The sequence below is a fragment of the Neorhizobium sp. P1_A6 genome, from assembly GCF_056406795.1.
Genome location: NZ_JBFTZM010000011.1, coordinates 107,654 through 206,576 on the forward strand (window position 1 = coordinate 107,654; position 98,923 = coordinate 206,576).

Genomic DNA, 98,923 nt, shown 5'->3' on the forward strand with positions numbered 1-98,923 from the left:
CGGCGATGGCGAAGTCGAGCTGATCCTGCAAGAAGAGGCTGCGAGCAAACGCCCGCGGCCTTTCTTCACGCAGCCATATCGAAGACCAGAAGCCCGGAGAGACCGCCGTCCGCAGAACCGATGATCCGATCGCCGACAGCTATGTGGTCCGGATGGACGAGATAGGCGTCGCGGGCCTCCGGGTTCTCGAAAGTCACGATGAAACCGTCGAGAAAGCCGCCGTTCAGGCCTTCCGGGGAGACGTTCTGGCCGAATTTGACATCGACGATGCCGGGCGTGACGTTCCTGAGCGCTGCAACAGCATCATAGACCGACTGTTTTTCGGCCTGCTGGATGGCCGCCTTGAAGCGGATGAATACGCAATGCAGGATCATGAACCGGCCTCCCCGAGTTGTCTGCGGCAGAATAGTGGCTGATGCTTCGAGCGCAACAGCGGCTCAGACGATTTCCAGAAGAAGGGCACGATGGTCGGAAACTTCCGGCTCGGCGACCACATCAAAACTCTCGACCTTCACATCCGGGGTCACCAGCAGATAGTCCGCATATCGCCCATCCTTCGGATACCAGGATGTGCGGGTGTCGGTGAAGCCGCGGGTGGTGACGAGATCGGTGAGGCCGAGTTTTCCGAGAATGGCGAAGGTCTCGCTGCCGGGCAGCAGATTGAAATCACCGCACACGACAAGCGGTTCACCCGGCTGCCGGACCTTTTCGATCAGCGCGGCGAGAGCATGCGCCTGGGCCAATCGTGCCGGCGTATCGTCCTTGCCGGAAAGATCCCGCAGCCCGTGCATCTGCACGATGGTCACCGCCGAGCCTATCTCGTAGCGGTGGATGCGGACGGCATGGGCGTTGCGGGGACGCGGATGTTCGCCGAAGCCGGAAAGCGGAAAGTCGCCGTGGATGAAACCCTGCACCTGGCCGATCACCGACAGGTCCTGTCTGACAAAGGTGGCCAGCCCCCATTCGGACATCACCTGGCGATCGCCATCGTAGAGCGGGCCACGCGCGGCAGGGGCAAAAAACGCGCGGTGCCCGGGCAGGATCTCCGTCACGTCCTCCAGCAGGCTGGCACGCTGGGGCAGCTCGAAATCGCCTTCGCGAAAGGTCAGCCAACCGCCGTCATATGACGCGACATGGGTGACTTCCTGGAGGCAGAGCACGTCCGGAGCCGCATCTCTCAGATACTGCATCAGCGGCGCATGGACTCGGCCGCCCCAGGCGTTGAGGGAGATCAGGCGCAGGGTCATCGCTCAGCGCTCCGCGGAAACCATGAAGATCATCGGACGATCCATCTCCTCTGCAAGTGCGGGATTGGCGGCAATCTGATCCGGCGAGGGATGCCATTCGACGACGCGGCCGATGGCAAAACCGCCGTCGATCAGCGCATTCAGCGTCGTGCCGATGGTGCGGTGATACTTGACGACGCCCTTGGCGAGCCAGTCGGTCACCCGCCGCCCTTCGACCGAATAACCATCCACCGGCCAGAACTTTTTGCCCGCCTCATCCGTCCGCCAGCCGGGATTTTGGGAAGCCATATAGATCGGGTGTTCGATGGTGAAAACAAATTTTCCGCCCGGCACGAGGGCGGAATGAACCTCGGCCACCAGCCGACCGAAATCCTCCAGGTAATGGAAGGCGAGCGAGCTGTAGGCGAGATCGAAGGCTGCCGTGGGCAGTTCGACCCGCTCCAGATCGGCGATTTCATAAGTGATGGCAGAGTGGGCGTTTTCCGTCTGAGCCTTGGCGATCATGTTTTCCGAGAGGTCGAGGCCGAGCACGGAGGCAGCGCCCTCCTCCGCCGCAAATCGCGAGAACCAGCCGAAACCGCAGCCGAGATCGACGACGCGCAGGCCGGTCATCTCAGGCAGCAGCGTCCTGATCACCGGCCATTCAGCGGCGCCAGCAAGACCGTGCACGGAACGCCCGAGCTGGCTGTAGCCTTCGAAGAATTCCGGCGTGTCATAGACGTTCTGAGCCATCGATCCCCTCCCCGGCTTGGGCGACTACTTCTTCTTGAACGGTGCCATGCCGAGGCGGGCAAGTTCGTCGGCGCGCTCGTTTTCCGGGTGGCCGGCATGGCCCTTCACCCAGTGCAGCGTCACCTTGTGCTTGTTGCGCGCTTCCTCCAGCTGCTGCCAGAGTTCGGCATTCTTCACCGGTTTCTTGTCGGCGGTCTTCCAGCCGTTCTTCTTCCAGCCGAAGATCCATTTGGAAATGCCGTCCATCACATATTTGCTGTCGGTGTGAAGGTTGACCTCGCACGGGGTTTTCAGCGCGTTGAGGGCGGTGATCGCCGCCATCAGCTCCATGCGGTTATTGGTCGTCTCGGCCTCGCCGCCGAACATTTCCTTTTCCGTGTCGCCATAACGCAGGATGGCGCCCCAACCGCCCGGGCCGGGATTGCCGGAGCAGGCGCCGTCGGTGAAAATCTCTACCTGCTTCATGATGCGGACAGTCTTTCCTCGGTCAGCCCGTATTCGCTGGCCGATGTGATTTGGCGATGGAAGCGCAGCTTGCGCAGATATTCGAGCGGATCCTTCTTGACGACCAGCGCGCCGGCCGGCGTCATCAGCCAGTCGTAGAGCCTCGTCAGGAAGAAGCGCAGCGCCGAACCGCGGGCGAGGATCGGCAGGGCCTCGATCTCGGCTTTATCGAGCGGCCGGACGCTCTGGTAACCTTCGAGCAGCGCCTGGCCTTTGGTGAGGTTGTAGGCGCCGTCCTTTTCGAAACACCAGGCATTCAGGCAGATCGAGACGTCATAGGCGAGCAGGTCGTTGCAGGCGAAATAGAAGTCGATCAGGCCGGACAGTTCGTCGCCGAGGAAGAAGACGTTGTCCTGGAAGAGATCCGCATGGATGACCCCGGCGGCCAAATTCTTCGGCCAGTTCCGGTCCAGGTGATTAAGTTCCGAGGAGATTTCATCCTGCAGGCCGGTTTCGACCTCGTCGGCGCGCGCTGCGGACTTTTCCCAAAGCGTCTTCCAGCCCTCGACGGAAAGCGAGTTCGGGCGTATCAGCTCGAAATCCTGGCCGGAGAGGTGCATCCGGGCAAGCGCCTTTCCGACCTCGCGGCAATGTTTCGCCTCCGGCTTCCTCAGCCACATGCCTTCGAGGAAGGAGATCAGCGCCGCCGGCCGGCCGGACAGGGTGCCGTAGAGATTTCCGTCGTTGCGCGGCAAAGGCAGCGGACAGGACAGGCCGCCGGCCGCCAGATGCTGCATCAGGCCGAGGAAAAACGGCAGATCACGCTCGTCCGTCCGCTTTTCGTAAAGCGTCAGGATCAGCGGATCGCGGGTGGTGTGCAGCAGGAAATTCGAATTCTCGACGCCCTCCGCAATCCCCTTGTAGGAGGTCAGTTCGCCGACATCGTATTCAGTCAGGAACTGCTTCAGGTCGTCTTCGGTGATATCGGTATAAACGGCCAAGGTGGTCTCACGGTGCGTGGGAAAACAGAGTATTCAGTTCAAGGGCACACCCCCCTCTGTCACTTCGTGACATCTCCCCCTCAAGGGGGGAGATCATTGGGAGGATGCCGCCCCGGCTCCTTGCCGATCTCCCCCCTTGAGGGGGAGATGCCCGGCAGGGCAGAGGGGGGTGCTCCAGGCCACACTCGCTCACGCTCGCGCTCCATTCACCCAGGCCATATCGTCGACCGTCAAAGGCACGTTGCGCAGCTCGCGGTTGACGAGGAAGTTTTCGGTTTCCTCCGCGGTGATCGCCAGTTCGATCTCGGCGTCGAAACGGTCCTTGAAGGCGGCAATGATCTCGTCGACGATGACTTCGGGGGCCGATGCGCCGGCGGAGAGGCCGAGCGTGCCGATGCGGCCGATCTCGTCCCAGTTCAGTTCCGAGGCGCGCTGCACCAGGAGGGAGCGCTTAGCCCCGGCCCGGAGCGCCACTTCGACAAGCCGTTTGGAATTCGACGAGTTCGGAGCGCCGACGACGATGAAGAGGTCGCAGCCGGGAGCTGCTTCCTTCACCGCTTCCTGGCGGTTGGTGGTGGCGTAGCAGATGCTGTCGGCGGCAGGTGCGGTGAGGTTCGGGAAACGCTCCTGCAGCTTGGCAATCACGCCTGCGGTGTCGTCCACCGAGAGCGTCGTCTGGGTAACATAGCCAAGATTGTCGGGATCCTCGGGAATGTAGGCTTCCGCATCGGCGATCGTATCAATCAGCGACACCGTGCCCGGCGGCAGCTGGCCCATCGTGCCGATCACTTCCGGATGACCGGCATGGCCGATCAGCACTACGTGGCGACCGAGGCGCTGGTGGCGCATCGCCTGCTTGTGAACTTTCGAAACCAATGGGCAGGTGGCATCGAGATAAAAGAGATTGCGGGCCTCAGCATCTTCCGGCACCGACTTGGGCACGCCGTGGGCTGAGAAGACGACCGGCTGCTTGCGGTGTTCGGCCGGGATCTCGTCCAGTTCCTCGACGAAGATGGCGCCCTTGGCTTCCAACCCCTCGACCACATAACGGTTGTGGACGATCTCGTGGCGGACATAGACCGGGGCGCCATACTCCTTCAGCGCCAGCACGACGATCTGGATCGCCCGGTCGACGCCGGCGCAGAAACCGCGCGGGCCGCAGAGGCGAATCTTGAGCGGGCTTTTTTCTAGAATGGATGATGCCATCAAATCAGGACGCCAGGACTATCAACACGAGAGCGAGAATGGCCGGGCCGCCCTGGATGAGCAGGATGCGCGGCTTGACCGACCACGCGCCATATATAGCGGCAATGATGACGCACACAAGAAAGAAGAGCTTCAGTTGGAAGGCGAAGACGGGATCGGCCTGCAGCAGCGACCAGAAAAGGCCGGCCCCCAGGAAGCCGTTGTAGAGCCCCTGATTGGCGGCGAGAACCTTCGTTGTCGCGGCCTGTTCCGGCGACATGCGAAACACTTTCCGGCCGGTCGGGCCGGTCCAGAGGAACATTTCGAGGACCAGAAACCCGACATGCAGAAGCGCGGTCAGCGCTACAAAAATATTCGCCAGAAGTGTCATGACGTCGCCCCCGATTCCCTTGACCCTTCGACAAGGCTATCGCAATTGCGGATCTCAGGCCATGCGGGCTCAGACGCGCTTGCGGCGAAAAACCATGCCGATAACGACCGCGACCAGGGCCGCCGCCAGACCGTACCAGGTGACGGCATATTGCAGGTGGCTGTTCGGCAAGTTGAACTGGGTGACGCCGCCCTTCGGCCAGCCGCCCGGATTGGCGACCGACGCATCGGCATCCACGAAGAACTGCACCACCTTCGACACGTCGATGCCGGTGGTCGAGACCATCGCATCGAGATCCTTCCAGTAGAAGATGTTCTTGGTGAGATCGTTGTCCGGCACGATCGAGGACGGCTTTTCGCCGAGCCGCACGCGGGCGTAACCGGTAACGGTCTGCTGGCCGGCAACCTCTCCGGCGGCGCGGGTCTTCGGGTCCTTCATCTCGTAAGGCACGAAACCGCGGTTGACGAACAGGACGCGGCCATCGGCAAGCGTCATCGGCGTATAGACGTAGAACCCGGTCTGGCCGTTGAAGGTCGCGAAGAAATGCCGTTCCTTCGGGTGGTCGAACGTGCCGGTGACCGAGACGCGGCGATATTCGATATCGCCGCCGGATTTCCGGATTGCTTCGATGTCGGAAAGCTGGACGGGGTTGGCGGCCCGCCGCTCGGCGATATCGGCGAGCAGCCCTTCCTTCCAATGCAGCCGCTCCACCTGCCAGGTGCCGAGCGACAAGAGGATAACCAGCGCCACCAGCACCGCGACCACAGTCGCAATCATCCGGCCGCGGCCGCGGGCCGGCGTTTCAGGCCTAGTCTTCGTCTGAATGTTCATGGATCAAACCAGTTCGATGCGAAGCGTTCTTCCGACAGCCGCGGCGGCGCGGCGGAGCGTGAGCAACGTGACGGACGGATAATGCGGATCGAGCAGCCGATCGAGTTGCTGGCGGCTGGAATGCATACGTTCCGCCATGGCCTTCTTCGTCAGCCCCTTCTCAGCCATCGCCGTCCGAACCTGATCGGCGATCACCTGTTTCAGGGCAACCGCCTCGGTTTCCTCCAAGAGACCGTCGGCGTCGAGGAAGTCATCGAAGCTTTCGGTTCTGTCGACATAGCCTTTCGCGTCGTTCATGCGTCTATCTCTCTTTTTCGTTTCAAGGCCAGATCGATGTCCTGCGCCGGCGTCTTTTGCGTTTTCTTTTCGAACCCGTGCAGCAGGATCATTTCTTCCTCATGAATGAAGAAGATCACTCTTACGATGCGGCCCGAAGACAGGTTGCTTCGAACTTCCCACAGACCATGACCGAGCGACCGGCAATAGGGCATTCCGAGCGGCCATCCGAATTCGACGCGCTGGATATCGATGCCGATCTGCCGTCGGTCTTCGCGGGAAAGCTCCATCAGCCAATCGCGGACGGGCTTACGGCCGCTTCCGGTCGCATAAAACCGCCCGACAATCTTCTTCAGCACCCCAACCATCCAACATCAATGTAACAAATTTGGGACATTCCGCAAAAGAAAAAGGGCGGCTTGTCGCCGCCCTCCCCGAAATTCATATCGACCCGATCAATGGGCCAGCGGGGCGCCCCAGCCACCCCAGACGTAGATGGCGAAGAACAGGAAGAGCCAGACCACGTCGACGAAGTGCCAGTACCAGGCGGCGGCTTCGAAGCCGAAATGCTTGGTGGGCGTAAAGCCTCCGGCAACCGCGCGCAGCAGGCAGACCAGCAGGAAGATCGTGCCGATCAGCACGTGGAACCCGTGGAAGCCGGTCGCCATGAAGAAAGTTGCGCCGTAGATCGAGTTCGAGAACGCGAACGGAGCGTGCATGTACTCGTAAGCCTGGACGCTGGAGAACAGGATGCCGAGCGCAACAGTGAGCGCCAGGCCGGTGACCAGGCCCTTGCGGTCGCCGTGCAGCAGCGCATGGTGAGCCCAGGTGACGCAGGTGCCCGACAAAAGCAGGATGACGGTATTGTAGATCGGCAGGTGCCAGGGATCGAGGACCTCGACGCCCTTTGGCGGCCACTGACCGCCGAGGAACTCGACACGGGTCGCCTGGATCGCCTCGTTGGCATAGAGGCTGGCATCGAAGAAGGCCCAGAACCAGGCGACGAAGAACATCACTTCGGAAGCGATGAACATGATCATGCCGTAGCGCAGGTGCAGCGAAACGACGCGGGTATGGGCGCCTGCGTCGCCTTCCTTGATCGTGTCCGACCACCAGCCGATCATCGTGTAGAGGATGATCGCAAGACCGATGAAGAAGAGCCACGGCGTGGCAAGATTCAGGCCGAAGATATGGAACTGGCCGCCATGCAGATAACGCATGTAACCGACGCCACCAAAGGTGATGATGAAGGCGCCGATCGAAGCCAGGATCGGCCACGGGCTCGGATCGATGATGTGGTAGTCGTGATTTTTCTGATGCGCGTCGGCCATGTCAGAATCCCCGGATGAATGCCTGCTTCGCCGGAAAACCGGCAAACCCTCTTAAAGTTTCCCCACGCCTGTGTTCTGGGTGCCCGTCTTCTGGGCGCCCGCCTTCTGGCCTTCCGGCAGAGCGGCGACCGGTTTGCTCGGCTCGCTCGGATAGAAGGTGTAGGACAGAGTGATCGTCTTGATGTTCTTGGTCTCTTGGGCCGTGGCGAACTCCGGGTCTACGAAGAACACCACAGGCATCTGGACCGACTGGCCGGGCTGCAGCGTCTGCTCCGTGAAGCAGAAACACTCGACCTTATTGAAATAGGCGCCCGCTTCCATCGGCGTGACGTTGAAGACGGCGCTGCCCGTCGTCGGCTTCGACGATCGGTTGGTCGCGCTATATTCGATCTGCACGGTCTCGCCGATCTTCGGGCTGACTGCCTTGGCGGGCTTGAACTCCCAGTTCAGGCCCGGCGAAATGTTGGCGTCGAACGTCACCTGGATCGACTTGTTCAAGATCTTGTCGGAATACTGCTCGACGCGCTGGGTGGTGCCGTTATAGCCGGTGACCTGGCAGAACAGCCGGTAGAGCGGCACGGACGCATAGGCGGCGCCGACCATGCCTGCCACGAAAACAGCGCAGCCGGCGAAGATCGCGGCGTTGCTCACCCGTTTTGCCTGACCGTTCTGAATTCCGTCCGCCATCGGTTCCACCCTAGTTCCCGACCCCGCCGATTTTCACCAGCGTCATGATGTAGAAGAGGACCACAAGCCCGGCCAAAACCAGGCCGAGCGCGATATTGCGGTTGCGGCGCGACTTCTTCTGGACTTCGCTGAGCTTGACTGTCTCGATCACAGCAAACCTCCCAGGAGGTGCGGCACCCCCGCCAGCAGCCGGTCGGCCAGCAGGCCCGAGAAAATCGCAAAGAGATAGATGATCGAATAGGCGAACATCTTCTTCGCCGGCATCATCTTCTCGTCGCCGTCTGGCATGCGCCGGACGGCGATGGAACAGATGACGAAGATCGCGCCGAGCACGGCGGCGAAGATGCCGTAACCGAGGCCGGCAAGACCGGTGAAGGTGGGAGCGACCGCAATGACAGCGGTCAGCACAGCATAGACGATCATCTGGTTCTTGGTGGAGGCTTCGCCTGCAACATTCGGCATCATCGGCACGCCGACCGAGCCGTAGTCGCGCATCTTGAAGAGCGCGAGCGCCCAGAAATGCGCTGGCGTCCACAGGAAGATGATCAGGAACAGAAGAATGCTGTCGAGCGATACGCCGCCCGTCACGCAGGCCCAGCCGATCATCGGCGGGAAAGCGCCGGAAGCGCCGCCGATGACGATGTTTTGCGGCGTCGAACGTTTCAGCCACATCGTGTAGACGACGGCGTAAAAGAAGATCGTGAAGGCGAGCAGGCCGGCTGAAAACCAGTTGACCGCGAGGCCAAGGATGACCACCGAAAAGACCGAAAGCGTCAGGCCGAAGGCGAGCGCTTCCTCGGGCAGGATGCGCCCGGCCGGGATCGGGCGCTTGGCAGTGCGGCTCATAATGGCGTCGATATCGGCGTCATACCACATGTTGAGCGCACCGGAGGCGCCGGCGCCGACCGCGATGCAGAGAATGGAAATCACGCCGAGGAACGGATTGATCTGACCTGGCGCCAGAATGAGGCCGGCGAATGCGGTGAAGACCACGAGCGACATCACCCGGGGCTTCAGGAGCTCAAAGAAATCGCGCGCGCTCGCTTCCGAAAGGCGCGAGCCTCCATCGGTGCCGAGAGCGTCGTGATTGTCCATAACCGTCATTGAACCGTCCTGTTTGGTATTTCAGGGCATCGCGCTGCCACGATGCCCTTCTTCAAAGATGAACCGCTTACTTGACGCGCGGCAGCTGTTCCCACTGGTGGTACGGCGGCGGCGAAGAAAGCTGCCATTCCAGCGTCGTCGCACCTTCGCCCCACGGATTGTCGCCGGCAACGCGCTTCTTTGCGAAGGCTTCCCAGACGCCGAAGAGGAAGATCAGCACGCCGACGAAGGAGATGTAGGAGCCGACGGAGGAAACGTAGTTCCAACCGGCAAATGCATCCGGATAGTCGATGTAGCGGCGCGGCATGCCGGCGAGGCCGAGGAAATGCTGCGGGAAGAACACCAGGTTCACACCGATGAACATGACCCAGAAGTGCAGCTTGCCGATGAACTCGTTGTACATGTAGCCGAACATCTTCGGGAACCAATAATACCAGGCCGCGAAGATGGCGAAGACCGCGCCGAGCGACAGAACGTAGTGGAAGTGGGCCACGACGTAATAGGTATCATGCAGCGACCGGTCGAGGCCGGCATTGGCGAGCTGAACGCCCGTGACGCCGYCGACGGTGAACAGGAAGATGAAGCCGATTGCCCAGATCATCGGGGTGGAGAAGGTCAAGGAGCCGCCCCACATCGTCGCGATCCAGGAGAAAATCTTGATGCCGGTCGGAACCGCGATGACCATCGTCGCGAAGACGAAGTAACGCTGCGTGTCGAGCGACATGCCGACCGTGTACATGTGGTGGGCCCAGACGATGAAGCCGACGGCGCCGATCGCGACCATGGCATAGGCCATGCCGAGATAACCGAAGACGGGCTTCTTCGAGAAGGTCGAAACGATATGGCTGATGATGCCGAAGCCGGGCAGGATCAGGATGTAGACTTCCGGGTGACCGAAGAACCAGAACAGGTGCTGGAACAGGATCGGGTCGCCGCCGCCTTCCGGAGAGAAGAAGGTGGTGCCGAAGTTGCGGTCGGTCAGAAGCATGGTGATGGCGCCCGCCAGGACCGGCAGCGAAAGCAGCAGCAGGAAGGCGGTAACCAGAACCGACCAGGCGAAGAGCGGCATCTTATGCAGCGTCATGCCCGGAGCGCGCATGTTGAGGATCGTGGTGATGAAGTTGATCGCACCGAGGATCGAGGACGCGCCGGCGACATGCAGCGCGAAGATCGCCAGGTCGACTGCCGGTCCCGGATTGCCCGCGGTCGAGAGCGGCGGATACATGGTCCAGCCGCCACCGACGCCATAGGCGCCTGCCGGGCCCTCGACGAACATCGACAGCAGCAGCAGCAGGAAGGCCGGAACGATCAGCCAGAAGGAGATGTTGTTCAGGCGCGGGAAAGCCATGTCCGGCGCGCCGATCATGATCGGCACCATCCAGTTGGCGAAACCGCCGATCATCGCCGGCATGACCATGAAGAAGATCATGATCAGTGCGTGAGCGGTGGTGAACATGTTGAACATCTGCTTGCCGCCATCGATCGCGGCGTCGCCTTCGTAGCCGTAGACTATCGCGGCCAGGCCGTGGAAGATCTGGATGCCAGGCTCCTGCAGCTCCATGCGCATGGCAACAGAAAGAAGGCCGCCAATGATGCCCGCGATGATCGCGAAGATCAGGTAGAGCGTGCCGATGTCCTTGTGGTTGGTCGAAAACAGCCAGCGGGCAGCAAAGCCCGGCTTATGCGAATGATCATGATGATCGTCGTGAGCATGCGCATCGTGAGAGGTGCGAGCCTGAGCGTGATCGTCGTGAGCGGAATGTCCAGCCATTGTCCTCACTCCTCTTGATTACTTGGATTCGTTTGCGGCGACGGCGAAGTTGCCGGCCGGCTTGTCGACGGCTGCCATCAGGCCCTTGTAGGCGCCCGGCAGGTCGGTCGCAGCAGCAGCGAGCCAAGCCTTGTACTTGTCTTCAGACACGACGCGGATGGCGATCGGCATGAAGGCATGGTCCTTGCCGCAAAGCTCGGAGCACTGACCATAATAGAGGCCTTCGTTCTCGGCCTTGAACCAGGTTTCGTTGAGGCGACCCGGAACGGCGTCGATCTTGATCCCGAAAGCCGGCATTGCGAAGGCATGGATAACGTCGGACGGAGCGGCCGTCACCAGCATGCGCACGGTCTTGTTGACCGGGATGATCAGTTCGTTATCGACGGCCAGCAGCTTCGGATAGACGGCGAGATCGGTCTTGCCGGCGCTCGCGCGATCGGGATCCTTCAGCAGGTACGAATCGAAGGCGACCGGGGTCTGCATGCCTTCATATTCATAGTTCCACTGCCACTGGGTGGCAGTGGCCTTGACGGTCATGTCCGAGTCCGGAATTTCGAGCTGGGCATTCAACAGGTTGAAGGAGGGGATGGCGAGGAAGAAGAGAATGAGAACCGGGCCAAGCGTCCAGATGATCTCGATCGCCGTATTGTGGCTGACGCGCGACGGCACCGGATTGGCGCTCGCACGGAACTTCACCGCGACGACGACCAGCAGCGCCAGGACCAGCAGCGTCACCGGCACGATGAACCACAGAGTATAATGGTTGAACCAGCGGATCTGGTGCATGATCGGCGTTGCAGCCGCCTGGAAATCAATCTGCCACGGATGCGGCTGGTCCGCAAAACCTGCGGAAGCAAAGAGCAGACAGATGAGCGCCGTCATCACTGCAAAAGCCCTGTTCATCACTACATATCTCCCCATGCGTCTGATCTCGATCAAACCGAACGCAGAATCCAAGCTATATGGTCTGCTTCAATCACAGTTTGCCTGCCGCCGCAATATCTGGCGGGAAAAGCCCGTGCGGCATTTTTGCGCCTCCCGGAGAAGCCCGAAATCGTGCCATAATGATAGGCTATAGAGTTCCTTTTTGGGGGCGTTCGGCCCGTATTCCATAGGCCTTCCACACTTTCGGCGGCCTTACTATAGCCCCTGCGCCGACCAAAATCCGGCGATTTCTTTATAATAATGTCGGTGGCGCCACTGGCCCGGGCCGAGTCCCATTTTCGCCGTACTCCACTGGAAAGAGGTCAGGGCTTTTCATTTCGCCCGGCGAACGCCAAGAATAGCCGCACTGATTCGTCTTCCAGAGGTTTCCATGGGTCGTCCCTCCCTGATCTGCGCCGGTCTAGCCGTGATGCTTGCAGCCGCCGTTTCGCTTCCCGCGTTCGCGCAGCAGCCGCAGCCCGCCCCGCGCCCCGCCGCGCCCCAGCCGGCCCCCCTGCCGGCTCAGGGCACCAAACCGGGGCCGCAGCCGCCCCGGCAGGCGCCGAACGGTGGGCAGGCCCAGCAGCCCCCGGGGCAGCAGGCGCAACCGCCCGGCAATGTGCGTGAAAACCACGGCGCATGGTCGATCATCTGCGACCGCCCGGCCGGCGCTTCCGCCGACCAATGCGCGCTGATGCAGAACGTCATTGCCGAGGACCGGCCGGAAGTCGGCCTGTCGGTGGTGGTACTGAAGACCGCCGACCGCAAGGCACGCATCCTGCGCATCCTCGCGCCGCTCGGCGTGCTCCTGAAGGACGGCATGGAACTCTATGTCGACAACAACAATATCGGCCGCGCCTATTTCACCCGCTGCTTCTCCGAGGGCTGCTATGTGGAAGTGGAGATCGACGAGGAACTGATGCGCATCCTCCGGGCCGGCAAGGCCGCCGTCTTCGCCCTCCGCGAATCCGCCGATCAGGACCGGGTCGGTATTCCGATCGAGCTGACCGGCTTCGGCGAAGGTTACGACGCGCTTCCGTGATCACGTTATTATAAAGAAACGATCGTTCATGGAGCTTCGCGGCAGCCATACCTTTCCCGTCCATTTCGACGACGAGGTCGTGCGCGATGCGGTGCGCGTGTTTGTCATAGAGCGCACGATGCGCGAGCAGAAGGGGAAGTGGGCGGCAGCGGGGCTGGTGGTCGTCGCCGGCGTCGTCCTCCTGTTCCAGGGCAACTTCACCCTCGCGCTGCTCGCGTTCCTCGTCGCCTGTTTCCCGGCGATTTTCAGCGCCGTGGTCTGGCGCGCGCATTCCGCCAGCGCCTTTGGCCGCTACAGGCGCATGACCGATCGCAGCGCCGAAGTCACCATCGATCCGGATGGGTTCGGCATCGCCTCCAATCTCGGCGACGGGCGGCTCAACTGGCCCAATGTCACCGAGATTTGGGAACGGCCGCTTTCGTTCATGCTGTTCAGCGGCACATCGGCCTTCAATATCCTGCCGCGAAAGGCCATGCCGCAGGAGGTGCAGGCCTTCCTCAGCTCAAAAGCCATCTGAAGACAGGCTTGCTTCGGTCCCTCTCCGGACCTACATCGGTTGGAACAGAGCGCGTCTTCCAGTGGCAGCGCAGAAGGAGCATCCCATGAATACCGACCTTCTCAACCTTTTCGACTGCGACGAGACCAAGCTGCGCTCGATCCTCTCCGAGGCGTTTACCGGCGCCGATGACGGCGAGCTTTTCGTGGAACATGCCCAGGCGGAATCGCTGACCTTCGACAATGGTCGTCTGAAGGGCGGTTCGTTCAACACAGACCAGGGTTTTGGCCTGCGCTCGGTCGCCGGCGAAGCGGTCGGTTACGCGCATGCGGGCGAGCTTTCCGCCGCAGCGCTGTCCCGTGCCTCGGATGCGGTGCGGGCAGTGACCTCCGGTTATTCCGGCTCCTACGCGGCCGCCCCACAGCGCACCAACAAGAAATATTACGGCGACGAGAACCCGATCGGCAGCCCCAGTTTCGAAGAGAAGGTCAAGCTGCTCACCGAGATCGACGCGTACCTACGCTCCAAGGACGACAAGGTGCGGCAGGTGACGGCGACCGTTTCGGCAAGCTGGCAGGTGGTCGACATCCTGCGCGCCGATGGCCACCGGGTGCACGACATCCGCCCGATGACCCGCATCAACATTTCCGTCGTCGTCGGTGACGGCGACCGGCAGGAGAGCGGTTCGTTCGGCACCGGCGGCCGCATCGGCTTCGGCGATTTCGTCACGGAAGGCAATTGGCAGACCGGCGCCGACGAGGCGCTGCGCCAGGCGCTCGTCAACCTCACCGCCATCGACGCGCCGGCCGGCACCATGGATGTCGTGCTCGGCTCCGGCTGGCCGGGCGTGATGCTGCACGAGGCGGTCGGCCACGGGCTGGAAGGCGATTTCAACCGCAAGAAGACCTCGGCCTTTGCCGGTCTTTTGGGGGAAATGGTCGCGGCGCCAGGCGTCACCGTCGTCGACGACGGCACGATCGACAACCGCCGCGGCTCGATCACCATAGACGACGAAGGCACGCCATCGGCCTACAACGTGCTGATCGAAAACGGCAAGCTGGTCGGCTACATGCAGGACCGCCAGAACGCCCGGCTGATGGGCGTCAGCCCGACCGGCAACGGCCGCCGGCAGGGTTATGCCTATACGCCGATGCCGCGGATGACCAATACCTACATGCTCGGCGGCGACAAATCGCCCGAAGAGATCATCGCCTCGGTAAAGAAGGGCATCTATGCCGTCTCCTTCGGCGGCGGCCAGGTGGACATCACCTCCGGCAAGTTCGTGTTCGGCTGCACCGAGGCCTACATGATCGAGGACGGTAAAATCGGCCCGGCCATCAAGGGAGCCATGCTGATCGGCAACGGCCCGGATGCGATGCGCCGCGTCTCGATGGTCGGCAACGACATGAAACTCGACACCGGCATCGGCAATTGCGGCAAGGGCGGCCAATGGGTCCCCGTCGGCGTCGGCCAGCCACATCTGCGGATGGACCAGGTAACGGTGGGTGGGACCAAGGCGTAAGGCGGAGCAATTTGCCTGGCGATAGAAACGCTGAGGTTTCTATCGCCAAATCCCAATGCCGGCGTATGAGCCTCAAACTCACCCCTCGTCCGGCCTGAACAGCCATTTCCGCTCGATCGCCGATACAAGATCGATCCGGTTGTTGCGGGCAAACAGCAGGATATGGCCGAGAAGATCGGCCGTCTCGTCGGCGAGGTCGCGGGCGAGAGCCTCGTCGCTCCTGCCCTTTTTCCGTCCGCGGCCGGTGGCGCGATTCCAGGCCTGGGTCAGTTCGCCCATCTCCTCCTGCAGCTTCAGGAGAAACCAGTCGGGATCGCGGATCATTCCGTGGGTTTCGGCATAAGTTGCGGATGCGGCCTCGAATTGTTCGGTAAGTTTGCCCAGCATAACGTTCTCCTTTTGTATCCACAGGAGAATGCCGATTCCAGCGCCGTGTCCAGAGGGTTTGCTTGACACCCTCACCCAAATCCCGGCAGGTGCGGGCCATCCGATCTCATCCGCATCACGGCATTCCATGGACTCCGCCAATCCGATTTCTGCCTTGCTGGACGCATGGGTTCCGGGCCACGGGGCGGCGCAGCTCGTCTTTCTTTTCCTCTCGGCGCTGATCGCCGGGCTGGCGCGCGGGTTTTCCGGGTTCGGGGGAGCGCTGATCTTCGTTCCGCTTGCAGGTGCTGCCGTCGGCCCGAAGAGCGCCCCGGCCCTGCTGCTCGTCATCGACGGGGTGACGACGCTCGGCATGCTGCCGGATGGCTGGAGGCGGGCGAACCGGCGAGAAGTGGGCACGATGCTGATCGGTACGCTGGTCGGCGTGCCGGCGGGTACGACGCTGCTGGCCCTGATCGATCCAACGGCGTTGCGCTGGCTGATTTCGGTCGTCGTGCTCTGCCTGCTGATCTTCCTGATTTCCGGCTGGCGTTACCACGGCAAGCCGAAGACGCCGCTGACCATCGGCGTCGGGGCGCTTGCCGGCCTGTTCGGCGGCGCCGCGCAACTCTCCGGTCCGCCGGTCGTCGCCTACTGGCTCGGCGGCGCCATTCCGCCGCTTACCGTGCGCGCCAATCTCATCCTTTATTTCGCGCTTTCAACGGTGATCTCGGCCACCGCCTATGTCATCGGGCACCTTTTGACGCTCGACGTCCTTGCCCTCGCACTGATCGCCGGCCCGGGTTACGGCCTCGGGGTGACCGCCGGTTCGAAACTGTTCGGATTTGCCTCCGAAGGCACCTTTCGGCGCATCTGCTTTCTGCTGATCGCCATGGCGGCGATCGTCAGCCTGCCGCTTTTCGACGCGCTACGGCCATGAGCAGGATTCAGCACGGATTATTCAGCAAGACTTAACCCGTCCAAGAGTAGGGTCGGCCTCACCGAAGTAACGTGGGCGTGATCGCGGTGGGGAACACGAAGGAGAGGTTTCAGGCGCTTTGGCGCCGGGATGTCAAACGCCGGCTTGTCGCCGGTGGCCTCGACATGGCCGCAGCGCTTGCACGTGCCGGAATGATGCCCAATGCCCGCGGCCACGGCGCCATCTTCACGCTCCATCACGTGCGGCCGAAACAGAGCCGTCCGCTGAAACCGAGCGGCCATCTCGAAGTGACGCCGGATTTCCTCGGCGAAGCGATCGAACGGCTTTCGGCGGAGGGTTACGAATTCATCCCCTTGAGCGACGTGCCGGCACGGCTTGCCGCGCCGACCAAACAGCCGTTCGCCGCCTTCACGCTCGATGACGGCTACCGAAACAATGCCGAATACGCCTTGCCGGTGTTTGCCCACTACGGCGTGCCTTTCACCATTTTCGTCACCCGCGGATTTGCCGAGCGGACCCATTCGCTGTGGTGGGAAACGGTTGCCGAGCTGCTCGGACGCGAACGCGAGGTGGCGTTCGACTTCGGCGGCGGGTCCGAGGTCCTCGACCTCACCTCCGAGGCGCGAAAATTCGATGCCTTCGACCGGTTCTCCAGCTATGTCCTCGAAGTCGAGGAATCCACCGCCGTCTCGCGGGTCGATGCGCTGGCGAGAAAACACGGCGTCGACCCGCTGAAAATCACTGCCGACCTGACCATGAATGCCGAGGAACTCCGCTCGGTCGCCGTCCATCCGCTGGCCTCGCTCGGGGCCCATACAATAAGCCACCGGGCCGTCGCCCGGCTTTCGGCGGAAGACGCCCGTGCGGAGATGAAACAGTCGGCCGACTGGATCGAGGCTTTGACCGGCGAACGGCCACAAACGATCGCCTATCCCTATGGCAGCCGCGCCGCGGTTTCAGAGCGCGACTATGCAATTGCCAAGGAACTCGGCTTTTCGGTCGCGGTCACGACCCAGCCGGGCACGATCTGCGCCAAGTACATGAACCGGCTCACCGGCCTGCCGCGCATCTCGCTCAATGGCTACTACCAGCAGCCGCGCTACGTCTCGGCCCTCGCCTCGGGCATCCCGTTCGCGATCGGGCGGTAAAGCATGGCGAAGTCCTTTGAATTCGTGAATTCTTCCGCGAAAAAGGCCTTCCTGGAACTTCCAAAGGATATCCAGATCCAATTCGCCAACGACCTTCAGCGCGTCCAGGAAGGACTACAGCCTCTCGGACTTCAAGCATCTGAAGGGCATCGGTAACGGCGTCATCGAGCTCATAGAGAACGGCAGCCCGGCCTATCGCACCGTCTATTGTGCCAAATACCTCGACACCGTTTTCATCCTGCATGCCTTCACCAAGACGACCAACGGCGTCGACCGCAAGGCAATGGACACTGTCCAGGATCGTCACAAGACGATGCTGCAAATCGTCAAGAGCCGCAAATAAGTCAGGCCGCCTCGACCACTTCACAGATTACCTTATGCTCGGCGCTGAACGATGGCTTCAGGCGCACACCGAGCTTTGCGAGATAACCAATCAGCTTGTCCGCCGAGAAAAGCTGAATCTTGCCGCGCATCAATTCGCTGACGCGGGGTTGGGAAACATCGAGAGCCTCGGCGATATCCGCCTGCTTCCATTTCCTGTCTTCGAAGATGGCAACCAGGGTGGTGAGTAGATCCGAGCGAAACCGCAGATCGGCAGCCTCGATCGGATCCTCCGTGACGACGTCAAAGATATTCTCAAAGACCAGGCGTTCCATCTTCGTCCTCGATATACGGATTTCCGTATAATCCAGATGGAAACGCATGCCTGGTCAATGATAGCTCACGGATACATCCGCACCTTTTCCCACGGGCCGTCGGCGACGGGGCGGCGGAATTCGATGCGGTCGTGCAGGCGGAACTGGCGGTCGTGCCAGAACTCGATCGATAAGGGCTTGATGCGGAAACCGGACCAGTAGGGCGGGCGCGGAATGTCGCCGATCGCGTAACGGGCGGTGTATTCGGCAACCGATTTTTCGAGCGCGAAACGGGTTTCGAGCGGGCGGGACTGTTTCGACGCCCAGGCGCCGATGCGGCTGCCGCGAGCGCGAGTGGCGTAATAGGCATCCGCCTCCGCATCGCTCACCACTTCCACCTCGCCCCGCAGGCGTACCTGTCGGCGCAGCGATTTCCAGTGGAAACACATGGCCGCCTTCTTCTGGCCGAGAATCTCGCGGCCCTTCTGGCTTTCGAAATTTGTGTAGAAGACGAAACCGTTCTCGTCATACCCCTTCAACAGGACCATGCGAACGTTCGGCATGCCGTTTTCGTCGACGGTCGCAACCGCAACGGCATTCGGATCGTTGGGTTCGGAGGCCTCGGCATCCTTCAGCCAGGCACCGAAAAGCGCGAAAGGCTCGTTCTCGGCGGTGAAGTCACCAGTTGTTAACCCGCTCTCAGACATATTGACTAAAATACTCCCAATCTCATGAAAAATGCCCGAGTTTTTCAGTCGGACAGGACGCACGGTGGTAGTGATAGCAAAGTCGAAGAGCCGCACAAAGAGGTCGTTTCTCCTCGGCAGACGGGCAGCCGCCCTCTGCCTTGCCGGGTTTTCGCTTGCCGGTTGTACCAGCAGCCTCGATCTCTTCGGAAGTTCCCCGAAAGTCGACCGCTCGATCGCGACCGGCACCGTGCCGGGCACACAGCCGCACACCGGCGCTACGCTTTCCGACGAGGCGACGGTGCGCAATGCGGTCTCCTCGGCCGATCTTGCAAAGGTCGGCGCAGCCTCGGTTCCGTGGGCGAATACCGCCACCGGCAGCGCCGGCGTCGTCTCACAGATCCGCGAGGCCCGCAACGGCGAGCAGATCTGCCGCGCCTTCACCACCACGCGTCATTCCTACGAGGGTATTGCGATGTTTTCCGGCCAGACCTGCCTCACCGGCAGCGGCGATTGGATGCTGACGGCCTTCGACCGCCAGTAGTCGCCGTCATCCCTGCCCCACACCCGATGCGGCTGCAAGGAAACGGTTTTCGCGCGTTTGCGTAATTCGTGCTGGAAACGATTCGTTTACCTTAACGAGTGCTGCCGGCGGCGGTGTAACCACTGATTCACAAGTCCTAACATAGGCTCTCCGGACGTAAGCAGTAATCTGTCCGGGACATGAGGAACCGGCGGACGACTGTCGGAGTTGTGACGAATAATGGAGGGGTCCAAGGATCAAGCGGGGACCCGCCGTTTCAGGTAACCGGTGGTCCCACGATGCGTGATCCCTATTCTCTTCTCGGCGTGAAGCGCAATGCCGAGCCCGACGAAATCAAGGCAGCCTGGCGCGCCAAGGCCAAGACCGTTCATCCCGACCAGAATCAGGACGATCCGTCTGCGACGAGCCGTTTCGCAGAGATCGGCCAGGCCTACGAGGTCCTGAAGGATCCCGAGCGCCGCAAGCGATACGACAGGGCCGCCGAGATGCACCAGACCATCATGCAGCAGCGCAATGCCGCCCGCGAAGCCGCCGAACGCGCCAAGGTCGCAAAGGCCAACGCCGAAAAGGTCATGGAAGAGCTCGCCAAGACCAATGCGCAAAACGCCAAGTCCCAGGCGCAACCGCAGGCACAGGCTCGCGGCCAATCGCAAACCCAATCACATTCCCAATCTCAGGCCCAATCTCAGGCCCAATCTCAGGCCCATCCCCAGAATCAGTCCGGCCCTGCAGGCGAAACGCCGGAGGACATGATCGAGCGTATCTTCGGCGCCGCGGCGGCCGAGCAGGCAAAAGCTCAGGCGGGCGGCACGGCGCAGGGGGGCGGCTCAGCGCAGGCGAGCGGCGATTCGGTCGAAACGGCCAAGGCAGATCCATCGGGAAGCGAGAGACCGCCGCTTCCAGCCCTTGCCATCGACCTGATCGCCTCCATCGTGCGCCGTTTCCGCGGCACGACGCCGGCTCCGGAAAAGGCACCGGATATCTCCGTCGAAGCCACGGTGACCGTCGAGGATCTCCTGAAGCTCAACACGATCACGTTGAAAATGGCCGACGACCGCGAAGTGCGCATTGCCCTGGAAAAGGGCATGACCGAAGGCCATGTGGCGCGCCTCAAGGGCCAGGGCCTCAAGCTCACCGGCATGAAATCCGGCGACCTGCTCGCCTCGATCAAGATTGCCCGCGACAGCCGTTTCCGGGTCGAGGGTTTCGATCTCCACACGACCTTGTCGATCTCGCTCGAGGATGCGGTGCTCGGCGGCGACGCATCGGTCGAGACACCGGACGGCAATCGCAGCATCAGCATTCCGGCCTGGTCCGGTTCCGACCAGACGATCCGGCTGGAGGGCCTCGGCCTCCATGATGATGCGGGCGGCCGCGGCGATCTCGTCGTCGAGCTGCGCGTCGTCCTGTGGGAAAAGCCGAACGAAAAGGTCACCGACCTGATGCGGCACATGCGCCACGGACTGTATGTCTGACGGGCCTTGCCCAGTATGACAGTTTTGCGTCGGTATTCACCGCTGCGCACCCTTTGTTACGGCTACTAACACGAGATGATCCAACTCAGCTTGAACCCTTGAGCCGCCTATGTCATAGGCAGCGTTCATCTAAGGTATCAGGGGACTATGAATGGTTCAGGCTTCCGGCCTCATGGCAGGCAAACGCGGTCTCATCATGGGCGTTGCCAATAATCGTTCGATCGCGTGGGGCATTGCCAAGGCCATCCACAGCCAAGGCGGGGAAGTTGCATTCACCTACCAGGGCGATGCACTCAAGAAGCGGGTTGAGCCGCTGGCTGGAGAACTGGGCGCCTACATGGCCGGCCATTGCGACGTCGGCGACGAATCGACCATCGACGAGGTCTTCGCAAATCTCGAAAAGCACTGGGGCAAGATCGACTTCCTCGTGCATGCAATCGGCTTTTCCGACAAGGACGAGCTGACCGGCCGTTACGTCGACACCTCGGCTGACAACTTCGCCAAGACGATGCAGATCTCGGTCTATTCCTTCACGTCGGTCGCAAGGCGGGCGGAAAAGCTGATGACCGACGGCGGCTCGATGCTGACCCTCACCTATTATGGTGCCGAAAAGGTCATGCCGAACTATAACGTCATGGGTGTCGCCAAGGCCGCGCTCGAAGCCAGCGTCAAATATCTCGCCGTCGATCTCGGTCCGAAGAACATCCGCGTCAACGCGATCTCGGCCGGGCCGATCAAGACGCTTGCCGCTTCCGGCATCGGCGACTTCCGCTACATCCTCAAGTGGAACGAGTACAATGCGCCGCTGCGCCGTACCGTTACCATCGAGGAAGTGGGCGATGTCGGCCTCTACATGCTGTCCGACCTATCGCGGTCCGTCACCGGCGAAACCCATCACGCAGACAGCGGCTACCATGTCGTCGGCATGAAGGCCGTCGATGCGCCGGACATTTCGGTCATCAAGGACTGATGCTCTTCCAGGGACGTCTGCCGTGCTCATCTACATGATCCGCCACGGGCAGACGGACTGGAATGCCGAAGGCCGGCTGCAGGGCCAGCAGGACATTCCGCTCAATACTCTCGGCCGTTCTCAGGCAACGCGGAACGGCGAGCGGCTGCGCGAGATGATCGGCGCGGCCGAAGGTTTCTCCTTCGTTGCCAGCCCGCTGTCGCGGACCCGCGAAACAATGGAACGGCTGCGCACCGCCATGGGGCTGGATCCCCTCGCCTACCGGATCGACGAGCGGCTGGTCGAAGTCTCCTTCGGCGACTGGGAAGGCCATACGCTCGAGGAGATCAGCCGGATTTCTCCGGACCGACTCGCCACCCGGGCCGAGCAGAAGTGGAGCTTCATTCCGCCGGGCATCTCTGCCGAAAGCTATGAGATTCTCTGCTGGCGGATCGGCGCCTGGCTGCAGTCCATTGACGGTCCGACCGTGTGCATCAGCCACGGCGGGGTGATCCGCTCGCTCTTCCGGCTGATCGGCAATCTCGACGAAGACGAGGCGGCCACCGTTCCGACCCCACAGGACCGCATCCTGATGATCGATACCGACCTCAGCCGGATGGCATGGCTCTGATCGGAATATCCGCAGCGCAGCGGATATTCTAAATTATACTTCGCTAATTCTGCGGTATTACTGAACGATCTGGAGATCGTCGACGACACGGTTGCCATCGACGACCGTGTAGAAGACCAGCACTTTCACGCCGGCCTTCAAGCCCTCGAAATTGAATTCCTCGGGCACTTTATAGGTCTTTCCGTCGTCGAGCGTTAAGTTGAGCGCCTTCGCATCCACGGCCTTGATCGTGGCTTCGACGTCGGCACTTTGAGCCCAGCTGTTGAGGGGCGAAAAGATGCTGGCAGTGGCAAGCAGAGCAGCAATCAGGATGCGCATGGTCGGAAGCCTTGATGAGGTCGATGATGTCTTGTTCCGACGCACAGATAGCCTCCCGATTGTGGCAAAAATCGCCCGTTACCGTGACATTTTGCGTATAAGTAATGACCTGATTGTTAACGCTTTTCAAGGGTGGGATACCGCCCTGCGGGGGGACCCGGCGGCATTTGCGAAACCAATCCCAAGTATTCCCTTACAATAAATCGGACCAAAGTTTGTAGGGTGCCGTGAAAGCGTAAATTAACCCCCGCCCCATAGGCTCGACCGTCTGCCACAGGGGTTAATGAGAAGGTTCGCGCACGTGAAATTCTGGCCGTCGTCCGGTTCCAAATCACTGCGCTTCGCACGCAGCACCAAGACCCCGACGACAATCGCGTTCGTTATCACCCTTGCTGTCATCTCGATCGGCGTCATCATCGACCAACGTTACACCGAAGGCTTTCGCAGCGACCTGCGGGCAACGACGGAAAAAGTCGGCGGCCTGTTGGCGCGGCGCCTCATCGTACGCGTAGAGACCGACATCGCCGCCACCGATCATCTGGTTCACGTGCTGAGGGACGATTTCAGCGGATCGACAGATACATTCAAGCGCCATGTCGAAAAGCAACTTGGCGAAGTCACGCATTTTTCGGGCGTCGCGGTCGCACCCAATTTCGAGCTTGCCCAGGTCATCACGCGCGACGGCATTGTCGGCGGCGGGGCGGGCAAGATCGGCAAAATCGATCTGCTGCGCCTTGCAAACGACCTGAAATCCGTGAGCGGCCGCAACCGCGTATCTCTGCTGAGCGGCACCCAGGAAGGAGATTTGACGCTCGTCGTACCGGTGTCGAAGGAAGAGGACGGTGGGGACCTTTGGGGCGCGATCGCCGTGCTGATCGATAAGCAGGGCCTGATGGAGGCATCCGGCGTCACCTTCTCCCCTGCCGCGGCAAGGAAACCGAACCTGATCAATCTCGACTGGCTGAACGTCGTTCTGCGGGACGACGACAGGCCGCAATATTTCGCCTTCTTCGGCAATGATTCCATCGAAAACCAGTCTCCGATGAAATGGACGGTGCCCATCAACGGCGCCAACTGGACGCTGCTTGCCGCTCCCCGTTCCGGTTGGGACATCGTGCCGCCCAACCAGCTCGGGTTCCGCCTCGCCATCATGCTTGCCGCACTCGGGGTGATCGTGCCGATCTTCATCGCCACCTCGCTGATTTCCGAACGCAACCGCAATATCGAGGCACTGAAGGCCCGTGAGCTTAATCTCATCGAGCTGTCGCAGCGCTTCAACCTTGCCATGGAAGCCTCCAATATCGGCATCTGGGAGGTGACGGGCAACGGCAACAGTCTGTTCTGGGACAAGCGGGCCGCGGGGCTGCACGACAAGCCGGCAGCCAGCGAGGGCAACCGTCTCTACGACTGGCTCGGATCGATCTATCCGCCGGATCGGACGGCAGCGGAGACACATTTCGCCGACTGCGCCTCCTGCAACACGCCCTGTAGCGAAACCTACCGGGTGCAGTTGCCGGACGGCACGCTGCGATACCTGAAATCGGCAGGCGCGAACTATCGCAATGCCGACGGCACCCTGCGCACCACCGGCATTGTCTGGGACGTCACCGGCGACGTGGTGATGACGCAGACGCTGCGCAACGCCAAGGAAAATACCGACATCAAGAATGCCGAACTGGAACTGGCGCTCGATGAACTGTCGAACCGCGAGCAGGACCTGGAAGAGCTGTCGAGCCGCCTCGATCTGGCGCTTGATTCCTACAATTGCGGCATATGGGAATCCAATCCGGTCACGCATATCGAAACCTGGGACGCCCGGATGTGCCAGTTGCACGGCATCCCCTTTACCGACGGCTTCATCCGGGTCGACACCTGGATCGAGCTCATCCATCCCGACGATCGGGAGCACGCCAAGCGCAGCTCCTACAATTTCACCGAGAACTTCCTGGCGGGTCCACTGGTCGTGCGCGTGCCCCAACCGGATGGTTCGATCCGCTATATCCGCTCCATCGGCAAGGTGCATACGATGCGCGACGGATCCCAGAAGGTGGTGGGCATTGCCTTCGACGTTACCCAGGACGCGATCCTGACCCGGGAACTGAAAGCCGCCAAGGACGAGGCCGACGCCAAGAACGCCGAACTCGAACTCGCCAAGAGCCGCATCGAGCACAATTCGCTGCATGACCCGCTGACCCTGCTCGCCAACCGCCGCAAGCTCGACATGGAGCTCGACCGGCTCTCGCGCTCCAGCCACAACGAGCGCCAGAAATTCTCGATCCTGCATCTCGATCTCGACCGCTTCAAGCAGATCAACGACACGCTCGGCCACGCGGCGGGCGACGCGATGCTCGTACACGCCTCACGCATCCTGTCGCGCAACGTCCGCGGCAGCGATATCGTCGCGCGTATCGGCGGCGACGAATTCGTCATCCTCGCCACCGACAATTCGAGCACCGAGGAGGTAAGTCAGCTCGCTCAGCGCATCATCGCCGAATTCCACCAGCCGATCGACTTTGAAGGTTTCGCCTGCCGCTGCGGCGTATCCATCGGCATCGCCCAGGCAAGCGGCATGAATGTCGATGCACGCCGCACGCTCGTCAATGCCGATATCGCGCTCTACCGGGCGAAGGGCATGGGCCGCAACCGCTATGAATTCTTCACGCAGAACCTGCAGGCCGAGATCGTCAGCCACAAGCGCACCGCCGACGAGGTCCTTACCGGTATCGACAATGACGAATTCATCACCTTCTACCAGCCGCAGTTCGATGCCCGCACCAACCAACTGACCGGCGTCGAGGCGCTGATCCGCTGGAACCATCCGCATCACGGAATTCTTGCGCCCGACCGGTTCCTCAAGATTGCAGAGGATTTGAACGTCTCGGCAGCACTCGACCATATCGTGCTCCAGACGGTGCTGAAGGACAAGATGCGCTGGGCTGCACTCGGCGTCCGGGTGCCGAAGGTTTCCGTCAACGTCTCCTCAAAACGCCTCAATGACGAAGCGCTGATCGACACGCTGCAGACGCTGGCGATCGTGCCCGGCGAGATTTCCTTCGAACTGGTGGAATCGATCTTCCTCGACGAGAGCGAAGCGGCCGCGACCAGCAATCTCGAACGCATCAAGGAACTCGGCATCGACATCGAGATCGACGATTTCGGCACCGGCCATACCTCGATCGTCAGCCTTTTGAAACTGAAGCCGAAACGGCTGAAGATCGACCGGCAGCTCGTCATGCCGATCCTGACCTCGCCGCAGGAACGCGCGCTGGTGCGCTCGATCATCGACATTGCCCGTTCGCTCGGCGTCGAAACGGTGGCGGAAGGCGTCGAGACCATGCAGCATGCGAGCCTTCTGCGCGAACTCGGCTGCGACCTGCTGCAGGGTTATGCCTTCGCCCGGCCGCTTTCCTTCGACGATTTCACCGCAGCCGCGCATGCGGGCTGGCGCAGGGCCGCCGCCTAGAACCATCATTGTTCACCATTTCCGGCGCGACAGTTCTGCCAAGAAAGACTTGTCGCCCGGCAACCTTTTCCATATGACAACCGCGTCAGAAGTTGGCGAAAGGCCAGCTCCGCCACAGCTGGTCCTGTAACGCCATGTCGCACAACACTTTCGGTCACCTTTTCCGTGTCACCACCTGGGGCGAAAGCCATGGCCCGGCGCTCGGCTGCGTGGTCGACGGCTGCCCGCCCGGCATCCGCTTCACGCTGGCTGAAATCCAGGCCTGGATGGACAAGCGCAAGCCCGGACAGTCGCGCTTCGTGACGCAGCGCCGCGAGGACGACATCGTCAAGGTACTCTCCGGCGTGATGATGGATGCCGACGGCGAGACGATGATCTCGACCGGTACGCCAATCTCCATGCTGATCGAGAATACCGACCAGCGCTCCAAGGACTACGGCGAGATCGCCCGCCGCTACCGTCCCGGCCATGCGGACTATACCTATGACGTCAAATACGGCATCCGCGACTATCGCGGCGGCGGCCGTTCTTCGGCCCGCGAGACGGCAGCCCGCGTTGCCGCCGGCGCGCTCGCCCGCAGGATCGTACCGGGCGTCCAAATCCGCGCCGCGCTGATCCAGATCGGCAAGCACAGAATAGATCGTGCCAACTGGGATTGGGATCAGGTCGGCCAGAACCCGTTCTTCTGCCCGGACGCGGCGATGGTGCCCGTCTGGGAAGACTATCTCGACGGCATCCGCAAAGCCGGATCCTCGATCGGCGCCGTGGTGGAAGTGATCGCCGAAGGCGTGCCCGCCGGCCTCGGTGCACCGGTCTATGGCAAGCTCGATCAGGATATCGCCAGCCTTCTGATGTCGATCAACGCCGTCAAGGGCGTCGAGATCGGCGACGGTTTCGGTGTCGCCGAACTTTCCGGCGAGGAAGACGCCGACGAGATGCGCATGGGCAATGACGGCAAGCGCATTTTCCTCTCCAACCATGCAGGCGGCATTCTCGGCGGCATCTCGACCGGCGAGGCGGTTGTCGCCCGCTTCGCGATCAAGCCCACTTCCTCCATTCTCACCGAGCAGCGCTCGATCGACGTCGACGGCAACAATGTCGAAGTCCGCACCAAGGGCCGCCACGACCCTTGCGTCGGCATCCGCGCCGTACCGATCGGCGAGGCGATGGTTGCATGCGCGATTGCCGATCACTATCTCCGCGACCGGGCCCAGATTGGCTCCAGTATTACCGGGCGAAATCTCTAGGAAACAACATCCATGGCCTATGATCAGAAGCGCGTCGTCGACGCCCTCCGCGCCTTCGAAGCCGGCGAAATCGTCGTCGTCACCGATGACGACGACCGCGAAAACGAAGGCGACCTTATCGTCGCCGCAGTCCATTGCACGCCGGACAAGATGGCCTTCATCGTGCGCCACACGTCGGGCATCGTCTGCGCGCCGATGCCGCGCGAGGAGGCCAAACGGCTCAACCTCAATGCCATGGTGGCGGAAAACGACAGCGCACATACGACCGCCTTCACCGTCACCGTCGATTTCAAGCACGGCACGACGACCGGCATTTCGGCCGAGGACCGGACGCTGACCGTTCGCAATCTCGCCAATCCGAATGTCGGCGCGAGCGATTTCGTGCGGCCCGGTCATATCTTCCCGCTGATCGCCCGCGAAGGCGGCGTGCTGATGCGCTCCGGTCATACGGAGGCGGCCGTCGACCTCTGCAGGCTCGCCGGCCTTCCGCCGATCGGCGTCATCTGCGAACTCGTCAACGATGACGGCACCGTGACGCGCGGCCAGCAGGTTACCGACTTTGCCGCGAAACATGGCTTGAAGCAGGTTTCCGTCGCCGACCTGATCGCCTACCGCCAGCGCAAGGAAACGCTGATCGAGCTGCAGACGTCGTTCGACGTCGAGACACCGCATGGCAAGGCGAAGGCACATGCCTATTCGCTGCCCTGGGACCCGATGCAGCATGTAGCGGTGATTTTCGGCGACATCCGCGACGGCGTCGATATCCCCGTCCGCCTGCATCTCGAAAACGTCACCCGTGACGTGTTCGGCACGCAGCGCTCGGTCGATCGTTACATGGCGAAAATCGAGGAAGAGGGTCGCGGCGTGATCATCTACCTGCGCGAAGGCTCGGTCGGGGTCGGCCAGAAGGATCATGGTCGCAAGCTGCGTCAGGACCAGGAGGGCCATGCCGAAGCTCAGGCCCGCGAGAGCGAATGGCTGGAAATCGGCCTCGGCGCGCAGATCCTCAAGGATCTCGGCGTCACCTCGATCAAGCTGCTGACCCGCAGCGAGCGCCACTATGTCGGCCTCGAAGGTTTCGGCATCAAGATCGCCGAAACGGTGATCTGCTGATCGCCCTCAATCCTTAGGGTTGCAAAAGGTTTCGGACCGTTCCATCGTCGCTCGTTGTCGGGCGGCGATTTTTCGTGTACGGATAATAGTTGAAGATCATTTGGGACGAGACGAAGCGGCTGGCGAATATCGAGAAGCACAATCTCGATTTCGCGGATCTTTATTTCGATTTTTTTCTAACCTCGGCCATCGTGCCTGCAAGAAATGGCCGGATGAAAGCCATTGGTCGCCTGAAAGACGGCGTAGTCGCAGCGATCTTCGTGAAACTCGGTTCGGAAGCGCTGTCGGTCATTTCGATGCGTCCCGCCCGAAAGGATGAAAGGAGCCTGATCGAATGAACATCAAGGCCCAGAAACAGAAAGAATTCCAACCCGGCCGTGGTTACACCAAGGAAGACTGGGATGAAGTCTCCGACAATCCTCCCTGGACGGAGGAGGAGTTGAAGAGCGCCCGGCCGTTCCGAGAAGTGTTTCCCGAGATCGCCGCAAAAATGGAACAGGCGATCGCCGCTCGTGGCCGGCCGAAGCTTGAGGCGCCGAAGGTGGCCGTGACGCTCAGGCTCGATCCGGACGTGCTCGAAAAATTCAAGGCGTCCGGCAAGGACTGGCGGGCCAAAATGACCGAGGAGCTGCGCAAGGCAGCCGGCCTCTGAGACGGTCTACCGGCCGGCAGCCAGGATTTCCGCGATGAAGCGGTGAGCCTTGAGCGCATCTTCGCCGGTGACGCGCAGCGGTGCACCGGTTCGAACCGCATCGATGAAATTCCCGATCAGGGCGCGGTGCATTTCATGGCCGAAGGCCATCGGGTTGGCCCCTGCTCCGCTGCCGGTTTTCTCGCCGCCTTCCGTGATGCTGGTGCCGTCCATGAAGGCGGCTTTCAGCATATCGCCGGTCAAGACTGCCGTACCGTGGGTGCCGAGCAGCTCGATGCGCTCCGGCAGGCCGGGATAGGCGCAGGTGGTGGCGTTGAGCGTCCCTATCGCCCCGTTTTCGAACGCGAAGGTCGCCGTCACCAGATCCTCGGTTTCCATCGCATGGATAGGGCTGGTGCGGACGAAGGAGCAGACGTCTTTCGGGGTACCGGCATAACTCAGCAGCAAGTCGATCGTGTGGATGCCCTGGGTCAGCAGCACGCCGCCGCCGTCGCGTGCCATCGTGCCGCGGCCCTCGACGTCGTAATAGCTCTGGGGTCGCCAATTGCGGATCGCAACGGAGGCCTCGATCAGTTGCCCCAACCGCTCGGATTTGACGATCTCGTCGAGTTTCAGCGCCGCCGCGCGAAAACGGTTCTGCAGCACCATGGCCAGCAGCACACCCGCTTGCCTCGCAGCACGGACGATCGCTTCCGAGCGCTCGAACGAGATATCAAGCGGCTTTTCCAGCAGGATATGCTTTTTCGCCGCCGCGCAGCGCTCTACGAGTTCCAGATGGCTGCTCGGCGGGGTGAGGATCAGCACCGCCTCGATCGATGTGTCAGCGAAGATGGCGTCGAGATCGCCGGTCGTAGGGATCGTGGGGTATTGGGCGGCGAAGGTTTCCCGACGGGCTGCGGTCTGGCTGTAGGCGGCGACGCATTCGATGCGGTCCGACAGGTCGAGCAAGGAGCGAGCATGGTGCCCTGCTGCCATGCCGAGCCCGATGATTGCTACTTTCAATTTCGTCATATTATCCTCCCCCTCAAGATCTGCTGTCAGCCGAGAACTTCGAGCGTGCGCATGATGCCGCGCAGCTCCGCCAGTCCTTTCAGTCGCCCGATGCAGGAATAACCGGGATTGACGCGTCTGCCTATGTCGTCGACGATCGCGTGTCCGTGGTCCGGTCGCATCGGGATCTGCCAGTCCACCCTGCCCTCGGCCTCGCGGCGCTTCTCTTCAGCCATCAGCGCCATGGTGACCCGCACCATGTCCGTATCCCCGTCCAGATGCTCGGCCTCATGGAAGGAGCCGTCGCCTTCCTTGGTGACGTTGCGCAGGTGGGCGAAATGGATGTCGTTTGCGAACTCCTTCGCCATCGCGACCAGATCGTTCTCCGGATTGGCGCCATAGGAGCCGGTACAGAGCGTAATGCCGTTCGAGGGCGACTTGACGGCCGCTAGCAGTGCGCGTGCGTCGGAAGCCTTGCAGACGACGCGCGGCAGGCCGAACAGCGGGAACGGCGGATCGTCCGGATGGATCGCCATCCTGACGCCAGCCTCTTCGGCGACGGGGATGATCTCATCTAAGAACATGAAGAGGTTTTCGCGGAATCCGCCTTCCTGCAGTTCCTTGTAGATATCCAGCATGCGGTTGAGGCTCTGCCGGTCATAGACGAATTCGCGGGCCGGCACCCATTCGATCAGGTTGCGTTCCAGTCGGGCGAGATCGCCCTCGCTCGCCGTCTTCAGCCAGGCTTGAGCCTTGGCGACGCGGTCGGCCGGATGATCGGCTTCGGCGCCGGGACGCTTCAGCATGAAGACATCATAGGCGCAGAACTCGACGACATCGAAGCGCAGCGCCGTGCCGCCATGCGGCATCTCGTATTCGAGATCTGTGCGCGTCCAGTCGGTGATCGCCATGAAATTGTAGCAGACCGTCTTGATGCCGGCCTTGGCGACGGCGCGGATCGAGGCCTTGTAGTTGTCGATCAGCTCGCGGTACCGGCCGGTGCGGGTCTTGATGTCTTCGTGGACGATGATGCTTTCCACCACCGACCATGTGAGCCCCGCCGCCTCGATGATCGCCTTGCGCTTGGCGATCTCGTCGTCGGGCCAGACCCGGCCATCGTTGAGGTGATGCAGCGCACTGACGATGCCCGTCGCGCCGGCCTGTTTCACATGCGAAAGCGTGACCGTATCGTCCGGCCCGAACCAGCGCCAAGTCTGTTCCATCCTATTGCTACCTTATGCTTGTCAGCCGAGCCGCATGCCGGTGGTGGCATCGAAGATGTGGCTGTTGGTGGGCGCGAGCGCCAGATTGAGCACTTCGCCGGTCTTGATGAAAAGCCGCTCGCGCAGCTGCGCCGAGAATTTCTGGCCGTCGACGGTGCCCTGAACGAAGGTTTCCGAGCCGGTCGGCTCGATATTGGCGACCGTCATCGGAATGCCCTCGTTTCCGGAGGCGATGGCGAGATGTTCCGGCCGGATACCGTAGCTGACAGCGGTGCCGGGGGGAGCGGAAGCCTCCGGGCCGAGCGGCAGGCGGACGCAGTTTTCGGTCAGCACGGACTTACGATCCTCAGCCACCGTGCCGGAGAGGAAATTCATCGAGGGCGAGCCGATGAAGCTGGCGACGAAGGTGTTAACCGGCTTGTCGTAGAGCTCCAGCGGCGCGCCGACCTGCTCGACAATGCCATCCCGCATCACCACGATCCGGTCCGCCATGGTCATCGCCTCGATCTGGTCGTGGGTGACGTAGACGGTGGTGGTCTTGATGCGGGCGTGGATGTCCTTGAGTTCCGCGCGCATCTGGACGCGCAGTTTGGCGTCGAGGTTGGAAAGCGGCTCGTCGAACAGGAAAACCTTGGGGTTGCGGACGATGGCGCGGCCCATGGCGACGCGCTGGCGCTGGCCGCCGGAGAGCTGTTTCGGGTAACGCTTGAGGTAATCGGTGAGCCCCAGGATACGCGCTGCGTCGGTGACCCGCTCGGCGATCTCCTCCTTGGATTTCTTGGCCAATCGCAGCGAAAAACCCATGTTCTCGGCGATCGTCATATGCGGATAAAGCGCATAATTCTGGAAAACCATGGCGATGTCGCGGTTTTTCGGCTCGACCTCGTTGATGACGCGCCCGTCGATGCGGATCGTGCCGCCGGAGATGTCTTCGAGGCCGGCGATCATCCGCAACAGCGTGGACTTGCCGCAGCCGGAGGGGCCGACAAGGACGACAAACGCGCCATCCGGCACGTCGACCGACACGCCCTTGATGGTCTCGACGTCGCCATAGGCCTTGCGGACGTTCTGGATTTCAACGGAAGCCATGTACTTATCCTGAAACTGTTCGGGTTTGGGGCTTCAGCCGATCTGCGGCGTGAATGGCTGCGAGCAGGCTAAGGCCGGTGTGGTAGCCGGGATCGAGATCCGGCGTGGCGGGCACGAAATCGACGGGGCCGTCCTTCGTTTTGGTCTGGTAGGCGATCGGCGGGGTGCCGCGCCAGTAGCGCTCGAAGAACGTGGCGTGGGCGGCTTTCCAGACATCGAGGCTTTCGGCACTGCCGGTGCGCTCATGAACAAGGGCGGCGGAACGGATCGTTTCCGGCAGCGACCACCAGGGGCAATAGGGGCTCTGCGCGTCGCCGGTCTTGATGGACACCGTAAGCGTGATACCGGGGCTGACGAAGCCTTTCTTGAAGGATGAAACGAGGATGCGCTCCAGTTTGTCGATCAGGGCCGGGTCGGCGGTGTCGTCGAGGTAGTCGAGCGCAAAGCCGACGAACTCGATTCCGTGGCCGACATTGCAGTTATCCTCGCCTGGTACGTTGCGCAGCAGACCGGTTGCGGCGTCATAGTGCCTGTCGATGACATGGGCGATGAAACGGTCGGCAAAGGCAAGATGCGCCGTGTGGCCGGCGCGTTTCAGCATGCCGGCTGCACCGAGCAGGATCATCCGCGGGCCGAAATCGTCGGATTGCGCGGCGAGGCTGTCGAGCGACAGCGGCCGGCGTTCGTCCATCTGGAAACGGCCGGTTTCGATGGCAGTGATCACCCTGTCGAAATAAACGAGGTGGTCGGCGATTTCCGGCAGACCGTAACGGCTGGCGGCGGCGACCAGCCCCTTGGCCACGAAGGCGTCGGAATAGGTGTAGATCAGCGCCGGTTTTTCCTGAACATGGAGAACGTTGGACTGATCCGTATAAACGGCCTGCATGTCGCGGTCGTAGCAGAAATAGGCGTGGCCATCCGGCTTCTGCAAGGCGGCCAGTAGTTCGTAGAGACGGCGGCCGGCGGCATCGAGCTTTTTGGCGAGCGGCGGCAGCTCGTCTTCAAAGAACTCCGCATGTCCGACCAAGGCCTCCAGCCCGCGGCCCTGGATCCAGCCATAGGTGTAGTCAGGCCCACGGACGCCGTCCTCCGCGCCATAATCCTTCAGCGTCAGGCTGTTCTGCTTGGTGTTCAGAAACCCGCCGCCGAGCATCGGCCGCTGCAGCATCCAGTAGAGCGTGCCAGCGTTGGCTGCGGCATAGGTGGTGCGGGCTTCCGCGAAAAAATCCAGCGCCATGGTCACTCCTTGAGGCCGGTGCTGGCGACACCCTGCACGAAGTTGCGGCGCAGGACGACGAAGAGCAGGATGGATGGAATGAGGACCGTGGCGGAGGCGGCGCTGAGGCGGCCGAGATCGACCGTGAAGCCGGTCTGGAACAGCGCCAGCCCGACCTCGATCGTATAGCTGGTGCGGGTCGTGGTAACGATCATCGGCCAGGCGAAGGCGGTCCAGGCCTGGAAGAAGGCGAGCACGGCGAGTGCGCCGAGTGCGCCGCGCAAGAGCGGCAGGACGATGTGCAGGAAAATCCAGAACTCGCCGGCGCCGTCGATGCGGGCGGCTTCCAGCAGTTCGTCGGGGATCGAGTGGATGACGTTCTGGCGGATCAAAAAGATGCCGAAACTCATCACCAGATAACCGAGCAGCAGGCCCCAGACGGAATTGAGGATGCCGAGGCTTTTTGCCTGGAAATAGAGCGGGATCATGTAGACCTCGAACGGCACGATGGCAGTTGCGAGGAACAGCGCGAAGAGGATGTTCAGCGTCCGAAAGCGGAATTTTCCGAAGACATAACCGGCGATCGCGGACGTCGCGACGATGGCGATCGTCGACATCACCGCAAAGGCGATGCTGTTGCCGATCCAGCGCAGGAGCGGCGTTTCACCAAGCACGGCCGAGAAATTGGCGATGGTCGGGTCGCGCGGGATGATGGTCGGCGGCCAGCTGAGCATTTCGGCCGGCGTCTTGAAGGCGTTGGCGACCAGGAAGACCAGCGGCAGCAGCATCAGGATCGAGACGATGATCAGGAACACGTCGATTGCGAAGTTCATCACCCGCTTCTTGCGGCGCAGGCGCAGGCCTTCGGCAAGCTCTTCGGTGGTCGGCTCGACATAGTTCACGGTGTTGGTGGTCATGCCTTGCCCCTTTCCCGCAGCATCGAGAACTGGATGAGCGTCAGCCCCAGCACGATGACCAGAAGCACGACGGCTTCGGAGGCTGCGTAGCCGACGCGGTAATTGCGAAAACTGTTTTCCAGCATGTCGAGAACCAGCACCCGCACCTGCCGTCCGGGCGCCCCTTGCGCATCGGACGCCAGTACGAAGGCCTGGGCATAGACGTTGAAACCGGAGACCAGCGTCACGACCGAGACGTAGAGGGTGATGGGTTTCAGCATCGGGATCGACAGGTACCAGAAGCTCTGCGGCCCGGAGGCACCATCGAGCTTGGCGGCTTCATAAAGCGAGACCGGCAGGTTCTTGAAACCGACGATATAGATCAGCACCGCATATCCCAGCGCCTGCCAGGAGCAGAGCACGATGATGCAGATGACCGACAGGACCGGATCGAACAGCCAGGATTGTGCCGGGATGCCGAAGAAGGTCAAAAGCGCGTTGAGCGGCCCGAGGCGGGCATCAAAGATCCATTTCCACGCCATGGCGGCGGGAACCAGAGACACGACATGCGGAATGAAGACCGCGGTCTCGTAAAAACCGGCCATCCGAGAGCGGGTGCGGTGGAAGATCAGCGCGGCGATGACCAGCGCCATCGGGATGGTCAGGATCAAGACGCCGAAGGCGATGATCGTGGTGTTGACCAGCGCATCGATGAACAGGTGGTCGCCTGTCAGCTCGCGGAAATTCGCGAGGCCGACGAAGGGCTTGTTCTTCGACAGGATGTCCCACTTGAAAAGGCTGAGCCTCAGCGTGTCGGCGATCGGATAAAGCCGGACATAGGCAAAGAGTGCCAGGGTCGGCAAAATCGCAAGGATCGCAAAAATCCATCTTTTGCGCTTCAGCATAAATTTGGCCTGTAGACAGCAGGGTTCGGCCGCGGCGCGGGTCGGACCCTGGACCCCCGTTAAAGTGCCCGGAGCAATGATGCTCCGGGCCCATGCGATTGGCGAGTGGTGCCGGCGATTATTTCGCAGCCAGGCCTTCGCGGGCGAGGATGGTGTTCACTTCGTCGCTGGTCTTCTTGAGGAAGGCGTCGATCTTTGCATCGTCGCCGGCCATGGACGCGTCGCCGAAGGCAACGACGAGCTGGGCAGCAACGCGGGTCAGGATCTCTTCGATCGGGCCGATCGACGGCAGCGTGAAGAACTCGTAGCCTTTCGGATAATCGACGAAGGCGGCAAAGGCTGGCTGCTTGGACGTGACGGCCGAATAATCGACACCCGAACGGTTCGGCAGCCAGCCGACGTTCTGGAGCAGCCAGACGAGGTTGTCCGGCGAATTGGCCGCCTTGGCGAATTCCCAGCCGACCTTGGCATCGGCGCCCTTGCCGGCAACATAGAGGTTGGTCGGCAGCGCGATCGAACCCTTCGGCAGCGGCGCGGTGGCGTATTTCAGATCGGGCGCCTTCTTGGCAATGTCGCCGATCACCCAGGATTCGCGGATGAACATGGCGGTCTGGCCGCGCTCGAAGGCGTCAGCATCGGCCGGCATTTCCGGCGTGACCGTCTTGGTGGTGAAGATGTTGGTGAGATACTGTTTCAGCGCCTTGCGGCCCGCTTCATTGGCGAAATTAGGCTTCCACTTGCCTTCGCCTGCGGGAACCAGGATGGCACCGCCATATTGATGCATGTTGATCCAGAATTTCTCGGCAATGCCCTGGCCACCGCCCGAGAGACGCATGCTCCAGCCCGACACCGTCGCCTTGCCGGAGGCATCGCGCTTGGTCAGCTTCTCGGCATAGGCCGAATATTCCTCCATGGTCTTCGGCGCGGCAGTCAGCCCCGCAGCCTTGAACATGTCGGTGTTATAATAAAGCGCGCCCTGGCCGCGAAAGAGTGGCACGCCGTAGATCTTGCCGCCCTGGCCTGCGGTATCGCTGAAGAACTTGTCGAAGTTCTTCGGGTCCTTCACGAAGGTCGAGATATCGGCCGGCGCTTCCGGCAGAAGATCGTTTTCGAGGTAACGGGTGGCGGTGGAGCCGGAGAGCTCGATGACCGTCGTGCCGTCCTGGCCGCCGGTGAGGCCGAGCGCGACGCGCTTTTCATGTTCGCGAAGGGCGATCGCCTCGACCTTTACCTCGAGTTTCGGATAGGCGGCCTTCATGCCCTGCGCGACATGTTCGTAGAAAGGCGCCATTTCCGGATAACCGCTCCAGACCGTCAGCGTTTCGGCCGAAACGGTGGACGCGCCCGAGAGAAGGGCTGCGCCGAATGCCGCGCTCACAAGCAGCGCGCGGGTCGAAATCCTGGTCTTTGCTGATCTGTTTTTCATGTCCCTGTTCCCTTTGTTGTTGTTGATAAAAAGCTCTCATGCAACCGGTTGCGTGTCAAGCATCGGATCGTTTCTCGCAGCCCATCGGCTCATGCTGCCCCGCTTCCACTGGAGGTGGCTTTTGCGAGTTCGATGGCGCGGGCCGCCAGCGCTTCCGCCGAGCCCGGCGCGAAGGTCGCGGCGAGGCCGTAATAGCGATGCGCCTCGTCGACTTCGTAGCCGCCGAACTGGAATTCGCTGGCCGGCGGGATGTAGCCTGGATTGTCGTCAGCAAAGCCGATGACGAAGGCTGGCTTGCCCAGGCCAAGTGCGGCTCGGATCGTCAGCGCCGTCTCCGCAAAGATCTCGCCCGGCAGCGCGACGATCGGCACGCCGCCCCAATCGAGCACGGTCACGCGGGCTGCAAGCGGCTCGGGCTTTCGAGGCGCAATGTCGCGCGCCCAATCGGCCCAATAGCCAAGCAAGCTTTTGCGGGCGGGTTCGGCGCTCAGAGCCTCTTCCCGCCAGCGGTTTTCGAGAAAGTCGGGGGCTTCGGCCTCGCGGCGCGCGAAGACGAGACTGACGGTGCCGTTGCGGGCGCTTAATGTCTCCGAGACCGGCTGTTCCTCAGCGCCAAACGCCGCCTCGGCGATCTTGCGGCCGATCCGTTCGGCAGAAGCAAAGCTGCGATCCGGGTTTGCGGCAAGCGAGATCGAGGCATGCGCCGAATGGCCGGTATTGGCGTCCCCGACGCAGCCGGTCATGAACAGGGCAACCGCGTCCGGATAGGCTTCTTCCAGCGCCTGCCGCACGAAATGCGGATAATCGGCCGTCCAGAGGAGATTGTCGGCCGCCAGCACCACCGGGTGGCAAGCATATGCGGTGACGACGGCGATCATGCTGCCATCCGCAGCGCGGATGCGAAGGAGTGGCAGGGAAGTATCCACGGGTCCGCCGGGATGGCGCCGATTGCGCGCAATCCCCGGATCACTTCCCTGCCCCACAGTGATTGTTGCCGGCCGACGCGCGGCGGCGGCCTTGTCGATGGCGGCGATGCAGGCGTCTTCCAGCCGCTCCAGATAGGCGGGATCGGCGGCGATGCTGAGCCGGCCGGCCATGGAAACCGGACCGCCGTGATTGTGGAGTGCTGCGACCACCACGTTATCCGCCGGAAGGACGCAGCGCTTGCGGATCCGGTCGCTCGTCGCGGCGTCGAGACCGATGACATCGGCGATAACGACTGCCGTATCGCCAACCACCACGGCGCGCGCCGTCAGGGCATCATGAGCGCCCCTGGCCGGCAGGGTGCGGGCCGCAAAGCCGGACATCGCAAGACCGGGCGGCGGGGTGATATCGACGATAGCGGCTCCGGCCTGGATCATGCGCAATAAGCCTTCTCGCCGCCGACCCAGGTTTCGCGGATATACAATTCCCGCTCGCCTACTGACCATTCGAAACGGACGAGATCGGCCCGCGCGCCGACTTCCAGCCGTCCTCGCCCCCCAACGAAACGGCCCGGATTTGCCGTTGCGAGCAGAAGCGTATCGGCGAGCGGAAGACCGGCCATCTCGGATGCGATCGCGACATTGGCCGAAAGCGGCAGGCTGGCGCCGGCGAGATAGGGCGTGCCGGCAACGCTGATCCGGCCTTCGGCAGACACCTCGACGCGGCCGCCGACCGGCTGGTCGTAAATGCCGGCGGGCATGCCGGCGAGCGCGACCATATCAGAGACGAGGATCGCCCGCTCCAAACCCTTGGCGCGCAGCATGGCCTTGAACGTATCGGCCGGCAGGTGCCAGCCATCGGCGATGAAGCTTGCCGTCAGCCGGTCGTCGGCAAGCTGCGCCCAGATGAAATTCGGATGGCGCGGCAGCATGGCGGCGGCGCCGTTGCCAAGATGGGTGGAGAGAGTGGCGCCCGCCTCTATTGCCGCATGGATCTGCTCCGAGGTCGCGGCGGTGTGGCCGAGCGCCACGTGAACGCCGCGGGCCGTGAGAGCGCGGACGTAATCGACGCTGCCCTCATGTTCCGGCGCAAGCGTCACCATCGAGACCAGATTGCCGGATGCGCGCTGCCAACGGTCGAACTCTTCGATCGACGGCGGACGGACATGCGCCAGCGGATGGGCGCCGCGCGGGCCATCCTTGTCGGAGATCGATGGGCCTTCGACATGTATGCCCGGCACCATTTCGGCGATCAGCCGGTGGCCGGCGCGAATCCGGGCGATTTCGGAAAGGGCCTGAAGAATGGAGGCCTCGGAGGCGGTAATGATGGTCGGCAAAAAGGTGGTGACGCCGACGCTCAGCAGTTCCTCGCAGAGCGAGAGGAGGATGTTGGGAGTGATTTCGCCATTGTTCAGGTCGAAGCCGCAATAACCGTTGACCTGCAGGTCGATCAACCCGGCGGAGAGATAAAATGGACTGGTATTTTCCGCCGGGCGGATGGCGGCAATCCTGCCGTCGGCGAGTTCGATCGCAAAACCTTTGCCGGTGCGGGGATCGATACCGTCGACGACCATGGTCAGAGCGCCCTCACCCGGCCTTGGAAATTGGCGATAAAACGGCCGTTCGCCTCGTCGCCGCCCGGCGCATTGCCGCTGCGCCAGACCGGCGGCTCGATGCCGCGTTCGACGAGTTTCGCCACCGTGCGGATCACCAGGCAGTTCAGCGTAAAGGCATTGGCGAAGGTCGAGATCGCCGCAATGTTTTCGCCCATGCCGGGGACGGTCACGACCGCGTCGCCGATCGGCACCTTGCAGTCGATGGCGATGTCGACAATGTCGTGAAGGTTCTGTCTGGTCGGATGGCGAGCCGGATGATCCGGCGAGGTTTTCGAGGCATGTTCGCGGGAGCTGACGCCGATCAGGAAAGCGCCGCGGCGTTTGGCTTCCAGCGCCGCATCGATCAGCGCGGCATTGATGCCATAGGCGTTGACGAGGATCAGCAGGTCGGTGTCGCCGAGCCGCTGGTTTGCGATCACCACCTTGCCGTAACCCGGCGTGCGCTCGATCGCCATGGAGCGGAGCGCGCCGTTCGACAGCAGCGTGCCCTCGTCGAGGATGGCGCTGATATGCATCAGCCCGCCGGCACGGAAGAAGACCTCCTGCGAGGCGAGGTTGGAATGGCCGCCGGGACCATAGATATGCACCAACCGGTCGGCGGCGATCTGGTCGGCGAGTTTTGCCGCGGCCTGGTCGAGCGAGGTCTTTTCCTCCTCCAGAACCCGCCGCATCAGGGCTTGGGTCGAGGCAAGATAACCTTCGCAGAGCGCGTCCGCATCGATGACGGGGTGATCAGGCATCGGGGTCGGAATCCTTGTCGATATAAAGGGTGCAGGCGGCGTGGAAGCGCAGGACGCTTGCCGGGCATTCGGTGGTCAGCGGGCCGTAAAGCGTCTTCGAAACGGCGTCGCGCTTGACGGCGCCCGGCACGACACAGAACATCCGGTCGGCTCTGAGCAGGCGCGGCACCGTCAGCGTGATCGCCTCGTTGGGGACGGACGCGAGATCGGCGAAACAGTCGTCATCGACCTGCTGCTGGCGGCAGATGTCGTCCAGTTCGACGATCTTGACGTCCAGCGGGTCGTTGAAATCGGCAACTGGCGGGTCGTTGAAGGCGATATGGCCGTTGACGCCGATGCCGAGGCAGACGAAATCGATTGGTGCCTCGTTCAGCAAGTCGGAATAACGGAGCACTTCGGCGCCGGCATCCGGCTCGGGCGTGATGCGGTGCACGGCGGCGAACGGCAGCTTGCCGAACACATGCTCGTTCAGCCAGTTGGCAAAACGCGCCGGCGAAGACGGCAACAGGCCGATATATTCGTCCATGTGGAAGGCGGCGACACGACCCCAGTCGATGCCCGGCACGGCGCAGAGCGCCTTCAGCATGTCGGCCTGGCTGGGGGCAGCGGCAAAGATCATTCTGACATCGGCCTGGCTGGCGAGGCGCTCGGTCAAGGCGGCGGCAATGTCGGCGGCCGCAGCGGCGCCCATCTCGGCCCGTGTTGCAAAGCTTTCGACCGAGAGGCGGTCGAAAGTCCGCCGCGTATGCGGCGAAGGACGATGGGCGGTGGCGATGGTCAACGCGGTCTCCATGTCTGCAGGGTCGCACCAGCAGGCGGGCTTCGCTCGCCGCATCCGTTGCAGATCCCTTCTCTGTGGTGAAAGACTTCCATGCAACCGGTTGCATGTCAAGTGGAGGAATATCAGTCTGCAAGTCGAATTGCGGGCAGAATTGATAGCGCCGCGGACTTCATGCTAAGTGCCAGGCCAAACGGGCGAGTTCTCAACTTTCATGATCAAGCGGACTAAGGGCGTCACCATCAGCCAGGTCGCGGATGCGGCAGGCGTCGCGCGTTCGAGCGTCTCGCGCGCCTTCACGCGGCCGGACATGCTCTCCCCGGAAACCGTGACCCGCATCATGAAGGCGGCAGAAGCGCTCGGTTATGTGCCGAACCACACGGCGCGGGCACTCAGCACCGGGCGGCACGGCAATGTCGGGCTGATCGTACCCGATATCGCCAACCCGTTCTTTCCGCCGCTGATCCAGGCGGCCCAACTGGAGGCGGATCGTTCCGATTTCTGCATCTTCCTCGGCAATACCGAGGAGAACCCGACGCAGGAGGACAAGCTGGTCGGCCGGTTCGCCGGCCAGGTGGAAGGCTTGGTGCTCGCCTCCTCCCGCCTTTCGGACGAGCGCATCCGCGCCCACGCAAACCTGCTGCCGCTGGTGCTGATCAACCGCGATGTCGACGGCATTCCGCGGGTGCTGATCGACAGCGGATCGGGCGTCCGCGAGGCGGTGGAGCATCTCGCCAGGCTCGGTCATCGCCGGATCGTCTATGTCAGTGGCCCGTCGAATTCCTGGTCGAACAAGCAGCGCCGCACCGCCATCAAGGCCGCCGCATCAAAGCTGGATATCGTGGTCGAAACCGTCCCGGCGGTGCTGGCGAGCTACAATTCCGGCCGCAATGCGGTGAGCGCCATCCTTGCCACCGGCGCCACGGCGGCCGTCGCCTTCGACGACCTGACGGCGCAGGGCGTGCTGGCCGGCCTTTCCGAAAAGCGGGTCTCGGTGCCCGGCGATTTCAGCCTGATCGGCTGCGACGACGTGCTTGGCGCCGTCACCTACCCGGCGCTGACATCGGTCTCCAATCGGTCCACGGAAGCCGGCCGGGTGGCCGTCTCGCTGCTCCTCGACATGCTGCAGTCGCGTGCCATCCGTGACGTGCGCTACGTGCTGGAAACCCATCTCGTGGTGCGCAATACGACGGCCGCGGCACGATAAGCGGGAACCTTGCCGGCAGCGGCAGGTTCGGGAGGATATCCAATCTTCCACGGGAGATTTCCATGCCCAAGAAGAAATGGTCCCAGGACGTGACCGAACACAGCGATGCGATGGACCTGAAGGACGGCGTGTTCAAATCGCGCAGCCCGAAAAAGATCGCCGACTCCCTTCAGCACTCAGCCGAGGAGAGTCATCGCCGCAAGTCGAGCCCGTTGCAATCGGCGATGTCGATGCTGAATTTCTACATCAACCGCGCCGGCGGCCAGCTTTCGAAATCGCGACGCGCGACGCTGGATAAGGCCAAGGATGAGCTTCGCAAGGATTTCGGCCGTGAACCGAAGCATTAAGATCACCCCGCCGAGCCTCGATGCCATGAGCCCAACTGCCGATACCACCCTCGAAACTGTTCTCTTCGAGCCCAGCGAATGGGTGCCGAACAATCCCGAACTGCCGGTGCTGGTCTATCGTAACGTCATTCCGGCGGAAGGCGAGATGGCGCCGAAGTTCGAAAGCCGGTTCCGAGAGAATGGCTGGGAGGGGATCTGGCGCAATGGCGTCTTCGACTATCAGCATTATCACACCGGCGCCCACGAAGTGCTGGGCATCGCCGGCGGCCGGGCACGGCTGCTGATCGGCGGGCCGGACGGCACGGAACTCAGCGTCCATACCGGCGACTGCCTGATCCTGCCCGCCGGCACCGGCCATATGCGGATCGACGCCAGCCGGGACTTCCTGGTCGTCGGCGCCTACCCGTCCGGGCAGAAGGCGGATATCCAGACGGGGCCGGCGAGCGAGGCGCAGCTCGCCAGGATCGCCAACCTGCCGCTTCCAAAGACCGATCCTGTCGGAGGCGCCGCCGGCGCCCTTCTCCGCGCCTGGCCGCCACGCCGATCCTAAAGCCTCCTCACACTCCAGGTGCCGGGCGGAATGACGGTCTTCATCTCGGCTTTTCGGAGTGGCGAGATCTCGTGTTTTGGGCCTCGAAATCGCCCGAAAATCGGGTCTCGTGCGGCCGCGGCATAAGCGCGGCCATCGCGCCCATTAGATTTTAGCCGGAAGCCACTTTCACACCGGCAGGGCATTTGACGGTCCCCAAAATGTATGGCTACCTTATATTTTAGCGCGAGCGGGAGGAGACTGTTCGCGTCATCACATTCCGGCCTCGCCTACGATGTTCCGGACTGACTCTAGGAGGAGAGTGCAGTGAAGAAATTTTTAGCAGGCGCCCTGGCGCTGGTGTTTTCCGCATACATTCCGGGAGGTACAGCCACCGCCGGCGACGACAACTACCCAAGCCGGCAGATCACGCTGATCGCGGGCTTCCCGGCCGGCAGCGGCGCAGACGTCTATGCCCGCTTCTTTGCCAAGAAGCTCGAAGAACAGCTGAAGCAGACGGTCATCGTCGACAACAAGCCGGGCGGCCTCGGAAGCCTTTCGGTGGTGGCACTCAAGAACGCCAAGCCGGACGGTTACACGATGCTGATCGGCTCGGCCGACCAGTTTACCGCGGCGCCTTACGTCTTCAACGCGCCGCCTTATGACCCGCTCAAGGATTTCGACTATGTCGCGCCGGTGTTCAGCCAGGCATTCATGATGCTGGTCAACGCCAAGTCGCCCTACCAGAAGATTTCCGACCTGACCAAGGCGATGAAGGAAAAGGCCGCCAAGGGCTCCTACGCCACGTCGAACTTCCCGTCGGTGATCCTGGCCGAAATGTACAAGGCTAATACCGGCGTGCCGGACACGCTTCAGGTGCGTTACAAGACCAGCGCCGACTCGCTCAACGACTTTGCAAGCGGCGCCATCGACTACATGGTCGGCGACCCGGTCTTCGGCCTTGCCCGCTCGCGTGATGGAACACTGCGGGTGCTGGCCGTCAGCACGGCGAAGCGCATTTCCTCAGTCCCGGATATCCCGACCTTCGCCGAAGAAGGCGTGCCGAATGTCGATGTGCGCATCTGGTGGGTTCTCGCTGCGCCCAAGGGCACGCCGAAGGATATTGTCGACAAGATGCACAAGGTGATGACGCAGGTCACCACCAGCGAGGAAGCCCGCAAGTTCGTCGGCATCAATGGCGGCGAGCCGATGACGCTCGACAGCCCGAAGGCGACCCTCGACTATGCGACGATGGACACCAAGCGCTGGGAAGAGTGGGCCAAGATCGGCAAGATCGAAAAGCAGTAAGGCTTCCGGAAACCTGACCACACCAGCAAGGCCGGAGCGATCTCCGGCCTTTTCCGATTAAGCTTGTCGGGAAATAAGGCTTGCGAAGCGCCCTCGGGGACAACTGCGGATTGATCATCCGCTTCAATGACTTCCGTCAAGATGCATGTCCGGAGAGCTTGAAAACCGGCTGGCCTCAGGACTTTTATCGGAACAACCGCCGCCGCCCGACAGTTAGACCGCAAATTCGACGGCTCTAATCTGCGGCGAGGAAAATCCGATGAACACGCGCCCCCAATTCATCGCCGGGACATCCCTCGCACAACTCCCCCCACAGATTTATTACGTTCATCCCCTGATGCTGAGGGGGCTGGACGCCTGGCGCGAGGTTTTCGCGCATGCCAGGGATCTCGGTTTCGATACGGTGCTGACGGCGCCGCTTTTCGAACGGGGCCACAATGCCAGCGTCTTCGTCACGAAGAATTTCGATCGCCTCGACCCGGAGCTTCAGCTCGGTTCCTCCGTCGAGGACGGGATCAAGGCGCTGATCCAGGCGGCGGGCGAAAACAAGATCAAGCTGATGCTCGACCTCGTGGTCGACCGTGTCGCGATGGACGCGGAACATGCCGGGCCGATCCTCGCCGATCCGCGTGTCGCGCCGCGCGATAGCTGCAGCCGCAGCATCGATTTCATGAACGAAGCCCGTCATGTCGAGGACTGGCGCAACCGCATGGCGCGGCTTGCCGGCCTTGGGGTTGCCGGTTTCCGCTGCCTCGGCATCGGCCGCCTTGCGCCGGAAGCCTGGTACGACCTGATCGTCTCGACCCGCAAGACGACGCCGGAAACCACCTTTCTGGCATGGACGCCCGGCACTTCCTTCGAGGACCGGCGGGCGCTCGAGGGCGCCGGTTTCGATGGTAGCTTTTCGTCGCTTGCCTGGTGGAACCTGGAGGAGCGCTGGATCCTCGACGAATACCAGATCCAGCGCCATCTCGGATATCAGGTCACCTTTCCGGAAGCGCCTTTCGGCAAACGTATCGCCCATGGCACCGACAGTTGCGAAGTGCTGCAAAGGAAGGCGGTCCGGTCGCTGAAACTCGCATCGACCTTCGCAAGCGGGCTGATGATCCCGATGGGTTTCGAATTCGGCGCTTCCACGCCGCTCGATCCGCTGCACGGCGACGGGATGGGGCTCAGGGGCCTGCGCGAGCAGGGATCGTTCGATCTCTCGGCCGATATCCGCAGCGTGAACGCCGGTACCAACAAGACCGCTGCCGGCTTCGCCCGCCAGCCGCTCCGCCTCATCTCCACCAGCCAGACGCCCGCCGTGGCGCTGATGCAGAGCGACCGGGAAGACGTACGTTCGGCGCAGAAGGTGCGGGTCGTGGTTTTGAACCGCGATCTGCGGCGTGCCGTGGCTGCGCCCTTCAACGCGCTTCGCGAGGCTGCCTCACCGTTCCTGCCGCTCGAAGCGCCGGAGGCAGATGGCGAAGCCTTTGCCGCACAGCTCAAGCTGAAACCCGGCGAGATCAGGATATTCGAAGGCCGGTCGTCGGTCCCGGTCGTCGATGCCGTGCCTGTGCCGGCCGTGGACAAGGCGACCGCTTCACCCCGGCTGGCAATCGAGAAGATCACGCCTTCCGTCGACGACGGCCGTTTCGTGGTCAAACGCGTCGTCGGCGAAACCGTGACGGTCGAGGCTGACATTTTCGGCGACGGCCATGATCCGTTGGCGGCCGCGCTGCTGTGGCGCGCGGCCGACGAGACGGAATGGACCGAGGAGCGCATGCAGCTCGTGCTGAACGATCGCTGGAACGCGGAATTCACGCTGAAGCGGATGGGCCGCCACGAGTTCCTGATCGAAGCCTGGCGCAATCCCTTTGCAATCTTCCGCTATGAATTCGTGAAGAAGCACGAGGCCCGGCTCGATCTGCGGCTCGAAATCCAGGAAGGCATCAACCTCGTTCTCGATGCGCTGGACAATTCATCCGGCAGGATCAAGACACGGCTCAAAACCCTGTTCGACAAGCTGACCGAGGTGCAGGACCCGCAGCGCACCGAAATCCTGCTGGCGCCCGAAACCGCCGAACTGATGGCGGAGGCCGACCGCCGGCCGTTCAAGGCCCGCTCGCAGGCAATCCCGGTCGACGCGGAACGTATCGCTGCCGGTTTCGCCAGTTGGTACCAGATCTTTCCCCGCTCGCAGAGCGGCGATCCGAACCGGCACGGCACCTTCGACGACGTCATCAAGCGGCTGCCCGCCATCCGCGACATGGGTTTCGACGTCCTCTATTTTCCGCCGATCCACCCGATCGGCAAGACCAACCGCAAGGGCAAGAACAATACCCTGAACCCCGGGCCGGAGGATCCGGGCAGCCCCTATGCGATCGGTTCGGAGGAAGGCGGTCATGACGCGATTCATCCCGAACTCGGCACGTTCGAGGACTTCCGCCGGCTGGTGGATGCCGCCAAGGACGAGGGCCTTGAAATCGCGCTCGACCTGGCGATCCAGGCTTCGCCCGACCATCCGTGGCTGAAATCACATCCAGGCTGGTTCGACTGGCGGCCGGACGGGACGATCCGTTATGCGGAAAACCCGCCGAAGAAATACGAGGACATCGTCAACGTCGATTTCTACGCCCATGACGCGATCCCCTCGCTTTGGGTCGAGCTCCGCGATGTCGTGCAGAAATGGGTCGACAACGGCGTAAAGCTGTTCCGCGTCGACAATCCGCACACCAAACCCTTCCCGTTCTGGGAGTGGCTGATAGCAGACATCCGCGCGCGGCATCCGGACGTCGTCTTCCTGTCGGAGGCCTTCACCAAGCCGAAAGTCATGTACCGGCTCGCTAAGGTCGGTTTCTCGCAGTCCTATACCTATTTCACCTGGCGCAATGCCAAGTGGGAGCTCGAGCAGTATATGCGCGAGATCACCACCGAAGAGCCGAAGGAGTTCTTCCGGCCGCATTTCTTCGTCAACACCCATGACATTAATCCGGACTTCCTGCAGAACGCGCCGCGTCCCGCCTATCTGATCCGTGCCGCACTTGCCGCAACGCTGTCCGGCCTCTGGGGCGTCTATAACGGCTTCGAACTCTGCGAAGGACGGCCGGACGCCAAGCGCAAGGAATATGCGGATTCGGAGAAATACGAGATCCGCGCCTGGGACTACGACCGCCCGGGCAATATCARGGGCGAGATCACGCTTCTCAACCGGCTCCGCCGGGAGAACCCCGCACTGCATTCGCATCTCGGCCTGCAGCTTCTCACCGCCTGGAACGACAATATCATGTTCTTCGAGAAGGCGAGCGCCGGTCGCGAGAACGTGCTGCTGATCGCGATCAACCTCGATCCCCACAATGTCCACGAGGCGGATGTCGAAATTCCGCTCTGGTCATGGAACCTCCCGGACCATGGCGCACTTGACGTCGAAGACCTGATCACCGGCCACAAATTCACCTGGGCCGGCAAGCTGCAGAGGCTGCGTCTCGATCCCCATTGGGGCCTGCCTTTCGCGATCTGGCGCGTGCGATAGGGAGGAAAGCAAAATGGACATGACGAGCGCGAACCGGAGCCAGGGGCAGAACCACGCTCAGATGAATGAGGACGATCCGCTATGGTATAAGGACGCGATCATCTATCAGCTCCACATCAAGTCGTTCTTCGACGCGAATGGCGACGGTATCGGCGACTTTCAGGGCCTGCACGAAAAGCTCGATCATATCGCCTCGCTCGGCGCCAATGCGATCTGGCTGCTGCCCTTCTTCCCCTCGCCGCGCCGGGACGACGGCTACGACATTGCCGATTACGGCAGCGTCAGCCCCGACTACGGCACGGTCGACGAGTTCAAGGCTTTTGTCGAAGCGGCGCACCAGCGCGGCATCCGGGTCATCATCGAGCTCGTCATCAACCACACGTCCGACCAGCATCCCTGGTTCCAGCGGGCGCGCCATGCGCCGGCCGGCTCTCCCGAACGGGACTTCTACGTCTGGTCGGATACGGACCAGAAATTCCCGGAAACCCGGATCATCTTCCTCGACACGGAAAAATCGAACTGGACCTGGGACCCCGGCGCCGGCGCCTATTACTGGCATCGTTTCTATTCCCATCAGCCGGACCTCAACTTCGATAATCCGCAGGTGTTGGAAGAACTGCTCGGCGTGATGCGCTTCTGGGCCGATACCGGCATCGACGGGTTCCGGCTGGACGCAATCCCTTATCTCGTCGAGCGCGAGGGCACGAACAACGAGAACCTGCCCGAGACGCACGAGGTCCTGAAGAAGATCCGCGCTTCGCTCGACAGCACCCATCCCGGCAAGATGCTGCTCGCCGAGGCCAATCAATGGCCGGAGGACACGAGTGAATATTTCGGCAATGGCGACGAATGCAACATGGCATTCCATTTCCCGCTGATGCCGCGCATGTACATGGCGATCGCCAAGGAAGACCGTTTCCCGATCACCGACATCATGCGGCAGACGCCGGAAATCCCGGAAAACTGTCAATGGGCGATCTTCCTTCGCAATCATGACGAGCTGACGCTCGAAATGGTGACCGACGAGGAACGCGATTACCTCTGGAACATCTATGCCGCCGACCGCCGCGCCCGCATCAACCTCGGCATTCGCCGCCGCCTCGCACCCCTGATGGAGCGCGACCGCCGCCGCATCGAGCTGATGAACGCACTGCTTCTCTCCATGCCCGGAACGCCGGTTCTCTATTACGGCGACGAGATCGGCATGGGCGACAACATCTATCTCGGCGACCGCGACGGGGTGCGCACGCCGATGCAATGGTCGCCGGACCGAAACGGCGGGTTCTCCAAGGCCGACCCGGCGCGGCTGGTGCTGCCGCCGATAATGGATCCGCTCTATGGATATGAAGCGCTCAATGTGGAGGCGCAGGGGGCCGACGCCCATTCGTTGCTCAACTGGACGCGGCGGATGCTGGCATTGCGCAACAAACATTTCGCCTTCGGCCGTGGTTCGCTGAAGTTTCTGTCGCCGGGCAACCGCAAGATCCTTGCCTATCTACGTGAATACAATGGCGACACGATTCTCTGCGTCGCCAATCTCTCACGCCTGCCGCAGGCGGTAGAGCTCGACCTGGCCCAGTTCTCCGGCCGTGTGCCGATCGAACTTTCCGGCATGTCGCCCTTTCCGCCGATCGGGCAGCTGACCTATCTGCTCACCCTGCAGCCCTACGGTTTCTTCTGGTTCAATCTAGTAGCGGAAGCGGACGGTCCGGTCTGGCGCAAGGAGCCGCCGGAGCAGATGCAGGACATGGTGACCATGGTCACTCGCCGCGACCTGCAGGAACTGGTCGATCAGCCGAGGCTTGCGACTACGCTGTCGAACGAGGTCCTGCCCGCCTACCTCGGCAAACGCCGCTGGTTCGGTTTGAAGGGAGAAATCCTGACCGGTGCTTCGCTGGTTGCCGCCACGCCGATCGCGTTTGCCAACAACATCCTGCTTGGCGAACTCGAAGCCGAGGTGGACGGCCGCAAAGATACATACCTGCTGCCGCTCGCCGTCTCCTGGGACGACGCCCAGCCAACGGCGCTCGCCCAGCAACTGGCCCTCGCCCGCATCCGCCAGGGCCGCCGCGTCGGCTTCCTGACCGACGGGTTCGCGATGGAAGGACTGGCGCGCGGGGTGATCCGCGGCCTCTGCGAGCGGTCGGTGATATCAGGCCGCGCCGGTACGCTGGAATTTATCGGCACCGACAAGCTCGACTGCCTGACCATCAACGACGACATGGCCGTCCGCTGGCTGTCGGCCGAACAATCCAACAGTTCGCTTATTCTGGGCGACATGGCGATGGTGAAGCTCATCCGCCACGTCTTCCCCGGCATGCATCCCGAGGTCGAGATGACCCGGTACCTGACCAATGTCGGCTATCAGAACACCGCGCAATTGCTCGGCGAGGTCGCCCGTACGGCGCCGGATGGTAGTCGCTACACGCTGATCATCGTGCAGAGCGCGATCCGCAACCAGGGCGATGCCTGGAATTGGATGCTCAGCAACCTGCGCCGCGCCATCGACGAAATCGTGGTGACCGGCCTTGAGGGCGAGGTGGTGGACGAGCATTTCAAGCCGCTCGTCAATTTTGTCGCGACAATCGGCAAGCGGCTCGGCGAACTGCATCTGGCCCTCGCCCAGCCGACCGACGATCCGGACTTCCAGCCGGTCCGGGCAAAGGCGGCCGATGCAGAAAAATGGCGCGAGGCTGTCACGGGCCAAATCTCCCGCAGCCTCTCGATCCTCGAAAAGACCGTCGAGGACCTGGATTCGGATATTGCCCGCGAGGCAAAAATACTACTAGGCCGCCGTGACGATCTTCTCGGCCTCGCCGCGCATCTTGCGAGCGCGGTGGAAGGCACGCTGATGACCCGCAACCACGGCGATTTCCATCTCGGCCAGATCCTGGTCTCGGAGGGCGACGCCTATATCATCGATTTCGAAGGCGAACCGACCCGCGACCTTTCCGAACGCCGCGCCAAGACCAATCCCTTGCGCGACGCCGCCGGGCTGCTGCGGTCGCTCAGCTATCTCGCAGCCTCGGCCGACCTCGACCGGGAAATCGTCAGCGAGGTTGAAGACACCCGCCATAAAGAGCTGGTCACACGTTTCATGGAGATGGCGGAGCCAGCCTTCCTCGATACCTATTTCGAAGTGACCGGGAATTCCGAGGAATTGCGCATCTCGCCGGAGGCCCGTGGCCGCATTCTCGATCTCTTCCTGCTCGAAAAGGCTGCCTACGAGATCGCATACGAAGTGCGCAGCCGTCCCCACTGGCTTCCCCTCCCGCTTGCCGGCTTCTCGGCGATCGCATCCCGACTTCTGGAGAACGTCTCATGAGATACGAGCGCACCGATTTGATGATCGGCACCGTCCAGGAGGGTCTGCAGGCCTTGGTCGAAGGGCGGCACGGAGACCCGTTCTCGATCCTCGGACGCCATCAATACGGCAATCTCACCGTGGTCCGGGCGCTGCTGCCGGGTGCGCTATCGGTCGAGGTGGTGGAGACCGATACCGGCAAGGTGCTGGCCGAACTCGAAACGATTCATGAGGGTGGGCTGTTTGCCGGGGTGACCGGCAGCACCGCGCCATATTTCTTCCGGATCCATTGGCCGGACGCCATCCAGGAGATGGAGGACCCCTACTCCTTCCCGCTGCTGCTCGGCGATCTCGATCTGCACCTGATCGGTCAAGGGACACACTACGATCTCGGTCGGACGCTCGGCGCCATCCCGATGGAGGTCGAAGGGGTCGAGGGCGTGCGCTTTTCCGTCTGGGCGCCGAATGCCCGGCGCGTCTCGGTCGTCGGCGATTTCAATTCCTGGGATGGACGACGTTATCCGATGCGGCTGCGTCCGCAGGCGGGCATCTGGGAACTGTTCATCCCGCGCCTGACACATGGCGAACGCTACAAATTCGAGATCCTCGACGGCAACGGCAACCTGCTCCCGCAAAAGGCAGATCCGGTTGCCCGCGCCAGCGAGGCGGCTCCGTCGACGGCCTCGATCGTCGCCTCCTCCAAACCGTTCCGCTGGAACGACGAGGACTGGATGCGCAGGCAGCGCACTGATCGGAATCGCGAAGGTGCGATGTCGATCTACGAGGTGCATCTGGGCTCGTGGCTGCGGATCGCCGAAGAAGGCAACCGCCATCTCGACTGGGTCGAGCTCAGCCAGCGGCTGATCCCCTATGTCCAAAATCTCGGCTTCACCCATATCGAGATGCTGCCGATCATGGAGCATCCTTTCGGCGGCTCCTGGGGTTACCAGCCGCTCGGGCTGTTCGCCCCGACCGGCCGTCACGGCACGCCGGAAGATTTCGCCTATTTCATCGATCGCTGCCATCAGGCGGGTATCGGCGTCATCCTCGACTGGGTGCCGGCGCATTTCCCGACCGACGTATGGGGGCTCGCCAAATTCGACGGGACGCCGCTCTACGAGCATGCCGATCCGCGCGAAGGTTTCCACGGGGACTGGAACACGCTGATCTACAATCTCGGCCGCAACGAGGTGAAAGGGTTCCTGATCGCCTCGGCACTCGAATGGCTGGAGCATTACCATGTCGATGCTTTGCGCGTCGATGCTGTCGCCTCGATGCTCTACCGGGACTACAGCCGCAACGAAGGCGAATGGATTCCGAACCAGTATGGCGGGCGCGAGAACCTTGAGGCGGTCGAGTTCTTCAAGCACCTGAACAGCATCGTCCACAACCGCTGCCCGCATGCCTTTACCGCGGCGGAGGAATCGACCGCCTGGCCGGGCGTCACCAGGAAGATCGAAGAAGGCGGCCTCGGCTTCGATTTCAAATGGAACATGGGCTGGATGCACGACACGCTGCATTACATGCAGGACGACCCGGTCTACCGGAAATACCACCATGGCGCCATGAGCTTCGGGATGATCTATGCTTATTCCGAGCGCTTCATCCTGCCGCTCTCCCATGACGAAGTGGTGCACGGCAAAGGCTCGCTGATGGCCAAGATGCCGGGCGATCGCTGGCAGAAACTTGCGAACCTTCGCGCCTATTACGGCTTCATGTGGGGCCATCCCGGCAAGAAGCTCCTGTTCATGGGCGGCGAACTGGCGCAGCAGAGCGAATGGAACCATGACGGCTCGGTGGTCTGGGACCTGCTCGACAGCCCCGACCATGCGGGCGTCCAGCGGCTCGTCCGCGACCTGAACACGCTTTACGCCCGGGAACCGGCGCTGCAGTTCGGCGACCTGCATCACGAGGGGTTCGAGTGGGCGGTGACGGATGATGCGGAAAATTCCGTCTACGGCATGCTGCGCTCGTCGCCGGATCGCTCGTCGCATATCCTGGTCGCCTCGAATCTGACCCCGATGCCGCGGCACGGGTATCGGATCGGAGTTCCGGCAGAGGGACGCTGGGAGGTGGTGCTGAACACCGATGCGGCGCTTTACGGCGGGTCCAATCTGGGACAGACGGAGGCGTGGACGGAGCGCCAGGCGGCGCACGGGAAGGAATTTTCCATCTCCGCGGTGCTGCCGCCGCTGGCAACGGTGTTTCTGCGGTGGCGGGGGTAGGTTTCATCGGCGCAAGTTGCCGCGAATAATCATTCTGAAGCGTTCCGTGGGATACCCCCCTCTGCCCTGCCGGGCATCTCCCCCACAAGGGGGGAGATTGGATGGAGTTAATGCCCTGCCCAAATGACAGCAGGAGATCGAGCCAAGAGCCTAGTGTCTCGCTCAGGAGTGAGCTGGGAGTCAGCCTCTGGCCGATCCCCCCCCTTGTGGGGGAGATGCCCGGCAGGGCAGAGGGGGGTGCCGCGGCAAACGGCGCGGCCGCGCTTATTCGCCCCGCCAACCATTCTGATAAACCACCTTATCCACCCCCGCGAACCGCCCGACCCGAAGCAGTTCCGCGTCCAGCTTCTCCAGCCGCCCCGCCGAAGCCCGCACGCCCTTTTCCAGCCATAACCGCTTCACATCCAGCGTGCCGGATTTGCGGTCGGCTTTCATGTCGATGCGGCCGATCATGCGGTCGCCTTCCAAGAGCGGGAAGACGTAATAGCCGTATTGGCGCTTCGGCTCCGGCACGAAAACCTCGATGCGGTAGAAGAAGTTGAACAGCCGCTCGGCCCGGTCGCGGTTGCGCAGGAGCGGATCGAAGGGGCTGAGGACACGCACCCGCGCCGGCGGTTCGAGGATATCCCCGAGATTTTCGGGAAAACCGAGGAAGGCGAAGGAGGGGCGCGGCTTGCTGCCGTCGGCGGTCTCGATCAGCACTTCCACAAGTTCGTCGCGATGGGTCTTCACCCACTCCTTTGCCTCGTCCGGCGTGACCAGATCGAAGAAGGCGGCAAGCTCTCCGGAGGTCGCGAAACCGAGGCGGGTCATGGCCCCGCGGCAGGCCCAGTCGATGAACTCCTCGTGGCTCACTTCCGGCTCGTGATGCTGCCGCGGGATGACCCGTTCCATCAGGTCGTAGATCTTCTGGAAGTTGACGCGGCCGGCGATCGCCAGCTTGCCGGTGTGCCAGTAATATTCGAGCGCCGTCTTGTTCGGATGCCAGTTCCACCAGCCGCCGGACTTGTGATCCTCCTGCTTCATGTCGCGGGACATGATCGCGCCGCTCTCGGCGATGTGCTGGAAGGTCTCCTCGAAGGCGGCGTCGAACCCCTCGCCGTGCCATTTCCGCCAGCGTTCGGCAAGGATCGGCTCGCGGCGGCGAAAACGGTGTTTCCAGTAGCGGAAGAAGGCGGTCGGGATGATCGAGGCGTCATGCGTCCAGTGCTCGAACAGCTCGCCGTCCTTTTCCAAAAGTGCTGTCAGGTGCTCGCGGCGGTAGGTCTGGTTGCGCGAGAACAGGATCATGTGATGGGCGCGCTCGACGGTGGCGATACTGTCCACCTGGACGAAACCGAGATCGTCGATGAGCTGCAGCAGACCGGCTTTGGTCAACGCCCGGCCGGGCGGTTCGCAGAGCCGCTGCCGTTCGAGGAAGATCCTGCGGGCCTGATCGTTTGGAATGAGAATCGCCATGGCATCTAGACTAGGATACCGTCGCGCCGGATTCAATGTTCACGTTCGGTTCCGCATTCCCCTTCCCCGTCTTCCGGTCTATAGACCGCTGAACACCGAGGGACTGGCTTGGATATCCGTTTCGAACAGGCAGAAGCGCGTTTCGAGGGACGCACCGTCGTTTATCCGCTGACGCTTCGCTTGAGCGAACGGCGGATCGGCGTGATCGGCCTCAACGGCTCGGGCAAGACGACGTTTGCGCGGATGATCAACGGGCTGGTGCTGCCTGCCGCAGGCCAGGTGACCGTCAACGGCTTCGATACGGTGAAAGACGGCGACAAGGTTCGTGGCCAGGCCGGTTTCATCTTCCAGAACCCGCAGAACCAGATCATCCTGCCGATCCTGAAAGAAGATATCGCGCTCGGGCTGAAAAGCCAAAAACTCTCGAAGGCCGACACGGAGGCGGCGGTCGAGGCGGTACTTGCCCGTTTCGGCATCGCCCATCTGGCCGACCGGCGTGTGCATGAACTTTCCGGTGGAGAACTGCAACTGGCAGCACTCGCCTCGGTTCTGGTGACCCGGCCGGGCATCCTGATCATGGACGAACCGACCAACCAGCTCGATCTCCGGAACCGCGGCCTGGTTGAGCGGACGATCCACGGGCTCGATGAAAACGTCATCGTCATCAGCCATGACCTTGGCCTGATCGCCGATTTCGACCGGGTTCTGCTCTTCCATGAAGGCCGCCTCACCGATGATGGCGCGCCTGCGGAAGTCATCGCCCGCTACCGCGAGCTTGCGGCATGAAGACGCTCTACGTGGAAGGCGACACGTTTCTGCACCGGCTTTCGCCGCGGACGAAACTTCTCGGCCTTGCCGCGCTCAGCCTTGTCCTTTTCCTTGTCCGTTCGCCGGCCGTTCTGTCGGTCGCGGCCTTGCTCGGCGGCATCGTCTATTCGTCGCTCCGGCTCGGGTGGCGCCAATCCTGGCTGCGGCTGCGGCCGGTCCTGCTGACCATTGCGGTCGTGGCGCTCTTCACACTTGTCTTCAACGGCCGACATGACGCGCTGGTCGTCGTCACGCGGCTGACGGCGCTTGCACTCTTCGCCGCGGCGGTGACGGCGACCACCAGCACCGGCGATTTCATCGACGAGATCACCGGCCTTGCCATGCCGCTTGAACGGCTGGGGCTCGTCAGGGCCGCGGATATCGGGCTTTCGATCGGTCTCGTCATCCGTTTCGTGCCGGAGATCCTCAGCCGTTACCAGGCTATCCGCGACGCGCACCGCGCCCGCGGGCTGAAGGTCCGGCCGCTGACGCTGGCGGTGCCACTGATCATCCTGACGCTCAAAAATGCCGACGAGATTGCCGCCGCCATTGACGCACGTGGCATCCGGGCGCAGAAATAACCTCATATAAAACTGGGGATTCGCATAGCATGACCACCCGTGATCTCGTTCTGGCCGCCCTTTTCGCCGCCATTATCGTGGCGCTCGGTCTCGTGCCGCCGATCATGCTCGGCTTCATTCCGGTACCCATAACCGCCCAGTCGCTCGGCGTCATGCTTGCGGGCGTCATCCTCGGCGCCAGGCGCGGCGGTTTTGCGGTGTTTCTTGTCCTGCTGCTGGTCGCGATCGGCCTGCCGGTTCTGTCGGGCGGACGCGGCGGCCTTGCCACCTTTGTATCGCCGACCGCCGGTTATCTCGTCGGCTGGTTCTTCGCAGCCGTCATCACCGGTTATTGTTCCGAGCGGTTCGTTGAGCGTTCGCAGAGCGGCATCGTACAGATCACCGGCTTTTTCCTCGCGGCCCTGCTCGGCGGCGTGGTGGTCGACCACGCGCTCGGGGTCATCTACCTCGCCTATGTCACGGGCACCGGGTTTTCGACCGCCTTCATCGGCGACCTTTCCTTCGTTCCAGGCGACGTACTGAAGGCGATGATCGCCGCACTCGCCGGCCGCGCCGTGATGGTCGGTTATCCGCTGCTGCCGCAACGGGCCTGATTGGTCGCGCCCCGTCAGTCCAGGAACTGATAAAGCCAGTCGCGCAAGTCTTCGGGGAGCGGCACCGGTTCCCTGCTTTCGGGGTCACAAGTCATCCAGACGATTTCGGCTTCCGCGACCGCCTCGTTGCCGCGCAGCATATGCACCAGGAACCCCGCCGATTTTCCGCCGATCTTGCTGACGCCGATATGCGTGTGGACGACGTCACCCAGCTTCAAGGCTGAGTGAAACGTGCAGGTGATCTTGCCGATCCTGAAGAACGGATCGCCCTTTTGCGACCTGCGGCGACGCCAGAATTCCGTGACGGCCTCTTCCGCCCGCACGACATAGGCCGAGCGGAACATCTCGCCATGCATATCGACATCGCGGAAAGGAACGCGGAATTCCTGAGACTTGACTGGCTCTTTGACCACATTACCCTCTGGGTTGCACCCCTCTATGTAAGACCATTCTTTCAAGCTAAACAAGCGCAAGAGCAAGGGGTTGCGGCTTGAAAAAGTCAGCTTTCTGCGCCATGTCGGAAAGGTCCAGACCGGACTGACCCCTGACGAGGCCGCCGCATGACCACGCGCCTTTACGAACACAAGATCTTCCTCGAACACAGCACGCCGGAAGGACATCCCGAACGGGCGGACCGGCTGCGTTCGCTGGCGATCGCGCTGGAGCATCCGAATTTCGCCAGGCTCGACCGCAAGGACGCTCCGCAGGCCAACGAGGACGCGGTTCTGCTCGCCCATCCGGAAGAGCACCTACGCGCCGTCATGCGCGAAATCCCCGAGGAGGACACGATCCGCCAGATCGAGGCCGACACCTATGTGGGGCCGAAAAGCTTTCAGGCCGCGCTGACCGGCATCGGCGGCGCGATGGCCGCCGTCGACGACGTGGCAAACGGCAAGGTCGACAACGCCTTCGTGGCGGCAAGGCCCCCCGGCCACCACGCCGAAAAAGACAAGGCGATGGGTTTTTGCCTGTTCAACAACGCCGCGATCGCCGCGCGCCACGCGCAGCGGAAATACGGCATGGAGCGCGTCGCGATCGTCGATTGGGACGTGCATCACGGCAACGGCACGCAGGACATCTTCTGGGACGATCCGTCGGTGCTGTTCTGCTCGACGCACCAGATGCCGCTTTATCCCGGCACCGGCGCCAAGGACGAGACCGGCACCAGGAACAACGTGGTCAACGCGCCGCTTTCGCCCGACACCGGCAGCGAATATTTCCGCGAGGCCTTCAAGAGCCGCGTGCTTCCGGCGCTCGACAATTTTCGGCCGGATTTCATCATCATCTCGGCGGGCTTCGACGCGCATCACCGCGATCCGCTGGCGCAGATCAATCTCGTCGGCGACGATTTCGACTGGGCCACCGGACGGCTGATGGAGATCGCCGGCAAATATGCCGGCAACCGTATCGTCAGCCTGCTCGAGGGCGGATATGATCTGGAAGGGCTCGCCGAATCGGCGGGCATGCACATCTGCAGACTGATGAAGGGATAGACGATGACCGAAAACACCGAGAGCCTCGATGTGAGCGGCTATTCCTTCGAGAAGGCCGTCGCCGAACTCGAAAGCATCGTGGCGCGGCTGGAACGGGGCGACGTGGCGCTCGACGAGTCCATCGCCATCTACGAGCGCGGCGAAGCGCTGAAGAAACATTGCGAAAAACTGCTGACGGCCGCCGAAAACCGCATCGAGAAGATCCGCCTCGACCGTGCCGGGAAGCCACAGGGCGTCGAGCCGCTCGACGGCGAATAAGCCGGACGGCTAAACCAAAGTCTTACAACCTTCGCATGGAATGCGTCATAAACCGATTGACGCACCGGAAACGCCTCCCCATGATGGCCCCATCTGCGTGGTTGCTTTGGGAGGAGGCCATTATGAACTTCGGCGTGAAGTCCAGTAAAATCAATCTCATGTTCGTGGCGACACTTGCTGTTTCGACGGCATTTTCGGCCGCCGGCGCGAAGGCTGCGGAATTCATCAACGTACTGACCGGTGGCACGTCCGGCGTGTATTATCCGCTCGGCGTGGCGCTTGCCGAAATCTACGGACAGGGCATCAAGGACGCGCGCACCCAGGTGCAGGCCACCAAGGCATCCGTCGAAAACCTCAACCTGCTGCAGGCAGGACGCGGCGAAATTGCCTTCTCGCTCGGCGATTCCGTCCAGGAAGCCTGGAAGGGCAACAAGGAAGCGGGCTTTCCCGCCAAGCTCGACAAGCTGCGCGGCATCGCCGCCATCTATCCGAACTATATCCAGGTGGTCGCCAGCGCCGAATCCGGCGTGAAGACGCTTGCCGATCTTAAGGGCAAGAGCCTGTCGGTCGGCGCACCTGCCTCCGGCACGGAACTCAATGCCCGCGCAATATTTACGGCGGCCGGCATGTCCTACAAGGACCTCGGCAAGACCGAATACCTGCCGTTCGCGGAATCCGTCGAGCTGATCAAGAACCGCCAACTCGATGCAACGCTGCAGTCGGCAGGTCTTGGCGTCGCCTCGATCCGCGACCTTGCGACCTCGCTGAAGATCAACGTCGTGGCGATCCCGGCCGCCGAGGTCGCCAAGATCGGCGCACCTTATGTCTCGGTGAAAATCCCGGCCGGCACCTATGAGGGGCAGACCGCCGATGTCGAGACCGCCGCCGTCGGCAACYTCCTGATCACCCATTCGGGCGTTTCCGACGAAACCGTCTACCAGATGACCAAGCTCTTGTTCTCCAACCTGCCGAAGCTTTCCGCAGCCCACGCCGCCGCCAAGGCGATCGACGTGAAGAAGGCACTGGAAGGCATGCCCGTACCGCTGCATCCGGGCGCCGAACGGTATTACAAGGAAGTTGGATTGATGAAGTAAAGCGATAGGCAGACTGTGCCTATTGCAAGTCCCCTCCCCAACCCCTCCCCACAAGGGGGAGGGACTCAACCTGCCGCACTGCCGATGCCCACTTGGTCGGGAGAGAGCCGCGGGTCTTCTCCCCCCTTGTGGGGGAGATGGCCGGCAGGCCAGAGGGGGTTTCCCGACAGACCAGAGAGCTTGCCGAGAGAACCAATGTCCGAAATCCCAACGCAAAACTCGATCACCTCGCATTCTGCCGAAGAGCCTATCGAGGGCCTGCCGGCCGGGTTCGGCGAGGGTTTGACCGGGCGGATTGCCTTCTGGATCGCCTTTGCCTTTACCCTTTTCCAGCTCTGGACAGCCGCCTACGGGACGCTTGCGAGCCAGATCGTCCGCGCCATGCATGTTGGCTTCCTGCTGCTGCTCGGTTTCGTGCTGATCGGCAATCTCGTCGCCAAGACGAAAGCCGGCAAGATCTGGTTCTGGGCGCTCGGCATCGTCGGCTTCCTGACCGGCATCTACAATTGGGTCTTCTACCACGACCTGATCGTCAGGAGCGGGTTCCTGACGACGCCGGACCTTATCGTCGGAACCGTGCTGATCGTGCTCGTCTTCGAAGCGGCACGACGGCTGATGGGCCTGCCGTTGACGATCATCGCCGCCATATTCCTCGCGTACTGCTTTTTCGGCCAATACGCCCCCGGGCCGTTCATCCATCGCGGCTATGATTTCGAACAGATCATCGAGAATTTCGCCTATGGGACCGAGGGCATTTACGGAACGCCGATCTACGTTTCGGCGGCGTATATCTTCATCTTCGTGGTCTTTGCCGCGTTTCTGGAACGCGCCGGCATGCTGGCGCTGTTCAACGATTTCGCACTCGGCCTCGTCGGCACCTGGCGCGGCGGACCGGCGCAGGTCTGCGTGATGTCCTCGGCACTGATGGGCACGATTTCCGGCTCGGGTGTCGCCAATGTCGTCGCCTCCGGACAGTTCACCATTCCGCTTATGAAGCGCTTCGGTTTCCGCTCGGCCTTTGCTGGCGGCGTCGAGGCGACCTCGTCGATGGGCGGGCAGATCATGCCGCCGGTCATGGGTGCCGTCGCCTTCATCATGGCGGAAACGCTCAACGTCTCCTATGCCGAGATCGTCAAGGCCGCGATCATCCCGGCCGTGCTTTATTTCGGCGTCTGCTTCTGGATGGTGTTCCTGGAAGCCGGCAAAGCGGGCCTCAAGGGCATGAGCAAGGCCGACCTGCCGAACCCCTGGGCCGCCGTCCGGGAACACTGGCCGCTGATCCTGCCGCTCGCCGCCCTCGTCTACCTGCTGTTTGCCGGTTATACCCCGATCTTCGCCGGGACGATGGGGCTGGCGCTGGTCATCGTGCTGATCCTCGGCATGCCGCTTGCCGCAAGCATCGGCCCGCTTGCCTTCCGCCTCGTCTTCTGGCTCGTGCTCGGCATCGCCGCCGCCTCCTTCCTGCGTTACGGGGTCAACTTCCTGGCGATCGTCATCCTCGCCCTGATCGTCGGCTGCATCTTCGTCAAGGGCGGGCGCGAGACGCTGGCGATCTGCCGCGACGCCATGGCGGAGGGCGCCAAGAACGCGCTGCCGGTCGGCATCGCCTGCGCCATCGTCGGCATCGTCATCGGCACGCTGACCCTGACCGGCATTGCCTCGACCTTTGTCGGCGCGATCATCCGGGTCGGCGAGCACAACCTGTTCCTGTCGCTGGTCCTGACGATGATCACCTGCCTGATCCTCGGGATGGGCATTCCGACAATCCCGAACTACATCATCACCTCGTCGCTTGCCGGACCTGCGCTGCTCGAACTCGGCGTGCCGCTGATCGTCAGCCACATGTTCGTCTTCTATTTCGGCATCATGGCGGACCTGACGCCGCCGGTGGCGCTCGCCGCCTTCGCGGCCGCGCCGATGGCGAAGACCTCCGGGCTGAAGATCGGCGTGGAGGCGACCAAGCTCGCGACCGCCGGTTTCGTGGTGCCGTTCATGGCCGTCTACACGCCGGCCCTGATGCTGCAGGATCCGGGTGCGATTGCAGCGGCTTGGAGTTATCCGGTCGAGGTCGCCTATGTCTTCCTGAAGGCGTGCTTCGGCATCGCGCTCTGGGGCACGGCGGTGGTCGGCTTCCTCTTTGCCCGCATGGCAGCTTGGGAGCGCCTGCTCGCCTTCATCGCCGGTGCAAGTCTGGTGGTGGCATTTCCCTGGACCGACGAACTCGGCTGGGTACTCGGCGTCATCATCGTCGCGCAACACTGGTGGCGGAACCGCAGCGCGCCGGCCGCACCGGCGCTGACATGAGCAAGGGGCGATGAGCCTCTGCATCCTGGCCGGCGGCAAACTGACGGTGCTTGCCATCTCGATGTTCACGCTCTCCTGGACCCATTCGGTGCAGAAGACCGAATGGCGCGAAACCTGGGCCGTGACACCGGCCGGGCTGGAGCTTCGTCAGGCGGAGGTCAAAGGGTCCGGCGCCGGCATGGAGCCCGGGGCGGACGCGGTGCTAAAGGACGGCTGGTGGGTTTGGCACCCGACGCTGCCGCCGCAGGAACGCATTTCGCTAGCGGCGTCCGGCATGACGCCGGGTGGGTGGAGGCTGTGTCATGCGGGTGGATGTATGGAGCTTGGGGCGACGGCCGGGGATGAGGTGAGCTTGAGCGGGTGTCGCTAACGCTCTCGACCAAATCCGAGGGCTCCACTATATTGTCTGCATGGACAAAGATCTGGTCATCGCCAAACTGAGGGCGCACGAGGACGAGTTGCGCGCCGCGGGCGTGCAGACCCTGTCGCTGTTCGGTTCGGTCGCGCGTGGCGAGGCGACTGAGGGATCCGACGTGGACGTGGTTGTGCAGCTGGATCTCGACGTGACGGGCCGCGGATTCAGCTATTTCAGCTCGCTCTCAGACTTGAAGGAGAAGCTGCAAGACATTGTCGGCAAGCCGGTGGACATCGTCTCCGAGCCGATCCTGAAGCCCAGACTGGCAAAGGAAGTCGCAAGGGACCGCCAACTTGCCTTCTAGCCGTCCATGGGTCAGGGTCGAGGATATTCTCGAAAACGCGCTTGCCATCCTGGAATACACTCAGGGCATGGAACTCGCCGACTATCTCTCCGACCGCAAGACAAGAGATGCCTGTGAACGCTGCCTCTCGCGTATTTCGGAGGCTGCCGTCAAATTGGGTCCATTTGCGGAAGAGGCGTTTCCACAGCATGGTTGGAGAGGCATCCGCGATATCGGCAACATCCTGAGGCACGAATATGATCAGGTGGAAACGGTCAATATCTGGGACGTCATCACGATAAACCTGCAGCCGCTCATTCGCGACATCGAAATCGCGCTTGCCAATCGCGACATATCTGAGGTCTGAACCATGTCCTTCTTCCCCGGAAACGACCCGGTCGCCGGCGACGCCTTTGCCTGTGATGCGATCGAGAACCTGATCATTCCGCGCACCAGCGATATCGGCGGGTTTTCCGTGCGGCGCGCGTTGCCGAGCCGGCAGAGAAGGCTGGTAGGGCCGTTCATCTTCTTTGACCGGATGGGACCGGCGCTGCTGCGGGCCGACGAGGCGCTGGACGTCAAGCCGCATCCGCATATCGGGCTTTCCACCGTCACCTATCTCTTCGATGGCGAGATCAAGCACCGCGACAGCCTCGGCACCGAACTCACCATCCGGCCGGGCGATATCAACCTGATGACCGCCGGCCGCGGCATCGTGCATTCGGAACGCACGCCGGAAAACCTGCGCGGCCATCCGATGTCGGTCTCGGGGCTGCAGACCTGGCTGGCGCTGCCTGATAACAAGGAGGAGATCGATCCGACCTTCTCGCACACGGATAAGGAAAAGATGCCGGTCATAGATGCGGACGGCGCGAGCGGACGGGTGGTGATCGGCGCTTTCGAAGGCCTCGGCTCGCCCGTCTCGACCTTCACCGACACGCTCTATGTCGATCTCCGCCTCGAGGCTGGCAAGCGCTTCCCGTTTGCGGCGGCGCATGAGGAGCGGGCGATCTACATCCTTTCCGGCGAGCTCGTCGTTTCCGGCGATCGGTTCGCGGCCGACCAGCTTCTCGTCTTCCGGCCGGGCGACAATATCACCCTCGAAGCCGGCGCTTCGGGCTGCCACCTGATGCTGTTCGGCGGGGCGGCGCTGAATTCCAAGCGCTATATCTGGTGGAACTTCGTTTCCTCCTCCAAGGAGCGTATCGAAAAGGCGAAAGAGGAATGGCGCACCGGCCGTTTCGATATCGTGCCCGGGGACGAGGAGGAGTTTGTCCCCTTGCCCACCGCCTGAAATCGGTTAGAACCGCAGGTCATGCAACTTGAAAAAGCCTGCTTTCTTCTCATCTTGGGGGAGAACACGCTTCCGGAAAGAGCAGAAAAGGCCATCGTCCGTGACATCAATCCCCGCCACGCCATTGCTCGACAAGGTCAAGCTTCCCTCCGATCTTCGCGCCATCGAAGATCGCGACCTGACGCAGCTTGCCCGCGAATTGCGCGACGAGATGATCGATGCGGTGTCGCGCACCGGCGGCCATCTCGGCGCCGGCCTCGGCGTCGTGGAACTGACGATCGCCATCCACAAGGTATTCAACACGCCGGATGACAGGCTGATCTTCGATGTCGGCCATCAGTGTTATCCGCACAAGATCCTCACCGGCCGGCGCGACCGCATTCGCACGCTGCGGCAGGAGGACGGGCTTTCCGGCTTCACCCGCCGGGCCGAGAGCGAATACGATCCGTTCGGCGCGGCACACTCTTCCACATCGATCTCAGCCGGCCTCGGCATGGCGGTCGCGGCCGATCTCTCCGGCTCGAAGCGCAATGTCATCGCGGTCATCGGCGACGGCGCGATGTCGGCCGGCATGGCCTATGAGGCGTTGAACAATGCCGGCGCGCTGGATGCCCGGCTGATCGTCATCTTGAACGACAACGACATGTCGATCGCCCCCCCGACCGGCGCGATGAGCGCTTATCTGGCGCGGCTCGCCTCCGGCCGCACCTATATGGGCTTTCGCGATCTCGGCAAGAAGCTGACCGCCTATCTCGGCAAGAATGTCGACCGGGCGATCACCCGCGCCGTCGAACATGCCCGCGGTTACGTCACCGGCGGCACGATGTTCGAGGAAATGGGCTTCTACCATATCGGCCCGATCGACGGTCATTCCTTCGACCACCTCCTGCCGGTACTGCGCAACGTGCGCGACAATGCCCGCGGCCCGGTGCTGATCCATGTGGTGACGCAGAAGGGCAAGGGTTACGCGCCGGCGGAAGCCGCCGCCGACAAATATCACGGCGTCAACAAGTTCGACGTCATCACCGGTGCGCAGGCGAAATCGAAGCCGAACGCACCGAGCTATACGAGCGTCTTCGGCGAGGCGCTGGTCCAGGAAGCAGCCCTCGACGAGAAGATCGTCGGGGTCACCGCCGCGATGCCGAACGGCACCGGTATCGACAAGCTGGCGGATGTCTTTCCGGCCCGGACCTTCGATGTCGGCATTGCCGAACAGCATGCGGTGACGTTTGCGGCGGGCCTTGCGGCAGAGGGCTACAAGCCTTTCTGCGCGCTCTATTCGACCTTCCTGCAGCGCGGTTACGACCAGGTCGTCCATGACGTGGCGATCCAGGGATTGCCGGTGCGTTTCCCGATCGACCGCGCCGGCTTCGTCGGCGCCGACGGGCCGACCCACGCGGGCTCGTTCGATACGACCTTCCTCGCGACGCTCCCGGGCATGGTGGTGATGGCCGCCGCCGACGAGGCGGAGCTGAAGCATATGGTGCGTACAGCCGCTGCCTATGACGACGGCCCGATCTCCTTCCGTTATCCGCGCGGCGAAGGCGTCGGGGTCGAGTTGCCGGAACGCGGCCAGATCCTTGAAATCGGCAAGGGCCGGGTGGTCAAGCAAGGTGCCAAGGTAGCGCTGCTTTCCTTCGGCACGCGCCTTAAGGAATGTGTGCTTGCAGCCGAGGATCTCGACGCCGCCGGTCTTTCGACCACGGTTGCGGATGCGCGCTTTGCCAAGCCGCTGGACCATGACCTGATCCGCCAACTCGCCCGCCATCACGAAGTGCTGATCACCATCGAGGAAGGCGCGGTCGGCGGCTTCGGCAGTCATGTGCTGCAGTTCCTCGCGACCGAGGGCCTGCTCGACAACGGCCTGAAAATCCGCTCGCTGGTGCTGCCGGACATCTGGATGCAGCAGGCAAGCCCGGACGCGATGTATGCCAAGGCCGGCCTCGACCGCGCCGGCATCGTCTCGACCGTGTTCAGGACGCTCGGCCAGCCCCAGATCGGCGTCGGCTTTGCCGGCTGAGCCCGGTCGTCAGGTCCTCCCGGATTAGAAACCGAGGCGGCTCAGCGGCCCGATGATCTTGCGATAGAGCATCGGTGGTGTGAAATCCCGCAGCACGTCGCGGCGTATTTCGGCGTAATCCTTCTTGTCGGTGGAATTCGGCCGCGGCTTGAAGAGCGTCGAATGCGACTTGCGGGAATCGTCCCACGTTGCCGTGTAATAATAGAGCGCGATCGAATCTCTCGATTTGTCTTCCGGATGGTTCACGACCGAGGGGTTGCCGTGGAAGGAATCCGATGTGGTCGAGAAGGTGACCATGCGATTGAACAGGGGAGTGAAGCTGTGCACCTTGCCCTTCATCTCCTTGTCCCAGATCTCGAACGAGCCGCCCCACTCTTCCCGCCAGTCCTTGTTGAGATAGATCAGCGTGTTGAGCCGGCGCTCGACCTTCATCTTGGAATGGAGATTGAAGTCGGCATGGATATCGAGATGCCCGCCATTGGCGGTCTCATGAACGCCGGCGCCGAAAAAGAATGGGTCGGGGATCAATCCTTCGATCCCAGTCATCTCCTCCAGAAACAGAATGAAGGGGCGCGAATTCAGCGCATAAAACAGGTTCTTGGTGTAGGTCGGAAGCCGTTCCGGCACGTAGGAGACCTTCTTGTTCTCCTGCGCCCTCGCAAAAGTCGTCTCCTTTTCCGGACGGTTCCGGAGGTCGGTCAGGACGTTCTCCAGAACCTGCTCGGGCAGGAAATTGTCGATGCAGATATGCGGATAAGGCGAAGCCGATTGGTAAGCCCCGGCATAGTTCTTGGCCATCGAGCGAGCGGCATCAACATCTGCCAGAAGAGTATCCGCATCAATGGGATATACTAACTGCGCCATTACACTCCCCCAAATTATACTTTGGCCAGAGTGTCATAATTTTTAGATGGTGCAAGCATGACAAAAGCTCATACTTCGAAAGCGTTAGTCGTTAGATAAATTCGAAACCAGATCCCACCCCTCAATTACGGCTTTGAAATCAAATACTTCATTTGGAAGTGCCTTTCCACGCCTCGACCGCACCCCGCACAGAGGCTCCGAAGCAGTATCCTCCTACGTCGAATGAAGTAACGCATCCCATCGAAGGGGCGGTTCCTAGTTCCGCTCGCCTTCGATCACCATGTCGAACTGCACGACATTGGAATAGATCGGCGTGCCGACGTCCATGGCGTAGCGGGAGCGGAAGATCTTGCCGCTGACATTGAAACCTATCTTCCGTCCGCTCCAGGAGGTCAGCTTCACATCGAAGACTTCGGACGAGCTATGCCCCTTGGCGGTCAGCGTGCCGGTGATGCGGGCGCTGTCCGGGCCGGTCTGCTCGACGCGTTCCGAGCGGAACGAGATCGTCTCGAAATGACCGGAATCGAAGACGGCACCGGAACGCAGGAAGGCATCGATGCGGTCCTGGCCGGTGCTGACGCTTTCCGGCTTCAGATCGAAATTCACCATGGAATGCGTAAGATCGCCGGCTTTGAGGTTGAACGTGCCTGAAAACTTACCGAACTTGCCCTTGATGCCGCCGCCGCCGACCTGATCCACGGCAAACGCGATGCGGGAACCGGAGGTGATGGCATAACGCCCCGCCGCCTCGGTGAGGCTCGGAACGTTCACGGCCGAGAAGCCGGCTCCGGGAAGCGACATGGCGAGCAGCATGGCTGCGATGACGGTTGTCTTGCGGGTCATGGTCCCGGCTCCTCGATGGATGTTTTTGCGGTGCGGTGCCGGCTGCCGAGCATGCGGGTGAGCACCTCATCATGCCTGACATAGTGGTGGTAGAGTGCAGCGCCCGAATGCAGGAGGACGAGGGCCAGCATCGAATAGGCGAGAACCGCATGGACGGTCGACCACCAGGCCTCGGCGGCATCGGACTTCGGCACCGGAAGATGCGGAATGACGACGAGGTTGAACGCGAAGGTCGGAATTTCGAGCGGCGATACGGAGGCGATCATCCAGCCGGCCACCGGCACAGCCACCGCCAAGGTCAGCAGCAGATAGTGCATCGCGTCTGCCGAGCGATATTCCAGGGCGCTTAGACCTTTGACGGGTTTCACCCGCACGACCGTCAGCGAATGGACGAGCCTCACGGCCGCCAGAAGCAGCGCCAGCATGCCGAAGGACTTGTGCCACTGGAAAAGCGAGAACTGCAGGGCTGGATCGATCGATTGGAGGGTCATGACGAAGCCGAGCACCAACAGGCCGAGGATCAACAACGCGATCAGCCAGTGCAGAACGATCGCGATGGGATCATAACCATCGGCAGGGCGACGCGGCATGGGATGTTCCCGGAACTCTTGGGCTAACTTACGATCGGAAACATCGTGCTTTCCGATCCGGCCGGCAAGCGCCAGCGCGATCACTTTCATTCAATATTACTGAATTCGGATCTTTGCCGCCACCGTCACTGATCGGCGGCCGTCAGGAACAGGATATTAAGATCCTTGTCCGGATAGAAATCGTCCGCCGTCATCTCGAAAGTCGTGGGGCCGATCTTCTTCACGCCGTTGCCGCAGAAGCTGACGTAATCCTTCTCCTTCCCCTTGTCGATCGTCAGCTTGAACTTACCGATCGAACCGCCCCAGTTGGCGCCGGTAGTGAGGATGTAGGACACCCATTGCTCGGTATAGTTCGGGCCGCCTTTTCCGGCCGCAGCTTCGAGTTTTGCCGCGGTCTTCATGAATGCGGCGTCGATGCAGTAGCGGTCGGCATAATCCTTGTAATTCGTCGCCGGCTTACCCTGATCGATGAAGGTCATGGCGACAGTGCCGCCGACGCTCGGCTTATAGCGATGGCTGACATGGACGGGTTTGCCGGCCGGAAACTTCGTCTTCCACCAATAGACCGAGCGCAGCGTCCAGGCCGGCGTCAGGTCCTCCTGCCAGCCCTTGCCGGCGTCGTAGCGGTTGACGAACACCAGCCCCTCGGCGATCCAGGCGGCCTTCACGTCTTCGGGCAGGGCCTTGAGTGCGGCAAGCGTCCTGTCGCTATAGGGCAGAAGCGGAATGTTGCGCGCCACGAGTTCGTCTGTGCGGTCGATGCCGGCGGCCAGCACCCTTTGCTGCAGCTCCGGCTTGATCTGCCGGCTGTCCTGCACGACCGAGAAACCGAGGAAATTGTCGCTGTCGGTGTTCTCGAGCGCGATATCGCTGTCCATGCTGCCGGTGATGTCCGGCATCGGGAAGGCGATGACGCTTTCGACATCCTTGTCGCTGGCGTTCTTGAAGACATAATCGACCAGCACTTCCTCGCGGGAAATGTAGAGCTGCTCCTCGGCCATGGCGACGTCGGAGGTCTGGACGTAGATCAGCCCGCCCGTCTTCAGTTCCGCCATGGAATCGTTGGCGAGTGCCGGGTTCGCGACGAACAAAAGTCCGCCGATCAGCAAGGTGCATCGCATATCCGTCCCTCCCATTTCCTCGCCGGTTTTCGGCCGCCGGAAGATAGACGCAAATGCTGAAACAGAGAAGGCAGGCCGGATGGTCTCTGGCCTGCCTTCTCGATCAAACCGTATGGACGGATCAGAATTCCGACCACTCTTCCTTGACGGCGGCGGCGCTCGCCACCTTGCCGGAAAAGGCGCGGGCGACGGTGGAACGCAGGGCATTTGCCGGCGATGCCACCGGACGGGCTGCCGACGGGGCTGCAACCGGACGCGAGGTCCGGACCGATGGCGTGCCCCCGAAGTTGAACTGCCTCAGCAGGGCATCGAGCGCCTGGGCTTCCTGGGCAAGCTTGTGGCTTGCCGCGTTCTGCTCTTCGACCATGGCGGCGTTCTGCTGCGTGCCCTGGTCCATAGCGTTGACCGATGTGTTGATCTCCTGGAGACCGGTCGACTGTTCGCGGGTGGAGATGACGATGGCGGAGAGGTGCTGGTTGATCTGCTGCACTTCGCCGACGATCGCTTCCAGCGCCTGGCCGGTCTCGCCGACCAGCGCGACGCCCGCATCCACCTGCTGGCTGGAGGTGGTGATCAGCGCCTTGATCTCCTTTGCCGCATTGGCGGAACGCTGGGCGAGTTCGCGGACTTCCTGTGCGACGACCGCAAAGCCCTTGCCCGCCTCGCCGGCGCGAGCCGCCTCGACGCCTGCATTGAGCGCGAGAAGGTTGGTCTGGAAAGCGATGTCGTCGATGACCGAGATGATATTGCTGATCTCACCTGACGACTTCGAGATTTGCTCCATGGCGGAGACAGCCCGGCGGACCACTTCGCCCGATTTCTCGGCGCCGATGCGGGTGCGCTCGACGCGCTGGCCGACGTCTTCAGCTCGGCGGGCCGATTCCTTTACCGTCGTCGTCACCTGTTCGAGTGCGGCGGCTGTCTCTTCGACGGCTGCGGCCTGCTGTTCCGTGCGGCGGCCGAGATCGTCAGCCGCGGAGCGGATTTCGCCGGCACCGGAACTGATAGCCGAGGCGTTCTCGCCGACCGCCTGGAGGGCGGCCTGCAGCCGGCCGAGCGCCTGGTTAAAATCGGTGCGCAGCCGATCGAGATTGCCGGAGAACGGCTTTTCGATGCGGTAGGCGACATCGCCATCGGCAAGGCTTGCAAGCCCGGTGGCCAGCGCGTCGATCGCAAACTCGATATTGGCGGCTTCGCGTGCCTTCTGGGCGTCGTTGTCGAGGCGTTCACGCTCGCGGGTGTCGCGCAGGACATCCGCATCGCGGGCCAGACGCTGCTTTTCGATCGCCGCATCCTTGAAGACCGTGACGGCCTTGGCCATCCGGCCGACTTCGTCGCCGCGTTCGAGAGCCGGAATTCCGATATCATGATTGCCGCCGGCAAGGCTGGTCATGGCCTCCGTCATGCCGACGATCGGTTGGACGATGGCACGCGACAGGGCAAACACGAGGGCGACCGCGATCAGGCCGGCAATGCCGCCGCCGATGAGGAGCGTCAGCAGCAGATCGGTATGGGCCTGGGTCTGGGCGCTGACCATGGTGGTCGACAGGTCGAAAGCCTGCTTCTTGATCTTGGCGGCAGCCTCGCGGAACACGTCGAGCTGGCCCTTCGACTGGTTGCGGCCGATCTCGATGACTTCCTCGATCGGCTTGCCGGTGTTCTTGCGGGCGTCGATCTGCGGAACGGTAAGCTGGGTGTGGAACACATCGGCTGCGGCACGCATCGCATCAAGCGAAGCGACCATATCCGGCACGCCGGCGGCCGCCTTCTTGGCGGCGTCGATCGCCGCGATCATCTTTTCGCGGTTGTTGAAGACGTCGGCATAGGTGCTGTCGCTCTTGAAGAGCAGGAAGCCGCGCTGATTGACGGCCTGTTCCAGCATCGCTTCGAGCGCCGCGTCCACATTCATCATGATCGTCTGGGAAACGACCTGCTGCGCAGACGAGCGGCTCGATTTCAAGGCCTGCCAATAAACGCCGGCGGACGCCAGCAGACAGACCGACATCAACGCCGCGAAGGTGATGATCAGCTTCTTGTTCAGGGATAGGTTTTTAAGCGACATCGGGGGCTTCCGCTCTCGGGTGAAACAGCATTGGGCATCTCCTCCGGCGGCGAGAGAATCCCAACATGATTAAAATTTGATTGAACCCGGCGCGGGTTTTCATGAAGCAAGGCCCTTGCAAGCCGGCCGATAGGCAGGCATTGACTGCGACCATGTCCTCAAGCCCTGAAAACCAACGCCTCGACCAGCTTCTCGTCTCGCTCAATCTCGTGGCGAGCAGAGCTCGCGCGCGCGACGCGATCGCCCGCGGCACCGTTACCGTCAACGGCCGCGTCGTCACCAAACCGAGCCTCACCTTCCCGCTCGACGCGAAACTCACGATCGACGACCCGGCACAGGATTACGTCTCCCGCGCGGCGCTGAAGCTTGTGGCGGCACTCGATCACTTCAAGCTCGACCCGGCCGGCCACGACTGTCTCGATATCGGCGCCTCGACCGGCGGCTTTACCGAAGTGCTGATCATGCGCGGCGCAGAACACGTGACCTCGATCGACGTCGGCCACGGACAGATGCATCCGCGGCTGCTCGCCGAGCCGCGGGTCACCAATATCGAGGGCCTCAACGCCCGATATCTGACCGCCGAGGATTACGACGACCGCGAGATCACCTTCATCGTCTCGGACGTCTCGTTCATCTCGCTGAAGCTGGCGCTGGCGCCGGCCTTGGATCTTGCCGAGCCCGGCGCGCATTGCGTGCTGCTGGTCAAGCCGCAATTCGAGGCGGGACGCGATGCGATCAGCAAGGCCGGGCTGCTGAAGGAGCCGGAGACGGCGCCGGCGGTTGCCGCGGAACTCGAACGCTGGCTGGTCGAAGAGATGGGCTGGGCGAGCCTCGGGCTCATCCCTTCCCCGATCGCCGGCGGCGACGGCAACCAGGAATACCTGCTCGCAGGCAGGAAGYCCGGTGAACCTTCATGAGCACGGTCACCGTCACGATCAGCCGGCTCGGCGCCCAGGGCCACGGCATCGCCAATGGCGAAGACGGCCCCGTCTACGTGCCCTATGCGCTGCCCGGCGAAACGCTGGCGATCGCCCGCAACGGCGATCACGGCACGGTCATGTCGACGTCCAACCCGTCGCCGGACCGGGTCACGCCGCCCTGTCGCCACTTCGGGCCTGACAGCGACGCCTGCGGCGGCTGTTCGCTGCAGCATCTGGCCGACGCGCCCTATCACGCCTTCAAGCGCAACCTCGTGGTCGAGGCGCTGAAATCCAAGGGCCTGACGCCTGACGTGGGCGAACTGGTCATAGCGCATCCCGGCGAACGGCGGCGGGTGGTGTTTTCCGCCCGCAAGACCGAGAAGGAGTTGCTGCTCGGCTTCAACCGCGCCGAGACGAACCACATCGTCTCGATCGTCGAATGTCCGATCGCCTCGCCCGGCATCGTTGGCCGGCTGGAGGCGATCCGCGCGGTGGGCAAGGCGCTGGCGACCGGTTCTGAGACATTCCGCATCGCGGTTCTCGAAACGCTTGCCGGCCTCGATCTTGCCGCAGAAGGGCTGAAGCCGCTTGACGACAAGCAGCGGCGCACGGTCACCGAGACGGTGCTGGCGCTGAAGAGCATCGCGCGGGTTTCGGTCAATGGCGAGATCGTCATCGAATTGCAGAAGCCGCTGGTGGATTTCGGCGGCGTCAAGGTCTCCCCGCCACCCGGCGCCTTTACCCAGGCGACGAAACCGGCGGAAGACGCTATGGCCGAACTGGTGCTGTCGCATATCGGCAAGGCCAAGCGGGTTATCGACCTGTTTGCCGGCTCCGGCACCTTCTCGCTCCGGCTCGCCCGCATCGCCAAGGTGCATGCAGTCGAAGGCGACGAGAAATCGGTCAGGGCGCTCGACCTTGCGGGCCGCAACACTCAAGGCCTGAAGCCCGTATCGGTGGAGAAGCGCGACCTCTACCGCCGGCCGATGATGGTTTCGGAACTGAAGAACTACGACGCCGTCGTCTTCGATCCGCCGCGCGCCGGTGCCGAAGTCCAGATGAAGGAGCTTGCCCGCTCGACCGTGAAGACGGTCGTGGCGGTGAGCTGCAACCCGCTGACGCTTGCCCGCGACCTTCGGATTCTCGTCGATGCCGGATACCAGATCAAAGCGGTCACGCCGATCGACCAGTTTCTCTGGTCGCCGCATGTGGAAGCGGTGGCGCTGCTGCAGAAATGAGCTCGGGCGGGCGGACCGCCGGGCTTCCTACCGATCCAGATCAAGCGTACCGGTGCCAACCACGCCGGAGCAGCGGCAGCGGCTGCCGACGCGGCCGGGATCGGCATTGCAGACATAGGGACGACGGCGGTCCATGCTCGGCGGCGGAGAGACGACGCAGACATAACGTTGCGGGCGGGGACGATTTCTATCGCGGTCACGGTCGCGGTCGCGATCTCTGTCCCGGTCACGGTCCCTGTCACGGTCGCGGTCGTCGTCACGGCGGATGATGAGTCCGTTGGGGCCGATGGTGACGGAAGGGCTTTGGGCGAGCTGCAGCGGCTGGCTCTGCGAGGGGAACGCCAGCGTCTCGGCCTGCGCCGGCGCTATTCCAATAAGCAGTACGAGCAAGCTCGCCGAAATACGATGCATCATTGTTCCCTCCCGATCGATTGGAGGCAATCTAGCGCTGAAGTTGCGTCAAAAGAAGACGGGAACAGAAATTTCCCGTGCGACACCGTTAACGCCGCATGAAGGCCTCGAAGGCGGCGCGCGCCTCGGCGCTTTTAAGCTGGGCGGAGAAATGCACCAGCTCCTCGTCGATACGCGCAAGCACCGCCTCGCGCGGTCCGCGCACCAGATCACGAGCGATCTTCAGGGCCTGCGGCGGTTTTCTTGCAAGGCTGGCGGCAAGCGCCAGCGTCTCAGCTTCGACCGCCTGCGGCTCCACAATCTTCCAGATCAACCCGGCATCGAGTGCAGCTTGCGCCGAAAACCCCTCGCCCGCCACCAGCATGGCAAAGGCGCGCTGGTGGCCGATGGCTTTCGGCGCCAGCAGGCTGGAAGCGGCTTCCGGCACCAGCGCCAGGTCGACGAAGGGCGTCTTGAAGACGCTGCGGGCGGAGGCGATCGTCAGGTCGCAATGCATGTTCAAGGTGGTTCCGATGCCGATCGCCAGGCCATCGACGCCCGACACCAGCGGCTTTTCGGCAAGCGCTAAGGCCTTGATGAAAACGGCGGCGGCAGGTGCCTCCTTCGATCCGGACATGGCGTAGGTAAGAAAATCCCCCATGTCGTTGCCGGCGGAGAAGCAGTCCTCGCTGCCGAGGAAGGCGACGGCGCGAACGGCGTCGTCTCTGTTTGCCTCTTCGAGCGCCGCGGTCATGCGGTTGTACATGGCCGAGGTGATGGCGTTCTTCTTTTCCGGCCGGTTGAAGCGGATCACCATGACGCCCGGCCGGGCCTCGGGGCGCTCGATGAGGATGTGGTTGTCGCTCACGGATGCCTCCTTCAGGCGAGGATCGCGCGGGCGGCTTGAAGGCTCGCGGCGCCTGAAACGACGCGGTCCTTCAGGGCCGAGGTTTCGGCCAGCAGGTTTTCGGCCATGAAGCGGCAGAGCGCGACGCGCTTTTCCGGGCCACCGTTATCGACAGCGACAAGCGCGCCCTTGGCAAGATAACAGCCGGTCAGCACCAGGCCGAACAGGCGCTGATAGGGCGTCGCACCGGCAAGCGCATCGGCGGTCTTGCCGGCGGCCTGGGTGTCGAGGAGCCAGCCGGTGGCGGTTTCGAGTGCGGCGATGGCGGCGCGCAGACGGTCGCCGGTCTCGCCGAATGCCATATCGTTGGAGGCCGAGACCTTGTCGGCGATCTCCTTCAGCTCGCCGATGAAGCCGCGCACCTGGTCGCCCGAGGAGAGCGGCAGCTTGCGGATCACGAGGTCTATCGCCTGGATGCCGTTGGTACCCTCGTAGATCGGCGCGATACGGGCGTCGCGCAGGTAACGGGCAGCGCCGGTCTCCTCGATAAAGCCCATGCCGCCATGCACCTGGATGCCGAGCGATGCGACGTCGACGCCGGCATCGGTCGCGAAGGATTTTGCGATCGGTGTCAGAAGGGCTGCGCGTTCGGTCCAGTGGCGGGCCTCGTCGCCCTCGGTATGATGCGACATGTCGGTCGCGTGGGCGCAGGCGTAGCAGATGGCGCGCGCGCCTTGGGTCAACGCCTTCATGGTGATCAGCGTGCGGGCGATGTCCGGATGGTCGATGATCGGGCTCATGCCCTCCCCCGACCAGCCGGGCGCCTTGCCCTGAGTGCGTTCCCTGGCAAAGGCGACGGCCTTCTGGGTGGCGGCTTCGGCGATCGCCACGCCTTGCATGCCGACCGCCAGGCGGGCATTGTTCATCATCGTGAACATGCAGGCGAGGCCCTTGTTCTCCTCGCCGATCAGCCAGCCGATCGCGCCCTTGTCCTCTTCGTTTCCGGGAGAATATTTGCCGTCGCCATAGATCATCGTGCAGGTCGGCGAGCCGTGGATGCCGAGCTTGTGTTCGATCGAATGGCAGAAGACGTCGTTGCGCGCCTCCAGCGATCCGTCGTCGCCCACGAGAAATTTCGGCACCAGGAAAAGCGAGATGCCGCGGGTGCCGGCAGGCGCGTCGGGGAGCCGCGCCAGTACCAGATGGATGATGTTGTCGGCGGCGTCGTGCTCGCCCCAGGTGATGAAGATCTTCTGGCCGAAAATGCGGTAGCTGCCGTCGTCGCTGCGCTCGGCACGGGCTTTCAAAACGCCGAGATCGGAGCCGGCATGCGGCTCGGTCAGGTTCATGGTGCCGGTCCATTCGCCGGAGACCATCTTTGCGAGGTATTTTTCCTTCAGCGCCTCGCTGCCGTGGACGACCAGCGCCTCGATGGCGCCCATGGTCAGTGTCGGGGCGAGCGCGAAGGCCATGGAGGCGGAATTCCACATTTCGAGCGCGGCGACGTTGAGCATATGCGGCAGGTTCTGGCCGCCATAGGCTTCTGGCGCGGTCAGGCCGTTCCAGCCGCCTTCTCGCCAGTGACGATAGAGTTCCGGCCAGCCGTCGGGCGTCTTCACCTTGCCGTCGATGAGGCGGGCGCCCTGTTTGTCGCCGATCTCGCCGAGCGGCGCCATCTCGTTGCCCGCAAACCGCCCCGCTTCCTCCAGGATCGCCTCGACCAGATCGGCACTCAGGTCACCGAACCTGCCGATCTCCAGGGCGTCGGCAAGACCGGCCACGTGGTTCAGGGTGAAGGCGATCTCCTCGACCGGTGCCTTGTACATGATGCTCCTCCTCGTGGGCGCAGTTGTGACTGCCCTAACCTGGCCGATTCTACTCCGTCGGCATCCTCACCTTGCTTTTTACGTAAACGTAAGTGCGAATGTCAATGTTCAGGCTAAGCCAAAGAACACGGCAAGCGACCGGTTCACGGCCATCAAGGTTTCATCTTCGATCGAGCCGAAAACCCTGCCTATTTTTTCCCGCTTGAGGGTCATCGCCTTGTCGATCATGATCTGGGAGGGACTGTTGAGCGCGTTGCTCTGCGTGGGCTGGACCATGATGCGAATGAGCGGCGTGTCCACAATGGTACTGGACAGCAACAGCACCGTCAGCGTATCCGTGTCGAAGAGGTCAGACTGGATCACAAGGGCGGGGCGCGGTTTTCCGAAATCCCCAGCCAGAGCAACCGTCACAAGATCGCCCCTGCGCATCATTGCTCCCCGAGATCAGCCAGGGCTTCATCCAGAAATTTCATCAGATCGGGATCTGCCGCGTCCGCCGCTGCGACCAACCGCGACTGCCGATGGCATTCCTCTGCAAAACCGGGGCGCCGCGTATCCGGAACCCAAATTTGCACTGGCCGCAACCCGGACGCCCGGAGATTTTCACGACGCTTTCTGACGCGCTCACTTACGGAACTGGCCATATGAAATACTCCTGAATTTGTTACATGTAACAGATGACACTGGAGGGTTCAAGGAGCTTTTAGAGAATCTTGTTGAAACAGCCGTTACACAAGAGGTCTATGGAGTGATGCCTATGCTTTCGGATTCCTCGCCCATGTCCCTCATGAACCCCGCTATCCCCGGCCTCGTCTGGGCCTATCACTTCCATCCGGGAGCGGCGCCCTGCACCAGGCTGCCGCTCGATGCGGCGCGCAGCGATCTCGATGTCGGCGACGGTTTTCTGTGGCTGCATCTCAACCTCGTCGACAGTCGGGTCAACGCCTTCCTGGAGAACTTCCCGGGCCTGACACCGCCGGCCATCGCCGCACTCACCACCCACGACACGCACGCGGCGGTGACGCTCGACGAGCAGCTGGTCTACGGCACACTGGTCGACTTCCAGCGCGAATTCGACAGCGAGACACGCGATATCGGCTGGCTGCATTTTTTTGTCTCGGACAGGGTGATCATCACCACCCGCCTGCAGCCGTTGCGCTCGATCGACCGGGTGCGGGCAGCGATCGAAAAGAACGCCTCGCGCTACAAGAAGCCGATCGACGTGTTCGAGACGCTGGTCGCCGAATTCCAGCGAACACTGATCGCCCTGGTGATGGAACTCACCGAGGAAATGAACATCATCGAGGATTTCGTCTACGACAACACGCCGCGCGACGAACGGCGTCGGCTGGCGCCGATCAGGCGGACGGTGGTCAGGCTGCACCGGCATCTGAGGACGGTGCTGACGCTGCTCAGGCGCGCGGCGGCGACTGACGACGACGAGATGCCGCCCGGTTTCGACGACGCCGCCTCGCGGCTGATCGGCCGGCTGGAGGCGGCGGACCACGACGTCTACGCCCTGCAGGAGCGCGCCCGGCTGCTGCATGAGGAAATCGACTCCAAGCTTTCCTCCGAAACCAACAGGCACCTCTACATCCTGTCGCTGATGACCGCCTTCCTGCTGCCGCCGACCTTGGTCACCGGCTTTTTCGGGATGAATACCGCGTCGCTGCCCTTCGAGGGGAATGGCTCGGGGACAGCCTATGCCTTCGGCCTGATCGTCATTTCGGTGCTTGCCGCCTGGTGGCTGTTGAAACGCACCGGCATTCTTTGACCGCTGGACAAACGAAAAACCCGCCCGGGGGTCGATGCCGAACGGGTTGAACGTTTCCTATCGATCGCTCTTAGAAATAGGGCGAATAGCAGGTCTGACGCGGGCCGTAGTTCGGCTGGAACGAGTTCGAATAAGCGTCGTAGGAGCGGTAACGCTCGGCGCACCATTCGTAGTGGCGCGGATTGATGTCGTCCCCGCCGCCATAGACCGGCGCCGGCTCGACATAACGCGGCTCCGCGGCTATGGCACCGCCGATCAGGGCGCCGGCGCCGAAAGCCGCCAGCGGAAACCAGTAGCCGTTATGGCGTCGATAGCCCGGGCGGTAGTCGCGATAACCGCGATGCCCGCCATACCAGCCGCCGCCATGGCGACGGTACTGCACGAGGGTCACGTCGGTATTGGCGTTCGTTTCGATCCCGGCGACCGGAGCAGTCGGCAGCGGCATCGCCTGAGCCGGCATCAGCGAGCCGGCGAGAACGGCAGCAGAGATGCCCGCAACCGCGATCTTCTTCAAAAGAGTCATATTAAGTCCCCCATATCCCTTGTCGGTGCTTCAATTTTTGCCAGCCAATTATTTCAGTATGCAGCGAAATAGAATTTCGCTGCAACCCTTGGGAAGTTCATCCTGAACGCGTGATTAACGCGAGCCACGACCGGGCTTGCGTAAAGATGGCCAATGCCTGCTTACCTGTAAGGCGAGATGCAGCGTGCCCGCACGCCGGAGCGCGGTGCATAAGTATCGTCCCAGGCCCGATAGCTGCGATAACGGCTTTCACACCAGGCGACGTGGCGGCTGCCATAACCCCGATCCACCTGGATAGCGCCGCCGATAATGGCGCCGGCACCGAAGGCGGCCAGCGGGAACCAGAACCCGTTGTGATAGCGATAACCGGGGCGGCGGTCGCGGTAACCGCGATGGCCGCGATACCAACCGTAGCGGTCACGCCGGAAGTCGCGACGATACTGGACATTGGTGACATCGCTGGCGGCCGAAATGCCGGATGGCGGAGCCGGCATTTGGACAGCCTGCGCAGGTACAAGGCCAGCAAATGTCGTGACAACGGCGACTGCCGCTGCGGTCAGGCGTAGGCGAAAGGCGTTCATGCGGGGTGCTTCCTCATTCTGATTTTCAATCAGAAAACAACGCCACACGCGGGATTCCGTTCCTGGAGCCACGCCCCGCGCCGATCAACGCCGATCACGAATTGGCGATCAGGCGACGATCGAGAGTTGCGCCTGCTCGCCCTGCAGCCGGTTGACCATGAAGTTCGAGTACCATTCGACGAACTGCATGACACCGCCTTCGTGGAGCGCCGAATAGGGGCCTGGCTCATAGGCGGGTGAGCGGATGCCGAAGGCGTTTTCCTCGACGATCTGGCGGTCCTGGTCGTTGGTCATGTTCCAGACGTGGGCCAGATCTTCGAGATTGTAGTCGACGCCCTCGACCGCGTCCTTATGGACCAGCCATTTGGTGGTAACCGCCGTTTCCTCCGGCCCAAGCGGGGTGACGCGGAACGAGATAGCGTGATCGCCGAGAATGTGGTTCCAGCTGCTCGGATAGTGGAAGAGCAGCATGGTGCCGATCGAGTCGATCGTCACGTCGTCGGAGAGTTTGCGCTGCACGGCGTTGCGGCCGCTCATCGTATAGCTCTCGGCATCCTCGATCAGCGGCATGCGCGCGACGCGGAACTGGCCGGTCTCGTCCATCCGGAATTCGCTCGGCAACCCGGCCGCCTCACAGCGCTGCCAATGGGCGGCGATGACCGGATCGTCCTTGGCGCCCTGGACACCGGTCGCGGTCGGCGATTCCGGATAGGTGCGGCAGAGCTCCGGATGGTTGGCGGCGCAATGGTAACATTCGCGATTGTTTTCCCAGACGAGCTTCCAGTTGCCCTTTTCGATGATCGTCGACTGGTGCGCGACCTTGGCTTCCGACAAGCGGTGCGGGGCCATATAGGGCTCGATCGCGGCGCGAACCGGCGCGAAATCCGGCGCCTCGTTGGCAAGGCAGATGAAGATAAAGCCGGCGACGCTCTCGCAATGGACCTTCTTCATGCTGAACTGGGTCTTGTCGAAATCCTGGCCCATCTGGCGGCCGACCAGAAGCGAGCCGTCCAGTTCGTAGGTCCACTGATGGTAAGGACAAACGAGCCGCACCGCCGAACCATGTTCCTTGGTGCAGACACGGCTGCCGCGATGGCGGCAGGTATTGTGCAGCGCCCGGATCTGGTTGTCGCGGCCACGCACGATCACCACCGGATAGTCGCCGATCTGCAGGGTGAAATAGGCGCCGGCCTTGGGCAGCTCGCAATCATGCCCGACGAACAGCCAGTCGCGGTACCAGATCATTTCCAGATCGAGCTTGAAATAGGCGGGATCGGTATAGAAGGGCTGTTCGAGGCTGAATCCCTCGCGGCGGTTCTTGAGCTGCCGCAGGGCCTGATTGCGAATTTCCATATACTTACCTTCCTCGTCAATGTGGACAGCGGAAGGACATGGAAATGCCGGCCGGCCCCAGGCCCGCCCCAAACCCTGTCCCGAACGCCCGCCGCGTCCGGTCGTCATCTTTTGTCCCGAGGCTGGTTTCCGGGCTCAGGAGCTGTCCGCTGCGGGACGGGCTCGGCGCCTTCCCGGGCGGCCTTTTCGGCTCTTTCCCAGTGGCCTGTACCAAGCTTTCTTGCTCCACCACCGTTGCGGGGGCAGCGCCGGATCAAGGTTTTGAAAACCCCTGCCGGCTTCCCAATTCTCCGCCTTCCCTAGACAGGCGGCACCTCAAGATCGAGGCGGATATAATCATCGAGCGAGCGTGTCGCATAGGCGACATTGCGACATCGGCAACCGCGTTGGCGACAGCGACGAAACGGCCCGGAATGCAACACTCCAGCCCCGCGAAAGCGAAACCTGTCATTAAGGGATAAGCCATAAAATCCCGGCTCGAATGGGAGCGATGCCACCGTGCAGGCCAAGGGAAAAATCCGTTACTATAAAGCTCCTCCACCAAAGCCTCCGGCGCCGGTGGCAGTGAAGACCGCTGCCCATTCCGAATTCCTTCGGACGGGGCGCATCGCCCGCTACAATCCGATCTGGCTGCCGGAAGAGCGCCGTTATCTCACCCATGACGAGGTCGCAGAGCGCACGGGCAAAAGGCTGGAGGCGGCCGGCGAGACAAGCCACAACCGGATCAACTCCTTCCATCGCTCGATCAAGTTTCCGAAGATCATCTTTCACCACACGCTCGATGAGCGGCCACATCTCGGCTATTGCCATGTCACGGCGGCAAAAACGCAACTTGCCCACGGCGTGCCGGTCAGCTGGTCCTTCTACATTGCCAATTTCGTCTCGGAGATGGGCGGGGAGGAAACGTTCTTCGAGCGTATCAGCACGGCCTATTCGCGCATGTATTTCGCCGTCGCTGTCGAACGAGAGGCCGGCCAGCCGCTGCAGATCAACCGGTCGATCCGCAAGAACGGCCTTCTGTTCCGGACCAACGATCCGATGGAAGCGATCAAGAACGTGCTGATGCTCGGAACTTCCAACGAAATGCTCCGCGAGATCATCAAAAAGCTATGAAGACGCCCGGGTCCGCGTTATTGACGGGCGGATATGACGGCTCAAATCATCGACATCACCCGGGACCATGACGGCGCGCTCGCCCAGGCCTGCGTCGTGCTTGCAGACGGCCTGCCCGTGGCGATCCCCACCGAGACGGTCTACGGGCTTGCGGCCGATGCCACCAATCCCGCCGCCATCACCCGCATCTACGAGACCAAGGGGCGGCCGCGCTTCAATCCGCTGATCTGCCATATGTCGGATCTAGCCATGGCCGAGCGTTATGCCGACTTCGATCCGATTTCGCGAAAGCTTGGCCAAGCCTTCTGGCCGGGACCCCTCACCCTGATCCTGCCCCTGAAACCCGAAAGCGGCATCCACGCGCTGGCGACGGCCGGGCTCGATACGGTCGGCATCCGGCTTCCCAAGGGCTTCGCTTCCGATCTGATCCGCGCCTTCGGCAAGCCGCTTGCGGCGCCGAGCGCCAACACGTCCGGCAAGGTGAGCCCGACCAGCGCCGCCCACGTGGCCGACGACCTGGGCGACAAGCTGGCTTTGATCATCGACGGCGGCGCGGCCCCGGTCGGCGTCGAATCGACCATCGTTCGTGTCGAGGATGGCGTGATCCGGCTGCTGCGGCCGGGCGGGGTTGCCGTGGAAGAGATCGAGAAGGCGACCGGCCTTACGGTGATCCGACTGGAAGGACCAGCGGCGATCATCGAAGCTCCCGGCATGCTCGCTTCCCATTACGCGCCGGGAGCGGCGGTCAGGCTCAATGCCGACCATGTCGAGACCGGCGAGGCATTGATCCGGCTCGGTTCTGCTCCCGTGAAGGGAATGGAACTCGCGACGGCGGTTTTTGATCTGAGCCCGTCCGGCGATCTTGCGCAGGCGGCGGCAAACCTGTTCGATTACCTGAAGCGCGCCGACGCCACCGGCGCCGCCAGTATCGCCGTCACGCCCATTCCCGACCACGGGCTCGGCGAAGCGATCAACGACCGGCTGGCGAGGGCGGCTGCCCCGCGGGAATAAGCCGGGGCAAAAGAGGAGGAGACGCTGATGGATATTTCCGGGCCGAAACCAGAACTTCTCGACCGCTTCGCCGCGATCGTCGGCGAAAATCACGTGCTGCGCGATGCCAATGATCTTGCGCCGCATCTGGTCGAGGGCCGCGGGCTCTACAAGGGTTCCTCGCCGATGCTACTGAAACCGGGCTCGGTCGAGGAAGTGTCCGCGATCCTGAAGCTTGCAAGCGAGACCGGCACGCCGATCGTGCCGCAAACCGGCAATACCGGCCTTGTCGGAGGCCAGACGCCGCGCACCGGCGGCAGCGACCTGATCGTCTCGCTCGAACGCATGAACCGCATCCGTGACGTCGATCCGGTCGCCAACGTGCTGGTCGCCGACGGCGGCGCCATCCTTGCCGACGTGCAGAAGGCGGCGGAAGCCGTCGACCGGCTGTTTCCCCTGTCGCTCGGTTCGGAGGGCTCCTGCCGCATCGGCGGCAACCTCTCCACCAATGCCGGCGGTACTGCCGTGCTCGCCTATGGCAATACCCGCCAGCTCTGCCTCGGGCTCGAAGTGGTGCTGCCGACAGGCGAGATCTGGGACGGCCTGCGCCGGCTCAAGAAGGACAATACCGGTTACGACCTACGCGACCTCTTCATCGGCGCGGAAGGCACGCTCGGCATCATCACCGGTGCGGTGCTGAAACTTTTTCCGCAACCGGTCGGGCACCAGGTCGCACTTGCCGGCCTCAATTCGCCGGCAGACGCGTTAAAACTCTTCGAGCGGGCCTCGAACCTCTGCGGCACGGCGTTGACCGGTTTCGAGCTGATGCCGCGCATCGGCATCGAATTCGTGGTTCGGCATATAGAGGGCGTGCGCGATCCGCTCTCCGAGCCGCATCCGTGGTACGCGCTGATCGACATCTCGACCTCGGATTCCGCCGAGACGGCCAGTTCCATGGTACAATCGCTGCTCGAACAGGGTTTCGAGGCAGGCCTCATCCGCGACGCCGTGATCGCCTCCTCCGTCGCGCAGCAGAAGGCGCTCTGGCACATGCGCGAAAGCATGTCGGATGCGCAGAAACCCGAAGGCGGCTCGATCAAGCACGACGTGTCGGTGCCGGTCTCGAAAATCCCGACCTTCATGGCGGAGGCAGAACAGGCGGTGCTGGCGGCCATGCCGGGTGCGCGGGTCTGCGCCTTCGGCCATCTCGGCGACGGCAATATCCATTACAACATCTCGCAGCCCATCAGCGCCGACATGGCGGGCGACAAGGCGGCCTTCATCGGCCGCTGGCGGGAGATCAACGCGATCGTCCACGGCATCGTGCTCGCCGCCGGCGGGTCGATTTCGGCTGAACACGGCATCGGCCAGTTGAAGCGCGACGAGCTTGCCCATATCCGCTCGCCGATCGAGATGGACCTGATGCGGCGCATCAAGGAGGCGTTCGATCCGGCCGGCATCATGAACCCCGGCAAGGTGGTTACCATTCCATGAGCCGGCCCTCGAAGACCACTATACGAATCGACCTCGACAACGGTGTGCGGCTCGGTCCGGGCAAGGCGCAGCTTCTGGAACTGATCGCCGAACACGGCTCGATCCGAGCGGCGGGCGCCTCAATCGGCATGTCCTACCGGCGGGCATGGCTGCTCGGCGACGAGATCAACCGGATGTTCAAGGAGCCGTCGATCTTCACCCGCCACGGCGGCAAAAGCGGCGGTGGTGCGGGTCTGACGGAATTCGGCCAGGAACTGCTGTCGCGCTACCGGCGGATGGAGAAAGCGAGCCGCGACGCGATGCGCGCCGACCTCGACTGGCTCGAATCGAATGCAGATCCGCACTTCGAGACGACGGCAAAGACCACCGACGCCTGATAACCGCCCGCCCTCAGCCCATCCGGATCTGGGACAATGCCCATAGGGTGTCCGAGCTGATGCCGACCGAGCTGCCGTCGCTGCTTAGAATGCTCACCGCCGATGCCGTATTCTGGCTGTTCTCCAAGTCGTACATGATCGTGAAGCGCTGGACCAGTTTCTTGACCTTTTCCGGATCACTCAGATCTTCGAGGTTGAGCTTGTTCTTGACGATCTTGGCCTGCTGGTCGACGTCCATGTTGGCGATTTCCGCGGGCAGGCTGAAAGTGACGCGGAAGAACTCCTTCAGCGCCTCGTCGCCGAGGATCACGTATGGGTCGGTGATGCTGTCCGACATGCGCTCGAAATAAAGCGCCAGGCGGACGCCCGGATTTTCCTCGCCCTGCTGGTTTTCGAGAAGCTGGCGGACGTAAAGGTCCTGGGTCGCGACGACTTCGCCGCCGTTCTGAGCCTCGCCTGCCGAGCTTCGGTCGATCTCGCCCTTGGAGTCGAAATTGAAGGTACCGACGATCTGCGCGAACCGCTTGTCCGTCTGGGTATTCACGAAGCTCTTGGGGTCGGCGGGATCCGAATTGAAGGCCTTCTTCAGGAAATCGTTGGTGACCTTGGAAGGGTCTATCCCCTTCGATATCAGCAGGATGTCGAGCGTCTTGCGATCGGCGAGCAGTTCGTCGCGGCTGCCGATGCGCTGCATTGCGTCGGTATAATATTTGGCTTCCGTCTGGGCTTTCGCTCTGGCCGCTTTGAGTTCATCGCCTTCCATAAACCGGCTTTTGCGCAGGATATAATCCTTGGCGACGTTGGTGATTGCCGCATTGGACTGGAGCAGCACCTGGCGGGTGACTGCTCCCTTGGGGTCGAAATTGAAGAGCTTGGCAAGCGAGACGAAACGTTCGTCCTTCAGCTTGTAGATATAGCTGTTCGGGTCGGAAAGATCGCTTTTCAAGGCACTCTTGATCGTCAGCTTCGAAACGGTGGCGGGGTCGAGGCCAACCGCTTCAAGGGCAAAATCGTAGGATTTGTCGGCATCCGCGCTCAGAAAGTCGTCAAGCGTCTTCACGGCCGAAAGGTCGAGCTTGTAGAATTTGATAGTCTTGTCGAGATCCGCTTCCTGCTTGTCGTCCCAGCGGCTCATATAGTCGCTACGGGTGGTACTGGTCTGTAATTCGTCCTGGGCCTGGCCGGCGGCGACGGTACCGTCGGTGGCGAAATTGAAGGCCTTCGCCAGCTCCAGATATTCCGGATTGGTAAGGCTAAAGCGGTTCGCATAGCTGTCAGGGTCGGAGAGATCGCTCGTCAATATCTGTTCGATCGTGGACTTGACGACCGTCACCTTGTCGAGATCGAAGGCGACCTTGATATATTTGAGAAGCCGGGGATCATTGATGAAATCGCTGACGTTGGTAGCCGTCTTGAGCTTCTGCTCGAAGAGCTCCTGATTGAACATCGCCTCGGCATGCGTGATCCGGGTCTGCTTGTTGAAGAAGCCTCCGACGATCTCCAGCAGTTTTTCCGGCGTGACCGCGCCGCCTGCCGGCACCGAGCCGTCAGCGTTGAAGCTGAAATCCTCGGCGAGCGATTTCATCAATGCGAGATAAGGCGCATCGGACGCCCCAGCGCTGATGATGGTCGCGAGTTCGGCGCGCCGCGAGTCCGTCTGGGCGATCGGCACCAGCCTGCCATCCAGCTCGGTATAACGCGTCTGCGACGTCGTCAGGTTATCCTGGTCCGTCTGGATTGCCTGCACCGTATTGGTCAGCTCCACCTGCATCGCGTCGATCAATGGCTGGATCACCGCCGGATCACCGCCATTGTTCAGTTCGTCCTGCTTGGCGGCGATCTGGGTTTCGAGATCGGTTTTCTTCTGCTGGCCGAGCGCGATCGAATCCTGCAGCGTGGGAATGCCGGTGCTGAGGCTCAGCCGCTCGGCAAGCTCCGTGTCTTCGGTTTTCGCCGCATTGTACTGGTCGAGATTGTTGCCATAGGCGGTGTTGTAAAAGCTGGTCGGATCGGCCGGATCGCTGGTCAGCACGCCGCGGATGGCGTTGTAGTTGTAATATTTGGTATCGATGCCATAGGCCGTGAACAGGTAGTCGCGAAGCCTCGGATTGGCCAGCAGCTGATCGACATTGGTGATATTGCCGGTCTCGCCCAGCATGACCTTGAAATAACGGGTGTCTTCCTCGATCGTATCGTTCTGGGCTGCGATCGTCTGGTCGTAGGTATCGAAGAGTTCGTCCATCTGGCCGTTGGACTGGGCGGCTGCTCCCTCTCCGTTGGAAACGCCGAAATTGAACGCTGCGGCGATATTCTTGTAACGGTCGTCGGTCAGGCGGTTTGCAAAGCTATTGTCGTCGCTGAGATCGCTTTCCAGCACCTGCTTCATGAACGCCTTGGCATAGATCATGTCGTCCAGGCCGTGGGCCTGCATCGCATAGGAATAGAGGCGATAATTGCCGAGGAACTCGTCGACGGTTTTTACCTTGCCGATATTGTCCTGATAGTACTTCGTATCGTTGACGACCGTCGTCTGCCCGGCAATGTTTTTCAGGCTCTTCTGCATGTCGCGATTGACAAGATCAAAGGTGAGATAGGTCGATACCATGGAAGGGCCTCACGACTCGGAATTATGCTGCCGCAATCATTGCAGTCTAGCCTTGCCCGTGGCTTTTCGAAAGGGTTTCGACATCCCGTCCGGAATGTCCCAGGCCTGCACAGCAATGCTGCGATTCATCTTCCGGAAACCCAAATCCGACCCCTTTTGCTAACCATCCAGGCAGGCAAGGCTTCTTTAACCGCTATTTTTAAGCAGTCTCGAACATGGCCCGCCCTATGCTTTGGGTATCAGAGGACAAAAGTCCCGTAGAGAAACCGGCAACGGCTCTCAGGTAAAACAAGGGTAGCATATCGATGACCAACACTGTTCTGAAGCCCGTCTGGGCAGGGTCGACATTCAGGCTCGATCCGTCTCGTTTCCCGCAGCAGGTTACCTATGCGCTGCGCGAGACCTCAGGAGATGTCTCCATCACCATCGACGAACGCGGCGCAGTGCTGCGTAAGATCCTCCCCGCAAGCGGCCTGCCGCTCTCCTTCGCCTTGCCCGCCCGCGCCTTCAAAGGGGTTGCGGCCCGCGCCATAGACCACGGCGACGGCGAAGTGACGGTCACGCTCGAACTGCATCACGACGATCCGGATCTCTGCATTCCGCTGCTCGTCGCCCACGACCTCTGCGACATCGCTGCCGACTGGCGGAGCTGGTCGGACGCCTATCGCATTCCGATGCTGATGGTGGAAGCCGACGGCATCGCCCGGCCGCTGGAAAACCATATCGGCGACGTGCGCACCAATGCCGTCAGGCAGCGCCGCCGCCATTCCTATTTCGCGGCCCGTCGTCCGCGCTTCCTGGTCCGCCGCACCACCGGTAGCCTGGGCGTGACGATGAAAATCGAAGGCAAGGAAATTATCGCGCGACGCTAGGGCTTTGCTTGTCCCTTTGTCCACCGCCTCTCGCGATAACATGGGAGGGAGCCCGATCCTTGAGCGGTCGGGCTTTTTCCGTTAGAGGGCAAGCGACAGGACGAGGCCGGCAAACAGGATCGCGCCGACGCGGGTGTTCGACTTGAAAAGCCTCAGGCACTGATCGGCATTGTCGATATCGAGGATCAACACCTGCCAGCCGAACATCAGGGCTGCGGCGAGAAGCCCGAGATAGGCGAGGAAACCGACGCCCGCCGCTGCGAACGCAAGCAGCAGGAAGATCAGCGTCAGGCCGTAAAGGCCGATCAGCCAGGGCTTGGTATTGTCGCCGAAGAGACGTGCTGTCGAGCGCACCCCGATCAGCTCGTCATCCTCCTTGTCCTGATGGGCATAGATCGTGTCGTATCCGATCGTCCAGGCGATGGCGGCCAGGTAAAGCCAGAGGGCGGCGGCGGAGAGGCTGCCGAACACGCCCGCCCAGCCCATCAGCGCGCCCCAGGAGAAGGCAAGGCCGAGGAAAAATTGCGGCCAGTCGGTAAACCGCTTGGCGAAGGGATAGATCGCCACCACCGCCAGCGACAGGATGCCGAGCAGGATGGTGAAACCGTTGAACTGGATGAGGACGAGCAGGCCGATCAGCGCCTGCACGCCAATGAAGACCTTGGCTTCGAAACGCGACACCCGGCCGGAGGGCAGCGGCCGCGAGCGGGTGCGCGCCACTTCCATGTCGATATCGTGATCGACGAGGTCGTTATAGGTGCAGCCTGCGCCGCGCATGGCGACCGCGCCTAAGAAGAACAGCACGAGGTGGAAAAGCAGGAGGCCGAGGGAAAACGCGCCCTCCCCCTTGGCGGCGTTCGCCGCCAGCGCCGCCGACCAGAAACACGGCCACATCAGAAGCTGCCAGCCGATCGGCCGGTCCCATCTCGCAAGCTGCGCATAGGGCCAGGCCGGCCGCGGCAGGACGCGATAGACCCAGTTGTCGGATGGAGCGTCGGCCACGCGGCCGCTGAAATCGTCGGCGTTCGTCATGGCCGGTTCTAGCGCCGGCCGAACGCCACGGTCAAGCAGGCGCTTTGTCGCCGTTTGGAAACGGAAAGTCCCACGCCTTCCGTCGTGAGCACGCTCACGACTTAGGGCGTGGAAGAGCCACGTCTTACGGCAGAGAGAAGCCGAATTTGTAGCTTGCTGAAACGCCGAACATCAGCTGGTTTTTCGAACCGCGTTCGCGCACGAGACTGCTGTCGGCGATATCGCCGGTCAGCCGCTTGTATTCGGCAAACGAGGTGAGCTCGAGTTTCTCGGTCGCCTTCCAGGTCAGCGCCGCGCCGACGCCGACCGAATGCAAGCCGCCGCCCGGATCGTAGGCGGAGAGACCCGATGCCGCCGACTGGCTCGGGGTCACCTTGTAATAGGCATCGTTGTAACCGTTGCTTGCCCAGGTCGCGCGCGGACCACCGGAAAGCCTGAGATCCGGCTGAAGATCGGTGAAAGCGTCGACCGAGACATCGGCGACGACGCCGTCATGGCTGCGGATGCCCTGGCGGACTTCGGCACGGGCACGGATCCAGTCGGTCGGATAGATATCGATGAAGCCGCCGACTTCGCCGCCGAGCTTCACCTTTTTCAGACCCTTGAGATCGTCGGACGTGTCATCATCGCGCGGCATGATCAGCTTCGCCGCCACGCCGGCGCGGATCGAACCCTGGTCGATCAGCGCGAAGGAGATGTTGTCATTGCGGGAAGAGAACCGCGCCTGTTTGGCGTTCTGGCGGCCGAGCGAGATGATCGGCGAGAACTGCAGGCTGCGGCCGTTGTCGCCCTCGAATTTCGGCGCCACGAAACCGGCGCCGCCGAGCGTCAGGTACCAGTCACCGGACCAGAAGCCTTCCTGAGCCTCGGCGCTCCCCGAGGAAACAATCGAAAAAATGGAAAGAAAAAAGGCAGCCCGGACAGGCAAGGACATGGCAACGGATCCTGAAAACGCGAAACAGAACAGAGATCCCACTGGGGATTTCCGTTCTATTATCGCATTTGCATTGCCAGCTTGTTAACCAAGCGAAAAATCACACCGCTACCTTGTCGAGCGGGATGCGGCTCTCTTCGAAGGCTTTCAGTTCCGCCTCGCGCTCGTAGATGTAGTCGCGGTTGTCCGGAACCGCGGTGCGCTTCTTGACGATCTGCATCTGGAAGAGGCGTCCGTCATGGCCGGTTCCACTGCCCGCCCAGGGAACCCGGTTAAGCATTTACGGGTGAGACCGCAGGCGGCAGCTCATCTGCCCCGTGCCGCATATAGACATTCGCCAGGACAGCAGCTCCATACGTGATGCCTATAGCATTAATGGAAAGCGCAACCATTACGACCAATATCAGAGGTATATTTGGCACTCCGGCGGGCACCAGCATCGTCCCAAATGCTGCCGTGCCTATAGCACCGATAACCAGCGACATAGCGGACATGGCTACCAAAGAGACGGCGAGGTGCCCGAAAGTCGTCAGGAAATTCGGAGCACCCCGAGCCCAAGCCGCCTTAAGCGATGTTCTGATCCCCGTAATGTTGGATGTCGGCCAAGTACCGACCAACGACATCAAGGCCGCATAAATTACGACCAGTGCCGTGGTCGACACCATCAGCCAGCCAACTGTACGGCCGTTGAACACCGCTGCAAACCATAGAAAGGCCGGCAGAGAAAGTCCGGCTGCAATTATCGCTAGTGTAATAAATTTCAGAGAATAACCGAAAAATCCTTTGTAAAACTCCGGCTTCGCGCTGAACTCAAATGTCGTTTCCCGTATTATTGAGATTTGCACCCACATCGCCAGGTAAATTGTTGGAAAAAAAGAAGCAATATTCGACGAAGAACTCCCAGAAATTTCTTCGAATACCGATAGCAGAACGGAAATTATTATCCATACGAAATAATAAATCCAATTTCTAACGACGATAGAAAAGACTTGTTTAACCACGCGAATGCCCCCATTGCCCAGCATCGGCTCCACAACCTTGGCAAGTTGCGGACCAGATGCTGAACCATAGAGGGCGCCATACCGTTTTCCAAGATAGGTACCGGAACCAAAGGTTAATTTATACTTGCATAGGGGTTAACCCAGTTCACACCGCTACCTTGTCGAGCGGGATGCGGCTCTCTTCGAAGGCTTTCAGTTCCGCCTCGCGCTCGTAGATGTAGTCGCGGTTGTCCGGAACCGCGGTGCGCTTCTTGACGATCTGCATCTGGAAGATGAAGAAGCTTTCGTGGGTGAAGGCCATTTCCGAACCGGCGAGATAGAACTCCCACATCCGCACGAAACGCTCGTCGTAAAGTGCCACCGCCTTGTCCTTGTTGGCCATGAACCGCTCGCGCCAGTGGCGCAGCGTGTGGGCATAATGCATCGGCAGGATTTCGATGTCGGAGACGAGCAGGCCCGCCTTCTCGATCGACGGCATCACTTCCGAAAGCGCCGGAATATAACCGCCCGGGAAGATGTATTTCTCGATCCAGGGATTGTTGATGAGGGCGGGATAAGGCTGGCCGATCGAATGCAGCACCATGACGCCGTCATCGGCGAGCACGTCGTTCACCTTGTCGAAGAACTTGGGATAGTTCAACCGGCCGACATGCTCGAACATGCCGACGGAAACGATGCGGTCGTAACGCTTGTCCGGGGCTAAGTAATAATAGTCCTGCAGCTCGAAACGGACGCTGTTGGCAAGACCGCGCTTGGCGGCGCGCTGGCGAGAAATCTTGAGCTGCTGCGTCGAGAGCGTGATGCCGGTCACGTCGACGCCGGAGGATTCCGACAGATACATGGCCATGCCGCCCCAGCCGGAACCGATTTCCAGCGCCTTCTGCCCGGGCTCGGCAAGCAGCTTGGCGACGATATGGCGCTTCTTGGCGATCTGCGCCTCGTCGAGCGAAATGCCCGGCGGGTTGAAATAGGCGCAGGAATATTGCCAGTCCTCGTCGAGGAAGAGCGAGAACAGCTTTTCGTCGAGGTCGTAATGATGGGCAACATTGCGCCGGTTATGGTTGATCGGCACGCGATTGCGGAACTGGGAAACCAGCACGCGGGCGATGCCGCGCCAGATCATGCCGAAGGTCAGTCCTTCGCTGAGGGTATTGTCCTTGATCAGCGCAAGGAACTCATAGATGTCGCCGTCATCGATGACGAGACGGCCGTCCATGTAGAGCTCGCCGAGCTTCAAGGGAGGATCCGCCACCAGTTCGCGTTCGGCGGCTTCGTCGATAAACCGTATCGAAACGGATCGCCCGCCACCGCTCCCGTAACGCTGCTCACCGCCCGAGCCGCGTACGATCAAAGTTCCTGTCTTGATGATTTTGCTGAGAAGATTGTGAAGGGACGAGGCCACGGACCCACCTCCAATAATAATACTAAGGGTGCCTTACTAATCCAAAATCTAATCGTTTCCCTGCGACTTTCAAGCACATTGCAGCCATCAAAATGACATAAAAAAGCAGGCCGTCAAACCCCCGCCTGACGACCCGCATCCTATAATTGAAATTCTGCCGAAGCCGGCCAAAATCACTTGCGTTTTAAAGCTTCCGCGAGTGCTGCGCCGAAAGCGCCCTGAGATGAAGGTTTTTCAGTTTTCATCATTTTCGGGTTAACCGGCCGGACGTCGCGGTCGCCGCGCGGAGCGGGTGCCGCTTCGCCGCCGTCCTTGCGCATGGTCAGCGCAATTCTCTTGCGCTTCACATCGACCTCGACAACCCGAACTTTGACGACGTCGCCGGCCTTTACCACCTCATGCGGATCCTTAACGAAACGGTCGGCCAGCTGCGAAACGTGGACAAGGCCGTCCTGGTGCACGCCGATATCGACGAAAGCGCCGAAGGCGGCCACGTTGGTGACGGTGCCTTCGAGCATCATGCCCGGCTTCAGGTCGGTGATCTCGTCCACGCCTTCGGCAAAGGTGGCGGTCTTGAAGCTCGGGCGCGGGTCGCGGCCGGGCTTTTCCAGCTCGGCGATGATATCCTTGACGGTCGGCAGGCCGAAGGTCTCGTCGATGAACCTTTTCGGGTCGAGCGCCTTGAGCGCCGCACTGTCGCCCATCAGCGAGCGCAGGTCGCGGCCGCAGGCGGCAACGATCTTCTTGGCGACGCCATAGGCTTCCGGATGGACAGCGGACGCATCGAGCGGCTCCTTGCCATTCGGGATGCGCAGGAAGCCAGCCGCCTGTTCAAACGTGCGGTTTCCGAGACGGGCGACCTTCAGGAGGTCCCTGCGGCTCGAAAACGCGCCGTTCTGGTCGCGATGGGCGACGATCGCCTCGGCAATCGAGCGGCTGAGGCCGGAAACGCGCGAGAGCAGCGGCGCGGACGCCATGTTCAAATCGACGCCCACCGCGTTCACCGCATCTTCGACCACGGCATCCAGCGAGCGGGAGAGTTTCCCCTGGTCGACATCGTGCTGGTACTGGCCGACACCGATCGATTTCGGTTCGATCTTGACCAGTTCCGCCAGCGGATCCTGCAGGCGGCGGGCGATGGAGACAGCGCCGCGCAGCGACACGTCGAGGCCGGGGAATTCGAGAGCGGCCGTTTCCGACGCCGAATAGACCGAGGCGCCGGCTTCCGAGACGATGACTTTGGTCGGCTTCTGCCCGGGCAGGTTCACCAGCATGTCGGCGACCAGCTTTTCGGTCTCGCGGCTGCCGGTGCCATTGCCGATGGCGATCAGCTCGACATTGTGCTTGCGGATGAGCGCGGCGAGTTCGGCCTGGGTGCCGCGGATGTCGTTCTTCGGCGGGAACGGATAGACGGTGGTGGTTTCCAGCAGCTTGCCGGTGGCATCGACGATCGCGACCTTGACGCCGGTGCGGATGCCCGGATCGAGACCCATCGTCGGCCGGGAGCCGGCGGGTGCTGCGAGCAGCAGGTCCTTGAGGTTGCGGGCGAACACGTGGATCGCCTCCTCCTCGGCGCGCTCGCGCAATTCGCGCATCAGGTCGAGAGACAGCGACACCGAAAGCTTGACGCGCCAGGTCCAGCCGGCGGCCTCCATCAGCCAGCGGTCGGCGGCACCCCGGTCCCGGATGTCGAAGGCGAGCGCGATGATCCGCTGGGCAGGCTTTACCGGCGACGGATCGTCCTGATCGACTTCGATGGTCAGCGTCAGGAATTCCTCATTCCAGCCACGCAGCATGGCAAGCGCGCGGTGGCCGGGCGCCGTCGCCCAACGCTCTGAATGATCGAAGTAATCGGAGAATTTTGCGCCGGCCTCCTGCTTGCCGTCGACCACCCTGGCCTTCAGCGTCGCGCCGGCCCGCATGTGCTGGCGCAGTTTTCCGAGCAGGTCGGCATTTTCGGAGAATGTCTCGGCGACGATATCGCGGGCCCCTTCGAGCGCAGCCTTCACGTCGGTTACCTCGTCCTTGACATAAGCTTCGGCAAGCTTTGCCGGATCGACGCTGCGGTCGGCCCAGATTGCTTCGGCCAAGGGTCCGAGGCCGCGCTCACGGGCGATCTCGGCGCGGGTGCGGCGCTTCGGCTTATAAGGGAGATAAAGGTCTTCGAGCTCGGCCTTGGTCGTCGCCTTGCCGATCTTTGCGGCAAGCTCGTCGGTCATCTTGCCTTGCGAATTGACCGAATCGACAATGGTGGAACGGCGTGCTTCGAGCTCGCGCAGATAGACCAGCCGTTCCGACAGGTTGCGGAGCTGCGTATCGTCCAGCCCGCCCGTCACTTCCTTGCGGTAGCGGGCGATGAACGGCACGGTGGCACCGTCGTCGATCAGCCCGATCGCGGCGGCTGCCTGTTCGGGACGGGCATTGATTTCCGCAGCAATCGCGGCGGCAAGGAAACGGAGATCGGCGGCCATAGGCGTCCTCGTTCAAATGGGAGGCGCGACCATAGTCGAAGTTTGTGGCAAGGCAACGTGGCGAATGCCGGTTCCACAATTTGCTTTCAACCAACCGTGCCGAAACGAAACACGGGTTGACCAGCCGCTAACCAAGGCCCTGTGGAAAAGAACCAATGCACTCTCACCTCCGGCAAGAGGCCATTAAAACCATTCCGCCGCATGATGTGGCCGAATGGAGATACGAATGCCCAAAAAAGCCGCCAGGACACTGGCATTTGACACGGCGGTCGCCAATGAAGAGCTAGAGGCTGCCATTTCCTATCTCGAACAGAAGCTGGACGATGCGTCCTTTCGGAACGAACCGGTGCCTTTCCTCGCCTATCGGAACAAGGTGATCTTCCAGACGACGCTGGATATCCGCCGCGGCGCGAAAAACCGGCGCGGTGAATTCTGACCTTTATCGAACGCGACGGCCTCCCATCGAAACGCCATGACGGACAGAAGATGGGAGGCCACCTAAGCCTTGGCCCTTGACCTTTGCCTCCCCTCCCCTTAACCGCCGCGCAAGGCCAAGGTTTTCAGCGCAGACGAGGGCGAGACATGAAGGTTCTCTTGATCGGTTCGGGTGGACGCGAGCATGCGCTCGCCTGGAAACTCGCGCAGTCTCCGAAACTCGGCAAACTCTATGCCGTACCCGGCAATCCCGGCATCGCCGAGCATGCCGAACTCTTGTCGCTCGACATCGACGATCATGCCTCCGTGGCGGCCTTCTGCCTCGACAATGCGATCGACCTCGTCGTGATCGGGCCGGAAGCACCTCTGGTTGCCGGGCTCGCCGATGTGCTGCGCGCCAAGGGCATCGCGACCTTCGGCCCGTCTGCTGCCGCAGCCCAGCTCGAAGGCTCGAAGGGTTTCACCAAAGATCTCTGCGCCCGCTATGATATCCCGACCGGCGCCTATCGCCGCTTCACCGATGCCGCCGAGGCGAAGGCCTATGTGCGCGAACAGGGCGCGCCGATCGTCGTCAAGGCGGACGGGCTTGCCGCCGGCAAGGGCGTCACCGTCGCCATGGCGATCGACGAGGCGCTTGCGGCGATCGACGACTGTTTCGACGGCGCCTTCGGGGCGGCCGGTGCGGAAGTGGTGGTCGAAGCCTATCTCGATGGCGAGGAGGCAAGCTTCTTCTGCCTTTCCGACGGCAAGACCGCACTGGCGCTTGCCACGGCCCAGGACCACAAACGGGTCGGCGACGGCGATACCGGCCCGAACACCGGCGGCATGGGCGCCTATTCGCCTGCCCCGGTGATGACGCCGGACATGGTTGCGCGCACCATGAAGGAGATCATCGAACCGACCATCCGCGGCATGGCGGAAAGTGGATATCCGTTCACCGGCGTGTTCTTCGCCGGGTTGATGATCACGGCCAAGGGCCCGGAACTGATCGAATACAATGTCCGCTTCGGCGATCCCGAATGCCAGGTGCTGATGATGCGGCTGAAGAGCGACCTGCTCGACCTGCTCCATGCGGCGGCGATCGGAACGCTCGACCAGGTTTCCGCTGAATGGAACGACGACGTGGCGCTGACCGTGGTGATGGCTTCCAAGGGTTATCCGGGCGCCTATGACAAGAACACGCCGATCGCCCATCTGCCCGAGGGCGCTGCCGGCGAGAAAGTCTTTCATGCCGGAACGGCGCTCAAGGATGGCACTCTCGTCGCAACCGGCGGCCGTGTGCTGAACGTTACGGCGACCGCCAAGACCGTCGCAGATGCGCAAGCTCGCGCCTACAGGCTCGTGGACCAGGTCGAATGGGAAAACGGCTTTTGCCGCCGCGATATCGGCTGGCAGGCGGTGACGCGCGAAAAGAACTGAGTGCCGGAACGGTCGTTTCATTTAAAATTTACCGATTATCCAGACGGGATCGAAACGAAGCCGCGATAATCATGGGAGACCTCAAGAAGGATTCCCGGTTATGCGTCTCGTTCTGGCTACAGTTCTGGTGTTTGCAAGCAGTTCGGCTTTCGCGTCGTCGATCACGGTGATCGACAACACGCACAAGGCGGGCGTCAGCATCCTCACCAAGAGCTGCACAAGCTGCCCGAGCGCTGTAGCGCCCAAATCGGACGAGGCAACCTACAAGGTTCCCGATCTGCCGGCAGGGATCCAGAAGACTGAAATCATCGAGATCAACGGCGAAAAGAAGCTGGCGCGTACCGAGGCCTGGCTTGGCGGCTCACCGGTGATCCATGTCAGCAAGCTTCCCAAATGGATGGCCGAGGAAAACGCCATCGCCGAGCTTCACCCGACCACCAACGGCTCCACCGAAACGCAGATCGCGACCGCAGAAGCCAAAAGTGACGGCATCGACGCCGACGCCCTGACCAGCGCGGTGAAGACCATCGGCAAGGCTGAGGTCGGGATCGTCGAAGCATCCCTTACGCCGAAGCCGCTGGCGCTCGACACGTTCGAACTGCGCACCGATCGCTTCTAAGTTTAGAATATCATTATATTTACATAGCAGAAAGTGCTCCGAGAACAGCCTTTCCCGGTATGCGCGTAAATTGCGCATCATCCAATCCGACCTGCCCAAAATATTCGCATTTGCGGCTGTCAAGGCCCGGATAATTAAATTTTTATTCAAATATTCGGGATCACTCTCCCGTCATAGTGCGGTGTAGCACGTGACCGGTGCAGAACGCGCCTTCCCCAAAAACTTCGTCCCGCTCCGGCTCCTCCGGGAGAGTTCGGCTGCCTGAAAGTGAGTCGAAACATGAAGAATCTCAAGATCTCCCACCAGTTATTGGCCATGGTGGCAGCGCTTATGGTGGCTTTCACGGCTGTCACCTACTATCAGATCCGCGCCTCGATCGCCTCGATCTATTCCGAGCGCTACGACATGCTGCGCACCCAGGTGGAGTCCGGCATTTCCATCCTGCAATCCTATTACGACCGGGAAAAATCGGGCGAACTGAAGCACGAGGATGCGCAGAAACTGGCTTACGCAACCGTGGCAGGGATCAAATACGAGCCGGCCGGCTACATCTTCGGCCTGAACTACGACACGGTCACGCAGTTCCACTACAATCCCAAGCTGGTCGGCGTGAACCAGAAGGGTCAGCCGGACAAGATGGGCAACCTGTTCCGCGAAGAGATGGTCGCCAAAGGCCGTGCCGGCGGCGGCGTCACCACCTATTATTGGGAAAAGCCCGGCATGCCGGCCGACCAGGTTTTCCAGAAGGCTGCCTACTCCCGCGCCTTTGAACCCTGGCAGATCATTGTCGGCACGGGCGTCTACACCGACGACCTCGATGTCAAGATCAACAAGACGATCCTGGAAGTGGTCGGCGTCGGTTTCCTCGCCTTCCTGCTTGCACTCGGTGTCGCCCTGATCGTCATCCGCAATATCACCAGGCCTCTGGCCGCCGTGCATGGCGCATTGCAGGCCGTCGCCGACGAAAATGTCACCGCGGCGATCCCGCATACGGACATGTCGAACGAAGTGGGGATGATGGCGAAGGCGACGCAGGCGCTGCAGGAAAAGATCCGCGAACGGCATGCGATGGCCGCCCGCGAGGAAAAGCAGAAGACCGAGCTCGACCGCGAGCGCCAGCAGAACCTCGACATGCAGCAGCAGGAAGCAGCGCTGCAGACCCGCGTCGTCTCCACCATCGGCGAAGCGCTCGAAGCGCTGGCCCATGGCGACCTCACGGTTCGCTGCGCCGATCTCGGGG

Annotated in this window: 100 protein-coding genes and 1 riboswitch (1 of these 101 only partly in view); of the genes, 47 read left to right on the plus strand and 53 right to left on the minus strand. The window is 61.9% G+C overall.

What is annotated here, in order from left to right; genetic code table 11:
- Nucleotides 1-23, plus strand: partial view of a metal ABC transporter substrate-binding protein gene (locus AC1D3C_RS21555; RefSeq protein WP_477484267.1) — the end only. It extends 877 nt beyond the left edge of the window; only the last 23 of its 900 coding nucleotides appear in the window; its start codon lies off the left edge, out of view; its stop codon occupies nt 21-23.
- 42 nt (nt 24-65) lie between these two features.
- Here the strand turns inward: AC1D3C_RS21555 and AC1D3C_RS21560 are convergent, their stop codons facing one another.
- The 16 genes from AC1D3C_RS21560 to coxB all read right to left on the minus strand — a co-directional run bounded on the left by AC1D3C_RS21560 (nt 66) and on the right by coxB (nt 11,903).
- Nucleotides 66-374, minus strand: a complete 309-nt coding sequence (locus AC1D3C_RS21560) for a Dabb family protein (protein WP_477484268.1) — start codon at nt 372-374, stop codon at nt 66-68.
- A gap of 63 nt (nt 375-437) precedes the next feature.
- The gene (locus AC1D3C_RS21565) at nt 438-1,247 is read right to left on the minus strand and encodes an endonuclease/exonuclease/phosphatase family protein (protein ID WP_477484269.1); all 810 of its coding nucleotides are present in this window, start codon (nt 1,245-1,247) and stop codon (nt 438-440) included.
- Nucleotides 1,248-1,250: 3 nt separating this feature from the next.
- On the minus strand, nt 1,251-1,979 hold the full coding sequence (locus tag AC1D3C_RS21570; protein WP_477484270.1) for a class I SAM-dependent methyltransferase: 729 nt from the start codon (nt 1,977-1,979) through the stop codon (nt 1,251-1,253).
- Between the two features lie 24 nt (nt 1,980-2,003).
- Nucleotides 2,004-2,444, minus strand: a complete 441-nt coding sequence (gene rnhA / locus AC1D3C_RS21575) for a ribonuclease HI (RefSeq protein WP_046641544.1) — start codon at nt 2,442-2,444, stop codon at nt 2,004-2,006.
- Complete coding sequence (locus tag AC1D3C_RS21580; RefSeq protein ID WP_477484271.1) at nt 2,441-3,424, minus strand: homoserine kinase; 984 nt, start codon at nt 3,422-3,424, stop codon at nt 2,441-2,443. Before AC1D3C_RS21580 ends, rnhA begins: the two co-directional genes overlap by 4 nt.
- Before the next feature lie 189 nt (nt 3,425-3,613).
- Nucleotides 3,614-4,630 (minus strand): 4-hydroxy-3-methylbut-2-enyl diphosphate reductase, encoded by a 1,017-nt coding sequence (ispH, locus tag AC1D3C_RS21585; protein WP_477484272.1) that lies wholly within the window; start codon nt 4,628-4,630, stop codon nt 3,614-3,616.
- 4 nt (nt 4,631-4,634) lie between these two features.
- The gene (locus AC1D3C_RS21590) at nt 4,635-5,000 is read right to left on the minus strand and encodes a DUF1304 domain-containing protein (protein WP_477484273.1); all 366 of its coding nucleotides are present in this window, start codon (nt 4,998-5,000) and stop codon (nt 4,635-4,637) included.
- 69 nt (nt 5,001-5,069) lie between these two features.
- A complete protein-coding gene (locus tag AC1D3C_RS21595) occupies nt 5,070-5,777 on the minus strand; it encodes an SURF1 family protein (protein WP_477484344.1) in 708 nt (235 codons plus the stop codon).
- A gap of 57 nt (nt 5,778-5,834) precedes the next feature.
- On the minus strand, nt 5,835-6,128 hold the full coding sequence (locus AC1D3C_RS21600) for a helix-turn-helix domain-containing protein (RefSeq protein WP_247039618.1): 294 nt from the start codon (nt 6,126-6,128) through the stop codon (nt 5,835-5,837).
- Nucleotides 6,125-6,475: a type II toxin-antitoxin system RelE/ParE family toxin gene (locus tag AC1D3C_RS21605; protein WP_477484274.1), complete on the minus strand. Its 351-nt coding sequence runs from the start codon at nt 6,473-6,475 to the stop codon at nt 6,125-6,127. Before AC1D3C_RS21605 ends, AC1D3C_RS21600 begins: the two co-directional genes overlap by 4 nt.
- An 87-nt stretch (nt 6,476-6,562) precedes the next feature.
- The gene (locus tag AC1D3C_RS21610) at nt 6,563-7,438 is read right to left on the minus strand and encodes a cytochrome c oxidase subunit 3 (RefSeq protein ID WP_038540634.1); all 876 of its coding nucleotides are present in this window, start codon (nt 7,436-7,438) and stop codon (nt 6,563-6,565) included.
- A 51-nt stretch (nt 7,439-7,489) separates the two neighbouring features.
- Entirely contained in the window at nt 7,490-8,125 is a 636-nt protein-coding gene (locus AC1D3C_RS21615) for a cytochrome c oxidase assembly protein (RefSeq protein WP_038548842.1), read from the minus strand.
- A gap of 10 nt (nt 8,126-8,135) precedes the next feature.
- Nucleotides 8,136-8,276, minus strand: a complete 141-nt coding sequence (locus AC1D3C_RS21620) for a hypothetical protein (protein WP_162182318.1) — start codon at nt 8,274-8,276, stop codon at nt 8,136-8,138.
- Nucleotides 8,273-9,229: a heme o synthase gene (locus AC1D3C_RS21625; RefSeq protein ID WP_477484275.1), complete on the minus strand. Its 957-nt coding sequence runs from the start codon at nt 9,227-9,229 to the stop codon at nt 8,273-8,275. Before AC1D3C_RS21625 ends, AC1D3C_RS21620 begins: the two co-directional genes overlap by 4 nt.
- Before the next feature lie 67 nt (nt 9,230-9,296).
- Nucleotides 9,297-11,000 carry a cytochrome c oxidase subunit I gene (gene ctaD, locus AC1D3C_RS21630; protein WP_477484276.1) on the minus strand — a complete coding sequence of 568 codons (1,704 nt, stop codon included), beginning with the start codon at nt 10,998-11,000 and terminating at the stop codon, nt 9,297-9,299.
- 18 nt (nt 11,001-11,018) lie between these two features.
- Nucleotides 11,019-11,903 carry a cytochrome c oxidase subunit II gene (gene coxB, locus AC1D3C_RS21635; protein ID WP_046601497.1) on the minus strand — a complete coding sequence of 295 codons (885 nt, stop codon included), beginning with the start codon at nt 11,901-11,903 and terminating at the stop codon, nt 11,019-11,021.
- 412 nt (nt 11,904-12,315) lie between these two features.
- On the opposite strand from coxB, the gene AC1D3C_RS21640 reads away from it, so the two are divergent.
- The 3 genes from AC1D3C_RS21640 (at nt 12,316) to tldD (ending at nt 14,984) form a co-directional block, all read left to right on the plus strand.
- Nucleotides 12,316-12,966, plus strand: coding sequence for an invasion associated locus B family protein (locus AC1D3C_RS21640; RefSeq protein WP_477484277.1), 651 nt, complete (start codon nt 12,316-12,318; stop codon nt 12,964-12,966).
- Nucleotides 12,967-12,994: 28 nt separating this feature from the next.
- Nucleotides 12,995-13,483, plus strand: a complete 489-nt coding sequence (locus tag AC1D3C_RS21645) for a YcxB family protein (protein WP_477484278.1) — start codon at nt 12,995-12,997, stop codon at nt 13,481-13,483.
- 85 nt (nt 13,484-13,568) lie between these two features.
- Entirely contained in the window at nt 13,569-14,984 is a 1,416-nt protein-coding gene (gene tldD, locus AC1D3C_RS21650; protein WP_477484279.1) for a metalloprotease TldD, read from the plus strand.
- Between the two features lie 78 nt (nt 14,985-15,062).
- Here the strand turns inward: tldD and AC1D3C_RS21655 are convergent, their stop codons facing one another.
- A complete protein-coding gene (locus AC1D3C_RS21655; protein ID WP_477484280.1) occupies nt 15,063-15,371 on the minus strand; it encodes a pyrophosphatase in 309 nt (102 codons plus the stop codon).
- 127 nt (nt 15,372-15,498) lie between these two features.
- Between AC1D3C_RS21655 and AC1D3C_RS21660 the strand changes: the two genes are divergently transcribed.
- The 3 genes from AC1D3C_RS21660 to AC1D3C_RS21670 all read left to right on the plus strand — a co-directional run bounded on the left by AC1D3C_RS21660 (nt 15,499) and on the right by AC1D3C_RS21670 (nt 17,781).
- Nucleotides 15,499-16,290 (plus strand): sulfite exporter TauE/SafE family protein, encoded by a 792-nt coding sequence (locus tag AC1D3C_RS21660; protein ID WP_477484281.1) that lies wholly within the window; start codon nt 15,499-15,501, stop codon nt 16,288-16,290.
- Between the two features lie 164 nt (nt 16,291-16,454).
- On the plus strand, nt 16,455-17,438 hold the full coding sequence (locus AC1D3C_RS21665; RefSeq protein ID WP_477484282.1) for a polysaccharide deacetylase family protein: 984 nt from the start codon (nt 16,455-16,457) through the stop codon (nt 17,436-17,438).
- 172 nt (nt 17,439-17,610) lie between these two features.
- Nucleotides 17,611-17,781, plus strand: a complete 171-nt coding sequence (locus tag AC1D3C_RS21670; protein WP_477484345.1) for a type II toxin-antitoxin system RelE/ParE family toxin — start codon at nt 17,611-17,613, stop codon at nt 17,779-17,781.
- Between the two features lies 1 nt (nt 17,782).
- Here the strand turns inward: AC1D3C_RS21670 and AC1D3C_RS21675 are convergent, their stop codons facing one another.
- Both AC1D3C_RS21675 and pdxH read right to left on the minus strand, forming a co-directional pair.
- Nucleotides 17,783-18,094 (minus strand): helix-turn-helix domain-containing protein, encoded by a 312-nt coding sequence (locus AC1D3C_RS21675; protein WP_477484283.1) that lies wholly within the window; start codon nt 18,092-18,094, stop codon nt 17,783-17,785.
- Nucleotides 18,095-18,159: 65 nt separating this feature from the next.
- Nucleotides 18,160-18,780 carry a pyridoxamine 5'-phosphate oxidase gene (gene pdxH, locus AC1D3C_RS21680; RefSeq protein WP_477484284.1) on the minus strand — a complete coding sequence of 207 codons (621 nt, stop codon included), beginning with the start codon at nt 18,778-18,780 and terminating at the stop codon, nt 18,160-18,162.
- A 64-nt stretch (nt 18,781-18,844) separates the two neighbouring features.
- Here pdxH and AC1D3C_RS21685 point away from each other — a divergent pair, with 64 nt between their 5' ends.
- From AC1D3C_RS21685 to AC1D3C_RS21700, 4 genes are all read left to right on the plus strand, one after another.
- Nucleotides 18,845-19,303 (plus strand): RT0821/Lpp0805 family surface protein, encoded by a 459-nt coding sequence (locus tag AC1D3C_RS21685; protein WP_247036849.1) that lies wholly within the window; start codon nt 18,845-18,847, stop codon nt 19,301-19,303.
- A 278-nt stretch (nt 19,304-19,581) separates the two neighbouring features.
- Nucleotides 19,582-20,778 (plus strand): DnaJ C-terminal domain-containing protein, encoded by a 1,197-nt coding sequence (locus AC1D3C_RS21690; protein WP_477484285.1) that lies wholly within the window; start codon nt 19,582-19,584, stop codon nt 20,776-20,778.
- Nucleotides 20,779-20,929: 151 nt separating this feature from the next.
- Nucleotides 20,930-21,748: an enoyl-ACP reductase FabI gene (gene fabI, locus AC1D3C_RS21695; RefSeq protein WP_477484286.1), complete on the plus strand. Its 819-nt coding sequence runs from the start codon at nt 20,930-20,932 to the stop codon at nt 21,746-21,748.
- Between the two features lie 22 nt (nt 21,749-21,770).
- On the plus strand, nt 21,771-22,358 hold the full coding sequence (locus tag AC1D3C_RS21700) for a histidine phosphatase family protein (protein ID WP_477484287.1): 588 nt from the start codon (nt 21,771-21,773) through the stop codon (nt 22,356-22,358).
- A 57-nt stretch (nt 22,359-22,415) separates the two neighbouring features.
- Here the strand turns inward: AC1D3C_RS21700 and AC1D3C_RS21705 are convergent, their stop codons facing one another.
- Nucleotides 22,416-22,676: a DUF1344 domain-containing protein gene (locus AC1D3C_RS21705; RefSeq protein WP_038540593.1), complete on the minus strand. Its 261-nt coding sequence runs from the start codon at nt 22,674-22,676 to the stop codon at nt 22,416-22,418.
- A gap of 301 nt (nt 22,677-22,977) precedes the next feature.
- On the opposite strand from AC1D3C_RS21705, the gene AC1D3C_RS21710 reads away from it, so the two are divergent.
- The 5 genes from AC1D3C_RS21710 to AC1D3C_RS21730 all read left to right on the plus strand — a co-directional run bounded on the left by AC1D3C_RS21710 (nt 22,978) and on the right by AC1D3C_RS21730 (nt 29,151).
- Nucleotides 22,978-26,139, plus strand: coding sequence for a bifunctional diguanylate cyclase/phosphodiesterase (locus AC1D3C_RS21710; protein WP_477484288.1), 3,162 nt, complete (start codon nt 22,978-22,980; stop codon nt 26,137-26,139).
- 134 nt (nt 26,140-26,273) lie between these two features.
- Nucleotides 26,274-27,386 (plus strand): chorismate synthase, encoded by a 1,113-nt coding sequence (gene aroC / locus AC1D3C_RS21715; protein WP_477484289.1) that lies wholly within the window; start codon nt 26,274-26,276, stop codon nt 27,384-27,386.
- A gap of 12 nt (nt 27,387-27,398) precedes the next feature.
- Complete coding sequence (gene ribB, locus AC1D3C_RS21720; RefSeq protein ID WP_038540584.1) at nt 27,399-28,499, plus strand: 3,4-dihydroxy-2-butanone-4-phosphate synthase; 1,101 nt, start codon at nt 27,399-27,401, stop codon at nt 28,497-28,499.
- An 89-nt stretch (nt 28,500-28,588) separates the two neighbouring features.
- A complete protein-coding gene (locus AC1D3C_RS21725) occupies nt 28,589-28,837 on the plus strand; it encodes a BrnT family toxin (RefSeq protein ID WP_255758844.1) in 249 nt (82 codons plus the stop codon).
- Nucleotides 28,834-29,151: a BrnA antitoxin family protein gene (locus AC1D3C_RS21730; protein ID WP_477484290.1), complete on the plus strand. Its 318-nt coding sequence runs from the start codon at nt 28,834-28,836 to the stop codon at nt 29,149-29,151. The genes AC1D3C_RS21725 and AC1D3C_RS21730 overlap by 4 nt, the downstream gene beginning before the upstream one ends.
- Nucleotides 29,152-29,157: 6 nt before the next feature.
- Here AC1D3C_RS21730 and AC1D3C_RS21735 read toward each other — a convergent pair whose 3' ends face one another.
- The 11 genes from AC1D3C_RS21735 to AC1D3C_RS21785 all read right to left on the minus strand — a co-directional run bounded on the left by AC1D3C_RS21735 (nt 29,158) and on the right by AC1D3C_RS21785 (nt 40,956).
- A complete protein-coding gene (locus tag AC1D3C_RS21735) occupies nt 29,158-30,162 on the minus strand; it encodes a Gfo/Idh/MocA family protein (protein ID WP_477484291.1) in 1,005 nt (334 codons plus the stop codon).
- 26 nt (nt 30,163-30,188) lie between these two features.
- Nucleotides 30,189-31,364 (minus strand): mannonate dehydratase, encoded by a 1,176-nt coding sequence (uxuA, locus tag AC1D3C_RS21740; protein ID WP_477484292.1) that lies wholly within the window; start codon nt 31,362-31,364, stop codon nt 30,189-30,191.
- Between the two features lie 21 nt (nt 31,365-31,385).
- Nucleotides 31,386-32,453, minus strand: a complete 1,068-nt coding sequence (locus tag AC1D3C_RS21745) for an ABC transporter ATP-binding protein (protein WP_477484293.1) — start codon at nt 32,451-32,453, stop codon at nt 31,386-31,388.
- 4 nt (nt 32,454-32,457) lie between these two features.
- A complete protein-coding gene (locus AC1D3C_RS21750; RefSeq protein ID WP_477484294.1) occupies nt 32,458-33,690 on the minus strand; it encodes an AGE family epimerase/isomerase in 1,233 nt (410 codons plus the stop codon).
- Nucleotides 33,691-33,692: 2 nt separating this feature from the next.
- Nucleotides 33,693-34,586 carry a carbohydrate ABC transporter permease gene (locus AC1D3C_RS21755; RefSeq protein WP_477484295.1) on the minus strand — a complete coding sequence of 298 codons (894 nt, stop codon included), beginning with the start codon at nt 34,584-34,586 and terminating at the stop codon, nt 33,693-33,695.
- Nucleotides 34,583-35,470, minus strand: coding sequence for a carbohydrate ABC transporter permease (locus tag AC1D3C_RS21760; protein WP_477484296.1), 888 nt, complete (start codon nt 35,468-35,470; stop codon nt 34,583-34,585). Before AC1D3C_RS21760 ends, AC1D3C_RS21755 begins: the two co-directional genes overlap by 4 nt.
- A gap of 118 nt (nt 35,471-35,588) precedes the next feature.
- Nucleotides 35,589-36,896 (minus strand): ABC transporter substrate-binding protein, encoded by a 1,308-nt coding sequence (locus tag AC1D3C_RS21765; protein ID WP_477484297.1) that lies wholly within the window; start codon nt 36,894-36,896, stop codon nt 35,589-35,591.
- An 89-nt stretch (nt 36,897-36,985) separates the two neighbouring features.
- On the minus strand, nt 36,986-38,257 hold the full coding sequence (locus AC1D3C_RS21770; protein ID WP_477484298.1) for a neutral/alkaline non-lysosomal ceramidase N-terminal domain-containing protein: 1,272 nt from the start codon (nt 38,255-38,257) through the stop codon (nt 36,986-36,988).
- Nucleotides 38,254-39,393: an N-acetylglucosamine-6-phosphate deacetylase gene (locus tag AC1D3C_RS21775; RefSeq protein WP_477484299.1), complete on the minus strand. Its 1,140-nt coding sequence runs from the start codon at nt 39,391-39,393 to the stop codon at nt 38,254-38,256. Before AC1D3C_RS21775 ends, AC1D3C_RS21770 begins: the two co-directional genes overlap by 4 nt.
- 2 nt (nt 39,394-39,395) lie before the next feature.
- Nucleotides 39,396-40,175 (minus strand): sugar isomerase domain-containing protein, encoded by a 780-nt coding sequence (locus tag AC1D3C_RS21780; RefSeq protein WP_477484300.1) that lies wholly within the window; start codon nt 40,173-40,175, stop codon nt 39,396-39,398.
- On the minus strand, nt 40,168-40,956 hold the full coding sequence (locus AC1D3C_RS21785; protein ID WP_477484301.1) for a 6-phosphogluconolactonase: 789 nt from the start codon (nt 40,954-40,956) through the stop codon (nt 40,168-40,170). Before AC1D3C_RS21785 ends, AC1D3C_RS21780 begins: the two co-directional genes overlap by 8 nt.
- A gap of 211 nt (nt 40,957-41,167) precedes the next feature.
- Here AC1D3C_RS21785 and AC1D3C_RS21790 point away from each other — a divergent pair, with 211 nt between their 5' ends.
- The 7 genes from AC1D3C_RS21790 to glgB all read left to right on the plus strand — a co-directional run bounded on the left by AC1D3C_RS21790 (nt 41,168) and on the right by glgB (nt 53,387).
- On the plus strand, nt 41,168-42,160 hold the full coding sequence (locus AC1D3C_RS21790) for a LacI family DNA-binding transcriptional regulator (protein WP_477484302.1): 993 nt from the start codon (nt 41,168-41,170) through the stop codon (nt 42,158-42,160).
- A 56-nt stretch (nt 42,161-42,216) separates the two neighbouring features.
- A complete protein-coding gene (locus AC1D3C_RS21795) occupies nt 42,217-42,507 on the plus strand; it encodes a DUF3175 domain-containing protein (protein WP_477484346.1) in 291 nt (96 codons plus the stop codon).
- A gap of 25 nt (nt 42,508-42,532) precedes the next feature.
- Nucleotides 42,533-43,057, plus strand: a complete 525-nt coding sequence (locus tag AC1D3C_RS21800) for a cupin (RefSeq protein WP_477484347.1) — start codon at nt 42,533-42,535, stop codon at nt 43,055-43,057.
- A gap of 306 nt (nt 43,058-43,363) precedes the next feature.
- Nucleotides 43,364-44,344 (plus strand): Bug family tripartite tricarboxylate transporter substrate binding protein, encoded by a 981-nt coding sequence (locus AC1D3C_RS21805; protein WP_477484303.1) that lies wholly within the window; start codon nt 43,364-43,366, stop codon nt 44,342-44,344.
- Nucleotides 44,345-44,603: 259 nt separating this feature from the next.
- Nucleotides 44,604-47,858: a maltotransferase domain-containing protein gene (locus tag AC1D3C_RS21810; protein ID WP_477484304.1), complete on the plus strand. Its 3,255-nt coding sequence runs from the start codon at nt 44,604-44,606 to the stop codon at nt 47,856-47,858.
- 19 nt (nt 47,859-47,877) lie between these two features.
- Nucleotides 47,878-51,183: a maltose alpha-D-glucosyltransferase gene (treS, locus tag AC1D3C_RS21815; protein WP_477484348.1), complete on the plus strand. Its 3,306-nt coding sequence runs from the start codon at nt 47,878-47,880 to the stop codon at nt 51,181-51,183.
- A complete protein-coding gene (gene glgB / locus AC1D3C_RS21820) occupies nt 51,180-53,387 on the plus strand; it encodes a 1,4-alpha-glucan branching protein GlgB (RefSeq protein WP_477484305.1) in 2,208 nt (735 codons plus the stop codon). Before treS ends, glgB begins: the two co-directional genes overlap by 4 nt.
- A 264-nt stretch (nt 53,388-53,651) precedes the next feature.
- On the opposite strand, the gene AC1D3C_RS21825 is transcribed toward glgB, so the two are convergent.
- On the minus strand, nt 53,652-54,845 hold the full coding sequence (locus tag AC1D3C_RS21825; protein WP_477484306.1) for a winged helix-turn-helix domain-containing protein: 1,194 nt from the start codon (nt 54,843-54,845) through the stop codon (nt 53,652-53,654).
- Between the two features lie 108 nt (nt 54,846-54,953).
- On the opposite strand from AC1D3C_RS21825, the gene AC1D3C_RS21830 reads away from it, so the two are divergent.
- Genes AC1D3C_RS21830 through AC1D3C_RS21840 form a run of 3 tightly spaced genes read left to right on the plus strand, consistent with a single transcriptional unit; the run spans nt 54,954 to nt 56,826 of the window.
- The gene (locus AC1D3C_RS21830; protein WP_477484307.1) at nt 54,954-55,631 is read left to right on the plus strand and encodes an energy-coupling factor ABC transporter ATP-binding protein; all 678 of its coding nucleotides are present in this window, start codon (nt 54,954-54,956) and stop codon (nt 55,629-55,631) included.
- Nucleotides 55,628-56,233 carry an energy-coupling factor transporter transmembrane component T family protein gene (locus AC1D3C_RS21835; RefSeq protein ID WP_477484308.1) on the plus strand — a complete coding sequence of 202 codons (606 nt, stop codon included), beginning with the start codon at nt 55,628-55,630 and terminating at the stop codon, nt 56,231-56,233. Before AC1D3C_RS21830 ends, AC1D3C_RS21835 begins: the two co-directional genes overlap by 4 nt.
- A 29-nt stretch (nt 56,234-56,262) precedes the next feature.
- A complete protein-coding gene (locus AC1D3C_RS21840; RefSeq protein WP_477484309.1) occupies nt 56,263-56,826 on the plus strand; it encodes a biotin transporter BioY in 564 nt (187 codons plus the stop codon).
- A gap of 14 nt (nt 56,827-56,840) precedes the next feature.
- On the opposite strand, the gene AC1D3C_RS21845 is transcribed toward AC1D3C_RS21840, so the two are convergent.
- Nucleotides 56,841-57,239, minus strand: a complete 399-nt coding sequence (locus tag AC1D3C_RS21845; RefSeq protein ID WP_247034434.1) for an acyl-CoA thioesterase — start codon at nt 57,237-57,239, stop codon at nt 56,841-56,843.
- 147 nt (nt 57,240-57,386) lie between these two features.
- Here AC1D3C_RS21845 and AC1D3C_RS21850 point away from each other — a divergent pair, with 147 nt between their 5' ends.
- From AC1D3C_RS21850 to dxs, 9 genes are all read left to right on the plus strand, one after another.
- The gene (locus AC1D3C_RS21850; protein WP_477484310.1) at nt 57,387-58,319 is read left to right on the plus strand and encodes a histone deacetylase family protein; all 933 of its coding nucleotides are present in this window, start codon (nt 57,387-57,389) and stop codon (nt 58,317-58,319) included.
- 3 nt (nt 58,320-58,322) lie between these two features.
- On the plus strand, nt 58,323-58,577 hold the full coding sequence (locus tag AC1D3C_RS21855; protein ID WP_038540522.1) for an exodeoxyribonuclease VII small subunit: 255 nt from the start codon (nt 58,323-58,325) through the stop codon (nt 58,575-58,577).
- Between the two features lie 158 nt (nt 58,578-58,735).
- Nucleotides 58,736-59,671 carry a TAXI family TRAP transporter solute-binding subunit gene (locus tag AC1D3C_RS21860; RefSeq protein ID WP_477484349.1) on the plus strand — a complete coding sequence of 312 codons (936 nt, stop codon included), beginning with the start codon at nt 58,736-58,738 and terminating at the stop codon, nt 59,669-59,671.
- A gap of 195 nt (nt 59,672-59,866) precedes the next feature.
- Nucleotides 59,867-61,975 (plus strand): TRAP transporter permease, encoded by a 2,109-nt coding sequence (locus tag AC1D3C_RS21865; protein WP_477484311.1) that lies wholly within the window; start codon nt 59,867-59,869, stop codon nt 61,973-61,975.
- Nucleotides 61,976-61,985: 10 nt separating this feature from the next.
- A complete protein-coding gene (locus tag AC1D3C_RS21870; protein WP_477484312.1) occupies nt 61,986-62,345 on the plus strand; it encodes a DUF1850 domain-containing protein in 360 nt (119 codons plus the stop codon).
- Nucleotides 62,346-62,385: 40 nt separating this feature from the next.
- The gene (locus tag AC1D3C_RS21875) at nt 62,386-62,694 is read left to right on the plus strand and encodes a nucleotidyltransferase family protein (protein ID WP_477484313.1); all 309 of its coding nucleotides are present in this window, start codon (nt 62,386-62,388) and stop codon (nt 62,692-62,694) included.
- The gene (locus AC1D3C_RS21880; RefSeq protein WP_477484314.1) at nt 62,684-63,040 is read left to right on the plus strand and encodes a HepT-like ribonuclease domain-containing protein; all 357 of its coding nucleotides are present in this window, start codon (nt 62,684-62,686) and stop codon (nt 63,038-63,040) included. Before AC1D3C_RS21875 ends, AC1D3C_RS21880 begins: the two co-directional genes overlap by 11 nt.
- 3 nt (nt 63,041-63,043) lie before the next feature.
- Complete coding sequence (locus AC1D3C_RS21885; RefSeq protein ID WP_247136054.1) at nt 63,044-63,967, plus strand: pirin family protein; 924 nt, start codon at nt 63,044-63,046, stop codon at nt 63,965-63,967.
- Between the two features lie 100 nt (nt 63,968-64,067).
- Nucleotides 64,068-65,987 (plus strand): 1-deoxy-D-xylulose-5-phosphate synthase, encoded by a 1,920-nt coding sequence (dxs, locus tag AC1D3C_RS21890; protein WP_477484315.1) that lies wholly within the window; start codon nt 64,068-64,070, stop codon nt 65,985-65,987.
- Nucleotides 65,988-66,011: 24 nt separating this feature from the next.
- Here dxs and AC1D3C_RS21895 read toward each other — a convergent pair whose 3' ends face one another.
- From AC1D3C_RS21895 to AC1D3C_RS21915, 5 genes are all read right to left on the minus strand, one after another.
- Nucleotides 66,012-66,851: a 2OG-Fe(II) oxygenase gene (locus AC1D3C_RS21895; RefSeq protein WP_038540502.1), complete on the minus strand. Its 840-nt coding sequence runs from the start codon at nt 66,849-66,851 to the stop codon at nt 66,012-66,014.
- Between the two features lie 255 nt (nt 66,852-67,106).
- Nucleotides 67,107-67,694 (minus strand): YceI family protein, encoded by a 588-nt coding sequence (locus tag AC1D3C_RS21900; RefSeq protein ID WP_477484316.1) that lies wholly within the window; start codon nt 67,692-67,694, stop codon nt 67,107-67,109.
- Nucleotides 67,691-68,284, minus strand: a complete 594-nt coding sequence (locus AC1D3C_RS21905) for a cytochrome b (RefSeq protein WP_477484317.1) — start codon at nt 68,282-68,284, stop codon at nt 67,691-67,693. Before AC1D3C_RS21905 ends, AC1D3C_RS21900 begins: the two co-directional genes overlap by 4 nt.
- Nucleotides 68,285-68,409: 125 nt before the next feature.
- Entirely contained in the window at nt 68,410-69,405 is a 996-nt protein-coding gene (locus AC1D3C_RS21910; RefSeq protein WP_477484318.1) for a DUF4424 domain-containing protein, read from the minus strand.
- A gap of 121 nt (nt 69,406-69,526) precedes the next feature.
- Nucleotides 69,527-71,467, minus strand: coding sequence for a methyl-accepting chemotaxis protein (locus AC1D3C_RS21915; RefSeq protein ID WP_477484319.1), 1,941 nt, complete (start codon nt 71,465-71,467; stop codon nt 69,527-69,529).
- Between the two features lie 152 nt (nt 71,468-71,619).
- On the opposite strand from AC1D3C_RS21915, the gene AC1D3C_RS21920 reads away from it, so the two are divergent.
- Entirely contained in the window at nt 71,620-72,384 is a 765-nt protein-coding gene (locus AC1D3C_RS21920) for a TlyA family RNA methyltransferase (RefSeq protein WP_477484320.1), read from the plus strand.
- Complete coding sequence (locus AC1D3C_RS21925; RefSeq protein ID WP_477484321.1) at nt 72,381-73,625, plus strand: class I SAM-dependent RNA methyltransferase; 1,245 nt, start codon at nt 72,381-72,383, stop codon at nt 73,623-73,625. Before AC1D3C_RS21920 ends, AC1D3C_RS21925 begins: the two co-directional genes overlap by 4 nt.
- A 27-nt stretch (nt 73,626-73,652) precedes the next feature.
- Here AC1D3C_RS21925 and AC1D3C_RS21930 read toward each other — a convergent pair whose 3' ends face one another.
- The 5 genes from AC1D3C_RS21930 to AC1D3C_RS21950 form a co-directional block, all read right to left on the minus strand.
- Nucleotides 73,653-74,039 (minus strand): hypothetical protein, encoded by a 387-nt coding sequence (locus tag AC1D3C_RS21930; RefSeq protein ID WP_477484322.1) that lies wholly within the window; start codon nt 74,037-74,039, stop codon nt 73,653-73,655.
- Nucleotides 74,040-74,124: 85 nt separating this feature from the next.
- The gene (locus tag AC1D3C_RS21935) at nt 74,125-74,883 is read right to left on the minus strand and encodes a crotonase/enoyl-CoA hydratase family protein (protein WP_477484323.1); all 759 of its coding nucleotides are present in this window, start codon (nt 74,881-74,883) and stop codon (nt 74,125-74,127) included.
- 11 nt (nt 74,884-74,894) lie between these two features.
- The gene (locus AC1D3C_RS21940; protein ID WP_477484324.1) at nt 74,895-76,688 is read right to left on the minus strand and encodes an acyl-CoA dehydrogenase; all 1,794 of its coding nucleotides are present in this window, start codon (nt 76,686-76,688) and stop codon (nt 74,895-74,897) included.
- Between the two features lie 108 nt (nt 76,689-76,796).
- Nucleotides 76,797-77,117, minus strand: coding sequence for a type II toxin-antitoxin system PemK/MazF family toxin (locus AC1D3C_RS21945; protein ID WP_477484350.1), 321 nt, complete (start codon nt 77,115-77,117; stop codon nt 76,797-76,799).
- Nucleotides 77,117-77,332, minus strand: a complete 216-nt coding sequence (locus AC1D3C_RS21950) for an antitoxin MazE family protein (RefSeq protein ID WP_105429383.1) — start codon at nt 77,330-77,332, stop codon at nt 77,117-77,119. Before AC1D3C_RS21950 ends, AC1D3C_RS21945 begins: the two co-directional genes overlap by 1 nt.
- A gap of 134 nt (nt 77,333-77,466) precedes the next feature.
- On the opposite strand from AC1D3C_RS21950, the gene AC1D3C_RS21955 reads away from it, so the two are divergent.
- The gene (locus tag AC1D3C_RS21955; RefSeq protein WP_038548798.1) at nt 77,467-78,462 is read left to right on the plus strand and encodes a transporter; all 996 of its coding nucleotides are present in this window, start codon (nt 77,467-77,469) and stop codon (nt 78,460-78,462) included.
- A 70-nt stretch (nt 78,463-78,532) separates the two neighbouring features.
- Here AC1D3C_RS21955 and AC1D3C_RS21960 read toward each other — a convergent pair whose 3' ends face one another.
- The 3 genes from AC1D3C_RS21960 to AC1D3C_RS21970 form a co-directional block, all read right to left on the minus strand.
- A complete protein-coding gene (locus tag AC1D3C_RS21960) occupies nt 78,533-78,985 on the minus strand; it encodes a BA14K family protein (RefSeq protein ID WP_477484325.1) in 453 nt (150 codons plus the stop codon).
- Nucleotides 78,986-79,146: 161 nt separating this feature from the next.
- Nucleotides 79,147-79,566 carry a BA14K family protein gene (locus AC1D3C_RS21965; protein WP_477484326.1) on the minus strand — a complete coding sequence of 140 codons (420 nt, stop codon included), beginning with the start codon at nt 79,564-79,566 and terminating at the stop codon, nt 79,147-79,149.
- Between the two features lie 108 nt (nt 79,567-79,674).
- A complete protein-coding gene (locus tag AC1D3C_RS21970; protein WP_477484327.1) occupies nt 79,675-80,919 on the minus strand; it encodes an aromatic ring-hydroxylating oxygenase subunit alpha in 1,245 nt (414 codons plus the stop codon).
- A 103-nt stretch (nt 80,920-81,022) separates the two neighbouring features.
- A riboswitch (cobalamin riboswitch) is annotated at nt 81,023-81,252 on the minus strand.
- A gap of 183 nt (nt 81,253-81,435) precedes the next feature.
- Here AC1D3C_RS21970 and AC1D3C_RS21975 point away from each other — a divergent pair.
- From AC1D3C_RS21975 to AC1D3C_RS21990, 4 genes are read left to right on the plus strand one after another with little or no spacing between them, the layout of a single operon-like run.
- Complete coding sequence (locus AC1D3C_RS21975; RefSeq protein WP_477484351.1) at nt 81,436-82,032, plus strand: DUF6656 family protein; 597 nt, start codon at nt 81,436-81,438, stop codon at nt 82,030-82,032.
- Between the two features lie 33 nt (nt 82,033-82,065).
- The gene (locus tag AC1D3C_RS21980) at nt 82,066-83,043 is read left to right on the plus strand and encodes an L-threonylcarbamoyladenylate synthase (RefSeq protein ID WP_477484328.1); all 978 of its coding nucleotides are present in this window, start codon (nt 82,066-82,068) and stop codon (nt 83,041-83,043) included.
- A 27-nt stretch (nt 83,044-83,070) separates the two neighbouring features.
- Nucleotides 83,071-84,516, plus strand: a complete 1,446-nt coding sequence (locus AC1D3C_RS21985) for an FAD-binding oxidoreductase (RefSeq protein ID WP_477484329.1) — start codon at nt 83,071-83,073, stop codon at nt 84,514-84,516.
- Entirely contained in the window at nt 84,513-84,893 is a 381-nt protein-coding gene (locus tag AC1D3C_RS21990) for a winged helix-turn-helix domain-containing protein (protein WP_038540454.1), read from the plus strand. Before AC1D3C_RS21985 ends, AC1D3C_RS21990 begins: the two co-directional genes overlap by 4 nt.
- 13 nt (nt 84,894-84,906) lie before the next feature.
- Here AC1D3C_RS21990 and AC1D3C_RS21995 read toward each other — a convergent pair whose 3' ends face one another.
- Nucleotides 84,907-87,498, minus strand: a complete 2,592-nt coding sequence (locus AC1D3C_RS21995) for a DUF1217 domain-containing protein (RefSeq protein WP_477484330.1) — start codon at nt 87,496-87,498, stop codon at nt 84,907-84,909.
- 305 nt (nt 87,499-87,803) lie between these two features.
- Here AC1D3C_RS21995 and AC1D3C_RS22000 point away from each other — a divergent pair, with 305 nt between their 5' ends.
- A complete protein-coding gene (locus AC1D3C_RS22000) occupies nt 87,804-88,370 on the plus strand; it encodes a DUF6101 family protein (protein WP_037084360.1) in 567 nt (188 codons plus the stop codon).
- An 81-nt stretch (nt 88,371-88,451) separates the two neighbouring features.
- Here the strand turns inward: AC1D3C_RS22000 and ubiA are convergent, their stop codons facing one another.
- The 6 genes from ubiA to AC1D3C_RS22030 all read right to left on the minus strand — a co-directional run bounded on the left by ubiA (nt 88,452) and on the right by AC1D3C_RS22030 (nt 95,210).
- Nucleotides 88,452-89,402 carry a 4-hydroxybenzoate octaprenyltransferase gene (ubiA, locus tag AC1D3C_RS22005; RefSeq protein WP_247034468.1) on the minus strand — a complete coding sequence of 317 codons (951 nt, stop codon included), beginning with the start codon at nt 89,400-89,402 and terminating at the stop codon, nt 88,452-88,454.
- A gap of 124 nt (nt 89,403-89,526) precedes the next feature.
- Nucleotides 89,527-90,336: a MipA/OmpV family protein gene (locus AC1D3C_RS22010; RefSeq protein WP_477484331.1), complete on the minus strand. Its 810-nt coding sequence runs from the start codon at nt 90,334-90,336 to the stop codon at nt 89,527-89,529.
- 100 nt (nt 90,337-90,436) lie between these two features.
- The gene (locus tag AC1D3C_RS22015) at nt 90,437-90,616 is read right to left on the minus strand and encodes a hypothetical protein (RefSeq protein WP_477484332.1); all 180 of its coding nucleotides are present in this window, start codon (nt 90,614-90,616) and stop codon (nt 90,437-90,439) included.
- The gene (locus AC1D3C_RS22020; RefSeq protein WP_477484333.1) at nt 90,609-91,361 is read right to left on the minus strand and encodes a hypothetical protein; all 753 of its coding nucleotides are present in this window, start codon (nt 91,359-91,361) and stop codon (nt 90,609-90,611) included. Before AC1D3C_RS22020 ends, AC1D3C_RS22015 begins: the two co-directional genes overlap by 8 nt.
- A gap of 121 nt (nt 91,362-91,482) precedes the next feature.
- Complete coding sequence (locus AC1D3C_RS22025; protein ID WP_477484334.1) at nt 91,483-92,739, minus strand: class I SAM-dependent methyltransferase; 1,257 nt, start codon at nt 92,737-92,739, stop codon at nt 91,483-91,485.
- 173 nt (nt 92,740-92,912) lie between these two features.
- Nucleotides 92,913-95,210 (minus strand): Tex family protein, encoded by a 2,298-nt coding sequence (locus AC1D3C_RS22030; RefSeq protein WP_477484335.1) that lies wholly within the window; start codon nt 95,208-95,210, stop codon nt 92,913-92,915.
- 226 nt (nt 95,211-95,436) lie between these two features.
- On the opposite strand from AC1D3C_RS22030, the gene AC1D3C_RS22035 reads away from it, so the two are divergent.
- The 4 genes from AC1D3C_RS22035 to AC1D3C_RS22050 form a co-directional block, all read left to right on the plus strand.
- Nucleotides 95,437-95,646, plus strand: coding sequence for a hypothetical protein (locus tag AC1D3C_RS22035; RefSeq protein WP_038540434.1), 210 nt, complete (start codon nt 95,437-95,439; stop codon nt 95,644-95,646).
- 146 nt (nt 95,647-95,792) lie between these two features.
- Nucleotides 95,793-97,064, plus strand: a complete 1,272-nt coding sequence (gene purD, locus AC1D3C_RS22040) for a phosphoribosylamine--glycine ligase (RefSeq protein ID WP_477484336.1) — start codon at nt 95,793-95,795, stop codon at nt 97,062-97,064.
- 100 nt (nt 97,065-97,164) lie between these two features.
- Nucleotides 97,165-97,683, plus strand: coding sequence for a plant virulence effector HPE1-like domain-containing protein (locus AC1D3C_RS22045; RefSeq protein ID WP_247034473.1), 519 nt, complete (start codon nt 97,165-97,167; stop codon nt 97,681-97,683).
- A 279-nt stretch (nt 97,684-97,962) separates the two neighbouring features.
- Nucleotides 97,963-98,923, plus strand: a 961-nt coding sequence (locus AC1D3C_RS22050; protein WP_477484337.1) for a cache domain-containing protein, incomplete at its 3' end; no start/stop codon positions are given.

What these genes read in the sequence shown, in the direction of transcription:
- AC1D3C_RS21560 (WP_477484268.1), bottom strand. Translation starts at nt 374, where the DNA reads ATGATCCTGCATTGCGTATTCATCCGCTTCAAGGCGGCCATCCAGCAG.
- AC1D3C_RS21565 (WP_477484269.1), bottom strand. Translation starts at nt 1,247, where the DNA reads ATGACCCTGCGCCTGATCTCCCTCAACGCCTGGGGCGGCCGAGTCCAT.
- AC1D3C_RS21570 (WP_477484270.1), bottom strand. Translation starts at nt 1,979, where the DNA reads ATGGCTCAGAACGTCTATGACACGCCGGAATTCTTCGAAGGCTACAGC.
- rnhA (WP_046641544.1), bottom strand. Translation starts at nt 2,444, where the DNA reads ATGAAGCAGGTAGAGATTTTCACCGACGGCGCCTGCTCCGGCAATCCC.
- ispH (WP_477484272.1), bottom strand. Translation starts at nt 4,630, where the DNA reads ATGGCATCATCCATTCTAGAAAAAAGCCCGCTCAAGATTCGCCTCTGC.
- AC1D3C_RS21590 (WP_477484273.1), bottom strand. Translation starts at nt 5,000, where the DNA reads ATGACACTTCTGGCGAATATTTTTGTAGCGCTGACCGCGCTTCTGCAT.
- AC1D3C_RS21595 (WP_477484344.1), bottom strand. Translation starts at nt 5,777, where the DNA reads ATGATTGCGACTGTGGTCGCGGTGCTGGTGGCGCTGGTTATCCTCTTG.
- AC1D3C_RS21600 (WP_247039618.1), bottom strand. Translation starts at nt 6,128, where the DNA reads ATGAACGACGCGAAAGGCTATGTCGACAGAACCGAAAGCTTCGATGAC.
- AC1D3C_RS21605 (WP_477484274.1), bottom strand. Translation starts at nt 6,475, where the DNA reads ATGGTTGGGGTGCTGAAGAAGATTGTCGGGCGGTTTTATGCGACCGGA.
- AC1D3C_RS21610 (WP_038540634.1), bottom strand. Translation starts at nt 7,438, where the DNA reads ATGGCCGACGCGCATCAGAAAAATCACGACTACCACATCATCGATCCG.
- AC1D3C_RS21615 (WP_038548842.1), bottom strand. Translation starts at nt 8,125, where the DNA reads ATGGCGGACGGAATTCAGAACGGTCAGGCAAAACGGGTGAGCAACGCC.
- AC1D3C_RS21625 (WP_477484275.1), bottom strand. Translation starts at nt 9,229, where the DNA reads ATGACGGTTATGGACAATCACGACGCTCTCGGCACCGATGGAGGCTCG.
- coxB (WP_046601497.1), bottom strand. Translation starts at nt 11,903, where the DNA reads ATGAACAGGGCTTTTGCAGTGATGACGGCGCTCATCTGTCTGCTCTTT.
- AC1D3C_RS21640 (WP_477484277.1), top strand. Translation starts at nt 12,316, where the DNA reads ATGGGTCGTCCCTCCCTGATCTGCGCCGGTCTAGCCGTGATGCTTGCA.
- AC1D3C_RS21645 (WP_477484278.1), top strand. Translation starts at nt 12,995, where the DNA reads ATGGAGCTTCGCGGCAGCCATACCTTTCCCGTCCATTTCGACGACGAG.
- tldD (WP_477484279.1), top strand. Translation starts at nt 13,569, where the DNA reads ATGAATACCGACCTTCTCAACCTTTTCGACTGCGACGAGACCAAGCTG.
- AC1D3C_RS21655 (WP_477484280.1), bottom strand. Translation starts at nt 15,371, where the DNA reads ATGCTGGGCAAACTTACCGAACAATTCGAGGCCGCATCCGCAACTTAT.
- AC1D3C_RS21660 (WP_477484281.1), top strand. Translation starts at nt 15,499, where the DNA reads ATGGACTCCGCCAATCCGATTTCTGCCTTGCTGGACGCATGGGTTCCG.
- AC1D3C_RS21665 (WP_477484282.1), top strand. Translation starts at nt 16,455, where the DNA reads ATGGCCGCAGCGCTTGCACGTGCCGGAATGATGCCCAATGCCCGCGGC.
- AC1D3C_RS21675 (WP_477484283.1), bottom strand. Translation starts at nt 18,094, where the DNA reads ATGGAACGCCTGGTCTTTGAGAATATCTTTGACGTCGTCACGGAGGAT.
- pdxH (WP_477484284.1), bottom strand. Translation starts at nt 18,780, where the DNA reads ATGTCTGAGAGCGGGTTAACAACTGGTGACTTCACCGCCGAGAACGAG.
- AC1D3C_RS21690 (WP_477484285.1), top strand. Translation starts at nt 19,582, where the DNA reads ATGCGTGATCCCTATTCTCTTCTCGGCGTGAAGCGCAATGCCGAGCCC.
- fabI (WP_477484286.1), top strand. Translation starts at nt 20,930, where the DNA reads ATGGTTCAGGCTTCCGGCCTCATGGCAGGCAAACGCGGTCTCATCATG.
- AC1D3C_RS21705 (WP_038540593.1), bottom strand. Translation starts at nt 22,676, where the DNA reads ATGCGCATCCTGATTGCTGCTCTGCTTGCCACTGCCAGCATCTTTTCG.
- aroC (WP_477484289.1), top strand. Translation starts at nt 26,274, where the DNA reads ATGTCGCACAACACTTTCGGTCACCTTTTCCGTGTCACCACCTGGGGC.
- ribB (WP_038540584.1), top strand. Translation starts at nt 27,399, where the DNA reads ATGGCCTATGATCAGAAGCGCGTCGTCGACGCCCTCCGCGCCTTCGAA.
- AC1D3C_RS21730 (WP_477484290.1), top strand. Translation starts at nt 28,834, where the DNA reads ATGAACATCAAGGCCCAGAAACAGAAAGAATTCCAACCCGGCCGTGGT.
- AC1D3C_RS21735 (WP_477484291.1), bottom strand. Translation starts at nt 30,162, where the DNA reads ATGACGAAATTGAAAGTAGCAATCATCGGGCTCGGCATGGCAGCAGGG.
- uxuA (WP_477484292.1), bottom strand. Translation starts at nt 31,364, where the DNA reads ATGGAACAGACTTGGCGCTGGTTCGGGCCGGACGATACGGTCACGCTT.
- AC1D3C_RS21745 (WP_477484293.1), bottom strand. Translation starts at nt 32,453, where the DNA reads ATGGCTTCCGTTGAAATCCAGAACGTCCGCAAGGCCTATGGCGACGTC.
- AC1D3C_RS21750 (WP_477484294.1), bottom strand. Translation starts at nt 33,690, where the DNA reads ATGGCGCTGGATTTTTTCGCGGAAGCCCGCACCACCTATGCCGCAGCC.
- AC1D3C_RS21755 (WP_477484295.1), bottom strand. Translation starts at nt 34,586, where the DNA reads ATGACCACCAACACCGTGAACTATGTCGAGCCGACCACCGAAGAGCTT.
- AC1D3C_RS21760 (WP_477484296.1), bottom strand. Translation starts at nt 35,470, where the DNA reads ATGCTGAAGCGCAAAAGATGGATTTTTGCGATCCTTGCGATTTTGCCG.
- AC1D3C_RS21765 (WP_477484297.1), bottom strand. Translation starts at nt 36,896, where the DNA reads ATGAAAAACAGATCAGCAAAGACCAGGATTTCGACCCGCGCGCTGCTT.
- AC1D3C_RS21770 (WP_477484298.1), bottom strand. Translation starts at nt 38,257, where the DNA reads ATGATCCAGGCCGGAGCCGCTATCGTCGATATCACCCCGCCGCCCGGT.
- AC1D3C_RS21775 (WP_477484299.1), bottom strand. Translation starts at nt 39,393, where the DNA reads ATGGTCGTCGACGGTATCGATCCCCGCACCGGCAAAGGTTTTGCGATC.
- AC1D3C_RS21780 (WP_477484300.1), bottom strand. Translation starts at nt 40,175, where the DNA reads ATGCCTGATCACCCCGTCATCGATGCGGACGCGCTCTGCGAAGGTTAT.
- AC1D3C_RS21790 (WP_477484302.1), top strand. Translation starts at nt 41,168, where the DNA reads ATGATCAAGCGGACTAAGGGCGTCACCATCAGCCAGGTCGCGGATGCG.
- AC1D3C_RS21800 (WP_477484347.1), top strand. Translation starts at nt 42,533, where the DNA reads ATGAGCCCAACTGCCGATACCACCCTCGAAACTGTTCTCTTCGAGCCC.
- treS (WP_477484348.1), top strand. Translation starts at nt 47,878, where the DNA reads ATGACGAGCGCGAACCGGAGCCAGGGGCAGAACCACGCTCAGATGAAT.
- glgB (WP_477484305.1), top strand. Translation starts at nt 51,180, where the DNA reads ATGAGATACGAGCGCACCGATTTGATGATCGGCACCGTCCAGGAGGGT.
- AC1D3C_RS21825 (WP_477484306.1), bottom strand. Translation starts at nt 54,845, where the DNA reads ATGGCGATTCTCATTCCAAACGATCAGGCCCGCAGGATCTTCCTCGAA.
- AC1D3C_RS21835 (WP_477484308.1), top strand. Translation starts at nt 55,628, where the DNA reads ATGAAGACGCTCTACGTGGAAGGCGACACGTTTCTGCACCGGCTTTCG.
- AC1D3C_RS21840 (WP_477484309.1), top strand. Translation starts at nt 56,263, where the DNA reads ATGACCACCCGTGATCTCGTTCTGGCCGCCCTTTTCGCCGCCATTATC.
- AC1D3C_RS21850 (WP_477484310.1), top strand. Translation starts at nt 57,387, where the DNA reads ATGACCACGCGCCTTTACGAACACAAGATCTTCCTCGAACACAGCACG.
- AC1D3C_RS21855 (WP_038540522.1), top strand. Translation starts at nt 58,323, where the DNA reads ATGACCGAAAACACCGAGAGCCTCGATGTGAGCGGCTATTCCTTCGAG.
- AC1D3C_RS21865 (WP_477484311.1), top strand. Translation starts at nt 59,867, where the DNA reads ATGTCCGAAATCCCAACGCAAAACTCGATCACCTCGCATTCTGCCGAA.
- AC1D3C_RS21870 (WP_477484312.1), top strand. Translation starts at nt 61,986, where the DNA reads ATGAGCCTCTGCATCCTGGCCGGCGGCAAACTGACGGTGCTTGCCATC.
- AC1D3C_RS21875 (WP_477484313.1), top strand. Translation starts at nt 62,386, where the DNA reads ATGGACAAAGATCTGGTCATCGCCAAACTGAGGGCGCACGAGGACGAG.
- AC1D3C_RS21885 (WP_247136054.1), top strand. Translation starts at nt 63,044, where the DNA reads ATGTCCTTCTTCCCCGGAAACGACCCGGTCGCCGGCGACGCCTTTGCC.
- AC1D3C_RS21895 (WP_038540502.1), bottom strand. Translation starts at nt 66,851, where the DNA reads ATGGCGCAGTTAGTATATCCCATTGATGCGGATACTCTTCTGGCAGAT.
- AC1D3C_RS21900 (WP_477484316.1), bottom strand. Translation starts at nt 67,694, where the DNA reads ATGACCCGCAAGACAACCGTCATCGCAGCCATGCTGCTCGCCATGTCG.
- AC1D3C_RS21905 (WP_477484317.1), bottom strand. Translation starts at nt 68,284, where the DNA reads ATGCCGCGTCGCCCTGCCGATGGTTATGATCCCATCGCGATCGTTCTG.
- AC1D3C_RS21910 (WP_477484318.1), bottom strand. Translation starts at nt 69,405, where the DNA reads ATGCGATGCACCTTGCTGATCGGCGGACTTTTGTTCGTCGCGAACCCG.
- AC1D3C_RS21915 (WP_477484319.1), bottom strand. Translation starts at nt 71,467, where the DNA reads ATGTCGCTTAAAAACCTATCCCTGAACAAGAAGCTGATCATCACCTTC.
- AC1D3C_RS21925 (WP_477484321.1), top strand. Translation starts at nt 72,381, where the DNA reads ATGAGCACGGTCACCGTCACGATCAGCCGGCTCGGCGCCCAGGGCCAC.
- AC1D3C_RS21930 (WP_477484322.1), bottom strand. Translation starts at nt 74,039, where the DNA reads ATGATGCATCGTATTTCGGCGAGCTTGCTCGTACTGCTTATTGGAATA.
- AC1D3C_RS21940 (WP_477484324.1), bottom strand. Translation starts at nt 76,688, where the DNA reads ATGTACAAGGCACCGGTCGAGGAGATCGCCTTCACCCTGAACCACGTG.
- AC1D3C_RS21945 (WP_477484350.1), bottom strand. Translation starts at nt 77,117, where the DNA reads ATGCGCAGGGGCGATCTTGTGACGGTTGCTCTGGCTGGGGATTTCGGA.
- AC1D3C_RS21950 (WP_105429383.1), bottom strand. Translation starts at nt 77,332, where the DNA reads ATGGCCAGTTCCGTAAGTGAGCGCGTCAGAAAGCGTCGTGAAAATCTC.
- AC1D3C_RS21955 (WP_038548798.1), top strand. Translation starts at nt 77,467, where the DNA reads ATGTCCCTCATGAACCCCGCTATCCCCGGCCTCGTCTGGGCCTATCAC.
- AC1D3C_RS21960 (WP_477484325.1), bottom strand. Translation starts at nt 78,985, where the DNA reads ATGACTCTTTTGAAGAAGATCGCGGTTGCGGGCATCTCTGCTGCCGTT.
- AC1D3C_RS21965 (WP_477484326.1), bottom strand. Translation starts at nt 79,566, where the DNA reads ATGAACGCCTTTCGCCTACGCCTGACCGCAGCGGCAGTCGCCGTTGTC.
- AC1D3C_RS21970 (WP_477484327.1), bottom strand. Translation starts at nt 80,919, where the DNA reads ATGGAAATTCGCAATCAGGCCCTGCGGCAGCTCAAGAACCGCCGCGAG.
- AC1D3C_RS21980 (WP_477484328.1), top strand. Translation starts at nt 82,066, where the DNA reads ATGACGGCTCAAATCATCGACATCACCCGGGACCATGACGGCGCGCTC.
- AC1D3C_RS21985 (WP_477484329.1), top strand. Translation starts at nt 83,071, where the DNA reads ATGGATATTTCCGGGCCGAAACCAGAACTTCTCGACCGCTTCGCCGCG.
- AC1D3C_RS21990 (WP_038540454.1), top strand. Translation starts at nt 84,513, where the DNA reads ATGAGCCGGCCCTCGAAGACCACTATACGAATCGACCTCGACAACGGT.
- AC1D3C_RS21995 (WP_477484330.1), bottom strand. Translation starts at nt 87,498, where the DNA reads ATGGTATCGACCTATCTCACCTTTGATCTTGTCAATCGCGACATGCAG.
- AC1D3C_RS22000 (WP_037084360.1), top strand. Translation starts at nt 87,804, where the DNA reads ATGACCAACACTGTTCTGAAGCCCGTCTGGGCAGGGTCGACATTCAGG.
- ubiA (WP_247034468.1), bottom strand. Translation starts at nt 89,402, where the DNA reads ATGACGAACGCCGACGATTTCAGCGGCCGCGTGGCCGACGCTCCATCC.
- AC1D3C_RS22010 (WP_477484331.1), bottom strand. Translation starts at nt 90,336, where the DNA reads ATGTCCTTGCCTGTCCGGGCTGCCTTTTTTCTTTCCATTTTTTCGATT.
- AC1D3C_RS22015 (WP_477484332.1), bottom strand. Translation starts at nt 90,616, where the DNA reads ATGCTTAACCGGGTTCCCTGGGCGGGCAGTGGAACCGGCCATGACGGA.
- AC1D3C_RS22020 (WP_477484333.1), bottom strand. Translation starts at nt 91,361, where the DNA reads ATGCTGGGCAATGGGGGCATTCGCGTGGTTAAACAAGTCTTTTCTATC.
- AC1D3C_RS22030 (WP_477484335.1), bottom strand. Translation starts at nt 95,210, where the DNA reads ATGGCCGCCGATCTCCGTTTCCTTGCCGCCGCGATTGCTGCGGAAATC.
- AC1D3C_RS22035 (WP_038540434.1), top strand. Translation starts at nt 95,437, where the DNA reads ATGCCCAAAAAAGCCGCCAGGACACTGGCATTTGACACGGCGGTCGCC.
- purD (WP_477484336.1), top strand. Translation starts at nt 95,793, where the DNA reads ATGAAGGTTCTCTTGATCGGTTCGGGTGGACGCGAGCATGCGCTCGCC.
- AC1D3C_RS22045 (WP_247034473.1), top strand. Translation starts at nt 97,165, where the DNA reads ATGCGTCTCGTTCTGGCTACAGTTCTGGTGTTTGCAAGCAGTTCGGCT.